An 87701-nucleotide genomic window follows, 5' to 3' on the forward strand; every position below is an offset into this window, starting at 1 on the left:
ACCGCCGCTAATCTCAGGGAGCAAGCTCCCGTCGATTCGCTCGACTTGCATGTATTAGGCACGCCGCCAGCGTTCGTCCTGAGCCAGGATCAAACTCTCCGAAGAAATGTTTGACTTGCTCATTTGCTTTTTTGATAGTGTGTGCTCACTTAAAATTTAACGTTGGCGCTTTGTTTTGTTCAGTTTTCAAAGAGCAATATTTTCCATCGCTTCGTTAGCGACTTAATTAGTGTAACACCTTTCAAACATAAAGTCAACAACAAGTTATCATTTACTTGTATATCTTTTTTGTCTCAAGCGGTGTATTTAATATATTAGCACTTGCATATAGATAAGTCAATTTAATCTTTTAAAATTCCTTTCATTTTTTTCACAAACCACCTTCTTCTATATATACACTACTTTCTTTCTATAGAAGCCGGACCCTGCTAATGAATTATCAATAACAAAGAGGGCAGCCGATTATAGCTGCCCTCCTGTTATCAATGATTATTTATTGATGGAAATTACGTCCGCTTCTTCTCTATCTACATTTCCGGCCTTTTCAATCTTCACACTTTCACCTTCGGAAAGGTTAGTAAAAACGATTGGCGTAATGATAGAGCTGGCATTGTTTTTGACATACTCTATATCAACTTTAAGAAGTGGCTGTCCGCTTGTCACTTTATCTCCTTGAGCGACAAGTGCTTCGAAACCTTTGCCTTCTAACTTAACTGTATCGATCCCGACATGAATCAAGATTTCACGTCCAGCTTCGGAAACGATACCTATTGCATGTTTAGTCGGGAATAGGTTAACGATAGTACCGTCTACAGGAGAAACAACCAACCCCTCCTCCGGTACAATTGCAAATCCATCACCCATCATTTTTTCAGCAAAAACTGCATCAGGCACTTCAGTGATCAGTTTTAATTCCCCTTTAATAGGAGAAACAAAACGCTCGGAAACTTCATCCGTCCGTAAAGGTTTCGGGACGACATCCTCAATTTGTTTTTCCACACCTACTTCAGGAGACGCTTCTACTTTACGAGGCCTTTTTCCATCGATGATATCTTTCATTTGCCCCTTGATCGTTTCTGAACGCGGTCCGAAGATTGCCTGGATGTTATTACCCACTTCCAGAACTCCAGCGGCACCAAGTTTCTTCAACCTATTTTTATCAACATTACCGATGTCATTGACTGATACACGAAGACGGGTAATGCATGCATCCAAGTGAGAAATATTTTCTTTTCCGCCCATAGCATCCAAGATATCCCCAGGAAGACTTCCAGCTGTACTTGCAGTTCCTTCCGCTTCCTCATCCTCTTCCACTTCACGGCCAGGAGTTTTAAGGTTAAATTTCCTTATCGCAAATCGGAATCCAAAGTAATAGATAACCGCAAAGACCAAACCAACCGGAATAACGATCCATGCATTGGTTTGCGGATTAATTAAACCGAACAGTACGTAATCGATCAACCCACCGGAAAACGTCATCCCGATTTTTACGTCCAATAAATGCATGGTCATGAATGATAGACCCGCAAACAGACAGTGGATCCCGAAAAGTACCGGTGCAACAAATAAGAATGCAAATTCAAGTGGCTCAGTAATCCCCGTCAAGAAAGATGTAAGTGCCGCAGAAGCCATCAAGCCCCCGACTATTTTCTTTCTTTCCGGTCTTGCCTCATGATAAATGGCCAAAGCCGCAGCTGGTAACCCGAACATCATGAATGGATACTTACCAGTCATGAAGGTACCTGCCGTTAAATTCTGTACACCATCTTTAATTTGTGCCATGAAGATGGCTTGGTCTCCTCTGACTGGCGTTCCCCCGCCTTGAGGGATATAACTGCCAAATTCGAACCAGAATGGCGAATAGAAGATATGATGCAATCCGAAAGGAATCAACGCACGTTCTACAACCCCAAACACGAAAGCTCCCAGAGTCAGGTTAGCACCCAACATATTTTCGGAAAATGAATTTAACCCCGATTGAATCGTCGGCCAAACCAAAATCATCAACAACCCAAGAATAACTGCGCTTGCGGCTGTTACAATGGGTACAAAGCGTTTACCTGCAAAGAATCCTAAATAAGAAGGCAGTTCAATTTCATAAAATTTATTATACATAACAGCAGCCATGACACCGACAATAATACCGCCGAACACACCCGTCCCCAACGTCGGGATTCCCAGAACATTACTATACACCGCACCATTGCTCTCAATGTCGGCAGCGTCAATCCCAAGAACAGTTCCCATCGTTACATTCATAATCAAGAACCCGATAATCGCGGCCAGGCCGGCAACACCTTCTCCGCCAGCTAACCCAATTGCGACCCCCACAGCAAACAACAAGGGAAGATTCCCAAAAATAATATTTCCGGCATTCTCCATTACCGATGCAACCATTTCCACTCCGCCACTCGCAAGAAACGGGGCGATATCCAACAAAGTTTCGTTTTGCAGTGCATTACCAAACGCAAGCAAAATTCCAGCCGCTGGTAAAATGGCTACAGGAAGCATCAAAGCTTTTCCAATTTTTTGCAAAACACCAAACAACTTCTTAAACATAGGTTTTCCTCCTCTTTACTGTTTTTCCACGCTAATAAAACGGTTACATTTAACGATGGTATTCATCTTCCCACGCATCAGAATTCAAATACAAAAAAGGCATAAGCAAAGATAGGATTGAAATGAAAATTCAGGTATATAATACCCTCTTTCATACCAATCATTCTCCTCACTTATGCCTGATCGAATCAGTAACACGTAAGTTAATGTATGTTTATTTAATTTTCTTTTGTAATCGCTGGATATGCATCGTTAGATAGACAGCTTCCGCATCACAAACCGGTCTGCCTAATTTTTGCTGCATAATTTTTATTAGCTTCCAAGAGATATTGTAACACAGAGGATATTCTTCTTTCAATAGCATTGCTATTTTTTCGGGTTCCTCTACTTTTTCCCCTGCCAACACCCTGTCTATCATGAATCTTAAATGACGGACCAAACGTGAATAGTCTATGCTATCCTTATTAATTTTTACGTTGAGCTGTTCTTCAACGACCTGGATAAGATGATAGATTAACTGCGAATGCTGATTGACTTCCGATAAGTCTTTATTTGATATTGCACTATGAATATGAAGCGTAATAAAACCAATTTCCCCTTGGGGCAGGCCTATGCCTGTCTTATCTTGAATTAATTCGATTACATCAACAGCAATATCATGCTCAAAAGGATAAAGGGTTATCGTTTCTTTCAAGAATGGGTTTTTGATAGTCATTCCTTGTGAAACACGCTGAAGGGCGAACAATAAATGATCAGTTAAACCGACATGTATATGTTCATTGAGTTTCCCAGTTACTCGGTCGTTAATGAGATGAATGGATTCTATAATGGCGGCTTGAAGATTTTGATCGATCTGCGGCAAAAGTTTTTTGTAACTTTCCTGTTCCTTAACATTTTTCAGGACAAACGTTTTCTCCGCAAGTTCCGGACTTAACTCTTCGCCCTTCTTTCGGTTGAAGCCTAAGCCCTTTCCAATAGAAACGACTTCTCCATACGACGGATGCGTGGCAATCACCACGTTATTGTTCAAAACCTTTTCAACGATAAAGCCATTCATTTTTCTCCCTCTTTTTTCTCAAAGTCATCCCTATGCCCCGTACAGGATAAAGTACTTAATACTTAGTCTTTTTACTATACACGATATGAGCTTTCTCTTACAACATGAAAGAAGAGCCCCGAAATCGGGACTCTCCTTACATACTTGCATTATTACTTCAAGAAAATGAAATATAGCAGGAAGACGACTCCAAGACCCCACATGATTGGGTGAACCTCTTTAGCTCTTCCTTTCATCGACATGGTGATAGGATAGAAGATGAATCCGCAAGCTATACCTGTCGCAATTGAATATGTCATAGGCATCATGATGACCGTAAAGAAGGCCGGAACCGCAATTTCAAACTTCTGCCAGTCAATATTTTTAAGTGATGATGCCATTAACACTCCGACTATAACCAATGCCGGCGCAGTCACCGCAGATGTCACAACCGAAAGAAGCGGGAAGAAGAAAAGGGATAGGACAAACAGCAACCCTGTCACTACAGCCGCAAAACCGCTTCGAGCACCAGCAGCAACACCTGATGTAGACTCTACATATGATGTCGTGGTGGATGTACCAAGAATTGCACCTGAAACGATGGATAATGAATCAGCAAGTAATCCTTTTCCCACTCTAGGAAGTACATTATCCTTCATCAGTCCAGCTTGTTGCGCAACAGCCACTAACGTACCGGCTGTATCAAAGAAAGCTACGAACAAGAAGGTCAATATCACGATTAACATTTGACCAGTGAAAAGATCACCGGGATTTCCGAAGGCATCGAACGCAACCCCGAATGTTGGCGCTATGCTAGGAACGGCACCGATTATTTTCTCCGGCACCGGAACTTGTCCAAAAATCATTCCTGCAATGGCCGTAATGACCATACCTATGAACACGCCGCTTTTTACGCCTCTCGTCATCAAAATGACGGTTACGACAATTCCGAACACAGCCAATAAAGTATTTCCTGATGTCAAGTCGCCCAGTCCGACAAGTACGCTGTCATCATTCGTGATGATTCCAGCATTCTGAAACCCTACAAAGGTAATGAACAAACCGATACCGGCTCCAACTGCGTATTTCAATTCGACCGGAATTGCATTAATGATTTTCTCACGTATACCCGATAATGAAAGCAAAACGAATATTATACCTGAAATCAATACCCCTGATAAAGCCGTCTGCCAAGGAATCCCAAAACCAAGTACAACGGTAAAAGCGAAGAAAGCATTCAATCCCATGCCCGGGGCAAGAGAGATTGGATACCTGGCTATAAGTCCCATCAATATCGAGCCAATTGCGGCTGCTAAGGCGGTAGCTGCAAAAACCGCTCCGTAGTCCATTCTCAATTCATCCGGATAGTCCTCGATGCTTTGTAAAGTCAGCATCACAGGGTTAACAACCAGGATATATGCCATTGAAAGGAACGTAGTTAGGCCGCCAAGTATTTCACGGCGATAATTAGTTCCCAGCTCGTTAAACCGAAAATAATTTTTCATTATGAGTCTCCCCTATCATAAAATCATAAGCCAACAGAAAATGCCCCATTCACTTTCGAACGGGGCTTGACTGCGGTCATGTAAAGAAGTGGCGGTTTATCCATAGTCGCCAATCCATACACATCGTAGTCAAGCCGTTCACGGCAGCTTGGTAGAAACTTTTGGGCCATATCCCCAATATTATACGACAATTATGTTTTTTTATTATTATAGGTATAGTGTACCAATCACTAAAATAATCGTCAATATATCAAACGAATATTTTTTATGTAATTTTAGGCAATGTTCGCTTTTCGCTATATATTCCTTACTTATTATGGCTATATATTCGCCAACATACGGGAAATGTAAGTAATCTACATATTCAAAAATTATTTTAACCAAAAAAAATCAGTGAAGGTTAATTCCTTCACTGATTAAATGATTTTAATCTTCTATTCCCACTCGATCGTTGCAGGCGGCTTAGACGTAATGTCATACACGACGCGGTTTACATGGTTTACTTCATTAACGATTCTCGTTGAGATGATTTCAAGTACATCCCATGGGATTCTCGCCCAATCGGACGTCATTCCGTCAATGGATGTAACAGCACGGATCCCGATTGTGTAATCATACGTACGCGCGTCGCCCATTACCCCAACGCTTCGAATGTTAGGAAGCACCGTAAAGTACTGCCAGATCTCACGTTCCAAACCATTCTTTTTAATTTCATCACGTAAGATATGGTCAGATTCACGAACGATTTCAAGTTTTTCATCTGAAATTTCGCCTAATACACGAATACCTAAACCTGGACCCGGGAATGGTTGACGCCAAACAATTTCATCCGGAATGCCCATTTCACTTCCAAGTGCGCGCACTTCATCCTTGAATAGAGTGTTCAAAGGCTCAATCAATTTAAATTGCATATCTTCCGGCAGACCGCCAACGTTGTGATGCGATTTAATTGTTTGTGCAGTGGCCGTACCACTCTCGATAATGTCTGTATAAAGTGTACCCTGTGCAAGGAAATCAATTCCTTCGAGCCTCGTTGCTTCGTCATCGAATACGTAGATGAACTCGTTACCGATGATTTTCCGTTTTTGTTCCGGATCTGAAACGCCAGCAAGTTTCGATAGGAAACGTTCTTTTGCATCGACCTTGATTACGTTCATATTGAAGCCTTCACTGAATGTTTCCATTACACCTTCGGCTTCCCCTTTACGAAGTAATCCATGATCAACGAAAATACATGTCAGCTGATCGCCAATCGCTTTATGGATCAATACAGCAACCACGGATGAATCAACACCGCCGCTCAATGCGCATAACACTTTTTTATCTCCGACCGTTTGGCGGATTTTCTCCATCTCTATTTCAATGAAGTTCTCCATCGACCAGTCACCTTTACAGCCACAAACGCCGAATACGAAATTTTTCAAAATGTCATTCCCGTATACCGAATGACGGACTTCAGGATGGAATTGCACGGCATACAATTTACGTGACTCGTCACTCATAGCCGAAATTGGGCAAGACGGGTTCGTCCCATCAACTTTGAACCCTTCAGGCGTTTCCACCACTAAATCACCATGGCTCATCCAGACGATTTGTTCTTTCGGCAGGTCGCTGAATAGCTTAGACTCATTTTGAATGGAAAGTGTCGCTTTTCCGTATTCACGGTTTTTCGCTGGCTCCACCTTACCGCCAAAATGTTTAGTCATAAGCTGCATGCCATAACAAATACCGAAAATCGGAAGGTCCATTTCGAATATGCGTTCATCACAACCAAATGCATTTGCATCATAAACACTGTTCGGACCCCCTGAGAAAATTATTCCCGTTGGGTTCATTTTCTCGATTTCTTCTACAGTAATTGTATGAGGATGAAGCTCACTGTACACACCAAATTCGCGGATACGACGAGTGATCAACTGATTATATTGGCTTCCGAAATCAAGTACTACGATCATTTCCTGGTTTTTTTGCAATTCTGTTTTCCCCGGCACAAACGTCACCTCTATCAATGTAATTCACTCATAAAACCGAGTGATAATTTCTTATAAAAAATATTATCATAAAAAAAGAAAAACTAAAAATCCACCCTCAAAAATACAGAAAAAGTACAGACGAAGGCAGATTTTCAGCTTTCCTGTTAAAATCCGCCTTCATAGTCAAATCATTTACGGTGATTCGGTAGAAACTTTCGATCCATATTATCGAGGATATATGAAGGATATATTAGTTTAAGTTAGTTTTTGTTATTGTATCAATATAATAAAAACCTGGTCAAGAGCTAGTTTTTCTCATTAAGCTTTCCCAACCCTTTTGAAAGTGTTTCCATTCGCCATCTTCCACGTCTCCACGATATATCATTAACTCGTATTTAGCCGTTAATTCACTCATCTCAAACGTATCGTACACTGCATCCACATAGGTGGCGTACTCCCTTAAAGTTTGCCCCTCCGGACGAACCAAACCAGCTCGTTTTAATTGTTTCAATAATATTAAATAGGCTGTCGAGAAATGAGCACCGGTTTTCTTTCTATAACGAAGAATCTGCAGATGAGGAATCCACTTCCTTCTGAAGAAATAACCAATAGAAGCAAGTATCAATACACCTGACAGTGTGATCGCAGTCCATTTTAAGAACCATTCCATGTTCCCGATACCAGTTTTCACGGATGATTTAGTTTCCCTATCGGGTGTATCTTGGCGTTCCCTGGTCTCTTTCTTTGTTTGCTCTTCATTAGTTGGGGTTTCTTCAGGGTTCATCACTTCCTGTTTCAATTCCGAATCGTAAAATTCAACTTCCCCATCGAAACCCTTTGTCGGCTCGAAGGGAACCCAGCCTATCCCTGCAAAATAAACCTCGACCCAGGAATGTGCATTATTATTAGTCACCTTATAAACGGATTCGCCATCAAGGATTGATTTTTCCCCTTCCGTATAACCCTTTACCCACCTTGCAGGTATATTGGCGGCTCTTAGTAAAACGACCATTGCACTTGAAAAATTATCGCAATACCCTATCTGTGTCTCGAATAAAAATTGATCGACATAATCTTGATTGCTCTCCGGATACGGAATATCGTCCTTAGAATAGATGAATTCAGGTCCGTCAAAATAATCCTCAATGGCTTTTGCCTTATCGTACCAATTCGTTTCATTCCTTGTAAGCCGGGATGCCAATTCATATATCCGGTTTGGCAATCCCTCTGGAAGCTGAGTATTTTTTTCCATTATTAAATCCATGGATTCGTCGGGATCCGTTACCTTCCTTAACTCAGCTATATCAAAACTCGGCATATCATAGAAAAGCTCATACTCTTTCAGGGACAGTCGTTCGCCATTATCCTGTTCGGAAATAACTTTGTCCATACCCTGATAATATTTGAAATCCATCCCGTTTTTGGCCTCAATCTTTTTTAAATACCCGGACTGCGGATGAAGGATATGGGAATATGATTCCGTCATGGACACTTTTGCCGTCATTTCTTCTGTCCTCACCACTTCAGGAACGTCGTAAATATCTAAAGAAGCCATATCCTGTCCGTTGGAAAAAGTATGAAAGTCCGTTTCCAGTATCGAACCCCACCCTTTACCGGTATAAATATCCTTGTTCTCGACTTTCCAGTAATGTCCTGCAGGAGCATTATTATAAAAAACGATGGAACTATCCGGCTCTATCGACCCGCCAAGTTCCGAATCGTCTTCATCATATCCGACACTTTTACGCTTCGAGCCACCTTCTTCTTTCACCGCTTTATCAGAATAGGAAGTAATATAAGGCACTGGGTCCGGCCACTGCGGAGAGAGCTTCGGGGCAGCGAAACCAACAAGGACACTTACCAATATCATGCCGGTCAGCATCAAGATCCACTTATTGATGGAAGCCATCGGAAACTTAATCCTCTCCTGTATCGTTAGCCGCAGCAGGGACAGCAGGCCTAGCATCAAGAAGCCGATGATGATTATTCTTATCATTGCCATATCCCCCACATAAGGAGTGAATGTGTCAAGTACCGATATAAAAATCACCGTTAACATAAAAAAGAAAAAGATGCTTTGCCTCACCATCACCCAGTAATGGATCAAATATGTTACAAGCCAAAGAAGGACAAAAAATAGCAACGTTCGAAATGGATTTGTGATCAACTCCCAATTCCCATCATACATAAAACCAAGATTGCCCTTAAAATCCGCTAGAAATCCCTTCAGCCATGACAATTGAAATAAAGCGTCTTTTGAATGGAGGAACTGTAATGAAATCATTATATAAGCACTAATGAGAATAAATCGGATTGACCAATGTATGCGGAAATAATGCAGTAGCAGGGAATAGAGCAAAAACAAGATAAAAATGATGATATTACCTGTATCGGTGAGTTTATCGACAGGCCTTAACCATTCAGTAATCAACACCAGACCAAATACATACATTAGGACATGCATGAACCTTTCTAGCTTTTCGGTAGTGACATTCATTTTGCCATCACCTCTGATCTATCAAACTTTAGTTGGTCATGTTCAAAAAAGCTAACCTTTATCCCCCTCGAAACAGCTGTAGAACTTGACAACCTTTCCTCATCAGTAAGATCTGCCTGTTTCTTCACACATAACATTAATCCCTGAATAGGCCGGAAAGCACTCAATATGTCCACCTTTTCTAAAGTTAAGTCTGAAACGATGAATATCACAGCAGCGTTTGCCGGAAGAATTCCCTTCCTGACGTTTTCGTTCAATGCGTTTACAACACTCGGCTCTTCTTTAACAAGTCGGTAAAAAATCTTTCGTTTCTGGTTATTGCCTGCTGCTGCCGGTATGATCATGCTCGATCCCATACTCACATACCCAATTTCCATGCCTTTCTTTAACATGGCGTGGGCAACGGAAGCCGCCATTACAATGGATTCTTCGAATAAATCCGACGGCTTTTCATCAAGCATGATGAATACATCCCGGTTTTTCTGCACTTCGAATTCCTTCGTCATGATTTCACTCGTTCTGGCCGTCGCCTTCCAATTAATCCATGACAACTGATCGCCTGGCTGATATTCCCTTACTCCGGATACCACTGAATGTTCCCGTTGAGTCTTCTTTGTTGAAACCACTGCCCCATGATTGAACACTCGATCAAGATCACTATAGGCAAGCTCATGATAACGAGGAAAAACAGTTATTTTCAGAGGTGAACTATATATCGCTTCCTTTTCGACTAACCCTAAAAAGTCCCCAATCCAAAAGCGGATCGATTGAAACGAATGCTCTCCACGCTCCAAGTTTTCCAAGGTATATGACATGCTGAAGGTACGCCTGAATCCCGGAAAGATAATTATTTTCCTTTGGAATCCCCTATCTTCCAGCTGCTGAGGCAATTCCTCCTCTACCACCATAAATAATAGGGGCAGCCGATTTTTACGGGTAAACGTCAATGCCATTTCAACTGATTCACCGGCTTGGCATTCCCTTTTATTGACCTTCCTCTCAACAGTCAAATCATGCAGCGGATAAAACAGCAGAATCGAAGCGTACACAGAAAACGGCAAAAATGAATAAAAAATGAACCAACTGACAAAACCGCCTTGAAACATTGCATAGCAAAAGGAAACGGTCATGAGTAATACAAGTCCGACCACACTCATATTTCCCCTTAAAATGTTGATGAATTTGCGCATTAGGTCATAGCCCGCTTCACAGGCACCTGTGTTGTCGCCACAACTTCATGTATCACCATTCCAGCATCGAAGCCATCATAATTCGCTTCAGGTTTCAAAATAAGCCGGTGGGAAAATACGAATGAAACTAAATATTGAACATCGTCCGGCAGAACATAGTCCCTGCCCTGGAGCAGCGCGTAAGCCTGGGATGCCTTCATCAATGCTATCGATCCACGCGGGCTTACACCTAAATAGACCCCTTCATGTGCACGTGTTCGATTCGCCAATTCAACAATATATCGTTTTATTGTGTCGTCCACTATCACAGCTTTTACTTCAGCCTGTAATTCTATCAATTCATCCAATGTGATGACGGATTCCAGCTCCTCAAGCGGTACCGTGTATTGAGCTCTATTAAGAACCTCTATCTCTTCTTCCACACCTGGATAACCCATTTTCATTTTTAATAGGAATCTATCCAATTGAGCCTCCGGAAGCGGATATGTTCCCTCGTACTCAATCGGATTTTGTGTCGCCATTACGAAGAACGGCTTCTCCAATCGCCTTGTGACACCATCAATCGTCACACTTGCCTCTTCCATGGCTTCAAGCAATGCAGACTGAGTTTTCGGCGAGGTCCGGTTAATTTCATCGGCTAAAATAATATGTCCCATTATCGGACCCGGCCTAAAAATGAATTCTTGTTCCTTAGGATTGAAGATCGAAACACCAGTAACATCAGAAGGAAGTAAATCAGGTGTGAATTGAATTCGCTTAAAGCTTGCACCTATAGATTTTGCCAGTGCCCTTACCATGACTGTCTTCCCCACGCCCGGAACATCCTCCAATAAGACATGTCCACCGGAAAGGAGTGCCACGATACTTAGTTCTGCTATATCCCGTTTTCCGATAATCACCTTTTCGATATTCCCCAGAACCATTTCCAGTTTTTGATTGACCTGCTTATAAATCATTCTCTACCTCCCGGGATTCACAGATTCACATTAACACTATTATTTCATACCTTTTCTATATCGAAGATTTTACATTAAGCTCCAATTAAACCTTACATTGTAAGTTTACTAGATATTCAGTAAACCATAAACGAATTTGTCTAAAAAATATTAATGCGGTCTATTGAAAAAGGTATGGTAAACTGTTGCTAAGTGAATATGAACCTTGCAGAAAAAGGTGCTGCATTGTCAGTTTAATAGGGAATTCGGTTTAAAACCGAAGCTGTTTCCGCAACTGTAAGTGCTAATGAAATAAAATGCATACCACTATTTGAGGATGTAATCGCACGCCGATTACCGTCCATTTAACCCAAATGGGAAGGTTCTTAGAGTAAAATGACGCACAAGCCAGGAGACCTGCCTTTTTTCATCGTATTATGCTCTTCGGAAGATAGGAGATTGTACGGCTCTCCCATCTCTTTTCTACTACAGATACATAGATGCCCGAAGCCGACCAAAACTCTTGGTCGGCTATTTGTCTTGCAGGGAAAAGCAATACGGAGGTCATTCACCCAATACGTAAAAGGAGGAAGATTTATGACAAAGAAGGACTTTCGTTTTTTATGCTACCCATACATGCGTGAGTCCGTATCGACCGTCGATTTTGAAATCCGCACAGACTCATTGACGACACAAATCGGCTTGGCCGCCTCGCTAACTGAGGACGTCCCCGATGTATACCGTGACTTAATGGAATTGTTGCCCATGGCTTCCCATTTAAATGGTTCAGTCCGTGGGGAATTAGCCATTACCGGCGATGATCTCGACCGTTTAAGTGCAATCTACGACCGGTATGTCGCTGAAGTGAAGGATCGAATCGAAACATTCGTCCTTCCACAAGGATCAACCGCAGCATGTACTTTGCATACTTGCCGCAGTGAGGCCAAAAAGTCCGTGCGAGCTTTACACAAGGTAAGTCTGGAAAAGGAAATTCCAGGAATACTTTTTGATTACGCTCACTTGCTTGCAAATGTATTATTCGTGATGGCAGTCTACGTAAATAAGCAACAGGGGATCGAGGAGATTCCTTTTATAAGTAAATCATACCCAACCAAACCCATGAAAAAGAAAACGGAGGAATAAATAATGAAGAGAACCCTACGATTCAGTTGGATTTCCATGCTGATGCTTACGCTTTTCCTTACCGGATGCGGAGTGAACGATGATCAATCCGCAAAGGATAATAAAGAGACTAAAAAAGGCGAAGAAATCAAGGATTATACCGTTACGGATGATACTGGTAAGAAAATAAAATTCGAGAAAATCCCGGAAAAGGTCGTTTCACTACAGCCAAGCAATACGGAAATTTTATTTGCCCTTGAACAGGGTGATAAAGTCGTTGGCGTGACAGACTTCGATAATTATCCAAAGGAAGCGAAGGATATCGAACATGTTTCAGACTCTGTTAATATAAATGCAGAAAAAATCATTGCCTTGAAACCTGATGCCATCATTGCCTATACCATTGGTGATGAAACGGCACTGAAACCACTCGAAGATGCCGGCATCCCTGTATTCATCATTAAATCTGCGGCAAATTTCGATGATGTCTATGGTGATATCGGGCAGATTGCTAAAGTGATGGGTGTTGCCGAAAAAGGGGATGAATTAGTGAAAGATATCAAATCCCAAATTACAAGTGTCGAAGAAAAAGTGAAAACTTTAGATGAAAAGGAACAAACATACTTTGAAATTAGCCCTGCTCCGGAAATCTATACAACAGGATCGGATACCTTCCAAAATGAAATCCTGAACACTGCCGGAATAAAAAACATCTTTGATGACCAAAAAGGCTGGGTTAAAGTATCCGATGAAGAAATCGTCAAAAGGAACCCTGAATCCATCATCACCACCGCCACGTATTCAGATGATGCCGTTGGTGAAATTAAATCTCGTAAGGGCTGGGAAGATATCGATGCGGTGAAGAACGATGACGTCCATTTGCTTGATGAAAATGTCATGTCACGTCCTGGTCCAAGGATCGGGGAAGCTGTTGAACTCGCAGCAAAAACTGTTTATCCTGACTTGTTCAAATAACACGATAGGAGGATGCGCCAAAATTAATTGGCGCATCCTTTTCCTTTTCCCGCACCGGTCATCAGGGCAATGAAGCCACACCCAACCGATCTGTACATTTTAAGGAAACTTCCTTTCCGTCTTGTTTATGCTAAAATGATGCAATCCACTCATAAGATATAAGAGGTACTGATCATGTATAAAAAATTCTTCATTTTGACCTTCGTAGCCGCCTTTCTTTTAGGGCTTATTAAAACCGTTATGGATATGTAGCAAAACAGCCCGATTCCTGACTTAGGAATCGGGCTGTTTTCATTTTCGTTTAACATCTCCGTTTAACTTCCCCATTTTCGGGATAAGGATAAAAAACAAACAAACGACCAAAAGTGCCAAAACGATGCCGAGCAATATCGTCAGGTCAAAATTAAGGGAAGGCTCTGTTTCTTCTTCGCTTCTCGTTCGAATGGCCACTTCCGAGAATAACCCAAGCTGTTCTGATTTTGAAGCAATGGTATTATTCTGATTCTCCGTTACCGGGGACAGAAACAGTGAGTCCTTCACCGAGTCAACGGCATCATATTTCCCTCTTTCAAAAGTGAGGTCCTTTTGTTCTTCAGGCAGTTTGCGCTTCTGTTCCAACAATCCTTCTTCATGGAAATACTCCGTTTGAATATCAATATCCCTTTCTTGATATTCATTGGGCTCTACCATGGGTTCCTCTTCCGCCCCGCCATTAGGTGCATGGCTAAAAAACAGGATGAGTAAGACAGGCATTACGTATTTATTCCACTTCATGGGCCATTGCTCTTCTTTCTGTAAGACGCTTCACTATATATGGAATGATCGTTGCAATAAGCGTCAGTACAATCAAGATGATACTAGCCGGAATGAATGCCGACTGATTACCGAATTGAATGGACATGTATACGTCCGCAACCGGGTGGTCTACATTGAAATTAGGCATGATTAAATCCAATAATGGAATGGTAAAGAAACTGATCAAACCAATCACCAGGATAGCACCGACAAACGGCCCAATCGAGAAGGCAAGTCGGGTAAACGCTGAACAGAAGAATAAAAGCAAGACGGTGAAAACGGTCCATTTAATCTCCTGCATATCTCCCAACGGATAGATTTTCAAACCATACATGCTGATGATTAAACCTACGATCAGGTTCAATAAGGTAAACAAGGCCGCATGGACCATCATCGGGATGGTTTCATAATGATGCAGGAAGAAACCGATCAATAACCCAGAAATGAGTATGATCACCAACATGACGATCGGCGGGATATTAACCTTTTCCTGATGAAGGACTTCCCCGCTGATTTGTATGGGATTCGCTAAATATTCGTACACATACCCGTTCTGCTGATCATCGACTAGAGTGTTGTTCAAGACACTATATACGTCCGTCTTGATTCTTTCGGTTGAGTCTACATTTTGGGACCAATTGTCATTAAGCTGATCGGCCCTTTCCTGTACTGACCCCACTTTCGCTTGCAGGTCCGCTGTATCCTTCGTGACCGTGTCCTGTCGTTCCGCTACAGAATTGACAAGTTCGGAAATGAAGCCGACAGTTGTTGCCGTATTGTCTTGAAGTGATACAAACATTTCTCCATCAAGATTAACTGGAGGTTCAGCTTCCATTTCAGGAACTTCCATATGATCTGACAAATTGGAAGACACTTCTTGAGCCTTCCCGGTAATTGCCGCTAATTCAGCTAAAGTGGCTTTCTGTCCCGTTTCAACGTTAGCATCATATTCTTTCATATAACCCTTAATGGAATCTGAGAACATGCCGAAGTTCTCATTGACTCCTGCTAAGCTGGCTTTAACGAGTTTCGCTTCTTCATCTACGTTTCCGGAAACCCCATTTTTCAAGTTTTCCAATTCTTTTATATTGGCTGCAAATACCTTATCTACATTTGCTTCCGTGACTCTTTCAGCCAATTCACCATAAGATGAGAGAGAACCGTAATAGGCAAGGAGGGTAGTTGAATCCTGGTTGGTGATAGGATTCTCAAAGGCCCTCACCAGCACCGCTCGCCTTTCTCCCCCCACTTTTTCAAGAAGTGACCGTTCGAGAGTCTTGATTTCTGCAATGGCCTCATCGATTGTCATACTCTGGATGTCCTGTAATTTTTGAATATCTTCCTGTGACTTTTTCCATTGGTCACCTAAATCCTTATAATTCGTGCCGAGTTCATTATAATCAGCTTGTAATTGCGTAAACTGCGCCAGCAGATCATTATATGAATCTACCAGTGTATTAAACTCAGTTATCACTTGGTTATAATTTCCTGTCCTGCCGTTTACCGTTCCGCTGAGATTATTGATTTCCGTTTGGAGTTCTGCTGTAAGGATGTTGATTTGTTCAGCAGCACCTTCACTTCCTTCTGCTGGCACCAAACCTTGAAGTGCCGTGTTGATCCCATTGATTTGTTCCAGCAGTACCTGTAGCGACAGTTCATCAATCGGGTCCTTCTTTTCAGGTGCAGCAACCGATTCACCTTTGCCCGTTTCCGTTTCAATATCTTCTATAGGCTTCGTTCCTTCACCAATAACCTCCCCATCACCTGAGCTGCTTGCAAGATTTCCTCTTTGCACAAGCAAGGTAGACTGAAGGTTATCAAGACCCGCCTCTTCAGATTGTTTCAATTGTTCAATCGAGCTTTGTTGATCTTGGGTGATTTTCGTAATTTGTTCTACTTGTTTGTCTTTCATGCTTGTTGAAAATTGTTCCAATTCATTACTGCTGGAATCGAGTTTCTGCTGCATGATTCCAACATTCTCACTAATGCCTTGATCATTAAGGCTGTATTTCGTATTCATCCCTTGCTGAATCTCCGGTAACGACTGGTTCCCCTCATTCAGCACCTTGTCATAAGATTGAACACTCTCGTTGACAAGGTGCTGATTCTGAGCCGAAGCCTTCTCAAAAAGAATACTTTGAGATTTTTGATATTCCTCGAAAGAAACTACATCTTCTACAAAAGAAGCCATTTGAGTCTTGGTGTTCCCTATTTCATCCATTGTTTCATTACTCGTTTTGCCAGCATCCTTCGTTTGGGCAAAGACTCCTTCAAGCATGTCCTTATGCTGCTTGATTTCGCCGGCAAGGCTTTCCGAGCTTGGAGTATAAAACTCATACATCGTGTTTTGAAAAGCGATTTCTTTAGCAAGGACATTATCGAACTTCTTACGGATGTCCTCGACCGATTGGGAAACATAGCTCCAATACTGTGTTGAAATATGCTTATTCATTTTACTCTTCGTCTTCTCTAATTCCTTTTGTACCTTTTCCATGTTCTCTGCATTCAAACTAGGTTGTACCTTGTACTTTATCCCTGCCTTGACAGGCTGTTCATCATCGAACGTATAAATATTCTCTGAAAAATCGGATGGAAAATATATAACTGCATCATACTTTTCATTTGCAAGTCCACTTTCCGCCGTACTTCTATTAACCACAAACCACTCATATTCAGAATCCTTGTCCAATGTTGTAACAAGCTCTGAGCCCACGAAAATAGGATTATTATTAAATTCAGTGCCATTATCTTCATTTACAATGGCGATTTCACGAGAAGCCGTTTCTGTCTTTTTCATTGGATTTTGGCCAATATAAGAAAAAAACAAGATTGGCAGCGCTAAGATCACCAGTATTTTACCGATTAATAGCATCGGTTTTATTTTTTCAGACACTCTCTTGCACTCTCCTTCTTTCTTCACTTAGTGGTATTTGGATTTTACTCTCCTGGCCATTCAGCACAAAGTATCCGTAACCCGGCTGTATTTCTTCTTCTTTTCTGGAATAGGAGAGGGTATACAAGCTTTGGTCCGATTTTTTAAGAAGCAAAACAGCCTGTCTGACTTGTTTCAGTTCGGTTGTCAAAGAATCATACCCCTTCGTGAAGTCGTTGGCATTTCCAGCGACAATCAGACTAAAGCCTAGATGGCTGTACTGTTTCATCAAACCGCTGATCCTATCTTGAATCCTGCCATCTATCGTTTGCTGGATCCTTGAAATGCTATCTATGACAAACATGATCTGTGGGAATTCCAGTTGCTTCATCGGTTTCATTTCCAATGCCGCTAGATAACTTCGTTCACGTTCTTCAAATATTTCAGTGATATGATCGAGCCATTCGGTTATCTGATCTTTTGTTTCCAAATAGCTCACCTTCTCCTCTAAAGCATAAGAAGATAGGCCACGGTCAACTCCGTCAAATAAACCAACTTCCCCAATTGCCTGTGTAAGCAACGATTCCAAGAGCACTTTAAGGACATTCGTTTTCCCTTTACGTGACTGTCCTACGACAAGCAGGAATGGATTGGAATTCAACTCCACGAAAACAGGTGCAACACTTTCCTCTGAAAGCCCGATTGGAATGGAATCCTTCTTAATGGCTTGTGAGCAATAACGCTTGAAGCTGCTGGAATCAAGACGTGCCGGTAACATCGGAATCGCCGGCGGTTTGGCTGTTTCCTTATATTTAACCTTATGTTCTGCCACGGCTTGTTTCATTTCTTCCAAAACGGCTATATCATCCGCACCATCGGCTGGTAGATAAACCTGCGTGAGATAGGTTTGGTCCTTTTTCACCAACGCCCTACCCGGAACAGGTTCATTTTCATAAGGGGTTCTCCCCAGAACTGAATATTGTTCCGAACTGTCCATTAAGTAATGGACGATTTTCGTCTTAAGACTATTCATTAACGGCTGGCGAATCGCATTGATTCTCGTTGCCGTTAAAATCATGAATATTCCAAGTGATTGTCCATCACGTGCAAACTGAACAAATTGCGCTTCCAGGTCCTGCATCTCATCCTTCACTAAGTCGAAATTGTCGACCACGATATAAATAATCGGCAATTTTTCTTCCACTAATGCATTATAAAGCTTAATGTTACTAAGCTCCTTTTCTGAAAAAAGCTGCTTACGCCTTTCCATTTCCGCCTTCATGAATAACATGAATTTTTCAATTTTCCTTATCTCATCGAACCTAAAGTATTCCCCTGTATGAGGCAGCTGTCGCATTGGCAATAGAGCACTATTCCCGAAATCGAAAATATAATAATGCAGCTCTTTTGGACTGAATTGATCTGCAAAACTAAAGAGGAGTGTCAAAACGGTGGTTGACTTGCCGTATCCGGAAGAACCAAAAACCCCAACATTCCCATCATCAATCCAGTTATATACATAATTTGTCTGGCTCTGCAATTCGGGCTCATCCTTCATTCCCAAGTGGAATTGATTGCTTGTCAAGCTTCTTTCAGCGTTTCTCGATAAACGATCTGAAAGAGGGGGCAGCCACGGGCTTGCCAACTTCTTAATCTCCATTACTTCCTGTGTCGCCACAATTCGATCTGCCACGGCTTCAATTTCACTAATCTTTTCTTTTCTCTTATTAGTGATCTGTTCCGATACATTTGAGATTTGAACAAGGCCGAGGTCTGTGACAAGTGCCACTTCATCCTCAGATCCAACCGTATCCTCTAAATATGGTGCACCGCTCCACGCAGACTGGAACAATTCGTACACCTCGTTATTTCCTACCTGTAAATATCCCCGTCCGGTGACAGTAATATTTGCCGCATCGCTATTTTTAAGAATTTCCTTACTATCATTGGCATCCTGCACTTTCAAGGAAATTTTAAAACGGGCATTGCTCCAAATCTGGTTATCAATTACACCGCCTGGCTTTTGTGTAGCCAGAATTAAATGAACTCCCAAGCTCCGTCCAATACGCGCCGTACTCACTAATTCACGGATGAAATCTGGTTCTTCGTTTTTAAGTTCCGCAAACTCATCTGATATCAAAAATAAATGCGGTAACGGTTCATCCGCTTTGCCTTCTTTGTATAAGTCCGTGTAATCATTGATATGGTTGACTTCATATCGATCGAACAAGCGCTGGCGTTTCTTCAATTCACTATTGATGGAGGCTAGTGCCCTGGCACTGAAGTTCTTGCTTCCCTCAATATTCGTAATGACTCCGAGCAGATGCGGAATCTGCCTGAATGGCTGTGCCATTCCCCCACCTTTATAATCAATGAGCAAAAAGGCAACTTCATGTGGATGATAATGAACGGCTAATGATAGGATGTAGGTTTGCAGTAATTCACTCTTCCCCGAACCTGTCGTTCCAGCAACCAATCCATGGGGGCCATGCGCCTTTTCATGCAAGTTCAATTCAACCCTATCCGTTTTCCCTTTCAATCCAATGGGAACTGCCAAGGATTTGGAAGACTGATTGGTCCGCCAGTTCTGGCTAATAGGCAGATCTTCCACTTCACGTACTTTCAATAATTCCAGAAATGATACCGTTTCCGGTATGGAATTGTTCATGCCTTTTTGATGATCTAGTGAGCGCAGCGTACGTGCATAGCGCTCATTCCCTTCTTTTGAATGGGCATCAAGTTTAAAAGGAGTATGTACGGCCTTCGTTTGCTGAATGAGAATTTCACCTTCAAGATCATTTATATACTTCACAAGCGTATGGACATTTTCAGTCAAACTTTCTTTTGCATCCGCTGCAAAAATCGTCGAGATACCTAAATCGTCTGTTTTACCTTCTAAATATTCCAATATGACATGCTCCGCAATTAAATTACGATCCGTGACAATAAAGACAAAATGGGGAGTGAATCTCACTTTCCCTTTGTTCTCATCCAAATCTCTTTCCCTCAATAGCTGATAAATCGATGTCAGTAGCTGGTCACGTGATTGCTCATTATATATAAAGCCTTTTGCATAGACATGCGGCAATTGAAAATGAGGGAGCCATTTCATCCATTCCCATTCTTGGTAATCCTTTTCCGGAAAAATGGCCACAAATCGAACATCATGATAACTATGAAAAAAGGCCAGCTGCCCAATCAATTGTTGCAGCTCCCGTTTAACAATCGACTCCTTTCCGACCAGGCCCATCGATCCGCTTGATAAATCGATGGATAACGGAAGATCATCCAGGTTTTTGTATACATCCACAAGTTCTTGCGACTGCTCAAGTAAATCATCTATATCCCGATTGGACATATCGCTGCTATTTACCGATACCTCATAACTTGAGGGTATGGTCGCCGTTCCGATCTTAAAGTGCAGGGCATCTTCACTTTCCAAAGTTCGCTCCCATATACGGTCGCTAATACTATCAGTTAGAAGCTTCATCCTTTCAAAGGAAGGGTAATGATAGAACAGCACATCCTTTTGTTTTTCAGACAGCTCTTGCAACTCTTCCCTCTTCTGCTCTAGATACCTGGTATATACACGTTGACGTTTTTCTTCTCTGGATTTTTGCTTCTTTTTGTCTTTAAAATATTGTACCGTCGAGGTAACTAAAGTCGTTGTGAACATCACAATCGATATGATGATGAAAATGCCCCGAGGCTGAATGACCGTGATGACCCCCATGACGATTAACATCATTAAAGGCGGCATAAGGATTAGCCATAACCCTCTATTATTATCTTCCGATTCCTGGCTCGGAAAAGATATTGTCACTTTCTCATCCGGCAATTCGTAGATCATCCTTGGTGTCCTGCGATATTGGGGATAGTTTTTTTTCATTTCAGAGATTGGCTTCTTCATTTTAGATAAAGAGGTTTCATAACTCTCGGCACAGTGAATCATCAATAAGTCGCCTTCAACCAACCTCAGCGCCATATTCGGCCAGCAAATCAGATCACCATTTTGAATGGGAACAGGCTTCGTCACCCTTTCACCATTCAGGAATATCGTGCTATTTTCCTTTGGCATGAGAAGCCACTGCCCTTTATGAAGCAAAAAGGAAAATCCATTGCCGGAAACTGGTCCTTCTTTACGGATAGTCGCTCCCACCTTGGCCGATAAATTGATTTCTTTCAAATTGCCTATATAATAGAGGCTTTCTTCCAATTCCCCTGCTGTATAAAAAATCTCGACCGTTTCTTCTCCTTCATGAAAGGTGAAGCTTTGGAATGGCTTTACATCGCCAAGCTTCTTGTCCTCTCTATACACCTCATATCCATCAAGTCCTTCATGTTTTTTCAGCTTGATGGGACCATGTTCAAAGGGAATCGAATAAACCGTGATCGTATCCTGTTTTGATGGCCCAATCGTAATTGGACCGTTATGATCATCCTTGATCGTATAGGATTGGTAGGTCTCCTTAGAATAAATCCATAATAAACTCATTAAATCTCACCTCCGCAAAAGGCACAATGCTCACTCTTTGCTTTTCTCTTTTTCTTCAGATGATTTATTGGAGGAATCCTTAGAAGCAGATTCCTTTTCCGCTTTTTCTTTTACAGCAGGTTTTGCTTCCGCTGCGCCTTTATCCTCTATATTGGACTCTGTTGCAGGCTGGTTTTGATCTTCCTGTTCCTCCATTTGCTTTTGCAATTCCTTTATTTCCTTTTCATATTCGGACAACTCTGTATCGATTTCTTTAATTTGTGTTTCCTTTTCTTCCCCAGAAAGTTTATCGTCCAACTTTAACTGTTCTTTCTGGTTTACCAGCCCATACATAATCAATTCGCGATCCTCCATGATTCTCGCCAAATCGATCGCGTCCTCACTCATGCCCCTTCCTATATAAATCCAATATAGGAGATACTGACTATCCGTTTGCAATGTGATTGCATTTTCTACATTTTTCCTAGCTACTCCCTCCAACGGTTCATAGGTGACGTAGGACTTCGCCAGTTCATACTGAACGACATACGGCATTTTTTTCGGATCATAGTTTTCCAAACGGTCAATGACTTCACTATATTTTTGTTTTAAGAAGCTTTCACCGCTTTCTACATATGCCTCCTGCTTAGGTTGGGAGAAGAATAGTGTGTAAATCGTGAACAACAGCAGTGGCACTAGAACGATCACCGTACCCCAAAGTGTATAACGGCCCGTTTTCCATTTCTTTTCAGGGATATGCACAAATGCTTTTTCTTCCTTCTCTAAAGCTTCTATCCGAGTTTGAATGAGAGTAGAAAGTTCATCCCAAGTCCCCGATGCCAATATACTTTGTGATTCGTTCGATAGTTTTAGTGTTTTATGGTAAAGCAAATACTCTTCGAATGTATACTGCCCATCCACAAGCGCCGAAATCGTTGCCTTCGTTTCTTTAAATAGCTCATCTTGATCATGCTCATAAGGAGGCAAACTGTCTTTTACGCCATAATGCAGGAAATATGGGGCCAAGCTTGAATCAAAAACGATATTTTCTGGACAGACGACTAGTTGCAGGCGACTCAATTCATGATTCCTGATTTTCTTCAAGATTTGATAAGACGATAACCATCTACTCAATGGATTTTTATCTTTAGCTTTGGAAAAAACAAAAAAAGAGGCTGGTGGATTTACTCTGATCTGCACCTCGTCCTCTGTCACTTCTATATGTTTCTGGAGAGCATCATCCGCTTCATGAATAAGCTGTAATTCCAGTGGGTCCTGCATCGATAGTTTTGCCCGTTGGAAAACGAACGAATGCCCCTTATCATCCTTCATCATTGCAGCTTCTGTTTTTTTCTCCAGATATGAGGATTTTTTCTCATCCATTTTATGTAACTCCTTTACCCCTGCTAAAGGGCTTTAGACTTTTTTCCTATAAAGAGTCCACACTTAATCCATTAGAGGATCTCAAGGCGGTCCCCCGTCGTAATTCCGCTATCAAGCAGGGTTTCATAACCTGAACATACGAACTCTTTATTCTGGACCCGCACCCAATAGCCTTCTTTAGGTGCACTGGCAATATCCTTTACCTGCCATATTATTTCCACAACCTTCTTGATGGAGCGGTAATTCGACACTTGCAAATCAAACACTTCCCCTGTATACCTGTTTAAATCGATCGTCAGTTGAATATATATGGAAACCACCTCTTTTAAAGCAAAAAAACACCACGATCTTCATAAAGAGTCGCGGCGCTTTTTCCTAGAAAATTCTTTATCTCATTGACCTAATGATTATCCGCGAATTTGACTAGCAATCTGATTATCTGTGTCTTCAAGGATTTGAGCTGATTTATTCAATTGTTGAGAAACTTCATTCAACAAACGAGCCATATCCATGAATGAGGGCTTTAATTCTTCGTACTGACCTACGAAAGCCTCACTGGAAGAACCTTCCCAAATACCAGTTAAATGATCTCTCATTCTATCTAAACGACCAATCATATCCGTTACTTGTTGGCTCTCATTATCATATTGTCTAGCTACATCTTTCAGTTCTGAAGGTGTTACACGAATTTGTGACATAGAAAAAATCCTCCTTTTATCTTATATAGTACATTTTAATAGAACCATACATTTTCTGCCATATAAATAAGCGCAAAGTCGAAAAATGGTAAATTATGATTATGGAAAAAAACCTAAATATGGCATTATGAAAGTCTATGTACCTGTTTCCCCAAATATTTAAACCCTTTTTTTAATTAATTTTTAACTTTTTACTTTTTTATGGTAAAAAAGGTTCCTTATACCCAATATTTTTGAACCATTATCCAATAATATGGTTTACACCATAATAATAGTGACTTTAGAACTTCTTTTCTAGGAAATTAATCAAACGTTTGATTAAAGTCTGAAAATCAAATGTTTCCATACTGTTCGCCTTTATAATTGATTCAATCCCAAATCATTCAAAAATGGACATCCGAATGAATAGGGGACATTTTTTTGCAAAGATATATTGTCCTGACTCCGCTTTTTTCGGCCAATCACTCACTTCAGCTACAGCAAGAATACGTCATATAGCGGGAATCGGTATATCAATTATACTTAATACATGATTCAATTATGTTGCTTGATCAAATAACCCGTTCCAAAAAATGTTTCAAAAACCGAGCACTTTCCACATTCGTACAGACGCGGATTCTAGGTTCGCCATCCTCTTGACCAATTGTCCTGCCTGTTTCCTCACCCTCTGTTACCACCTTGACGTTCATCCATTCTGTATTCACAAAACTTGAATCAATCGCAACCCCGACAGCAAGCGGATCGTGAAGGGCGCAACCGCCCAATCCTGGGTGGGAGTTTTCATATGCTTTCATATAATAATCGGTCATTTCCGCTAAAAATTTGGCGCTTTCCTTACCAGTGGCACGCCAATCATCAAGATTCGATTTCAACAAATATGTTTGGAGTGTCACATCAAGCCCCACTAGGGTGATTGGCAGTCCTGAAGCAAATACCTGATCAGCTGCTTCAGGATCTGATATTATGTTCGCTTCAGCATAGGGCGTTACATTTCCTGGTACGTTTACGGCACCGCCCATAATAACGACTTCTTTTACTAAGGACATGATCGTTGGGGATTTTTTAATCGCCAATGCGATGTTAGTCAGTGGTCCAACTGCAATAATCGTAATTTCATGCGGTCTGCTTTTCACTTGATCGATAATGAAATCTGCTGCATTTCCTTGTGATGCTTTGATGGTTGGTTCAAACTGGAGAGTATTTCCTAACCCGTCTTCCCCATGAACATGTTTCGGATATTTCTTCTTCCTTCCGCGCACCAAAGTTTGGTCAGCACCTTCAAAAACCGGAATACGCCTGTTTAATTTCTCCAAAACAGCAAGTGTATTGCGGGTCGATTCAACAACGGGCACGTTACCGAAGCAAGTGGTGAATCCGAGCACTTCCAATTCCGGAGAATTTAAAGCATATGCCATTGCCATGGCATCATCAATCCCAGTATCAACATCAAATATGATTGGTTTCAATATTTCCACACCTTCCAAAATCACTTTTTGAGAGCTTTTTCAATAGAGAAATAACAAATTGATTGCCTTCACTTTTCTCTTTCTTATGTATCATGAAACACTGTTTTCCAACTGAATTTTAACATTCAACGATAGGCAATTCCACAGAAAGTTAGGAATACTCTTAATTCGCAAACAAATGACAATGCCAGCTGCTTCTTGTATCTACCTGTAATAATAGTTGACCTCTCATAAATATCAATGATATAAAAAGTGAAAAGAAGAAGTTCTATCTTAGTAGTGACCAATCCTTTTCAACTTGTTCAATGCTATTACGTCTACTACAAAAGCAGTTATGAATACACGCGTTACGAATTTATGATATCCAAGGTGGAAAAAGGATGAAAATGTTTAAGTTGATTGAAGATGTTCCTTCTGCGTATAAAAAAGGAACAAAATTCTTTTTAATATCACATTCAGAATTCATTGGCGTGAAAAGTTATGTATTACTGGCTGAAGATTTGAAAGGAAAGATCGAAGTAACGGAAGAGGAATTGAGGATTAAATTCGTTTCCATACATTGATTTAAAAAGCTCCATTTGGTTAAGCTGGAAGCTGCTTAGCCAAATGGAGCTTTTCCTTTCCAAGTCGCTGGTATTGAACCAGCGACTGAAAAAAACTGAATATGCGGAAGGAAAGGACATGTATGGTTAATGTTTTCTTAAAAACTATGATTCTAATGAGGCGGAAATTTTCATCATATTCTATCCCACAGCAGGAGAAAGCATTGTTAAAGTCTGTACCAAATCAGATGAATTTCATTCATATACTATTTGGTATGGCTCCATGGGGCTGATTCTATATATCTCTTTCAAATAAATCCATCTTAGAATCAGAAGCTCCTTTGCCTTCTATTTTATTGTTTTTTGATTCACACTATCGCCATATCATAATCAAATTTCAATTAAAGAGAGAAGTATTGGCGTATAACGATGAAGCTCCACCAGAGTGAACAAATAGAATGTTATCCTCAGGCTTAAAGGTGCCTTTTTGTATTAAATCGATGAGTCCCGCTGCCGCTTTACCCGTATATACTGGATCCAGCAAAATCCCTTCCGTTCTTGCCATTAGCTTGACTGCTTCCACCATTTCAGGTGTAGGCAAAGCATAACCCGGTCCGACATACTCATCAATGCACGTAACAGCCTCACGAGGAATTGCATTTGAAATGCCGATGTGTGCTAAAGTTTCTTTAACTAGCTGATAAACTTTCTCTTCTTGTTCTGCTTTTCCTCTGCTTACGTTTATTCCAATTACTGATATTCCACTTTGGTTTCCATGAAATCCGGCCACCAAACCAGCATGCATTCCACCGCTGCCACTTACACAAATAACTGCTTTCAAATCAATCCCTTGGTCAAAGGACTGTGCCAAGATCTCCTGTGCGCATGCAACATATCCCGTTGCACCAATGACATTCGATCCCCCAACCGGAATGATGTACGGGCTATGTCCTTTCTCTGATACCTCTTTAGCCACTTTCTGCATTTCTTGCATTAAGTCCGCTCCATTAGGGACAACTATAATTTGGTCAGCCCCCAATAAATGATAGAGAAAATAGTTGCCGTTAAAATCCGGCTCTGAATTTTTTGAAAGTCCCTCTTCCAACACAAGGATGCATTTCATTTTCTCTTTAACGGCAGCAGCTATTGTCAAGCGGCAATGATTTGATTGAATGCCTCCACATGTAATCAACGTATCCGCGCCTTTTTCCAATGCATCGGCAACAAGGAATTCCAGTTTTCTTGTTTTATTTCCCCCAGCCGTCAGACCAAGCATATCGTCTCGTTTAAGATAAATAGAAGGACCACCAAGAACTTCGGAAAAATGATGTAATTTCTCAATGGGTGTATCTGTTGGTGTATATCGCTGTCTAGGAAATTGTGCTAAATTCATTTTTAAAACTCCTCTTGATATTTTCTGTTTAAGACTAGCCATATTACATTAAAGAAAATTGAATATCAATCTTCCCTTTTCAATTATATATAATTAAATAATAGCCACCGCTTCTATTTCAATAAAAGCATCTTTAGGTAAACGAGCAACTTCAACCGCACTTCTTGCCGGATAATTATCAGGGAAAAACTCTCCATATACTTGATTCATCACGGCAAAGTGATTCATATCACTTAAAAAAACCGTTGTTTTTATTACCTGCTGTAAGCTTGATCCCGCCGCTTCTATCACTTTCTTAAGATTCTCCAATGACACCCTTGTTTGCTCCTCAATATTATCAGGCATTTCTCCAGTTTCAGTCTGAATTGGAAGCTGCCCTGAAGTATACACTACATTTCCTGCCTTAATACCTTGTGAATAAGGACCGATAGCCTTGGGAGCTTCATTGGTTATGATTGTTTCTTTTATCATATAAACCACCTCTTTTTTTTAAAATCCTATTAAAAAACGGAATTGAATTTAATTTCCCTTAAAATTAAACGCTTACATTCAACACAAGCCTTCCCTCTTATTCTTTGCGCTCAAAATCACACTCCATTAGTGGAACCATTTTTGTTTTCTTAATGATTTTATAACCAAGCCAGAGAAGCAAGAAAATAGGAAGACCTATATACGTCGCTATAATTTCCGCCCAGCTAATTTGATCTCCGTAAAAAAGAGTCTGCCCAAAAATGAAAACCACAAAAAATAACAGCGTGATAACTGGGCCCAGCGGGTACCATTTGGCTTTAAACGGCAATTCATTTAGATCTCTGCCTTGGGCTACATAGGCCTTACGGAAGCGGTAATGACTAACGGCAATCCCGAACCATTTGATAAATCCGGTAAGGGCTGAAGCATTTACCAACCAAATAAAAACTGAACCATTTCCAAAAAGGGAAGCCAAAAAAGAGGCAAGTCCTATAAAAGCAGTTGTACAAAGGGCCCACATGGGAATTCCCCTCCTGTTAAGCCTTGCAAAGATTCGTGGTGCCTTTCCTTCTTTCGCTAGTGCCCATAGCATACGTGAAGAAGCATACATTGCTGAATTTGCTGCGGATAAAACAGATGTAAGAAGCACTGCATTCATGACGGACGCAGCAAATGCCAACCCAGCTCTCTGAAGAACTAGAGTGAAGGGGCTGATAGATACATTTTGAACGCCTGATTTAAGCAGGTTTGGATCCGTATAAGGAATAATCAAACCGATAATAAAGATCGTCAGCACGTAGAAAATAAGGATTCGCCAGAAGATTGACCGAATCGCTTTCGGTACGTTTTTCGATGGATTTTCGGTTTCACCGGCTGCCGTTGCAATCACCTCAGTTCCCTGGAACGCAAAGCCCGCGATGAGCACTACACTAAAGATAGATACAAGCCCGCCATGGAAAGGAGCATCTCCTTGGGTATAGTTACTGAACCCGACCGCATGTCCTCCCATAATTCCAAAAATCATGGCAACCCCAATAACGAGAAATACGATGATCGAGATGACCTTAATGCCGGCAAACCAGTATTCACTTTCCCCATATGCCTTGACTGATAAAACATTTAAGATTAGCAACAAACCCAGAAATAGTGCACTCCACAATATAGAAGGTGAGTCCGGAAACCAATACTTCATAATAAGAGTAGAGGCCACCAAATCTGCAGGAACCGTTATCGCGGTTGTATACCAATAGTTCCAACCTAACGCAAAGCCTAACGCAGGATCAATATACTTTGAGGCATAGATGTCAAAGGCCCCTGGGACCGGTAAGAAGGCCGATAGCTCTCCTAAACTATTCATGACAAAATAGACCATGATTCCTACCAGAATGTATGCAGCAAGCGCTCCCCCCGGCCCCGCAGTGCTAATCGTCGATCCGCTGGATACAAACAAACCAGTTCCAATAGCGCCACCTATAGCCATCATCGTTAAATGTCTGGATTGCAGCTTCCTTTGTAATGATCCTTTTGAATTTCGCTCTTCTAGGGTGTTACTAATCTCTGCTTCTAATTTCCCCATAGAGTATCCCCCTTTTTACTCATCGTTAAAATACAATTTGTATGCTGGCTCATCTTGTTGTTCTTTTGAAAAATTTCTTCATTGAAATATTTTTATAATTTTCTGTCAACTAGTAAAATACCTCTACCTTCCGCTTTTATCCCCTCCTCTCAAATTCAGACGAGAAAATGCTATAAGCACTCTCCCGCATTAATTTTACTTGAGTAAAATAGATGAAGTTAACATAATTTATACTTTTCCAACTTGCGATATAGAGTAGACAGGCTAATCTGCAGTTCCCTGGCAATCTGTTCTTTATCATCTCGATATTTTTCAGCCAGGAAATAGCTCTGGATTACGTCCTTTTCGTATTCTGAAATCATTTGTTCTAAGCTTAATCCACTGCACTCAACAGAGAGATGATCCTGTTGAAAGAGATAGTCAGGTAAATCTTGAAAGCCCACAATATCCGATTCGGCCATATTGACCATATATTCTACGGCATTTTCCAATTGCCGTATATTCCCAGGCCAATCATAACGAATAAGCCATCGCTCCAGCATGGGGTCAAGTCTCAGTGGACTCCTTTGCATGATCATACAATGTTTATGAATGAAATGTTCTAGATACAAAGCAATATCATCACGCCGCTCTTTCAAGGGTTTGGTATGGAGAGGGAGGACATTGAGACGATAATATAAATCCTCGCGAAAAGTTCCGTTTTTCACCATTTCCTCCAGGTTGCGGTGAGTGGCTGCAATCACCCGTACATTAATCTCGATTGCTTTATTACCACCTATTCTTTCAATCTCTTTTTCCTGTAAAACCCGTAATAACTTTGGCTGCAAGAAAAGCGGCATATCTCCAATTTCATCAAGAAAAATGGTTCCGTTGTGCGCTAATTCGAATTTCCCCATTTTCCCATTCCGCCTTGAGCCAGTAAATGATCCGCCCTCGTATCCAAACAATTCACTTTCTAACAAGCTTTCAGGTATGGCAGCGCAATTAACTGCTACAAATGAATGCATTCGGCGCTTGCTTTCAAAATGAATCGCCTTAGCTAATAATTCCTTCCCCGTACCGCTATCTCCCCTAATCAACACAGTGGATGGGCTGTTTACAATCCTTTTTGCTTTTTTAATAACATCTTGAAGCCCGGAATCTTTACCAAGAATGTTTTCAAAGGTAATAGATTTCGTAGGTATCGGTATATCTTCTTGAATTTTGCACCCCTGTTCTTTACCAAGGTCCAGCATTGCTAATTTATTGACTAACAATGTACTAACATTGCGTAAAAACTGTATCAGATTCTCTGATTCTATAATCATTTTCTCCTTTTGTTCAAGGGAAAAACCAATCATGCCGATGACGCCAACCGGTTTGTCTTGCTTTACAATAGGAAACCCGATAGTCGCGAGTTCTTTGCATTGTTTCACGAATTTACAACTCCTACATTGCGACTCATTTTTTTTTACATCGTAAACCACTCCAGGCTCCCCTGTTTCCAATATCATTCTGAAAAAGGAGCCTTCCGGAGCCGTTTTGCCAATGAGGTCTTTATAGTAGCCGGTTCCGCTAATGCGAACGCCCTTTTCATCAAGCACCGTTATATCCAGCCCAAGGATTCCTGCCGTGTTCTCAGCGTAATCTTGAATAAACTGTTGTATGCCGATAAAGCCTGTCATATTATCCTCCTCTGCTATAGCGCTATATGAAATAATGTATTAATTTTATAATAAAATAAAATTCTACGCTTTGCACAAAGAGGAAACAGCTTTTTCAATGCCACCCAACGCATTTTTCAACATCGAACGCGGGCAAGCGATATTAAGTCGCATAAACCCTTCTCCTTCCATACCGAAGATCTGCCCTTCATTCATTGCAACCCTTGCTCGGCGCAACATAAATTGATCCATTTCTTCAACTCCCAAGTCCCGGCAATCAAGCCATACAAGGTATGAGCCTTCAGGCTGAATGACTTTGATTTGCGGGATGTTTTTGCTGAAGTAACTCAGAGTGAACTCCAGATTCCCCTGCAAATATTCAAGGAGCTGATCCAACCATTCTTCTCCATAGCGGTATGCAGCCTCTAACGCAACAACGCCAAATATGTTCGGCGAACCAATGGATAATGTATTAAGTTCTTGATCATACCTTTCACGGAGTTGCTGGTTTGGAATAATGATACTTGACGTCTGCACACCCATTAGGTTAAAAGTTTTGCTTGGAGCAATGCAGGTAAGAGAATGGTTCGCAAACTCTTCTGAAATAGAGGCAAAAGGAATATGGGTATGTGTTTTATAAACAAAGTCAAAGTGAATTTCATCTGCGACAACGAGAATATTGTGCTTCATACAAAGCTGCCCCAGTCTCGTCAATTCTTCTCTGCTCCATACCCTTCCTATTGGGTTATGGGGACTACATAGGATCAACATTTTCACTTTTGAATCCATCTTTGCCTCTAGGTCTTCGAAATCTATTGAATAACGCCCATTTTCAAGCTTAAGCGGGTTGTTTACAATTTCACGGCCGTTCGCTTGGATCACACGGGCAAAATGATGGTAAACAGGCGGTTGGATAATAATCTTGTCCCCTGTCTGCGTGAAGGACTGAATCGCCAACGATAGGGCTGGAATCACACCTGGGCTGTGGGTAATCCATTCTTTCTCAACGGACCATCGATGTCTTCTTTTCAGCCAACCAACAATGGATTCTATATATGATTCCGGTCTAAGCATGTAGCCATATACACCGTGGGCCACACGTTGTTCCAATGCATCGATGACTGGTTGCGGAGACTTAAAATCCATATCCGCCACCCACATCGGAATAACATCCTTTACGCCAAATTGATTTTCAAGATTATCCCACTTTTCACAGGCAGTACCCAGTCGATGGATTTCATGGTCAAAATTATATTTCATCGAGTATCTCTCCTTCTCATGTTTGCTTGTGTATCCTGCCTTTTATATAAGCAATTGTCATGCCAACTCATTTCTCTTATAAAATCTCCTTATTTTCATAAAATATCTTATTTGAATTCCCTAATAACGCGGTCTTTTTTTAAAACCCCTTCATCCTAAGCATTAGCACTTTTGCAATGTTAGGAAATATTTTCTTATAGATGATAAAATCAAAACATTCATTAAGATTCCTGTGGGTCACAAATTCTTCCGTTTCCTCCATTCCTCATAACCACCTACAAGGCTTTGTACTTCTTTAAAACCATGAACTTGCAGAAGGCTTGCGGCGATGGCTGATCTTCCTCCGGTTTTGCAATAAACCAAAATTGGTTTATCATGTGGAAGTTTAGGTGCCTGTTCTTGTAAATGGCCAAGCATGACATGATTAGCTTGTGGAAAATGGCCTTCTTTCCATTCGGCCATGCTTCGGACATCTAGCACATATATGCTTTCTGTTTGTATTGCGTCATCGATCATGTCCATTGTCACTTCTTCATATTTCATAATATGTGAATCAGATTCGCCAGCCTGCTCAATGATATATGAATCCAATGTTGCTATGACGCGATCCAACCCAATGGACTGGAGATCTTTCACAATATCTGCAACATCATCATTGCTTGCCAGAAGATATATAGGCAAGTCATAATCCAACAGCCACCCCGCCCACGTTACAAATGATTTATTATATGGAATATTAATTGTGCCTCGTATATGCTTGGTGGCAAATTCACTGGCCGGACGCGTATCCAAGACTATTCCCTGTTCCGTCCACTCCTGCACAGTATCTATTGACCCCACCATTGGGAGTGGTGCTGCTATCCTTCGGATTTGTTGCGCTCCATCTTTATTCAACCGCTTCATCATTGAAAAATAAGGGGGTGCCTCAGGCTGCCCAGCCAACAGCGCTTCAACAAAGAGATTTTCATCATTATATTGCAGTGCCCAATTTGTCCGTTTTTCATAGCCGATGGTTGACGACGGGATCGCACCTAGCGCTTTACCACAGGCACTGCCCGCACCATGCCCTGGCCATACTTGCAAATAATCTGGAAAGTTTTTAAATTGTTGCAATGACCGATACATCATGCGTGCCATTTTTTCTGAGGAACCATGTACCCCTACGGCTTTTTCTAATAAGTCTGGACGCCCCACATCACCGACAAATATAAAATCCCCGGTAAATATGCCAAGTGGCTCCGCACCCCCATCTGTTACGAGCAGCGATATATGCTCAGGTGTGTGTCCTGGCGTATGTACCACCTCAAAATGGATATTTCCAATGGCAAATACATCTCCATTTCTCAGAAAGCCGTGGTCATACCCAGTTGCGTATTCATATTTCCAGTCCGGCCTTCCTTCATCAGACAAATACAATGTCGTTTCAAGCCTGGAAGCCAGCTCCAGCGAACCAGACAAAAAATCGGCATGGATGTGTGTTTCCGTTACGCCCACAATCCTCACACCATGTGCTCTTGCCGTTTTTATATAAGGTTCTATATTACGTGACGGATCGACAATGATCGCTTCACCGGTAGCCTGACACCCCACAAGGTATGAAGCTTGAGCCAGTTTCTCATCATAAAAATACTTCAATAGCATAAATCTTTCTCCTTTCAAGCACCTCGGATACTTTTGTTTTGTTAAGGCTATCAACGTTTTTACATCTTTCCTTTAAGCATTCCGTTCCAATACATAATGGGAAGCAAGTTTTTCTTCAATAAATACATACTGAACCTCTCACGGGATTGATCGATTGGAAAGGTTTCTTGCGGCTGTAAATCATAATTGAACTCAGCCAGGATAAGCCGCCCATATCCGGTAACAAGCGGACATGATGTATAGCCGTCATATTTATGAACCATAAGTTTGGCACACATCCGATGAAGCAAATTTTGCACAAGCACGGGCGCTTGTTTGCGAATCGCAGCCCCCGTTTTCGACGTAGGCAGGTTTGTACAATCCCCTATCCCAAATACATTGTCATAGTGTTGATGCTGAAGTGTATATTTGTCCACATTCAGCCACCCATTACTTGCCGCGAGCGAACTATTCTTGATAAAATCAGGAGCGCTCATCGGTGGTACCACATGTATCATGTCATATTGCATATTCACGCGCTCTTCTGTGTTCAGGTTTTCAAATGTCGCTCGCTTCTTGTCACCATCAATTTCAACAAGATGATGCATAAAATATGTCTCTATTTCTTTTCGTTCAATTACTTTATTTAGTGCCTGTTCATATTTTTTCACATTGAATATGGATGGGTTCCCTGAAACAAAAATAACCGAAGATTGCTCGCGAACTCCTGATTTTCTGAAATAGTCTTCTGCCATATACATAATCTTTTGAGGAGCCCCACCGCATTTTACCGGCGTGTTCGGATTGGTGAAAATGGAAGTACCCCCCTTGAAGTTTCTGATCGCCTCCCATGTGCCATCAACATAATCATAAGAGTAATTACTACATACCCCATTCTTTCCAATACTCTCTTTTAAACCTTTGATTTTATGCCAGTCAATTTGAATCCCGGCTGCGACAACTAGGTATTCGTAGTGTAATTTCTTTCCGGATGCTGTTACAACAACATTTTCATCGGGCTCAAATGTGTTAACCGCATCCTGTACCCACACGGCTCCGTTCGGAATTACGGATGCTTCCTCCCTTTGTGTCACAGTTTTGTCAGCTTCGCCAGCTCCTACAAGTGTCCATAATGGCTGATAATAATGTTTCGTGGCAGGGTCAATGATGGCAATGTTTCCGCTCAGAGTGCGAGATTCACGCAGGAGACGAGCTGCAACCGTAATTCCGGCACTGCCCCCTCCTACAATCAAAATTTTGTAATGTGTCTCATTCTTTATATTTGCCATTCTAATCTCCTCATCTCAATTTTATAAAGTAGCTCGCCAATCTAACACTTCAGCATTTATGATTAGCATGTAAATGGAGACCAACATAACATCACGGAAAATACATAATGGAGCGTACGCTCTGTTTGCTTAAGAGCACTGCCAGCCAAGTTCCGACTGTTCCGCCGACAACTCCCCCTCCAACAAATGCGAGCATAATCTCTTAAAGCAAAAAAGTTATATTAAAAGTTATATATTCTTCTCTTCTAGCCCTAAACGCTGTATAGTTCCTATGCAATAAATAAGTTGATAAAACCGATGATTTTTTGAATATATTTCCAATAAATGTTGAGTAACTACTCAATATTTATTGGCTTCAGATTAATGCGGGTCTCTGATTAACGTTACAAAGTAGAGCAGCTCTAATTAAGTTTCAGTATTGGATTTGTATGGAAGCTGCACCGAATCTTTTTTGATAGGCGCCCTCCAATTAAATACTAGTAAATGATTATCTTTTTAATTTTCCACTTTCTTCTACGATTTGATTGAGAAACTGTTCAACCTCTTCCTGGCTTTTTCCGATTTTACTTACAAAGCGATTAAGTTCCTTCCCTTCTTGAAAAGCAATAAAGCTTGGGATGCCATACACATCTAGCTTCTCTAATAGTTCCGGAAAATGGTCTCGATTTACTGCAATCATATCTATTTTTTCTATATACGTTTCTTCTACAATTGGCATGAATAAATTGGTATTCTGACAGTCTGGGCACCATTCAACATAAAATTTGGCAACAACTGGTTTTGTTGATAAAATCGCCTCGTCAAACTCTTGCATAGTTTTGATCTCTTTCATAATTACAATCCTCCCTATATTTTGTTCTCAATGTTATACTGATTGTCTCCATTACTTGATCGCTCTTGCATCAAGATATCTTTCGCAATCCAGAGCAGCCATACAACCACTTCCTGCAGCAGTAATTGCTTGGCCATATTTATGATCTTGAACATCCCTGCAGGTAAATACTCCAGGAATATTTGTTTGTACCAGGAATCGCGATGATATATTCCCTATCGTCCGTAAATTGATCCACATCCACCGAGCAAACAGAATCCGACAATAGTTCCTGAAACAATGGAGAGGAGTACTTGAATTGTTGTCATTCTCTCCGAGACTCTTACCAACAAAGCTGAATAGTTGGCTATTCAGCTCTCCCTCCTTTCTTGATTTACTCTTATTTATATAAGCAAAAACCATGCCAACTTATTTCTCCTTTAAAACGGCTTGGTTTACACACCCCACACTTATAAATTCTCAATTTTGCCACCATTCCCCTTAAAAAGACTTTCTCATCAAGCTTTATGACTTCTTAGGGATGGGAACTACTTTTGCACCTGTAATAAAATCAACTTGTATAAAATGGTTCTTTAACATATCGGTTAACAAGAATTTTCATATTCGCTTCTGTTAACTGAAATAGGATACATAAACAATGTTAATGTGTTACTTCTGATGAAAGAAAAAATCTCCTTCAATTTATTAAATCTTTTCCACTTTTTTGCCATAGAAAAATCCCCTCCCATTTAAAATAAAAAAACGCGGGAATTTCATCTCTGAAATTCCCGCGTTTTTCTTTATTTCAAGTCTTCAATCGAATCAATATCGACGTAATCCGGTACGACCAGACCAAGCTTTGTTCCTTTTAAGTTTGGTCCAAGGTCAACGATATCATCTTTATACTTATTATAGTATTCAAGATGTGTTCCCGGGAGCCATGCAGCTACCATTGCGTCCGCACTTCCGTTTGCTACACCAGCAAACATTGGCCCTACTTCGACCTGACTCAATGTTACATCATAGCCATTCTGCTCCAGTACCTTGCCAATCACATTCGTACTGGCAATTTCAGTGTCCCAAGCAACATAAACCAGTTTGATTTTTTCACCATTTCCTGATTCAGCACCTTTGGTCCATTCGGATACTTTGTCCTGATTTTCCTTTATCCATTTTTCTGCTGCTTCTGAAGGAGACATACCTTCAGTAACTTTGACCATTACATCTTCCATATCTTTAGTATCCCAGAAGAATTGATCAAGAATTTTATAAGCGCCAGGGGCATCTTGTTCAAGGCCTTTTCTGGCAATCGAATTAATATTTTCAGCCTTGCCGAAGGATTCATTCGGATCTTCGAGATATTTCAAGTCATATTTCGAGAACATCCAATGCGGTGACCATCCTGTAACGACGATTGGTTCCTTTTTAGCAATTGCTTTTTTCAATTCTGCAACCATCGCTGCCGATGACCCTTCAACCACTTTCCAATCATCCAGCTTATAATCATCTATAGCCGTTTTAGTCAACTTCATTATTCCTGCTCCAGGTTCGATTCCGATGATTTCATAATTGGCCTTGGCAGCAAGACTGTTTTCATCCCCGTTCACAGCTTTTTCTTTTGTAAAAGTACCGAATAGTGCAGTACCCACAACAAGTAAAGCCAATATTGTAAAAATGATTTTCCTGCTAACGATATGTTCGTAAGCTGGTTTACGAAGGTTTTGCGTGATACGATCTAAAATGATTGCAATGATTACGATGGATAATCCTGCTTCAAATCCTTGCCCCACATTAATTTGGCTGACAGCCCTGTAGACATCAGCCCCAAGTCCGGGTGCTCCAACCAATGAGGCTGTAACGACCATTGACAGTGCGAGCATGATGCTTTGGTTAACTCCTGCCATGATCGTTGGAGTAGCCAATGGTATTTGTACCTTGAATAACTTTTGGCTGCTGGTTGAACCAAAAGCATCCGATGCCTCGATCAAATCATTAGGCACTTCCTGAATCCCAAGATTGGTCATTCGGATTGTCGGTGCGATAGCGAAAATGAATGACGCAATGATCCCAGGCACTACCCCTATTCCAAAGAATAATATCGAAGGAATCAAATAAACGAATGCAGGCATCGTTTGCATGAAATCCAAGATCGGGGTTACTATACTGCGCACGGTTTTATTTTGGGCACACCATATTCCGATCGGTATCCCGATCACTATCGTTAAAGCTCCTGACAATATAACGATTGCCAGAGTTTGGATGCTTGATTCCCAATAACCCAGATTTTCAATCAATAGTAAGCTGATGAATGCAAATACTCCCAATGGCCATCTGCTTGTATAAGTAACGAGAAGGGTCAGGACGATGATTAAAACGATCGAAGGTCCTGCACTCATTACATCGACCAAGATATTCAATAGACCCTCGATTACATTCGTAATAAATGTAAATAATCCAGCAAATACAATAGTTATCCAATCCACTAAAGAATCGACCCAAGCTCCTAGTGGGATTTTCGGCATATTCATTGAATTATTCACTCTCCATTTCATTCAAGGAATCTTTATTTCCTGCCAAAGCACCGATAACGGCACCGCGAAGAAGAATTCCTTTAATTCTGTTCTGATCATCGATGACTGAGATTGGCAAGCTTGAAGTCGCCATCACATCCATGAGGTTTCCAAGTAATTCATCCTCTTTTACAGTTGGGATATCGGTTGACATCACTTCTGAGATCGATTGGTTATTGCTCATTGCCTGACGAGCCTGTTCAGCAGTCACGGCCCCCAATAACGTCTGCTTTCTATCCACAACAAAAATGCTGGAATAACCTTGTTTACGCATGATTTCCAAGGCAACCCTCGGACCTCTGTCCACCGCGATCTTCTCTGGGCGTATCATCACATGAGACGCTGTCAATACTTTTGATAGATCAACATCTTCCACAAACTTCTCGACGAATTCATTGGCTGGATTCATCATGATTTGTTCAGGGGTTCCCAATTGAATTACACTTCCATCTTTCATGAGGGCAATTCTATCCCCTATTCTTAATGCTTCATCAAGATCATGTGTAATGAAAATGATCGTTTTTTTATACTGATCTTGGATTTGAATCAGTTCATCCTGCATATCCTTACGAATCAATGGATCAAGGGCACTGAAGGCTTCATCCATCAATAAGATATCCGTATCACTTGCGAGTGCCCGGGCTAACCCAACCCTTTGCTGCATACCGCCGCTAAGCTGTGATGGCAGCTGATTTTCGTAGCCTTTCAATCCAACGGCCTCAAGAGCCTTCATCGCTTTTTCATGACGTTTTGCTGAATCCACTTTTTGAATTTCGAGCCCGAATTCAGCGTTTTCCAATATCGTTTTATGCGGAAATAAAGCAAAGTTCTGAAAGACCATGCTTATTTTCTTTTGTCTTACTTCCCTTAACCGGGCAGCGTTCATCTTCACGATATCTTCATCATCAATTAAGATTTCACCTAAAGTGGGATCGATCAAACGATTGAACATGCGGATCAAAGTGGATTTTCCGCTTCCGGATAGGCCCATGATGACAAAAATCTCGCCGGGATAAATCTCGAAATTAACATTATTCACTCCGACCGTTTGTCCCGTTTCTTTCAAGATTTCTCTTTTCGATTTGCCTTGCTTCAATAAGTCTGTTGCTGCTTTTGGAGATTTGCCAAAAATTTTCGAGACATTTCTGACTTCAACATACGGCTTCATCAAGTCACCTCATTCTAATAGTTGCCCATATGATATTCAGTTTTGCTGAATTCCCCCGTTTTATGCGAGTGATGATTATTAATACACAAGTACCTTGAAATAATCGAAATGTTAAAAACGATTCTACCCATACACTTTTTTCTTCTGTTCTATACCATATTGAGGTAAAAAAACGGAATTGACACATATGTGAGTGTCACCTTCTTGCACAGGACCTTCTATTTTTATTGTTCCCAAGAAGGAATTCTTTACTTGGATTATGTATGTGTGATTAATTGAGCATTTCAAGTAGGAAAAGGAGGTGCAATCACAACTGAGGAAACAAGCAGGCACAACATATACCAACTGTAATATAAACGATTTCCACTTAGAGTTTTCTGTCCAAACCTTGGACTAAAGATTACCCTCTTAAGTACTTCATTTTCCTTAACCAGGTGGAATTATACTTGCAGTATGACACCATACGCATTGAAAATGATTATGGGATTCCCAATGTGTCTAATTTGAGCATTTCAAGTAGGGAAAAGAGGTGCAATACAACTGAGGAACCTAACAGGCACAGCATATACCAACTGAAATATAATGGTTTTTATTTTTTAGAGTTTTGGTCATTCCCATCACACGGAATAAACCGTTCTCCCTAAAGTACTTCATTACCTTAACAAACAATGAATATAAATTCAAATGATGTGCGGCGGAATTGTTGAGTACATATGTTAAGATGGTGCATCATATGAAAGTGGCACCATCCTTCTATAAACATTGATTTATCAACGGTTAAAGCAAAATACGCGACATTGAAAATATATTTCTAGACACACGATTTATCATTTTTTTTTAAATGTAAAATTATCTCACAATCGAATACTCTTTACGAATAAAACCAGGAGTACAAAAAATATGGCTACTTTAGTTAGTGGGTTGCCTTCCTTCAATTAACCCATTCATAGCTTCTTTGGCTGTACAAGCTTTCCATGCTGTAAAGAATATTTTCTTCCAGCATTATGTACAGCACCTTCTGTATATTGAGTAAATACTTTATTTAATTATTGCTGCAAATGAAGAGATCCTGTAAGAAAATGTGGAAAGCAGCGTCGGTATCATATCGGCTATGAGACAGCTCTCCGTATTGCTCGCGAAGCTGCGGCAACCGGAAAGTCCGTGAGCTGTGTATGAAGCATGGGGTTCTCGAAAAAGAGGAGCTGGATGTCATTTTGAATTCTTATTATGTGTTCCTAATCTGCCCCTTCCTATTAATCTTTATCTTTTTAACAATCTGATAAACCAATAAAATATTATCCATGGAAGAATGACCCATTCAATTATATTAGTAATTGCATATTATGAGCTTACACCAACTAATGGGAGTATTCGCTTTATTAAATGACGCCTTGCTATTTGGTAAATCGCTCTTTCTAAAAACTGGATCAATGGTGAAGCCATCGATAACCTTTATTCTCTATATAGAAGATAATAAGTGTTTTTTAATGTTTGTATACTCGATTTGTATACAAGCCTATGTATTTCCCTGATAAAATCGTTTCTGATTTTCCAAGTAAAAATGCATTCATACAGGAATAGATAATTTCATAATGAAGACCCACCAAATAAAATCTTCATTCTCTAGGATGATTGCTGATTGTATAAAACTTTTTAATGAAAAGCTAAAAAACACAACGGTGAGCGTAACTTGTAAAAAGCGGTCTTACCAAAGGAGGATTGATGGAGATTTATCCATTAAAGAGAGAAAAAATAGAATCGAATTCTTTTTTTGAAATAGACAAAAGCATTACTCCAATCCCCTTTACTTGTAAATCATGTGGGGAAACTTTTGATGAATCTCTTATGAAAATAGAATTGAATGTATGTCCGAAATGCCAATATCACCACCCGGTTACAGCTTATGACCGCATTTCAATGCTTACAGATAGTGGTTCTTTTTCGGAATTCAATAAAAGTTTAATTTCCGTTGACCCGCTGAACTTCCCTGAATATAAAGATAAATTAACTTCTGATAAGAATAAGACTGCATTAAATGATGCGGTTATTACCGGGGAAGCTTCCATAGGTGGCTATCCGATTGTGATTGGTGTCATGGATTCTCGTTTCCGTATGGGAAGTATGGGCTCAGCAGTCGGTGAAAAAATCACAAGAGCCATTGAGGAATCATTAAAAACACGAAAACCATTTATATTGTTTTCGGCAAGCGGCGGAGCTCGTATGCAAGAAGGAATTCTTAGCCTCATGCAGATGGCAAAAACGAGTGTTGCTTTAGAACAACTAAACTACGAAAAAATCCTTTTCGTATCCGTTTTAACGAATCCTACAACGGGTGGAGTTTCTGCTAGCTTCGCTTCATTAGGTGATATCAATATTGCCGAACCACAAGCTTTAATTGGCTTTGCAGGAAGACGCATAATTGAACAGACGATAAGAGAAGAACTTCCGGAAAATTTCCAAACCTCTGAATTTTTATTGGACCATGGGCAACTGGATATGATTGTTAATAGGAGTGAATTAAAACAATCATTAACAACCATTTTAAAAATCCATCATCTCAACTTCAGGGAGTGTTTTAAACGATGAACTTGCAAGTATTAAAACAACTGGAAAATCAAATTGCTGAATTGAAAGAGGTGTCTACAAAGCATAATCTTGACTTTAACGAAGTAATAAATAATCTTGAGCAAAAAGTCAATGAAATCAAAATTCATCTTAACGAGAATATGGAAGTTTGGGATAAAATTCAACTATCCAGAATTCAACAACGCCCTACTACTTTAGATTATATCCACCATATTTTTGAAGACTTTATTGAACTTCATGGTGACAGACTTTATGGGGAAGATCCTGCATTGGTTTCAGGAATAGCTACCTTCGAAGGAATGCCTATAACTGTCTTAGGAAATCAAAAAGGTAAAAATACTAAAGACAATATCTATCGTCGTTTTGGCATGTCGCAACCTGAAGGCTACAGAAAATCCCTAAGAATTATGCAACAAGCCAATAAGTTCAATCGCCCCGTCGTAACATTTATCAACACGGCAGGAGCCTTCCCAGGTCGTGAAGCCGAAGAACGCGGACAATCTCAAGCTATCGCCCTCAATCTTCGTGAAATGGCAAGTTTTGGAGTGCCTATCATCTGTTTTGTAGTTGGTGAAGGTGGGAGTGGTGGTGCATTGGCTCTTGGAATCGGCAATCGAATCTACATGCTAGAAAACACATTTTATTCGGTTATTTCACCTGAAGGAGCAGCAGCATTATTATGGAAGGATGCCACACAAGCAAAACGAGCAGCCGAGGCATTGAAAATTACGGCTAAGGACTTGATGGAACTAGGGGTGATCGATGAGATCATCAAAGAACCTGTAGGAGGAGCACATATTGACATCCCACTTCAATCGCACTTTATCAAAGAAACCTTGCGAAAAGCATTACAAGAACTTGGTCAATTAGATAAAGGCATTCTACGCCAACAACGTTTTGATAAGTTCCGAAAAATCGGTGAGTATATAGAAGAAAGGACATTTAAATAAATGGATGAACAATTATTTCCCAACATGTTCATAGACCATTTGATATAGACGTTAGACTCAACATTTTGTAATGAAAATTATAATGTCCATTCTTTCCTCCCCAATTACACCTGAATTATTTTATATCCTTTTGTTACATTATTCATGGCCATGCCAAATAACCCTCCAAACCTTTTAGCAGGGTTTATCTCTGCTTTACAAAACCGTTAACTAGGCTATATCAAGGAAATCTCTTGCCTTTTTAACAGAGCACAAATTCAATGAACCTTCTCCAACTTTAATCGAACTACTTCACGTTTTATATGTTTGTCCCTTTTCGCCAATAAAAAAATCCCCTCCTAGGTAGATTATTTAATCTACCTAGGAGGGGATAAAAAAGGCATATTCCTTAAATGAAATTGATATTATGCGTATTGATTCAATCATCTCCAACAGTTACTTCGGCTCAATAAACTGGAATCAACTTCAAATTATTGTTTATTTTGTTTCTTTGGCGGTAAGGAACCATGTCATTTCAAGGCTGCAAACTTTCTTAACAAAGAAAGTTGTATTTTTTAATAATTAATCCAAATAAATTATTAAAGAAGTCTTATGTCTATTTTACATTCCTATGTTCATCAAAATCGATTTTGCATTCCTCTAGCGGAACTACTTTTGTTTTCTTAATGAACTTATAACCAAGCCACATTATCAAAAAGAATGGGATGCCAAGGTAGGCAGCAATTACACTTGCCCAGTTAATGTCAGCGCCAATGAAGGCCTGATAGTTTTGCGCCAATAAAACGAAAAAACAAAGAGCAAAGGAAAATATCGGTCCGAAAGGAAACCATTTTGACTTATAGGGAAGGTCGTCCAGTGAATACCCTTGTGCAATATAAGCTTTTCTAAACCTGTAATGGCTTGCCGCTATACCCAGCCAAAATATAAATCCAGTGACTCCAACCGCATTCATAAGCCAAATATAAATAACTCCATCACCGAAAAAGGAAGCAAAAAAGGCCAACATCCCTACAAGTGAAGTGACAACCAGTCCCCAAACGGGAACGCCGCGCTTGTTAAGCTTCCCGAAAATACGCGGTGCCAGCCCTTCATTTGCCATTGAGTACAACATTCGGCTTGTCACGTAAAGACTTGAATTACCAGCGGATAATACGGCCGTCAAAATGATGGCGTTCATCACGGATGCAGCAAATGCCAGTCCCACTTTTTCAAACACCATCGTAAACGGGCTAACCATGATCGTATGTCCCTGCAGATTGCCATTCGTATAAGGAACGATCAATCCAATAACAACTATGGCCAGGATGTAAAAGAGGAAGATTCTCCAAAAAATGCTGCGAACTGCACGAGGTACATTTTTTGCCGGGTCTTCACTTTCACCGGCTGCAACACCGACTATTTCTGTACCTTGAAAAGAAAATCCAGCAGCAATGAAGATACCCAATGTTGCCAAAAAACCACCGGCAAACGGAGCGTCACCAACTGTGAAGTTTTTAAAACCAATCGCTTCTCCGTTCATAATTCCGAATATCATCAATATTCCGACAACAATAAAAATGATGATGGTTGCGACTTTAATGAGGGAAAACCAATATTCCCCTTCTCCATACCCTTTAACAGATACGTAATTCAATAAGAATATCAAAACTAGAAACAAAGAACTCCATAAAAAAGACGAGCTGTCAGGAAACCAAAACTTCATTACCATCGTTGCGGCAGATAGTTCTGCGGCAAGGGTCATCGCCCAAGTGAACCAATAGTTCCAACCAAGCGCAAACCCTAATGCTGGGTCGATGAAACGCGAAGCATAGGTGCTGAAAGCTCCGCTGACTGGCATAAATGATGCCAGTTCTCCAAGGCTTGTCATAATAAAATAAACCATTATACCAATTACGGCGTAAGCGACCAAAGCACCGCCAGGTCCTGCAGAGTGAATGGCTGGACCGCTTCCGAGAAACAACCCTGTTCCAATTGCACCGCCCAGTGATATCATCGTAAGGTGGCGCGCTTTTAGCTTCCTTTGTAAAGTATTTGACGGCTGGTTTTGTTCATTTATGACAGGTGTTTGCAATTGCCGATTTTCCAAATTAGATTCCCCTCCAAAAATGCATATTTAATCTAGCACGAATAGGTAAAGCCGATCATTCCATCAATGGTCATTTCCTGCATTTATTACTATTTCAAGGTCATTTTCTCTAATGCCGGGACCTTTTTGGATTTCTGGGATCTATGTTGCTTTTACATAACAATGTTAGGCTTAAAACCCAAGTCAAAGGGCTATAAGCCTAACGTTTATTCGGATATTCCGCACTTCATATTATGTTGTAGGTAAACTCCTATTAATAAATGAATTCCAATCGATTTGATGTAACCAGCCTGCCGTTGCTTCGATATCTTTTGAAAAGATACGATCTTGTGTAATGCTTGGAATGAGCTTTCTTGCTTCCGTATAAAACTCTTTTGTAAACGGAGCCATCTTTTCTATTCCACGGTATTCCACCGCTTGTAAGGCACAAATGAGCTCAATCGACAAAACGCGGCGAACGTTTTGAATGATTTGATGTGCGTGTCGGGACCCAATCGTTCCCATGCTTACATGATCCTCCTGGTTCGCTGAAGATGGAATGGAATCAACACTTGCAGGATGTGCGAGTGTTTTATTCTCAGAGACGAGTGAAGCTGCACAATATTGCATGATCATCGCTCCCGACTGCAAGCCAGGCGACGGACTTAAGAATGGCGGTAAATCATTCAGCTGAGGATTGACGAGTCGCTCAATCCGGCGCTCTGAAATGTTCGCAAGCTCAGCAACAGCGATTTTCATGAAGTCCATCGCAAATGCAATCGGCTGGCCATGGAAGTTACCCCCTGAAATAACCTTTTCCCCATCGTCAAAAATAAGCGGATTATCCGTCGCAGCATTCATTTCGATCTCCAATTTCTCTTTTACATAATCAAGAGTTTGCCATGATGCACCGTGCACTTGGGGGATGCAGCGGAGCGAATAAGCATCCTGTACCCGCAGTTCTCCTTGCTTGGTGATGAGCTGGCTGCCGCTGATCATGCGAAGGATCCGTTCCGCAACCTCTGTTTGCTGGCGGTAACCGCGTGCTAGATGAACATCCGGATCAAAGGCATCTTCAATGCCGCGTAATCCCTCTAAAGTCAGTGAAGCAATCGCTTCAGTTTGATGGGCCAGCTGTTCAGCTTCAATGTAATTTACTAGGCCCATCCCCGTCATGGCCTGTGTTCCGTTAATTAATGCAAGACCTTCTTTTGCTTTAAGTGTCACTGGAAGAATGCCTTCCTTCGATAAAGCTACGATGGCCTCCATTCGCTCTCCTTTATAAAACACTTCCCCTTCTCCCATCAATACTAGCGCTAAATGGGAAAGCGGCGCCAAGTCCCCACTTGCTCCTAGAGAACCTTGCTGAGGGATGACCGGGTGAATATGAGCATTCAAAAGATCGATCAAACGTTCTATGACGACAGGACGTACGCCTGAAAACCCTTTTAATAGCGCATTGGCACGGAGAAGGACCATAGCTCTCGAAACCACCTCTGGAAATGGTTCCCCGACTCCGCACGCATGGGAATGAATCAAATTCCACTGTAGCTGCTCTGCGTCCTCTGCATCAATCAAAACATCGCTGAACTTTCCAAAACCTGTTGTGATGCCATAGACGACCTTCTTTTGTTTCACGATATTTTCAACCGCTTCCCGGCTTTTTTCCACTTTCTTAACACTCTCGGCAGAAGCCGTGACAAATGCCTCTCCATACAATACTTTTTTCGCTTCTTCAATCGTTAAAGTTTGACCCGTTAACATAATCATTTCCTGCACCCCTATTCTTTTTTTAAACACACAAAAGGAGGCCATATTGACAGACTTATCCAGTCTTTCAATACAGCCCCCTATTTCACTAAAATAACTATAGGCTTTTAATTATTTAAATGTGGTTAATTCCCAAGCCAACGGCTTCATGCTCAAATCCCCGAACCGGTGCTCCAATCGTTCCATACACGGCGACAGCAATCCATTCACCTTCGTCCCCGTTTTTAAACGGTCTGCCCCGAACGATTGCAAACCGAAGGCCCGCAGTCCTCAAAAGGCCGCCAAGCTCGACTTGGCCGCGTGTCACTCCTTGGAGTGCTTCGATGATCGCATGATACAGCGCATGCATTTCACGATACATATCGGGATTGACTAACCCAAGTCTTTTCGCTGATGTCTCAATGGCCGCAACTATTTTCTGCAGCTCCATTGAACCGACTTTACCTTTTCCATAAAGCCAATCCATCCGCTTTAGATCATTCGTCAATATGACTTCTTCCTCTTCGTCCGCAAACGCGTACATGATTGCATGGCGCCCGATTCTTCTGTCGAATTCCTTTGTCATGCAGGTACCTCTTTTACAATTTTCTAAATTCACTAATAACTAATATTATTGTAAGCGGATACAAGCTGTTCAGTCAATATATTTTTTTAAAAATAAATCTTTTAGGGGGAGTGAAATTATCGGGAGGGCAAAATCAGCGTGTCTCGATTGCTCGTATATTCCTGAAGAATCCCCCGATATTAATCCTTGATAAAGCCACTTCAGCTCTAGACACCGAGACCGAAAAAGCAGTTCAGAAAGCATCGGAACGACTCTCGATAAATCGGAAAACACTTGTCATTGCACATAGGTTGGCGACAATTAAACACGCCGACCGCATCACCGTTGTACAAAATGGGGAAATCATCGAACAAGGTGCCCATAATAATTTGCTCCATCAAGACGGAGCATACAAAAATCTGATCCTTGCCCAAACTGTATAAAAAACTAAAGTGTGGCTAAAAGAAATTCATACATTCATATAACAAGAATAAAGGCCTCCCGACTTTAATCGGAGGCCTTTTACTTTATGGTGATATTCATTCATTCGTTTCCAATGCTTCATAAATCGCAGTAACAACACTTCCATAGCTTCCTGTTTTGAAGAGGTCGCCAAAAAACTGATTGGAATTGGCTACAGGGTTAACGAGCGGAGAGTGCTTTTTATTAGTAAGTAAAACAATCCCTAAATCCATCTCCGGATCAATGATCGTTACCGTCCCAGTCCATCCAGTATGACCGTAGGCACTGTCGCTCGCATAAGGGCTGAACATCCACTCCATGCTAGCATCGCCATTTCGTCTCCACCCTAGTCCATATGTCGGATTCATCGCGGAAGGTGCGACGAATTCATCGATGGTTTCTTGATCAAACAACATATGTTTACCGTATCCCCCGCCATTCAGCATCACCTGCAGGAGGACGGCCATATCTTCCGTATTCGAGAAAAGACCTGCATGCCCTGAAACGCCCCCCATCGAATAAAAGGCTTTTTCATCATGTACTTCCCCTTGAAGTGTGTATGTGCGAATGTTAGGGAAATCTATCACGCCGTCCCTGGTGTTACCAAGCAATTCAGTTGCAGCAAAATCCATTGGCTTAAAGCCCTTTTGAAGAGGATTGAACTTTGTATTTTTCAAACCAAGCGGCTTGTACAATTCATTTTCAACATAAGTGTCAAGCCGCTTACCCGTTATTTCTTCAACAATGGCGCCAAGCAGCATATAATCGACATCACTGTATACATTCTGTGTTCCGGGAACATATGTGAGCGGTGTTTTGGAAATGAACTCGATGGTTTTATCCCTTTCCTGGGAGTAGAGTTCTTTCGAAACCTTTGGATTATGATATTGCGGATCAGGTCTAAACCCTGCTGTATGATGGAGAACATCAATAATCCTCAGATTATCCTTTCCTTTGATCACATCCTCCTTTGTGTCTTTGAATTCAGGAATGTATTGCTGGACTCTTGCCTGGATATTTAACTTGCCTTCGCTGACCAATTTCTGAATGGCAAAATTAGTTGCATACATCTTCGTGTTTGAAGCAAGGTCAAATAACGTTTCATTTTCCATTTTCCGAAACTTCTTAAGAGGTGTATGCTCATTATATTTCTGTTTGTACCCGTAGCTTTCATTTTTAACGATTTTTCCGTCCTTTATGACAATCAGGGCAGCACCAGGGAAACCGGCAGCCACCTCCATTTCAATAAGCTGATCCACCTTTTCCAGCTTTTCAGACGAAAAGCCCGCTTCTTCAGGTTTTTTTGCTTTCTTTAACATGGAATACTGGCTGGCATTTTCCTTACTCAAAGCGGCTTCCAGATTTGGATTTTCAGTAGCGAAAGACACGGATGGTGCTAGTAAGGAAAGAGCCAGAATTGAACTAAGTGTGCAGCTTGTCCATATATTCATCATTTTCCACCCCTTTAAAATCGCACTTTAGTAACTAAGGAACAACTTTGCCTTTTGACCCATATCGAAAGAAAATCTTCTCATTCATTCCGCATCACAATCCTATAAAGCGATCATCGTGTTTTTCGTTCCGGGTAGCGATTGGGTATCTTATTCTTAAGTTGATAAATACGGATATTTCCCAAAGCTAGCTAATATTTACCAATAATTCTCAATTTTCAGTATATATGATTTTGAACATCATTTCAATTTGATATTTATATTTTTAAAATTACATTTCAATTCTTGAGCATAAACCTTCTCAATTTCAACGAGGAAAAGCACCGATAAAAAAACACCCTCTTTTTTACTTTCTAAAAGCTTCACTAATACATTCCAATAAATTGTTCACGATTCATGTTCATTAAATCTCACCATGATCATTCGGATAAGTCCCAGAATCGATTTCTCCTCCTTCTCTCCTCCACTATCAAAATCACTTTTTCTACATAGCTAATACTAAGTATAAGGTGATGTAAAACGGCTAATGGCTTTTAACTTCATTGCATAAGAAATGCAGAAGATATTAATACTATTTGAGATATAAAGGAATTTTGCAAATTTTTAGCTGCTATCTGAGCCAAGTATAGGGGGATGAAAATGTGGAAAACGATTGTTTCCTACCTTCCAGAATGGCAGGTTTTTATACAAGCTTTTATTACGTTTGTTATTCCGTTTGTTATCAGCAAATTGTTTAATTGGCTTCGTACCTCAAAGGATGAGTGATGATGATGAAAGAGTGGAAGTTTGGTAAAAAAGGAAAAGGTACCGATAAAGACAAACAAGAAGCAACTCCCCCCCAAGATGCGACGTGTCAGTTTACAGATAATTTTAATTCTAATCTTGAATGTGTTAAGCAAGAAATCGGCCATAATTGGGATGTGCATTTTCGGGAATTTAATCTAGGGCGTACCGGTGTACGGTCAGTTATCATTTTTACGGATGGACTATCGGATAAAGATCTCATTGATAAGCATATTATGCCTTCATTGATGGTTGATTTTTCAGAGGAATATAACCAGGACCTTCCCTACCTCAAAGGAAGCATTTCAAAAGAATTTATAAAAAATGAAGTGTTATCCATTAGTGAAATAGAAGCAGTACGTTCCATTAAAGAGTTAGCATCTAAAGTACTAACAGGTTCTACCGCTCTTTTAATTGATGGATCAATGGATGCGCTGATCCTTGGAACTACAAAACTTAAAACAAGGACGATCGAAGAGCCGGTATCAGAAGCATTAGTCAGAGGTCCACGGGTCGGTTTCACTGAGTCATTGAGTGATAATACCTCTTTTTTAAGGGCTAGTGGTGAAATCGAGAATTTATCCTTAGTAAAATTTCAAGTAGGAAAGCGTTCAAAAAAAGACTTGGTGGTTGCTTACATAAAAGATATTGTTGATCCCGAATTAGTTCAAGAGGTAGAAAACCGAATTAAGAAGATCGATATTGATAATGTGCCGGAATCAGGTTATGTAGAGCAACTTATCGAAGATAATTACCTTAGCCCTTTTCCGCAGGTACAGAATACAGAGCGTCCCGACCGCGTGATGGCAGCTTTGATGGAGGGTCGAGTGGCCATCTTATTAGATGGGACGCCATTCGCTTTAATCGTTCCGGTTACCTTAAGCATGATGTTGCAATCACCGGAAGATTATTATGAAAGGTGGATTCCTGGCACATTCATACGGATTCTTCGTTACCTCTCAGCTATTCTTGCCCTTTTTACACCGTCTTTGTATATAGCTTTTATCTCATTTCATTCAGGGTTGATTCCGACCAAACTGGCCATCTCCATTATAGGAACCAGGTCCGGGGTACCGTTTCCGGCACTTATCGAAGCATTGTTCATGGAAATATCCATCGAAATTTTGAGGGAAGCAGGACTGCGATTGCCTAAGCCAATCGGTCCCGCAATGGGAATTGTCGGCGGTCTAATCATAGGGGAAGCTGCTGTACAGGCAGGGATCGTTAGCCCTGTTTTGGTCATTGTAGTAGCGTTAACCGCCATTTCATCATTTTCCATTCCGCAATATAGTGCTGGGTTTACATTACGGATTCTTCGTTTTCCCTCCATGCTGTGTGCTGCCACCTTTGGATTGTACGGGGTCATTCTCTTTTTTCTTTTAATGAGCAGCCATTTAGTAAAATTAAAAAGCTTTGGTGTGCCTTTTTTGAGTCCAGCCGTTCCTTATCGCTTAAGTGAGTGGAAAGACCTGATGGTTCGCATGCCACTTATGATGATGAAACGCCGTCCAAAGATGATGCATACAAAAAACCCCATGCGTAAAGGATAACCTATCGGTGAAAGGGTGGTTAATGAATGATTCTCAGTCCGAAAGACAAAATTACAACTCCTCAAGCAGCTGTCATTGTCATCAACTTTATACTCGGTACAGGATTACTCACCCTACCCAGATCATCTACGGAGAAGGTACATACACCAGATGTATGGATAAGCGTTATTTTAGGCGGAGTTATCGCGATAATCGCGGGGGTCATCATGGCCAAATTAAGCCAACGGTTTCCCGAAAAAACCTTTTATCAATACATCAATGATATTGTTGGAAAATGGGTGGGTGGGTTACTCAGTTTAGTTATAATCTGTTATTTTCTTACGACCTCCGGGTTTCAGATCCGTTCAATGGCGGAGGTTGTAAGGTTTTTACTTCTTGAAGGTACGCCTACCTGGGCAATTATTATGATGTTTATGTGGGTGGGTCTCTATCTGATCTTCGGCGGCATTAACCCGATTGCCCGTCTTTTTGAAATTATATTGCCTTTGACAGTTATCCTTTTTTTGGTTGTTACCTTTATGAGCTTTAAAATATTTGAAATCGATAATCTGCGTCCGGTATTAGGAGAAGGAGTTATCCCTGTACTTAAAGGAGTAAAAACAACGGCTCTCGCTTTTACAGGGGCTGAAATCATGTTACTGCTTCTTCCGTTTATGAATCAGCCAAAAAAAGCAGTAAAAGCGGTTATTGTTGGAGTTTCCATTCCATTGATTTTTTACGTGATAACGGTCGTATTGGTTATCGGGGCATTATCTATTGATGGAGTGGTCACGAGAACATGGCCGACACTTGATCTTATTCGAAGTTTTGAAGTCGCCGGTTTGATCTTTGAACGGTTTGAATCCTTATTGCTCGTGGTATGGATCATGCAAATTTTTTCCACATTCACCATAACATTTTATGCAGCTGCTTTAGGGCTGGCTCAACTTTCAAAAAAGGGCATTCACCCATTTATGTTTGGGTTGCTTCCAATTCTCTACATCATTGCAATGGTTCCGAAGAATATCAATGACCTCTTTAAAATTGGAGATTTCCTCGGCAATGTCGCAATGTTCTTATTTGGTTTACTTCCGCTTCTCCTGCTTATTATCTCAAGAGTAAAGGGAGGAAAATATGAAACAAACCCATAAAAATATCCGGCCTCTCTTCGTTTCCCTTTCCGTTCTTTTGCTCTTATTTCTTACAGGATGTTGGAGCAGTCATGAAATTGAAGAGCAAAGTTTAGGAGTAGGTTTGGCATTTGATACAGGAAAGAAGACCTTCGTTGAGAAAGAGTTAAATGAACAAGGGGAGAGATATTTGAGAAAAGACCTGATTACTTCAACCTATCAAATTATCACTCCACAAGTAGCAAGTTCAACAACGAAACAAGCCGGACCACAAAAAAAAGCTTATGTTAATGTTTCTCAAACGGGAGATTCCGTCCTTCAAATGACTCGTGAATTATCATTGAGAAGTGAACAACCCTTAACCGCTCACCATATGAAAGTGATTGTTATAAGTGAAAGTCTTGCAAAATCGTATGGTTTGGAACAATTACTTGATCTTAATCTTCGTGATAATGATTTTAGACCAAGCTGTCTTGTGCTCATCAGTAAAGGAAGAGCAAGCAACACACTGGAAACAAAGACAGCAGGCGAAATTCCAGCGTTTCGTCTGGTTGGCATTGTGAAAAATGCCTATAGAACAGCGAGAATTTTGCCTCCTATGTCTCTTATTAAAATAGAAAGTAAGGTCAAATCAGAATCTAGTTTTCTGCTGCAAAATGTACTATCTGTGAATGGGGAAGTCAAATTTGCGGGAGCTGCCGTGGTCGATGGAAAGACACACAAAATGACTGGTTTTTTGAATGAGGAGGAACTGGAGGGCGTCACATGGATAACGGGCAAGGGAAAAGGCGGTGTAGTGAAAAGCTTTGATGAAGAAACTGGTCAGCTGATTGTGTATGAGATAGAGTCCATGAAAAGCAGTATTATACCTCGAGTTAATGGAAACAACATCTCTTTTGATGTAAACATCGAATCAGAGGGAAGGCTATCTGAAACTTGGGTGGATCGGGGAAATACTTTTAAAAATGAATTCCTAAAAAAAGCAGAAAAATCCTCTGAAAAAGAAGTGGAACGCTTGGTGAGAAATGTAGTAGAAAAAATGCAAAAAGAATACCGAGTGGACGTTGCTGGCTTCGGAAATCGATTGAGAATTGAGAACCCCAAAGTTTGGAAGAAGGTTAAAAAGGATTGGGACCAAACATTCAGTGAAACCCTGATCAACTACAATATAAAATTAACGATTAAAGATTATGGAACATCAGGAGGATTAAAGAAGTGAACCCTGAGAATAAACACATATGAGCTTCAAGCATTAAATGTTGAAAGTGAAAACTTTTTTTAACATTTTAAAGTACCAGGGAAGCGAATACAAATAACGATGAGCATGAAAAAGCCTCCCACAGTAAACTGTGGGAGGCCTTCTTAAAGTGAGGTATTTTCCACTCATGGCCCTTCTTACATAAAACCTTAACCGATGGACCAAGTGGGGCATCTTCCAATTATACCACTCACTTCCCCATACAATTGAATTATCCCTTTCCAATCGGAAAATTAGCTTAATTCCACTTTAGTAATTTCAGATAAATAAACCCCATTTAAAATCGTGCCTTCGTCTGCAACAACATATTCAATAACAGTCGGGCTTATGGTTCGAATATAAACAAAAGCTGAATCATCTATATGCCCAATTCGAAGCTTTTTCCTCTGTGCCTGCTTAATATCAAGCTGGTTGGTACTAGCTTCCGGCAGGCTTGTGTAATAAATTTCAAAATCTTCTTCTGACGCATCAATGAAAAGATGCCATTTGTTATACTCTTCTTCTTGATCAATCACTGTTTTTAATTTCCCTTTTCTCCCGATGCCAAGAAAATACTTGAACTTTGATTCACCATTGACCATATCGCGGTCAATAACTTTTATACTTCCGCCTTTTCTGCTTTGTACAAGTCCAAAGGCAACGCCTGTTTTTCCTGTAGGGGCTGTTAGAATATCTCGGTTAACCACTCTGTTTCTCTCTTGTTGCTTTAAATAAGCGCCTTCCGTCCCCAGCGGTGGGAGAATCTCAAAAAGATTATCAGACACTTCTCCCCAGTTTTGAGTGTTCTGTACTTCCCTTTCAATCCATTTATTAAATAAATTCATAACGACTGGGGATTTACTTGAATTACCCGCAAGCAGTATATTTACTTTCTTAATATTACTGGGTTCTGATCGGGCAAAAGCGCGCCTTAATGACTCAAAGAAATTTTTAATGCCTTTTTCAATTCTTTCCTCAATCAGTTTTTCCATTTCATCTTGATCAATCAAAAGTTCCACATTGAGTTTTGCGCGGCCGGCTTTGTCAAACAAATCTGCCCGAATCATTCCTTTTCCAAACTGTTCTTCATACCGTTCATGTCTTTCCCAAAGCGGCCTTAATTTTTCTACCAATTGTTTCGTATTTAAATAGGATTCTTGTGACTCATTAATCAGCGTTTCACTTCCGGGAAACTTCACACATTCTACTGGGAGAGTAAAAGGAATATTTAGCTCACGCATTGTTCTTTGGTTGTTTTTAAACACTTGGAACGCCAAAAGCTCTAGCATGTTCTCTCCACCTAAATAACGGTCCCCGCCCGCTGCAAAATGCTCAATGACATAATCATATCTGCTTTCTTTCAGGCCTGCTTCACGCCAAATACCAAAATCAAAATCTGTCGTTCCTCCACCAAAATCAAACACACCATAGTACGTTCTTTCATCCTCTTCCGGTTCAAACCCGTATTCCTGTAACGCACAAACGGCATAAGCAGCAGGTTCGCTCGCCCCAGCGGTGACACGAAACTTTTTCATTAATTCTTCATCCTGCTGAATCGGCATAGGAAGTGTCTTTTTTAACCCACGCTCAAAACACTTTAGAATTTTTTCTCTTACCTCTTTTTCATACGTCACCGGGAAAGATAAGGTGTAGTCCAGGTATATCCCATTGTTCTGGTTATTGATATACAAACCGAGGTAGTAAGCGTATAACTCAATCGGGTTGATTTCCTGATCGGTTAAGTCCAGAAAGGAACGCAGTACAACGGCATATCCCTTCTTGTCTTTTAATCGAAGTTCGTTTTTCTTTTCTCCAGCCCACTGCTTTAGATTATTCAATATGGAATAATAATGGTCACTCTTTCCATTCATCAAATTGTTAAGAGCATTGTGGGAAACCGTCACATCCTGCCACCTTGTATCTGGCCTTCCTTCCTTTTCTTGATAAAGCTCCAGGAAATGCTCTAAATCAATAAATTCAATCACGGTTGGATTTTCATAATGCCAGTCTTGTACCTCCGTGTTAAGGTAGCCAACCCCAATACGCATGGGAAGAGTAAAATCACTTTCCTCTTGATGAACGACCACTGTACTTTTCGTTCCAAAATCAATGCCAACTATGCCGTCCTCCCTAATATCCATTTTAGGGTTTCTGGCCATTATTTCTTCATTCAGTTTTATCGTTAAAGGTTTTTCATCAGAGAGGACAGGCCATAAATCCCAATGTCCTCGGTTTGGATCTATTAGCATCTTTTCATCATATGTATCAATATCAGCTCTTACTTTTTCAGAGTTTAAAAGCTTCTCATAAAACGTCTTGGAATCGATAGCGATTGATGGCAATTCTTTTAGAAAACTTTCATGATCTAACCCCTTTAATTGATACAATGCCAGCAAATAATCATACTCCTTCTGACGTTCTGCGCTTAACCCACTTGGTACCAATCGGTTTTTCAGCCAGAGATGGAGAGCCATCTGATCATTGATTCCAAAGGAATTTTCCCCATTTAAACGGAAAACAGGAACGAAAAATCCTTTACCCGGCAAATTATTTTTTTGATTTACTACATCGAAACTTTGAATGTCGTACCCGTTGAATTTAAACGCTATTGATTTAGAAGAGTTAGCCGTTTGATTGGCAAATATCCTTGAAATGGAAGGATTTTTACTCGTGGAGTAATCATCCAAAGCTAATATTTTCTTATATATAGGGTGATCGGTTGTATTGAAACTTTTAGCAGCTTCTTCCCGAGTCATGGCATCACCTTTAAAACCGGAAACGTCCAGATGCTCTTTGTAGTCAAAATCTTCGTCCATTAATTCATAGTATTTTCTATAAGGAAATAAAGCTGCAATATTGTGATCATATATAACATTCCCGTTATTCATGTAAACCCATCTGGAACGGAGCATCTTTTTAATGTCTTGGAAGAAGCTCGCTTCATCTTTAAAAAAGGTTTCTTCTGCACTCTGATATAAATGGCTGATTAAAGATCTCACTTCTTTATAAGTCATTGAAATGGTAGAGACCGAAACGGTTTGGGAATCAGGTGAGAATAGAACCTGCTCTTCGCTCTTATTCATTAAGTATATAGAACTGTCTATGTTATTTTTTTCAGCTAAATTTGTTACGTTCTCAAGGGGCTCTTTATCTTCTATCATTTCTTGTTTTTCAACTTCTATTAATAATTCTTCTGAAAGAGCTTCACCAGAATCCAAATAACATATCAGATCACCAATCTTGACAATAGTGTCCTCCGCTACATTCAATTCTTTAAGGGTACCTTCCTTTTCTGAAAAAAGGTCAAATTCGATCCCCTCACAGCTGAATTTGGCTAAGCTTTCGCCCACCGTAATATAATCGCCCGGCTGTTTATACCATTCCATAAGAAGGATTTTATCAATGCCTTCTTCAATCTCTGGGATAATAATCGATGTCATTGTTATTTCTCCTTTATTATCATTCTCTTTTTTGCCTGCTAGATTCTCACAACGGATTTTTTAATGGTTTTACCATTAATGCTCATATATCCTGGCAACAGGATGTCCGAAATGTTCCCGGATATTTTGCTATTGAGGGCTCTTATGTACAAGTCTTCTCTGAAGACTTCATTCGTTTTCACTTCCTGTAATTTATATAAAGGAGTATCGTATGTTTTACTGTATTCTTGAAAGAAATACTGAAAAAGGGTACGCAAAATCCCTCTTTCCTGCTCCCGCCCTTCCATAATCTCGTTTTTTATAAAATCCCACAAAGATGAAATGTTTTCATATTGCACACCACAGACAATAAATTCCTGCACTGAACCGCCCTTGAAGATTCCTTTCAAGGAATTTTTTGTCGTTTCTGATAATTGTTGAACAGCTTCGTAAAGTTCTTCTGCTTCCCGATAGTCTGCTCTTCTCTTCTGCAATTCATTAAAATGGGATTCCATTTTCTCATTTAATTGGCGGATCATTATTTGGCACTCACTAATTTCCTCTTTTTTCGACTCAATCTCTTGCTGGAGCTTTGCAATTTCTTTATCCTTTTCTCTCAGCAGCTCCTTAGGTACCCCCATTTGACTAAACGAGCCCGCTTCTACTATTTCTTTTATCTGTTCAATGATCCTTTCGTCTTGAAGGGAAACCATTAATGCCTCAATAAAATCATCCTCTAGTTCTTTATTCATCTTTACACTCCTTTCATAGTGTTACCCAACCATGAATAGCAACATAAGCTTGCTCTGCTGTTTTCGTACCAAATATACCTACTCTGCCCATATAGACTTTTTAAAATAGTCCACTTGCGCTTTCAGATAAAAATTTTCTTATTCAATATTTACTGTTCGATATAATCTATTTGCACATCACTTTTAGCGACTTTCCGCTTTATTATTCTTAATATGCATGAAAGGTTTTCCCCTTTTTTCCAAAGAAAAATCCCCTCCCAGATAGACTGTTAGGAGAATACAACCGTAACTTATATTATAAGAAAGCAGTAGTGAGATTACTTTTTTCCATCAAAGATACGTATATAACGTATTAAAGATGTATTGATAATATGATGCTTACTTTCACTTTTTACAATAAAATACTCACAGTGTTCCATCCTTATTAGGACTTCTTGTAAAACATCCTCTTTTTTACTACTCAATCCTTTTTTTATTTTCTCCCACTTAACATCAGCGTCAAGAGTATAACAAACATAGAATTCCTTTAACAGGTTAATCTTCCCCTTAAATGCTTTAGTTTCTTAACTGTTTTTATTTCGATAAAATTCTTACAAGAAATAAAAAGCTAAAGACAAATTACGAAACTTTATTTAGATACCCATCTGTTGTATACAAGAATATTTTGTTTAATATCTAATCCACATTCAATAATTTGCAGAATCAAATCATGTACATCCTATTTAATTTTTCCTCACTCCGATATATTGCCTCATAAGTACTACTTAATAATATTCGGTATAATCATATTGTTTAAGTGGGTTGAAATAACTAGGGCTAAACCTCCTAATTACTGGATACAAATTACATAAGGAATTACTTGCAGTTACATTGTTTTTAAAAGTAACGGTAACATTTCTTTTCACCCAGGCAGTTCTTTAATGTAGGAGTAGAATTGAAAGAAATCCAACAAAAGGCCACCCATCAGTAAACTGTGGGAGGCCTTCAACTTTAAAGATATTCACATGTTAGATGAGCACTCATTTCTGAATCCTCGTTCCCCCCTATATTAAGGGATTTGAGCGATGATTACACCATTCCCCCATCATGCAATATTATTAGGAAGAGGACAAACCCGAACAAAAAAAGCCCTTCTCTTTTGAGATGGCCTAATCGCTTAACTTTTAAATGGCTTTGCTTGATGCTAGTGGGTTCTTGATTGTTCGCATACATCGGAATAGGAACGACCATGTTTGTATGGGAGCTTAAACAAATTATCCATAACAGCAGTAACACAATCTTCGCAATAATAATTGACGAACTCCCTACCTTGTTCAAAAATTGGTGTCATCGTATCTATGTCAGCCCATTTAAAACAGTAAATACACATTTGCCTCATGATATATCACTCCTTTATTATTTGAAAATAATTGGTAATAATCAAAAGAAGAATATGTGCTACTTGTCGACATTATTCATGAAACGATACTCTTTCGTAAAGAACCCCTAACATAATTAAGGTAGCAGGGGGAATAAACTGCTATAAACCGATATCCTTTATATACCACTTACACTGAGTATTAAACCTCCCAAAAAGCATTATCTTTTACACCAAGACTTTTTTTCTTTTAGTAGAATTTCTCCCAGGGTTCAAATTTGTGTTTACTCCGTTTGCTGACTGGAAATAACATAATAAATCTTTTAACTATAATCAGAGTAGGAGTGATATTTATGACAAGGCGTTCCAACAAATTCAAACATAAAGCAAAAACTACTTTGAATAAAGTAAAGTCTAATATTAAGGAAACATTATTTAATATTGCAGACATTCCATCAACATCTGTACAACAATTGGCTGATTTTATACAACATCACCCTGATGCAAAAGTCACCAAGAAACAAATGCTTGGAATTTCCTATGCCTTCTATAGTTTAGAAACAGAAGGGTATAATTATTATTTAGAAACCAATAAATCTAAAATTTTGCAGTTGGATGGACATTATCAGGATAAAAAAATTGTATCTTATCGATCATATAGGGATTACTATCAATTGAATGCACCAATTAAAATGCCATAACTAAGATATCCATCCTCTTTAATTACAGCCTGCGGGTCTCCCTTGGACACGCATTTCCCGCAGGAGTCTCGCACACTCCCTCCAATAACTTTATTTTAATATATAGATAGACCCACTTTTGTTACATAAGAAAAAGAGCTGCCAAAGCAACTCTCTTATTGAAGTAAAGTACCTGTCTCAAATTCATGAACGGTTATTGAAAAATGACTGTGTCTTTGTCACTTTCCATCACTGCCAGTTTGTGTGAAAGACTCCTGCCAAATCACGTCGTTCATAGGTATGTGCACCAAAATAATCACGTTGTGCTTGCAAAAGGTTAGCATTTGAGATGCCTTTTCGATAACTATCGTAATAAGTGAGTGAAGCGCTTAAACATGGAAACGAGATACCGGAGTTTATTCCCTCACAGACAACCTTTCGCAATCCTATCTGGTAATCCGTAACCTTTTCGGCAAAATATGGTGAGATTAATAAATTAGCCAGATTCGGCTGCTCTTGATAGGCTTCGCTAATGACGTTTAAAAATTCTGCACGAATGATGCAGCCACCACGGAAAATCAGCGCAATATCCTTTAAAGGCAAATCCCAGCCGTAAAGTTCTGAAGTCATTTTATATTGAGTAAAACCTTGCGCGTATGCACAAACTTTCCCCATATATAATGCTTGTCTAATATAGTCAATCCACTCATTTTTATCTAATTTTTGCTGATCGTTCTCAGGGCCTGTTAGAATATTTTCTGCATTAACCCGTTCTTCTTTTAAAGCGGAAATGTAACGAGCAAACAAAGACTCTGTAATAATCGATGCTGGTATTCCGTTATCAATAGCTTGCATGCTGGTCCATTTGCCTGTACCTTTTTGTCCTGCTTTATCAAGAATCACATCGATCAAGGGTAAGCCCGTTACTTCATCTTTTTTCCTTAAAATTTCAGCAGTGATTTCGATTAAATAACTTTTCAGTTCGCCTTGATTCCATGTTTCAAAGATGCCCGCAATTTCATGAACTTCCAAATGCAGCTTTTCTCTTAAAAATGTATAGGCTTCGGCGATTAATTGCATATCTGCATACTCAATCCCGTTATGTACCATTTTTACAAAATGACCTGCTCCTTTTGGACCGATATAGGTACAGCAAGGGTCATCATTTACTTGTGCCGCGATTTTTGTCAGAATCGGAGCTACTTTTTCATAGGCGTCTTTATCTCCACCCGGCATGATTGAAGGTCCCTTTAATGCCCCGACTTCTCCACCAGAAATACCGATTCCCAAATAACTGATTCCTTTAGATTTCAATTCATCATATCTGCGTTCAGTATCTTCGTAATGGGAGTTACCGCCGTCCATGATAATATCGCCTGATTCAAGATGAGGAAGCAATGAATTGATCACCGAGTCGATCGGCTTGCCCGCAGTCACCATTAGAAAAACCTTTCTTGGAGTTTCCAGAGACTGAACAAAGTCTTGGATTTCGTAATACGGATGGAGCGACTGACTGTCCAATTCAGCAACAAGCTGATCCGTTAAATCTCTTGTGTAGTTATAGACAGCTACTCGTTCCCCTTTACTAGCCATATTTAAAGCGATATTACTGCCCATTACCCCTAAACCAATGACACCAATTGTATTGTACATTTATTTCTGCTCCTTCTATGTAAGAATAATAGGCAGTAAATCCCTGCCATAGTGGGGGATTTACTGCCGGTAAAGGCTTATACAAATAAGCTTAGTAATAGAATAAATCCTAATCCAGCTACTGAAATGATCGTCTCAAGCAAGGTCCACGTTGCAAATGTTTCTTTCATGCTTAAACCAAAATACTCTTTAAACATCCAGAAACCAGCATCGTTAACGTGTGAAGCAATTAAACTTCCCGCTCCTGTAGCAAGCACAACTAGAGCAAGGTTAACGTCCGTCTGACCTAACATCGGAATTACTAAACCAGCTGTCGTTAAGGCAGCAACGGTAGCAGATCCTAAGGAAATACGCAGGATTGCCGCGATGATCCAGGCAAGCAAGATTGGTGATAATGATGTTCCTTTGAACAATTCAGCTACATAGTCACCTACACCGCCGTCGATCAATACTTGCTTGAAGGCTCCTCCGCCCCCTATGATTAAAAGCATCATTCCGATATGCAAGATTGCTGATGTACAAGATTCCATAATATCTTTCATTGGAATCTTTCTTGCTAATCCCATTGAATAGACCGCAAATAATAAGGAAAGCAACATGGAAGTACCGGCCTCACCAATAAAACGGATAGCTGCTAGTAGACCATTATCTTCAAATCCCATTGTTTTTTGCATCAAAGTGATAATCGTAGCAATTGACATTAATATAACCGGAAGTAAAGCAGTAAATACACTGATCCCAAATCCAGGTGTTTCTTCAAGTTTAAATGATTTTTGTTCTCCTAAAGAGGCAATGCTGCCTGTTTTCGTAAATGATTCAGGTACTAATCTTTTAGCTATCTTCGTAAATACTGGTCCAGCTAAAATAACGGTAGGAACCGCAATAATGAAGCCGTAAAGTAAAACCTGACCAATGTCTGCACCATATTCACCAGCGATAACGGTTGGCCCTGGATGCGGCGGTAAGAAACCGTGTGTTACGGATAATGCTGCTACCATTGGAATACCAAGGTACAATATCGAAACTTTCAATTCCCTTGAAATTGCAAATACGATTGGAATTAATAATACTAATCCCACTTCAAAAAACAATGCGACACCGATAATAAATGATGCTGCCACAACTGCCCATTGAATATTCTTTTCACCGAATTTTTTAACAAGGGTCATGGCAATGCGCTGAGCTCCGCCTGAATCCGCGATCAACTTACCCAACATCGCTCCAAGTCCAAAGATTAACGCTAAGTGACCAAGTGTTCCGCCTAATCCAGCTTCAATGGTTTTGACAATTCCATCAAGTGGCATCCCAAGTGCTAAAGCCACTCCAAACGATACAATGATCAAGGAAATAAAGGTGTTTAATTTTAAGCCCATTATTAAAATTAATAAAGCGACAATTCCTAAAGCGACAATAACTAATGGCATTGTAATTCCTCCATGTCTTTACTTTGTAGCATTTATTAAGTTTCTTTGATAATTCGCAATCTGTGTATATTCGTTTTCCAATACCCTTGATAGGTTAATGAAAATCGGCAGTAGTTGCCTATATTCTTTTACAGAATCATCTTTTGGTGTGTGCTTGTGGGTATTGCCTATCATTTCAGAAACGACTTCGAAGGAATCAATTTCCCCGGTGGCATATAACCCCAATATACAAGCACCTAGGCACGAACTTTCGTAGCTTTCTGGAACCACGACTTCCGATTCGAAAATATCGGACATCATTTGCCGCCAAACAGCCGACCTTGCGAAGCCTCCCGTAGCTTGAATTCGGGTAACGGGACCGTCCATACATTCGGTTAAGGCTAAAAATACTGTATATAAATTGTAAATGACTCCTTCTAGTGCCGCTCGAATCATATGTTCTTTCTTATGCGAGAGTGTTAATCCGAAAAATGAACCCCTTACGTCCGGATTCCATAATGGTGCACGTTCACCTGCAAGATATGGATGGAATAACAATCCATCAGCGCCTGGTCTTACACGTTCGGCAATCTTGGTCAAGACTTCATAAGCGTCGATTCCGAGTCTTTTAGCCGTTTCTACCTCGGAAGAAGCAAACTCATCGCGAATCCAGCGAAGGACCATCCCGCCATTGTTTACCGGCCCGCCAATCACCCAATGCTTTTCCGTTAGGGCATAGCAAAAGATTCTTCCTTTTTCGTCTGTTTTCGGCTCGTCTATAATCGTCCGAATCGCACCGCTTGTCCCAATCGTGACAGCGATTTCGCCTTTCCGGATAGCGTTTACACCTAGGTTTGAAAGAACACCATCACTTGCCCCAATGACAAAGGGGGTTTGTGGATCAATCCCAATCTGTTTGGCTAAATCCGGGTCACAGTTGTTAAAGACCTTTGTTGTTGGTACGAGTTCAGATAATTGACCACGCGTTATTCCGGCAATTCTTAAGGCTTCCTCATCCCAATCCAAATTTTTGAGATTCATCATGCCCATCGATGAAGCAAGGGAATAATCGACAACATATTGATCAAAGAACTTTTTAAAAATATATTCTTTAATCCCGATATACTTTTTAACATTGGTTGCGATCTCTGGGTGATCATTCACGATCCAGGTGATTTTGGATAATGGTGACATCGGGTGTATCGGTGTTCCGGTCCGTTTGTAAACTTCATGCCCATCTAATTCATCCTTTATTTTATGGGCCCAAGCTTCACTTCGATTATCTGCCCAAGTGATACAACGGGTCAGCGGCTGGTCATTTTCATCCATGGCTATAACACTATGCATCGCACTGCTAAATGAAATAAAAGATATCTGTTTATCTGAATGCTGTTTCGTTATATTTGTAAAGGCTTTCAAAACGGCCTGAAAAATCTCTTCAGGGTCTTGTTCTGCTGTTGTCATATCCGGTGTGTAAAGAGGATAACCAATATTCTCTTGCTGGATGACATCGCCTTTTTTCGTGAATAATACAGCTTTTGTACTTGTTGTACCGATGTCTACACCTAACATATAGCTAGTCATTTTCTTGTTCGACTCCTTTTGAAAGCATCTGTTGGGCCATCCATAAGTCTTCAACTTTCCCTTGAACATCATCAAAGTTTTCATGTAACGACTTAATCATGAGGTCCCGTTCTTTTGTTCTGATTGCATCAATATAAAGTTGATGATTATTTATGATCCGTGTAAAGTCTTCATACTTTTCTTTAAAACGACTGCGCATGGATAGAAGAATCAAACTTTCCATCACAGGTTTTAAATTATCCCAGATCATCAGGATGTAGGAATGATCGATGGACCGAATGATCGTTTCGTGGAATAGGACATCCTGATAGGAAAACTCATCAGCATCTTTGTATTTTATGGAAATTTTCATAATTTCCAGTATTTTACTAAGTTCCATCACTAAATCATTCGTTTCCATCCTTACTAGACGTTCGAATACAAACGTTTCGATTAGTATACGTACATCATAAATCTCTGCATATTTTTTTTCTGTTAAACCAATGACAACCGCACCCATTCTTTCCAATCGGATGATATTTTCAGAGGCCAATATTTTTAACGCTTCACGAACTGGTGAGCGGCTTACACCGAAATCAGCAGCTATTTTATTTTCAGATAGGATGGCACCGCTTTCAATCATCCCCGAAATAATACGCATTCTAAGCTCGGATGTTACACGATCACCAGCTGAAGCTTTTGAAAGCCATTTTACAGGATATAGAAATTCCTTTGATTCAGCCATAAATTCACCTTCTAATAGAGTTCAAGTACACTTGTATACAAGTATTTTATAATAAAGATAATGAATAATGCAAGCATTTTGAATGTAACTGGATTCTCGTTAATATAGTAAGTTTGTTGGAATTTTAGAAGGTTCTGGTGCAAAAATCATGAAATAGAAACATAGAATGGCGAATCAGGGTAGAAATCCAACAACGATTAAGACATACGGATATTCAAATAACGATGTATGCCCACACGACTGACGACAGAGAAAAGGCCTCCCACAGTAAACTTTGGGAGGCCTTCAATTTTAAGAATATTCACAAGTTAGGTGAGCACCTATTACTGAATCCTCGTTAAACCCTATATTAAGAGATTTAAGCGATGATTACATCATTCCGCACATTCATCAAGGTATATTTATAGAAGAAAATAGGTTTATGGCCTTTTAATTTTAGACAAAATAAAAAGCATTTCACATTACAGCGAAATGCTCTATAACTTTAAACTATTCAAGCGCTGATACTATTTATCTTTTATGGGGATTCTAATAATAAACATACTTCCCTTACCTATTTCACTGGAAGCTAGAATAGTTCCCTGGTGGCTCTCCACAATCCACTTTGCAATGGCGAGTCCAAGGCCATGCCCACCTGCTCGCCTCGTCCTTACTTTATCGGCCCGATAAAAACGTTCAAAAATCCGCTCATAACCTTCTGAATTGATTCCAATCCCTGTATCTTTCATGGTAATGATTAATTCTTTTTCCTTAACTGAAAGGGAAAGGATCGCCCATATCCATCCCTACCATCAGCAAGAGCATTTAAACCTCCGAATAGATAGTGGAATACATTTATGACCAGGACCATGGAGGCAATTGTTCCGCCCAGAATATACCTTTTTTCACGTTTTAAGTAATCGCATTCTTTTCTCCTTTCGTTCTTGATGTTTGTAGTTTAGTAGAGTTTGGTGAAAATGAAGCCAGTGAAATGATTTTTTGGTATTCTCTTTAAAAGAAAGATGATTATGTTTCATAAGAGAATCGTTCCTTTCTGGTTTTGTTCGTTGTGGAGACTCCTCTTACACCTATTCTTTTATTTTTTTACATTAAATAAAAAAGCTCGACCCAAAAGGCACATTATGCGCCTTTTGGGTCAGCTTCTTTTCTCATTATTTCATCAGCTTTGCTACTGGCTTCGAAAGAAGCAATAATACAATACCTAAACCAATTGTTACAAAACCAATTACACTGAAGATTTCCAGGTAACCTAAAGACTGTGTATATGCAGCTAATTGGCCGGCTACCATATTAGCCACCGCGGAACTTGCCAGCCATACTCCCATTAGGAGAGAGGCAAGCTTGATTGGAGCAATTTTACTTACCATTGATAAACCAACTGGTGAAATCATTAATTCGGCTAATGTATGAAGGAAATACGTTACAATCATGAACAGGATGTTTACTTTCAGCGCTGTATCGTTTCCTGTATACATAACGGCAGGAAGCAGTACTAAGAAACCTAAACCAACAGTGACTAAACCAAGAGCCATCTTTGTTGGAGTTTTTAAGTCACCGCGTTTTGAGCTGCCAAGCTTGTACCATAAAGCAGACATAATTGGTGCTAAAATCACGATGAATAATGGGTTCAATGATTGGAACCAGGCAGTTGGAACCTCAAAACCAAATACATTCCGATCAATTTGGTCATTTGCATACAATGTCAATGAACTTCCTGCCTGCTCGAAAGCGGCCCAGAACGCAATAACGAAGACTGCCAAAATAACGATAGCCGCTGTACGTTTTTGTTCTCTTTTCGTTAACGGTGCAGCTGATTTTTGACCAGCTGTTACATCCGGTTTACCAGTAGGTTCTTTACCGATGTCACCTAAATAGCGATTGCCTAATAAGTTGAAAACTAACTGCCCTACAATCATACCAATTGCTGCTGTCAGGAACCCATATTTATAGCTCATAAGCCCAACTACTAATGGTGCGAAGAAAGCCCCAACGTTAATACCCATATAGAAGATGGTGAAAGCTCCATCACGACGCGGATCGTTGTCTTCATAAAGATCACCAACAATTGTCGAGATGTTTGGCTTGAAGAAACCATTGCCGATAATCAATAAACCAAGACCAATGTAAAGCGCTGTCAAACTCTGACTTGCGAATAGCGAAAAGTTACCAAACGCCATTAAAATACCGCCAATCGTGATCGCCAATCTTCTGCCTATGAAACGGTCAGTTAAGTATCCGCCAATCATTGGCGTAATATAAACGGCACCAGTAAAGAATCCGTATATGCCCATAGCCGTAGATTTGTCGACTCCAAGCCCGCCGTTTACAACAGTTGCTGTTAAGTAAAGAACAAGAATTGCTCTCATTCCGTAATAGCTGAAGCGCTCCCACGCCTCAGTCGCGAACAGCATATACAGTCCTGGAGGATGCTTTTTCCTGGACTGGTTTGGCTGCTGAACATCATTTTTTAATATTGCTTGCATAATAAAGTCCCCCTAAATATGGTTAAATATTAAACCATCCACCAATCGTTTACATTCACAAAATAATTGCATGGTTTTTATTTTAATAGACAAATTATTGATTCGTTCCACCTACGCCTAATACGATGATGGCCACGAATGCCATCCAACCCATTATCAGTAAGCGTTTACATTTTCAGTTTTCACTCTGGTGCAAAAAGAATCAGATAGCAAAATCTAAATGAACATTAACTAATACAGTCATTCATTTTATTCGAAGACGTTCAATGAAAGCATGTAAATGATAAAGAATTTTTAGTGTTGTAAAATAATTTTATATTATCAGAAAATATAAAAATACAGAAAAAAAAGAAAAAAAGTCTTGCTGCATTAGCTGTCTGTACAGCAACGGAGACACCCATTATAATAAAAAAACTGCCTTGTATTAAGGCAGTTTTTTTATTCAACAATCCATTGATATAAATTTTTCGGTCTTCCTATTTTTTGATAACTCACAATAATTTCTACTTTTCCTTCATCAAGTAAATGCATAATATAGCGATAGACGGTCGGATAAGCCAAGCCAACTTCTTTAGAAATTGTATCAACAGAAAAAGGTTCACGATTAGAGTTTAAAAAATCACTAACGTGACAGAGTGTACTCTTACTAATTCCCTTTGTTACAAATACATCCTTTTCTTCACTGGATTTTTGCTGCGTAGCTGATTGAGTTAATTTTGCAAGGCGTGCATGCAGTTGAATTCTTGAAATCAAATCAGGCGCCTTTACAGGCTTTAATGCAAAATCTGTTGCGCCTGCTTCAAGAAAGCGATCAGCAATTTCCTGTCGTTCATCGACTGTTAATACAAGAATCGGAACATCAGCATTAAGGTTACGAAGCTCACCCACTGTTTTTATTCCGTCCATTTCCGGCATATGATAATCAACTAAAACAACATCTGCTCCTTTTTCTGCAAACACATTTAACCCTTCTTTTCCGTTGTTTGCCGTATCTACATTCCAGCCGGCAAATTCACAAATTTCACTTAGCATATATTGAATTGATGCATCATCATCAATGACTAAGATGTTCATCTTGACACACTCCTCTCAGCTAGTTTTATCCAAATTATTGTCCCGTGTCCAAGCTTGCTGTCAATTTCTAAAGATGCACCATGTCCTTTAGCAACTTGTTGTACGAAAGCTAAACCCATCCCTGGATGCGATTTTGTACTGAACCCAGCTTTCCATATTTTCTCCTGCTCTTTAGGTGAAATCCCTTTCCCATTATCTGATACACCCAACCAAAGTTCATTTTCATAAGTTTTTATCTTCAGCAAAATCTTGCCATCTTCTATCCCATTCACTGCATCGTAAGCATTGTCAATTAAATTCACTAATGCCCTTGTCATTCGGATTTTATTAATGAAAATTTTAATTTCAGGATCTGTTTGAAAGTCTACTTTCAAATTAAGATTTGTCCCGCTCAGTCTGCTTGCTTCCACGTAACCAACTAAATCTTTTATACGGCACCAATGTTTTTTATCATCATATAAAATCTCAGAAATCATGTCGCTAACGGAATGAATCGATGATGAAATCTTTTGACAATATTCTTTAACTTTAGAATCGTCCACTTTCAAACTAATTAAAGAATTTAGCCCCTCAATTGCTGTGAGAGGGGTTTTTAAATCATGGACCAGATATAGCGCTTCCCGTCCTGACCTTGACTGCATTGCTTCTAATTGCGCATAATGAAGCTCTTGTTTTATCCTCCACTTTTGTTCAGCTAATGAAAAATACACAGCTAAAATAACAGCATTTATAACAAATATTAAACACAAAGTTAAACTGTACAATGTTAAAGATTGCTCAAATCCAATTTGAACTGCTATATCTTTTAATTCCTTTGAAATCGATCCTTGGCCAAATCCATATTGGGATAAAGAAGGAATCTCATTCAGCCATTCAATCCCAAAGATTAATTGAGAACAAATAATTGTTTTAATAATTGGCTTTAGCCTATCCTTTTCAAAGGCTTGCAATAATAAGATTGCTAACAACAATAACAACGCATATGCGCTAAATGAGTATGTTAAAGAATAATAAGCATTTATCACGATATAGTCGAGAGGAATAACAATAAGAGGAATGATGATTTTTAACCATGGACGGTTTAAACGATCACCGATTTCGTCTCCCAACAGCAGTGCACCAATATAATGAAACAAAGCTAAAACTGTATTTAAAGACACTAACAAAAAAACGGCAAGCATTAACTTATTTCCCGTTTCTTCACCTTCTCTTAATGAAATAAGCAAATCAGTAAGGCCAATTTCGTCAGGACCCAACCACGATAATAAGAATACTCCGAATAACATTACTCCAATTTTCATCCATATTGTCCAAGACTTCATAAGACTAGCTATCATAATCATTTCACCTTTAATATATTAATTGCTTATAGAATAGAATGATAACCATTCTTTCATTTCGTATTCATTTAAATGTATGTATCCCCTTCCATAATCCCATTATACGCAATTCATCGTAATTATGAAAATTACAAAAAATGGGTTATGGTGTAAAAACTCGAACATCTTGCAAGTAATCTCTTTTGAAGCATTATGTACTTGAAATTATTATTCTCACAGTAAGGTGATTCCTACGGTACAACTTGAGTTTTCGTGATTTTATGGAAATTATGGAGGAACGAGGCTTATCCTTAGCTCACACATTAATTATGCGTCGGGTCCATCAATATGTTACTGAGTTGGATAAGAGAGTCCGTTCTATGCTAGGATTAAAATATTTCAAACAGCCCAACAGATCATCTATGGAGTGGAGATGATCTGTTGGGCTGAAAATAGGGTAACTTCAACAAGGTGCGAAGTCTTATATTCAAATAACGATGTATGTTCACATGGCTGACAACAAAGAAGAAAAAGGCCGAAACACACGAGTTGTTCTAGTGACTCTTGATTCTTTACAATACTTTGTTTTCTTTACCAAATATATCTCCTTGAAGCATATCTTTCAAATTGTTACATGTGTTCTATCTATAAAACATTCTAAAAACACTCCACCTAGCATAATTGTTAAGCTAAAACAGCGTCATTGTAATAAATAATTTCGGAAAGGATCTTACAGTCTTCTATCTTTTCAAGTGCAGCTTTTGCTTCCTTTTCCGTATCGAATTCATACATTGTAGTATTTCTCTCTGTATAGACAGTAATTATCCACATGAAAATTCCCTCCAATCAAAAGAAAACTTGTCCTTTTTCACACCACACTGAATCTAATTCCTTCTATAGGATTACCATAGCCAAACTTCATAGATTCTGCATCTTACCATTCTACGTCCGAAACTATTTTTTCTGCCGTCTTACAGCCCTAGCTCAATGATGAAAGGAATGTGAAAAAGGTTAAAATAAGGCGTCTTATAGCTCTCTGAAAACGCATAAAATCTTGTTCACCAGTTGATAAAGCGCTTTCAGTTTTTAACGAAGGCAATAAGGAATCGGTTCGATTGCAGAAAGAAATTAAACGCTCAATCTCTCAAAAGAAAAAGTGAACAATTGGATGATCTGCTATTGAGAAATTTCTCTTCCAGTACGATCAATGAGAAATGGGCAGCCAATTTTACATTTTATTAGAAGGACAATCGTGTTACCTTGCTTCTATATTAGAACTGTACTTGAAATAGAATCCTCCGGTGGTTTGAATCTCTTAATCTTTCTTTTTTAAAAAGTTTTAGTAGTCAATATTTCATTATTATTAGAACTGCCGGAGTTGTTGGTAGCTTTGTTTAAAGCACTTGTCTCCGCCAGACTCATATTCCGTGTCTCCGGAGCCATCACGGCTGAAACTAGAAATCCAATAAAAAACAATGCCACACAAATATACATAGTAACATCCAGCCCATACTTGCTTAAAATCATGGGAAACAAAAATGTACTGATCGAAGAGCCAATCCGGCTGACCCCGGTGCAAAACCCCATGGCCGTTCCGCGAATTTTTGTCGGGAACAGTTCATTCGGATAGATCCACTGATGAATGCTCATCCCGGTATTAAACATGCCGTACAGGACAAATAAGGTAATCGTGAAGGCAAACGACATGTGCCAGTTTGATGTAATACCCAGAACAGTTAAAATGAACGCTGAGATTAGGAAAGGCCAGACCAGTACAGGTCTTCTCCCGACTTTTTCAACCAGGTAGATGGCCGGCAATAAGCCTGCTATATAGAAAAGGCTCATGATTGCCGATCCTAAATATTCCTTGTTTCCATCCGCAAAGCCAAACTGTCCCAATACCTCTGGTATATAGGTAGCGATGGCGAAGGAAGGAGATATCTGCAGCGTCCAGAACAGGGCGATAAAGATTGTCCATTTCCCATAGCCACTTTTAAACATATCCATAAAAGAAGTTTTCTCTGTTGAATCTAGTTTTTCTGACAGTACCACATTTTTTCCGAAAATCTTTTGAATGATCGCATTCGCTTCTTTTTCTCTACCCTTGCTCGCCAGCCAAAGCGGTGATTCTGGCATTTTTAAACGGGCAAGCAAAATAATTAAGGCTGGAACAGCACTGCTAGCCAGCATCCAGCGCCAGCTGTCATCACCAAGTGCCAGCATCAAGTAGCCCACCAGGTAGGATATCCCATAGCCGACGTACCAGAGAGCGACCAGCCCCCCAAGCAACGCCCCACGGTTCTTTTTAGGGGAAAATTCCGCCATGAATGTGCCGGCAATCGGATAGTCCGCACCGACCGCGACTCCCAGGATAAAGCGCAAAATAATGAGCTCTGTCACATCATTCGCGAAGTACTGGAGGACAGATGCAATGACAAAAACGACCAAATCCAGAATAAACATCTTTTTCCGGCCAATTATATCGGTTAAATACCCGCCTATAATCCCGCCAAAAAACATGCCAATTAGTGTAGCCATTCCAACCAGTCCCACTACTGTCAGGGACATATCAAAATCAGGCTGTATGTCTACTTTCTAATCTGCAAAAACAAATCGCCCTTTAGAAGCTTCTAATTTTGTCGATATTTATTCAGAATTTGTAGATATTTCTCGGGAAATTGTTGAAATTTGAAAATGGTGATCCCGAATAGTTGGAACAAAGGAATTTCTACTTTTGATTTGGTTGCCTTAGGTTTAAATAGTTATTAGGCAAATTAACACCTGAATATCGTAAAGGAGACTTAAAAAAGGTAATGAAACCTTTTTCTTATTGCAGTAATGTTTCGTAATGGTTTTTTTGTTGTTCAGTTTTAAGCTGTGACATATCGTTTGTCAGTTAGAGGTTCATTTCACGCGTAGTTGCGAGTTCATTGGTTAATAACATTAAGATCTCTTTTAATTGAATGAGCACATGGGGTTAAATATATTGCATATGTATCGGGTATCGATATCTCTTTTAAAAGCTTCTAATTTTGTCGATATCTACTCAGAATTTGTAGATATTTCTCGGGAAATTGTTGAAATTTGAAAATGGTGATTCCGAATAGTTGGAACAAAGGAATTTCTACTTTTGATTTGGGTGCCTTAGGTTTAAATAGTCATTAACGTAAATTAACACCTAAATATCGTATAGGAGACTAAAAAAAGTAATAAAACCTTTTTCTTAATGCAGTAATGTTTCGTAATGGGTTTTTTGTTGTTCAGTTTTAAGCTGTGACACATCGTTTGTCAGTTAGATGTTCATTTCACGCGTAGCTGCGAGTTCATTGGTTAAAAACATTAAGGCCTCTTTTATTTGAATGGGAACTTGGGTTAAATAAATTGTCATATGTATCGGGTATCGTTATCTCTGTTTCATTGGTTCCTTCTAATCTTTCTTTTTCTTGATACAAGGATCTTTAACTCTACCGTCTAGGGGCTTGTCCGTATCGCGTAACGCTATAAGCGTATCGATGTCGGATTGAATGAAGATATGCCAATCGCTATCTTTTAACAGCCCCTATCCATATCGCTTTAAGTTTAAAACATACTTTCGAACAATCGATTTTGCATCTCCACTTCTTTCTGCCACTTCCTTGGAAGAGGATGCTCATTCATTCGGATGTATATCCTGTCGTATATCGGACCTCCCTTTCTAATAAAGATGAAGGTTCTGTGGATTTATTTGCATGTTATATCGCCCAGTGATACGGACACAGAAAAGAACCGATCAGCACTTTCTTGAGGAACACTATTAAGGACATGTATGTTACTGGAGCTGGAAACCGTTGTTTTAAGCTGGACATATCGTTTGTCAGTGGATGTTCATTTCACGCGTAGCTGCGAGTTCATTGGTTAAAACAATTAATATCTCTTTTAATTGTTTGGTATTATGGGTTAAAATCGGGTATCCGTTATCTCTGTTTCATTAGTTTCTTCTAATCATTGTAGGTACACAAGGTCTTTAGCTGTATCCTCTAGGGGCTTGTCCGTATCGCGAACGCTATGGCCGCTTCGATGTCGGATTGAATAAAGATAGGCACTCACCATCTTAATAACCCATATCCGTTTCATTCTAAGTTTTGACCATCCTTTTGACAGTGGGTGTTGCATCCCCACTTCTTCTTCCACTTCCTTAGAAAAGAATACTCGTTCATTTGGATGTATATCATGTTTTTGCATAGAACGTAGCTTCTATTAAACCAAAAGGTTTTGAATTTATTTGCAAGTTATATCACCCAGCGATACGATACGAAACAAACAAAAAAAAAGATCGATCACCCCCTGTCTGGAGCAACTCTATTAAGGATGACTCTTGTTTTTGAATGCATGTTTTCAACCGCCTCAACTCCCATTTTATCAAACATGCCTTTTTTGCTTGCCTCAAATTGTGTATTTTGTTTTAGATGCATATCACTTAAACAAATCTCCAATGAATTTCAATTGAGCCTCTGTTTGCCTTTGGTAGAACTTCCGAAACATTGGTATCGCCGAGCTCTTACATAGTAGGTACCAAATCATGAAAAATTGAAATACTCTTTCTTAATTCTGTGTTTCAGCTACGCGAACCATATATGTCACTATGCTTTTATCCATCATTATATATAAAAAAAGATTTATCAAATGTTTCTATATCAATAATTTGCTTCCACAAATCATCACACAGTTGGGCAAAAAAACTTAACAGTCACCTTATTTTCTGAATATGGAGAAAAGCCCCCACCATTTTTCTGAACGTTTTTGTATAGCTTCTTCTAAACGTTTATTAAATTCATTTTGTGAACTCCATTCTTTGTTCTGTTCGTCCCGCATATTTTGTATTTCTTTTTGTAAGAGTTCACTTTTTTGTTTTTCTTGTTGCAGCAATGTTTCGTAATGGGTATTTTGTTGTTCAGTTAATTGGTCAATTTTAGTATTAGTTCTTTGCGCTGAATTTCCAATACTAGAACTTATAACATGATGATCTTGCTGGAGACCGGAAACCTTTGTTTTAAGCTGTGACATATCGTTTGTCAGTTGGACATTCATTTCACGTGTGGCTGCGAGTTCATTGACTAAAAACATTAAGACCTCTTTTAATTGATTGGGGTCGTGGGGTAAATTTTCATATGTATCGGGTATCGCTATCTCTGTTTCATTGGATCCTTCTAATCTTTCTTTTTGTTGAAATACAAGGTCTTTAGCTGTATCGTCTAAGGGCTTGTCCGTATCGCGTAGCGCTATAAGCACTCCAATGTCAGATTGAACAAAGATACGTCGATCTCCATCTTTCAAAAACTCATATCCATTCCGTTCTAAGATTTGACCATACTTTCGAACAGTGGGAGTTGCAATCCCCACTTCTTCTGCCACTTCCTTGGAAGAGAAAGCTCGTTCATTCGGTTGTATATCACGTCGCATATCGGACCTCTTTTCTATAACTAGTTGTATCTGTAGTCTACCTGACCTTAAATTTTCTGTCTAGATAAGTTTAGCCTATCCAGAAGTTGTTAGCGATACCGATAAGATTTCCTTTTCCTTTCTTCTGCCCCTATACGATTAGATCATCTATTCGCTTACCTTCCTTCTCTTGCATAGCCTCTATCTCCTATCTATCCTTATCCATTGTGGGTGTTACATCTGGTTGGGCCTGGCGCCTTGCCCCGTGCCTTTAGAAAACTGGCCAGCCTTTATCCTCAAGATTTACCACCTAGTTCCGTGCCACCAATTGGTACCTTATTTCCCTAAGTCTAAATCAGGGTTCTCTGGAAACTCCTCTGTAATTTAATTAAAAACTGACTCAGTTTTGTCACCACTTATAAATTAGTGTCAGCAAGAATCTTATAGTACATGTGCTTATTATCACGACTAGTATACTCGTGATCAACACCTTTACGATGATGATGTTGGACTTTAGCGTGATATTTCAGAGCTTAATGAACAATTTGTTCCAAGTCCTCTGAGGGTACACCTTTTATTTTTTGAGAAAGTTTCTTTCTCAATGTTTCTGTATTGGATGTATGAAGTCTCCCTTTCAAAAAAGAAAAAAGCCCCCACAGTAAACTGTGAGAGGCCTTCAACTTTAAAGATATTCACATGTTTGGTGAGCACTCATTTAAGAATCCTCGTTAAACCCCTCTATTAAGGGATTTAGCGAATGATTACATCATGCCGCCCATTCCACCCATGCCGCCCATATCAGGCATGCCCATGCCGCCAGCGCCAGCAGGTTCTGGTTTGTCAGCAACAACAGCTTCTGTAGTTAAGAACATAGCTGCTACAGAACCAGCGTTTTGTAGAGCTGAGCGAGTTACTTTAGTAGGATCGACGATACCGGATTCGATCATGTTCACCCATTGTCCAGTAGCTGCATTGAAGCCAGTGCCTACTGCTTCGCCTTTAAGGCGCTCTACGATTACAGAGCCTTCAAGACCGGCATTGTGAGCGATTTGACGAACAGGCTCTTCGATTGCACGAAGAACGATTTTCACGCCTGTTGCTACGTCGCCTTCCGCTTGAATTTCAGCAATTTTATTGTATACGTTAAGAAGCGCTGTACCACCACCGGCTACGATACCTTCTTCAACAGCGGCACGAGTGGAGTTCAATGCATCTTCAATACGAAGTTTACGTTCTTTTAATTCTGTTTCGGTAGCTGCACCGACTTTGATTACCGCTACACCACCAGCTAATTTAGCAAGGCGTTCTTGTAATTTTTCACGGTCGAATTCAGAAGTTGTTTCTTCTAATTGAACACGGATTTGGTTTACACGAGCTTGAATTTGAGCTGTATTTCCAGCACCTTCAACGATCGTTGTATTTTCTTTTGTAACAACCACTTTAGACGCACGGCCTAATGAATCGATTGTTGCAGATTTAAGATCAAGTCCGATTTCTTCAGTGATTACTTCGCCGCCTGTAAGAGCTGCGATGTCTTCAAGCATTGCTTTACGACGGTCACCGAATCCAGGAGCTTTAACCGCAACAGCGTTGAATGTTCCACGAAGTTTGTTTACAACAAGAGTTGCAAGCGCTTCGCCTTCTACATCTTCAGCAATCAATAATAGCGGTTTCCCTTGTTGAACAACTTGCTCAAGGACAGGAAGGATTTCTTGGATATTCGTGATTTTTTTATCTGTGATCAAGATATATGGATTTTCTAGGACAGCTTCCATTTTATCTGAATCAGTAACCATGTATGGAGATGCATATCCACGATCGAACTGCATACCCTCTACTACGTCCAATTCAGTTGTGAAACCTTTAGACTCTTCGATTGTGATGACGCCGTCGTTACCAACGCGCTCCATTGCTTCTGCAATCAGTTGGCCCACTTCTTCATCAGCTGAAGAGATGGCAGCAACTTGTGCGATTGATTCTTTGTTTTCAACCGGTTTGGAAATGGCTTTCAATTCTGCAATTGCTGAATTGACCGCTTTCTCGATTCCTTTACGGATACCCATTGGGTTAGCACCAGCTGTTACGTTTTTAAGACCTTCACGGATCATCGCTTGTGCAAGAACCGTTGCAGTAGTTGTACCGTCACCAGCTACGTCGTTTGTTTTGCTTGCTACTTCAGCAACCAATTTCGCACCCATGTTTTCGAATGCATCTTCCAATTCGATTTCTTTAGCGATCGTCACACCGTCATTTGTGATAAGCGGTGAACCGAATTTTTTCTCAAGAACCACGTTACGACCTTTTGGTCCAAGCGTTACTTTAACTGCATCTGCAAGTGCGTCCACACCACGAAGCATGGAGCGGCGAGCTTCTTCACTAAATTTAATTTCTTTAGCCATTTATAAGTACCTCCCTAAAATTTTAAGAAAATTTTCGTTCAGTTAAGTATGATGTATAATTAGCCGATAACAGCTAGAATGTCGCTTTCACGTAAAATTAAGTATTCAGTGTCTTCGTATTTAACTTCAGTACCTGCATATTTTGAGAAGATAATTAGATCGCCTTGGGCAACCTCTAAAGCAACACGTTCGCCATTTTCAAGGACACGGCCAGTACCAACTGCTACTACCTTACCTTCTTGTGGCTTTTCTTTAGCAGTATCAGGAAGAACAATACCGCTTGCAGTTTTTTCTTCAGTTTGAACTAGTTCAATAATAACGCGATCACCTAATGGTTTTAACAAGTGAAACAACCTCCTCATATTCTCTTGATAATTTGTTTCATGATTATTAGCACTCTTCATCATCGAGTGCTAACACATTTATAATATTAAATAAACCGAGCCTTTTTTGCAAGTATCTTATTGAAAATTTTTTATTAATTTCTGATAAATTATGGGTAAACTACTTTAACATAATGATTTCCTTAACAATGTAATTGAAATGTTATGTTAGGGGTACCTTTAAGTGGTGTTCTGCCTCAATATTTGATACCATTTTGGAGTATGCGTTTATAGATTGTCCCCATATCAGGAACGTTCCGAACGGGATGGGTGACTATAAAAGGAGTTTTCATTTTTGAAAAAAGAATATTGGTTCGTCATCATCACTTATATTGCCATGCAATTATCCAGTATTGTTGGGGTACCCATTTTCATGCTAATCGGGTCTTATACTGGAATGCCGGCAGATGAACTCGAAGTGAAGTCTGCAGCATACTGGATAGTTTTCAGTTTTCTCGTTGCTTTATTCTTGATTCTTTTTTTAATGAGAAAAGATATGAGGGAAAAGTTGGACACGAGAAATCAAACTTCCGTTTCGTTGTCCGTATTATGGGCAATTGCAGGAGTGTTCATGGCTCTTTTTGCACAAAGCATTGCCGGCAGCATTGAACAAATGCTTGGGGTGGAGTCTGAATCTGAAAATACGCAGCAACTTATTTCACTCATTTACAAAGTCCCCATGGTCATTTTCGTCACTTCAGTAATTGGACCTATATTGGAAGAATTAATTTTCCGGAAAGTCATTTTCGGATCACTTCATAAACGCTTTAACTTCTTTATTTCAGCCTTAATCAGCTCAGTTATTTTCGGCTTGGCGCATGGTGAATTTGAACATCTTCTTTTATATACGGCAATGGGCTTCACCTTTGCTTTCCTTTATGCGAAAACAGGCCGCATTCTCGTTTCCATGAGCGCACATATTGCGATGAATACGCTTGTTATCATCCTTCAAGTGGTATATCGGGAGGATATTGAGAAGATGCTAGATACTGCACAGGCCTTCATCGGAGGTTTATTATGAAACGTCAATCACCATTATTCATGGGCATCATCTATGCAGGCTTAGGAGCTCTTTTTACCGCTATCGCGATTCAAACCGTCAATTCTTCCGGATGGGGACTCTTTGCCTACATCCTTGTCCTTATTGCAACTCTTGATTTTGGATCGGGATTACGCATGATCATGCTGCACTTTAAGATTAAAGCCGCACAAAAAAATAAGAAAAAATAAAAAAATGCTGCAATGATGCGGTGTTTCAGACTGTAGACAAATTCGATTTAAATTGAGTTCTACAGTTTTTTTTATTTTTTAAAAACGTTCCAGTTGATTGAAGAAATCCGCTCCCTTTCCGCCGACTGTCTGCCAAGCCGCATCAAAGCAAGCGTTTGTGGGGTCTCGGCTAGCCAGTTATTCGGCAGGAGTGTCGCAAATTTCTTCAATCCAATGAGATTTACAGTAAAAAAACATGAAGGATAATCTAGTCTTGTTTTAAAATCTTGGTTCGGGATGAGCCAGTTCCGACCCTCCGACAAAAGGGGTTTCTATCTAAATTTTTAAAACTAAGTTGATTGGAACGGAAGGTGCGAGACTCCTGCGGGAAAAGCGCGTCCAAGGGAGACCCCACAGGCGCAAGAGCGCCGAGGAGGCTCCCGGACCGCCCGCGGAAAGCGAGTGCCTGGAGTGGAAATCAACGTTTAAATTGTACCTCCCAAAAAAGGTTAAAAACATGAAGGATAATCAAGTTTTGTTTTAAAATCTTGGTTCGGGATGAGACCGTTCCAAAACCCTTTAGTCGACAAACTGAAAAGCTGCAACGAAAAAAAACGCTGCAATGATGCAGCGTTTTTTTCATTCCTCCAATGCGGCTTCTTCCACTACTGGATAATGTTTCAGGAAGTAGATGAGCGACTGAAGCTCCACGGCCAGGTCAATGTGGTGAACCCTTATGGATGGAGGCACGGTCAGCCGTGCAGGTGTGAAATTCAATATTCCTTTTATATCGGCTTTGACTAGACGGTCGGTTATCGTCTGGGCTACCTGTGCAGGCACTGTCAATATAGCCGCAGTAATATTATTTTCCTGCAATAGTGTATCGATTTGATCCATATGATAGATGGGCACATCAGCTATTCGCTTGCCGACCTTTTCTTCAGAAACTTCGAAAGCCATTTCAATTTTAGTATTATTATTTTTCATGAAATTGTAATTTAAAAAAGCGGTTCCTAAATTTCCTACCCCGATTAAAGCGACTTTGGTCAATTCATCTTGATCTAGTGTTTTACTAAAGAAGGATAATAAATAATTGACATTGTAGCCGTAGCCTTTTTTCCCAAGCGCGCCAAAGTAGGAAAAATCACGGCGAATTGTGGCAGAATCCACTTTTACAGCTTCACTTAGCTCTGCAGAGGAAACTCTTTGTTTGCCTGAGGAATGTAAGTTCTTTAAAAATCGATAATACAATGGCAACCTTTTGGCTGTCGCCTGCGGTATCTTTGGGTCATGGTTCATTGTTCTTCCCCGCTTTCACACATGCTTTTCAACTTAATCTCTATCTGTTTGTTTTACTTGCCTTTTATAATCGTCACTGGACACTCCGCCTGTTTTCTCCACTAAGAATGTAGGCCCGATCACCATTCCCTTATCAATGGCCTTACACATGTCATAAACAGTCAAGGCAGTCACGGATGCAGCTGTTAACGCTTCCATTTCCACACCTGTACTCCCTTTTGTCTTAGCTTCCGTTTCAATCCTAAGCCTATATCCTTGTTCTTCTTTTTCCCAATCAAAGGCTATATTGACCCCTTGCAGAGCAATGGGATGGCACATCGGAATTATATTGGATGTATTTTTGCTGGCCATTATTCCTGCAACTTGCGCAACAGCCAGTACATCACCTTTTTTCATTTTATGGTTCGTGACCAATTCATATATTTCATCATTCAATAAAATGCTCGATTGAGCTACTGCCGTCCGGGTTGTTTCAGGCTTAGCACTCACATCGACCATTTTGGCCCTGCCCTGTTCATTAAAATGCGTTAAGTCTCCCATTTAAGTAACCCCTCCTAAATCATACACTATTATTCCACTTTATGTAACAGCTTTTGTTTCAGCTTGGAACCAAGCTGTTGCCGATAATAACCAAAATACGTTACACTAACAATAATCAATTGAGGTGAAATCTATGATTTTATTACAAATCAATCAACTATCGAAATATTTTGGAGCTGAACTTATTTTATCAAATATGAAGCTCGAAGTTCAAAATAAAGATCGAATTGCACTTGTCGGCCGAAATGGCGCCGGTAAATCCACTCTGCTTAAAATCATAGCTGGGCAGCTTTCCCATGATGGCGGTGAAATAATCAAACCAAAAGGCGTCACCATCGGCTATATGGCCCAGGATACGGGATTGGAATCCGAACTGACCATTTGGGATGAGATGCTGACTGTATTCACGGATCTTATAGAGCAAGAAAAGGAACTGCGTCGCCTTGAGGCTGATATGGCCAGACCTGACATCTTTGAAAACGAAACAATTTACCAAAAAGTGCTGAATGAATACGACACTTTGATGGTGGCATTCAAAGAGAAGGGCGGTTATCAATATGAAGCGGATATCCGTTCCGTATTGCATGGACTTCAGTTTGCTGACTTTGACTATTCTACCCCAATTTCCACTTTAAGCGGTGGGCAAAAAACAAGGCTTGCATTAGGGAAGCTGCTTTTAAGGAAACCGGATATATTGATTCTGGATGAGCCGACGAACCATTTGGATATCGAAACCCTCTCTTGGCTTGAACAATATTTACAAGGCTACCAGGGAGCTGTTCTTATTGTTTCCCATGACCGCTATTTTTTAGATAAAGTAGTAAACCTCGTATATGAGATTTCCCGGAATAACATGAAAAAATACCATGGTAATTATAGTTCTTACCTAGAGGGAAAAGCGGAGGATTATGAGCGGGACATGAAACTGTTCGAGAAGCAACAAGGGGAAATTGAAAAGCTTCGCGACTTTGTCCAACGTAATATCACGAGGGCTTCCACAACGAAAAGAGCACAAAGCAGACGCAAACAGCTCGAAAAGATGGATGTATTGGACAAGCCTCAAGGTGATGAAAAATCTGCGAATTTTTCTTTCCAGATTGAAAGGCAAAGCGGAAATGAAGTACTTCACCTCCAGGACATGGCTATTGGATACGAAGGGGAAACGGTATCAAAGAATATAAATTCCCGGATGACAAAAGGGGAGAGCATAGCACTTGTTGGCCCAAATGGAGTTGGAAAATCAACTTTATTGAAAACGATCATTTCTAAGCTGCCTCCACTTTCTGGGAATTTCCGTTTTGGAACGAACGTAGAAGTCAGCTACTACGATCAAGAACAGGCTAACCTTGTTTCCAATAAACGCGTACTAAATGAATTATGGGACGACTATCCCCTTAAACCGGAAAAGGACATTCGCACCGTACTTGGTAATTTCCTATTTAGCGGGGACGATGTTTTGAAAACCGTTTCCACACTAAGCGGGGGCGAAAAGGCCCGGCTTGCTCTAGCCAAAATGATGATGCAAAAAGGGAATTTTTTAATTCTTGATGAACCAACGAACCATTTGGACCTCGATAGTAAATTGGTGCTTGAAAACGCATTGATCGATTATCCGGGAACTATTCTTTTCGTTTCACATGACCGTTATTTCATAAATCGAATAGCAACGAAAGTGATAGAGCTCTCCAAAGACGGCAACGAAGAATTCCTCGGTGATTATGATTACTATCTAGAGAAGAAACAGGAGCAGGCGGAAATCCAAGCACTTGAACAGCAGGAACAGGCTAAAACTTTAGATGCAGCTGTAGAAAAAACAAATTACAAAATTGATAAAGAAGCAAAAAAAGCTGAACGCCAGCGAAAACGGCGCATTGAGGAAATCGAGGTAGCCATGGAGCTTCTTGAAATCGAAATAAACGAATATAATGACCTCCTTTGTGATCCAAATGTTTTTCAGGACCATGAAAAAGTAATGGAGGTCCAAACAAAGCTTGATTCTGCACAGGAAAGTTTGGACCAGCTTCTCGAAGAATGGACTGAACTGGAAGAATGACAAAAGACCGAGTCAATTGACTCGGTCTTTTTCTTTTCCATTCAAAACGTCACTTGAAAGTTATCCACAGAATTGTTAACAAACTACTTACCGTTCACTAGCCATTAATTTAAGTTATGCACATTATCCACAGAAACATATCCACTTATCCACAAAAACACCGTTTTATACACATGCAGTATGATTTTCAAAAAAACTTTATCCACAGAATATTCTATTTTTTTATAAAAAAGATAAAAAGACAGGATGCCGAAGTGAGGGATCCTGTCTTCTCTTCAATTAAAATGCTTCGATATCCAATCCAGGATTTCCGTTCAAATCCAAACCAGATCGTTTTCCCTTTTCAAACATGACACTGCCAGCAGCACCAATCATGGCGGCATTGTCCGTACAAAGATATAGGGGCGGAATGGATATATCCATAGGTAAATCCTTAAAAGCTTCCGTTAATGCTTCCCTAAGGCCTTTATTTGCCGCAACTCCTCCAGCAAGCAATACCTGCTTCACATTATATTCCTTTGCAGCCTTTACAGCTTTCATTACAAGCACTTCTATCACGCTTGCTTGGAAACTTGCCGCTAAATCTTTAGGTTCAATTTTTTCCCCGCGCTGTTCAGCATTATGCAAAGTGTTGATTACCGCTGATTTCAACCCGCTGAAAGAAAAGTCATAGCTGCCATCCAACCATGCCCGAGGCAGTTTCAAAGTTGGTGAGCCTTCTTGTGCCAGCCTATCGATATGAGGGCCGCCAGGATAAGGGAGCCCCAAGGTTCGGGCCACTTTATCATACGCCTCACCTGCTGCATCATCCCGCGTCTCCCCTATCACCTTGAAGGAACCCGGTTCTTCTAAAAGCACTAATTCCGTATGGCCTCCCGAAACGACTAAAGAAAGCGCAGGATATTCGATCTCCTGAATAAGACGATTTGCATAGATATGACCCGCAATATGATGCGTACCGACAATCGGTATTCCATGTGCGAAAGCTACAGCCTTCGCCGCATTCACGCCTATTAATAGTGCCCCTACAAGTCCGGGACCTTCTGTAACGGCAATGGCATCCAAGTCTTCATATGTCACACCGGCTTTCAGCAGTGCTTCTTCAAGAACGATCGTAATTTGTTCTACATGATGACGGGAAGCTATTTCCGGGACAACACCGCCAAAACGTTTATGGCTTTCGATTTGTGAAGCCACAACATTACTCAGTATCTCCGTTCCATTTTTTATGACAGCTGCCGCAGTTTCATCGCAGCTCGTTTCAATTCCTAATATAATTTGATCTTTTTTCATGAAAAATTCACCCACATAACATAAGCATCTTCTTGATTGTCTGTATAATAATTTTTTCGGATTCCACCCTTTTGGAAACCAAGTTTTTCATAAAGCGAAATGGCTACTGCATTACTGACACGGACCTCAAGCGTCATCCTCACCACACCCATCGAAATGGAGATTTCAATCATCTTCCTGAGCAAAGCTTCCCCAAGCTTTTGCCCTCGGTATTCTGGCAATATCGCTATATTGGTAATGTGCGATTCATCAATGACGATCCACGCACCGCAATAACCGGCAATTTTCCCTTCTTCCTCTATCACCATATATACAGCATATTGATTATGATTCAGTTCATTAAAAAAAGCTTCCCGGCTCCAAGGCAAAGTAAAGGACTGCTTTTCCACATTAAGCACTTGGTCGATATCTTCCGTATTCATTTTTCGGAACGTCAATGTTTTACTCATAATAATCGGTCGCTTTCCTTGTTTATTTCCCCTGTTGTTCAAGCCACTTAGCTTCTGCTTCAGCCATGCGGATATAATTCGGTACAAACTGGTGAACATCGACTACAGCCTTATCAAGACCACTGAAGGCCAGTTCGCTTGGTCTTGAGTTATATGACTGTACCGGAGCAAATACAGCTAAATCACCTAATGCTTCCGTAATTGCATCCCGGTGAATGTCCACATCTTGACCAACGAATAAAACAGGACGATTTAATTCCTTCAATTGATTCGCCCACTCAGAGGATAGAATATTACAATCTTCAATGACTGTCTTTAAAGAGTTATTTTCCATTTCATATAATCCAGTATAAATCTGCCCTCTTCTTGCATCGAACAATGGAGAGATCAACCCGTTAAAATAACGTCCATTAGCTGCTAAAACCTCTAAGCTGGAAACACCCGATAACGGAATCTGAAGTGTCCATGCCAAGCTTTTTGCAATCGTCACTCCAATCCTGACGCCTGTATAGGATCCTGGGCCTTGAGCCACCACTATCTTAGTCAAATCCTTCGGTTTAGTATCACAATCCCTCAGCAGTGTTTCAATTGCTGGCATAACCCGCACCGAATGATTTTTCTTTAGGTTCGTCGTATACTCACCAATTACTTGACTCCCGTTTACCAGGGCAACCCCTAATGTGAAATTCGATGTATCTATAGCTAAAACCTTCATCAAATAATCTCCTTACATAACTTTACATATCGTTCGCCTTTGGCTTCCAGAACAAAACGCCGGCTTGTATCGCTCAGACGATAAATATAGATGGTCAAGATTTCCTCTGGAAGGTGATCCTTTATTAAATGGGCCCATTCAACGACAGTCACACCATCACCATCAAAATATTCTTCAAAGCCTAAATCTTCTTCCGATTCACTTACCCGATATACATCCATATGATATAAAGGCAATCGACCCATGTATTCCTTTATTATCGTAAAGGTAGGGCTATTCACCATTCTGGTAACACCTAATCCTTTAGCCAGCCCTTTTGTGAATGCCGTCTTTCCAGCACCCAAGTCACCTTCTAAAGCCAGCACATCGCCACTTGAAAGCTTTTGTGCCAATTCATGCGCAAATCGCGCTGTTTCTTCCTCATTCTGAGAAATCCATTCAACCTGATGCATATATCAATCACCTTTATCATTATTAGGAAAACGTCCTAAAGTTCATGTCCCAGAACCATAAACGCAATATTATGGAACAAAAACCATTCTATATGTAGTTTACCTTGTTTCAAAAGAAGAAACAAATAAGTTAGGGACATAAATATTCGAATTTCGGATAAAACAAAAAAACGAAACCTAAGTTTCGTTTTTTTCATGATTGCGGGGACAGGATTTGAACCTGCGACCTTCGGGTTATGAGCCCGACGAGCTACCGGACTGCTCCACCCCGCGACGGTATAAATGCTTCTTTTATAATAATAGTATTCCCAATCACTCAAAAAGAATACAAAGATTATAGCTTGGCGGCGTCCTACTCTCACAGGGGGAAACCCCCAACTACCATCGGCGCTGAAGAGCTTAACTGCCGTGTTCGGAATGGGAACGGGTGTGACCTCTTCGCTATCGCCACCAAACATTTAACCTCTTTTGCACATTTACTATCATACCATGCATGAAATAAAAATGCAAGAAGAAATTTTCATTCCTTCAAAACTAGATAATAAGAAGGTATTTCATTTTTTTAAAGCGTTGGTTAAGTCCTCGATCTATTAGTATCAGTCAGCTCCACATGTCGCCACGCTTCCACCTCTGACCTATCAACCTGATCATCTTTCAGGGATCTTACTAGCTTGCGCCATGGGAAATCTCATCTTGAGGGGGGCTTCATGCTT

General features: G+C 40.1%; 65 protein-coding genes, 1 tRNA gene, 3 rRNA genes, 2 pseudogenes and 3 riboswitches. Of the genes and pseudogenes, 15 read left to right on the plus strand and 56 right to left on the minus strand.

Translation table 11 applies throughout. The features are described from left to right. From J7J00_RS21675 to J7J00_RS21710, 8 genes are all read right to left on the minus strand, one after another. Nucleotides 1–105, minus strand: a 16S ribosomal RNA gene (locus J7J00_RS21675); the annotation flags it as partial. 384 nt (nt 106–489) lie between these two features. Continuing rightward, nucleotides 490–2559, minus strand: a complete 2070-nt coding sequence (gene ptsG, locus J7J00_RS21680) for a glucose-specific PTS transporter subunit IIBC (protein ID WP_214794515.1) — start codon at nt 2557–2559, stop codon at nt 490–492. Nucleotides 2560–2773: 214 nt separating this feature from the next. Continuing rightward, nucleotides 2774–3616: a glucose PTS transporter transcription antiterminator GlcT gene (gene glcT / locus J7J00_RS21685; protein WP_214794517.1), complete on the minus strand. Its 843-nt coding sequence runs from the start codon at nt 3614–3616 to the stop codon at nt 2774–2776. 152 nt (nt 3617–3768) lie between these two features. Then, on the minus strand, nt 3769–5100 hold the full coding sequence (locus J7J00_RS21690) for an NCS2 family permease (protein ID WP_063235528.1): 1332 nt from the start codon (nt 5098–5100) through the stop codon (nt 3769–3771). A 106-nt stretch (nt 5101–5206) separates the two neighbouring features. Further along, a riboswitch (purine riboswitch) is annotated at nt 5207–5308 on the minus strand. A 226-nt stretch (nt 5309–5534) separates the two neighbouring features. Further along, nucleotides 5535–7055, minus strand: a complete 1521-nt coding sequence (gene guaA / locus J7J00_RS21695; protein WP_214794613.1) for a glutamine-hydrolyzing GMP synthase — start codon at nt 7053–7055, stop codon at nt 5535–5537. 178 nt (nt 7056–7233) lie between these two features. Further along, nucleotides 7234–7335: riboswitch (purine riboswitch) on the minus strand. A 36-nt stretch (nt 7336–7371) separates the two neighbouring features. Next, entirely contained in the window at nt 7372–9570 is a 2199-nt protein-coding gene (locus tag J7J00_RS21700) for a DUF4129 domain-containing transglutaminase family protein (protein WP_214794519.1), read from the minus strand. Then, nucleotides 9567–10727 (minus strand): DUF58 domain-containing protein, encoded by a 1161-nt coding sequence (locus J7J00_RS21705; protein WP_214794521.1) that lies wholly within the window; start codon nt 10725–10727, stop codon nt 9567–9569. Before J7J00_RS21705 ends, J7J00_RS21700 begins: the two co-directional genes overlap by 4 nt. A 32-nt stretch (nt 10728–10759) precedes the next feature. Continuing rightward, nucleotides 10760–11716: an AAA family ATPase gene (locus tag J7J00_RS21710; protein WP_214794523.1), complete on the minus strand. Its 957-nt coding sequence runs from the start codon at nt 11714–11716 to the stop codon at nt 10760–10762. 198 nt (nt 11717–11914) lie between these two features. Beyond that, nucleotides 11915–12134, plus strand: a riboswitch (cobalamin riboswitch). A 158-nt stretch (nt 12135–12292) separates the two neighbouring features. On the opposite strand from J7J00_RS21710, the gene J7J00_RS21715 reads away from it, so the two are divergent. Next, nucleotides 12293–12838, plus strand: a complete 546-nt coding sequence (locus tag J7J00_RS21715) for a hypothetical protein (protein ID WP_214794525.1) — start codon at nt 12293–12295, stop codon at nt 12836–12838. Between the two features lie 3 nt (nt 12839–12841). Next, the gene (locus J7J00_RS21720) at nt 12842–13792 is read left to right on the plus strand and encodes an ABC transporter substrate-binding protein (RefSeq protein WP_214794526.1); all 951 of its coding nucleotides are present in this window, start codon (nt 12842–12844) and stop codon (nt 13790–13792) included. 291 nt (nt 13793–14083) lie between these two features. On the opposite strand, the gene essA is transcribed toward J7J00_RS21720, so the two are convergent. The 7 genes from essA to J7J00_RS21755 form a co-directional block, all read right to left on the minus strand. Further along, on the minus strand, nt 14084–14545 hold the full coding sequence (essA, locus tag J7J00_RS21725) for a type VII secretion protein EssA (RefSeq protein WP_214794529.1): 462 nt from the start codon (nt 14543–14545) through the stop codon (nt 14084–14086). A 7-nt stretch (nt 14546–14552) separates the two neighbouring features. Then, a complete protein-coding gene (esaA, locus tag J7J00_RS21730) occupies nt 14553–17480 on the minus strand; it encodes a type VII secretion protein EsaA (RefSeq protein WP_214794531.1) in 2928 nt (975 codons plus the stop codon). Beyond that, nucleotides 17473–21954 carry a type VII secretion protein EssC gene (essC, locus tag J7J00_RS21735; RefSeq protein WP_214794534.1) on the minus strand — a complete coding sequence of 1494 codons (4482 nt, stop codon included), beginning with the start codon at nt 21952–21954 and terminating at the stop codon, nt 17473–17475. The genes esaA and essC overlap by 8 nt, the downstream gene beginning before the upstream one ends. 30 nt (nt 21955–21984) lie before the next feature. Then, nucleotides 21985–23316 (minus strand): type VII secretion protein EssB, encoded by a 1332-nt coding sequence (gene essB, locus J7J00_RS21740; RefSeq protein ID WP_214794536.1) that lies wholly within the window; start codon nt 23314–23316, stop codon nt 21985–21987. A 71-nt stretch (nt 23317–23387) separates the two neighbouring features. Further along, nucleotides 23388–23627 (minus strand): ESX secretion system protein YukD, encoded by a 240-nt coding sequence (gene yukD, locus J7J00_RS21745; RefSeq protein ID WP_053537134.1) that lies wholly within the window; start codon nt 23625–23627, stop codon nt 23388–23390. 96 nt (nt 23628–23723) lie between these two features. After that, nucleotides 23724–24014 (minus strand): WXG100 family type VII secretion target, encoded by a 291-nt coding sequence (locus J7J00_RS21750; protein WP_034306171.1) that lies wholly within the window; start codon nt 24012–24014, stop codon nt 23724–23726. A gap of 551 nt (nt 24015–24565) precedes the next feature. Further along, on the minus strand, nt 24566–25480 hold the full coding sequence (locus J7J00_RS21755; protein WP_214794538.1) for a nucleoside hydrolase: 915 nt from the start codon (nt 25478–25480) through the stop codon (nt 24566–24568). Between the two features lie 380 nt (nt 25481–25860). On the opposite strand from J7J00_RS21755, the gene J7J00_RS21760 reads away from it, so the two are divergent. After that, the gene (locus tag J7J00_RS21760; protein ID WP_214794540.1) at nt 25861–26043 is read left to right on the plus strand and encodes a hypothetical protein; all 183 of its coding nucleotides are present in this window, start codon (nt 25861–25863) and stop codon (nt 26041–26043) included. Nucleotides 26044–26419: 376 nt separating this feature from the next. Here the strand turns inward: J7J00_RS21760 and cuyA are convergent, their stop codons facing one another. The 11 genes from cuyA to J7J00_RS21810 all read right to left on the minus strand — a co-directional run bounded on the left by cuyA (nt 26420) and on the right by J7J00_RS21810 (nt 39823). Further along, entirely contained in the window at nt 26420–27415 is a 996-nt protein-coding gene (gene cuyA, locus J7J00_RS21765) for a D-cysteate sulfo-lyase (RefSeq protein WP_214794542.1), read from the minus strand. A 93-nt stretch (nt 27416–27508) separates the two neighbouring features. Further along, nucleotides 27509–27886: a RidA family protein gene (locus J7J00_RS21770; RefSeq protein ID WP_098373527.1), complete on the minus strand. Its 378-nt coding sequence runs from the start codon at nt 27884–27886 to the stop codon at nt 27509–27511. Nucleotides 27887–27983: 97 nt separating this feature from the next. Next, complete coding sequence (locus tag J7J00_RS21775) at nt 27984–29462, minus strand: amino acid permease (RefSeq protein WP_214794544.1); 1479 nt, start codon at nt 29460–29462, stop codon at nt 27984–27986. A gap of 218 nt (nt 29463–29680) precedes the next feature. After that, complete coding sequence (locus J7J00_RS21780) at nt 29681–31126, minus strand: sigma-54 interaction domain-containing protein (protein ID WP_214794546.1); 1446 nt, start codon at nt 31124–31126, stop codon at nt 29681–29683. A 63-nt stretch (nt 31127–31189) separates the two neighbouring features. After that, nucleotides 31190–32365: a MalY/PatB family protein gene (locus J7J00_RS21785; RefSeq protein ID WP_214794548.1), complete on the minus strand. Its 1176-nt coding sequence runs from the start codon at nt 32363–32365 to the stop codon at nt 31190–31192. A gap of 237 nt (nt 32366–32602) precedes the next feature. Then, nucleotides 32603–34006, minus strand: coding sequence for an MBL fold metallo-hydrolase (locus J7J00_RS21790; protein ID WP_214794550.1), 1404 nt, complete (start codon nt 34004–34006; stop codon nt 32603–32605). A gap of 59 nt (nt 34007–34065) precedes the next feature. Next, entirely contained in the window at nt 34066–35274 is a 1209-nt protein-coding gene (locus tag J7J00_RS21795) for an FAD/NAD(P)-binding oxidoreductase (RefSeq protein ID WP_214794552.1), read from the minus strand. Nucleotides 35275–35761: 487 nt separating this feature from the next. Next, entirely contained in the window at nt 35762–36106 is a 345-nt protein-coding gene (locus J7J00_RS21800; protein ID WP_214794554.1) for a thioredoxin family protein, read from the minus strand. A gap of 14 nt (nt 36107–36120) precedes the next feature. After that, nucleotides 36121–36243: a hypothetical protein gene (locus J7J00_RS28960; protein WP_396020597.1), complete on the minus strand. Its 123-nt coding sequence runs from the start codon at nt 36241–36243 to the stop codon at nt 36121–36123. 642 nt (nt 36244–36885) lie between these two features. Continuing rightward, on the minus strand, nt 36886–38613 hold the full coding sequence (locus J7J00_RS21805) for a glycine betaine ABC transporter substrate-binding protein (protein ID WP_214794555.1): 1728 nt from the start codon (nt 38611–38613) through the stop codon (nt 36886–36888). Nucleotides 38614–38617: 4 nt separating this feature from the next. Next, entirely contained in the window at nt 38618–39823 is a 1206-nt protein-coding gene (locus J7J00_RS21810; RefSeq protein WP_214794557.1) for a quaternary amine ABC transporter ATP-binding protein, read from the minus strand. A 1722-nt stretch (nt 39824–41545) separates the two neighbouring features. On the opposite strand from J7J00_RS21810, the gene accD reads away from it, so the two are divergent. Both accD and J7J00_RS21820 read left to right on the plus strand, forming a co-directional pair. Further along, nucleotides 41546–42409 carry an acetyl-CoA carboxylase, carboxyltransferase subunit beta gene (gene accD / locus J7J00_RS21815; protein WP_214794559.1) on the plus strand — a complete coding sequence of 288 codons (864 nt, stop codon included), beginning with the start codon at nt 41546–41548 and terminating at the stop codon, nt 42407–42409. Continuing rightward, nucleotides 42406–43359, plus strand: a complete 954-nt coding sequence (locus tag J7J00_RS21820) for an acetyl-CoA carboxylase carboxyltransferase subunit alpha (protein ID WP_214794561.1) — start codon at nt 42406–42408, stop codon at nt 43357–43359. Before accD ends, J7J00_RS21820 begins: the two co-directional genes overlap by 4 nt. A 595-nt stretch (nt 43360–43954) precedes the next feature. On the opposite strand, the gene J7J00_RS21825 is transcribed toward J7J00_RS21820, so the two are convergent. The 3 genes from J7J00_RS21825 to hutP form a co-directional block, all read right to left on the minus strand. Further along, a complete protein-coding gene (locus tag J7J00_RS21825) occupies nt 43955–45352 on the minus strand; it encodes an amino acid permease (RefSeq protein WP_214794614.1) in 1398 nt (465 codons plus the stop codon). 324 nt (nt 45353–45676) lie between these two features. Then, on the minus strand, nt 45677–47194 hold the full coding sequence (hutH, locus tag J7J00_RS21830; RefSeq protein ID WP_214794563.1) for a histidine ammonia-lyase: 1518 nt from the start codon (nt 47192–47194) through the stop codon (nt 45677–45679). Between the two features lie 115 nt (nt 47195–47309). Then, a complete protein-coding gene (gene hutP, locus J7J00_RS21835; RefSeq protein ID WP_207439498.1) occupies nt 47310–47759 on the minus strand; it encodes a histidine utilization transcription antiterminator HutP in 450 nt (149 codons plus the stop codon). 107 nt (nt 47760–47866) lie between these two features. Here hutP and J7J00_RS21840 point away from each other — a divergent pair. Beyond that, nucleotides 47867–48181: pseudogene (locus J7J00_RS21840) on the plus strand (ATP-binding cassette domain-containing protein); the annotation flags it as partial. Nucleotides 48182–48277: 96 nt separating this feature from the next. Here the strand turns inward: J7J00_RS21840 and pbp4b are convergent. Further along, nucleotides 48278–49651: a penicillin binding protein PBP4B gene (gene pbp4b, locus J7J00_RS21845; RefSeq protein WP_214794567.1), complete on the minus strand. Its 1374-nt coding sequence runs from the start codon at nt 49649–49651 to the stop codon at nt 48278–48280. 639 nt (nt 49652–50290) lie between these two features. Here pbp4b and J7J00_RS28365 point away from each other — a divergent pair. Genes J7J00_RS28365 through J7J00_RS21860 form a run of 4 tightly spaced genes read left to right on the plus strand, consistent with a single transcriptional unit; the run spans nt 50291 to nt 54312 of the window. Then, a complete protein-coding gene (locus J7J00_RS28365) occupies nt 50291–50416 on the plus strand; it encodes a hypothetical protein (RefSeq protein WP_286201514.1) in 126 nt (41 codons plus the stop codon). A 5-nt stretch (nt 50417–50421) separates the two neighbouring features. Beyond that, nucleotides 50422–51984 carry a spore germination protein gene (locus J7J00_RS21850; RefSeq protein WP_396020598.1) on the plus strand — a complete coding sequence of 521 codons (1563 nt, stop codon included), beginning with the start codon at nt 50422–50424 and terminating at the stop codon, nt 51982–51984. 26 nt (nt 51985–52010) lie between these two features. Continuing rightward, a complete protein-coding gene (locus J7J00_RS21855) occupies nt 52011–53114 on the plus strand; it encodes a spore germination protein (RefSeq protein ID WP_214794571.1) in 1104 nt (367 codons plus the stop codon). Then, nucleotides 53098–54312 (plus strand): Ger(x)C family spore germination protein, encoded by a 1215-nt coding sequence (locus J7J00_RS21860; RefSeq protein ID WP_214794573.1) that lies wholly within the window; start codon nt 53098–53100, stop codon nt 54310–54312. Before J7J00_RS21855 ends, J7J00_RS21860 begins: the two co-directional genes overlap by 17 nt. 272 nt (nt 54313–54584) lie before the next feature. On the opposite strand, the gene J7J00_RS21865 is transcribed toward J7J00_RS21860, so the two are convergent. The 3 genes from J7J00_RS21865 to J7J00_RS21875 all read right to left on the minus strand — a co-directional run bounded on the left by J7J00_RS21865 (nt 54585) and on the right by J7J00_RS21875 (nt 59879). Beyond that, nucleotides 54585–57770, minus strand: coding sequence for a biotin/lipoyl-containing protein (locus tag J7J00_RS21865; protein WP_214794576.1), 3186 nt, complete (start codon nt 57768–57770; stop codon nt 54585–54587). A gap of 38 nt (nt 57771–57808) precedes the next feature. Continuing rightward, nucleotides 57809–58501 (minus strand): hypothetical protein, encoded by a 693-nt coding sequence (locus tag J7J00_RS21870; protein ID WP_214794578.1) that lies wholly within the window; start codon nt 58499–58501, stop codon nt 57809–57811. 1183 nt (nt 58502–59684) lie between these two features. Next, nucleotides 59685–59879, minus strand: coding sequence for a hypothetical protein (locus J7J00_RS21875; RefSeq protein WP_214794580.1), 195 nt, complete (start codon nt 59877–59879; stop codon nt 59685–59687). 332 nt (nt 59880–60211) lie between these two features. Here J7J00_RS21875 and J7J00_RS21880 point away from each other — a divergent pair, with 332 nt between their 5' ends. Then, the gene (locus J7J00_RS21880) at nt 60212–60559 is read left to right on the plus strand and encodes a hypothetical protein (RefSeq protein ID WP_214794582.1); all 348 of its coding nucleotides are present in this window, start codon (nt 60212–60214) and stop codon (nt 60557–60559) included. Between the two features lie 228 nt (nt 60560–60787). Here the strand turns inward: J7J00_RS21880 and gnd are convergent, their stop codons facing one another. The 8 genes from gnd to J7J00_RS21920 form a co-directional block, all read right to left on the minus strand. After that, nucleotides 60788–62191: a decarboxylating NADP(+)-dependent phosphogluconate dehydrogenase gene (gnd, locus tag J7J00_RS21885; protein ID WP_214794584.1), complete on the minus strand. Its 1404-nt coding sequence runs from the start codon at nt 62189–62191 to the stop codon at nt 60788–60790. A gap of 77 nt (nt 62192–62268) precedes the next feature. After that, complete coding sequence (locus tag J7J00_RS21890; RefSeq protein WP_076372451.1) at nt 62269–63615, minus strand: GntP family permease; 1347 nt, start codon at nt 63613–63615, stop codon at nt 62269–62271. 18 nt (nt 63616–63633) lie between these two features. After that, nucleotides 63634–65178, minus strand: coding sequence for a gluconokinase (gntK, locus tag J7J00_RS21895; protein ID WP_214794586.1), 1545 nt, complete (start codon nt 65176–65178; stop codon nt 63634–63636). Continuing rightward, complete coding sequence (locus J7J00_RS21900; RefSeq protein WP_214794587.1) at nt 65171–65902, minus strand: GntR family transcriptional regulator; 732 nt, start codon at nt 65900–65902, stop codon at nt 65171–65173. The genes gntK and J7J00_RS21900 overlap by 8 nt, the downstream gene beginning before the upstream one ends. Before the next feature lie 506 nt (nt 65903–66408). Next, entirely contained in the window at nt 66409–66681 is a 273-nt protein-coding gene (locus J7J00_RS21905) for a sensor histidine kinase (RefSeq protein ID WP_309487222.1), read from the minus strand. Nucleotides 66682–67053: 372 nt separating this feature from the next. Further along, nucleotides 67054–68385, minus strand: coding sequence for a peptide MFS transporter (locus J7J00_RS21910; protein ID WP_214794591.1), 1332 nt, complete (start codon nt 68383–68385; stop codon nt 67054–67056). 438 nt (nt 68386–68823) lie between these two features. Then, entirely contained in the window at nt 68824–69459 is a 636-nt protein-coding gene (locus J7J00_RS21915; protein WP_214794594.1) for a response regulator, read from the minus strand. Continuing rightward, nucleotides 69456–70796: a sensor histidine kinase gene (locus tag J7J00_RS21920; RefSeq protein WP_286201515.1), complete on the minus strand. Its 1341-nt coding sequence runs from the start codon at nt 70794–70796 to the stop codon at nt 69456–69458. The genes J7J00_RS21915 and J7J00_RS21920 overlap by 4 nt, the downstream gene beginning before the upstream one ends. A 185-nt stretch (nt 70797–70981) precedes the next feature. Between J7J00_RS21920 and J7J00_RS21925 the strand changes: the two are divergent. Further along, nucleotides 70982–71212: pseudogene (locus J7J00_RS21925) on the plus strand (hypothetical protein); the annotation flags it as partial. A gap of 250 nt (nt 71213–71462) precedes the next feature. On the opposite strand, the gene J7J00_RS21930 reads toward J7J00_RS21925, so the two are convergent. From J7J00_RS21930 to groES, 6 genes are all read right to left on the minus strand, one after another. Further along, the gene (locus tag J7J00_RS21930; protein WP_214794596.1) at nt 71463–71609 is read right to left on the minus strand and encodes a hypothetical protein; all 147 of its coding nucleotides are present in this window, start codon (nt 71607–71609) and stop codon (nt 71463–71465) included. Between the two features lie 498 nt (nt 71610–72107). After that, nucleotides 72108–73364, minus strand: a complete 1257-nt coding sequence (locus J7J00_RS21935) for an MFS transporter (RefSeq protein ID WP_309487223.1) — start codon at nt 73362–73364, stop codon at nt 72108–72110. Nucleotides 73365–74759: 1395 nt separating this feature from the next. Further along, nucleotides 74760–74999, minus strand: a complete 240-nt coding sequence (locus tag J7J00_RS21940; protein WP_214794600.1) for a hypothetical protein — start codon at nt 74997–74999, stop codon at nt 74760–74762. 510 nt (nt 75000–75509) lie between these two features. After that, on the minus strand, nt 75510–76217 hold the full coding sequence (locus J7J00_RS21945) for an SH3 domain-containing protein (protein ID WP_214794602.1): 708 nt from the start codon (nt 76215–76217) through the stop codon (nt 75510–75512). A 740-nt stretch (nt 76218–76957) separates the two neighbouring features. Continuing rightward, entirely contained in the window at nt 76958–78595 is a 1638-nt protein-coding gene (groL, locus tag J7J00_RS21950; protein ID WP_098373469.1) for a chaperonin GroEL, read from the minus strand. 59 nt (nt 78596–78654) lie between these two features. After that, complete coding sequence (gene groES, locus J7J00_RS21955) at nt 78655–78939, minus strand: co-chaperone GroES (RefSeq protein WP_034306337.1); 285 nt, start codon at nt 78937–78939, stop codon at nt 78655–78657. Nucleotides 78940–79273: 334 nt separating this feature from the next. Between groES and J7J00_RS21960 the strand changes: the two genes are divergently transcribed. Next, nucleotides 79274–79999 carry a CPBP family intramembrane glutamic endopeptidase gene (locus J7J00_RS21960; protein WP_214794604.1) on the plus strand — a complete coding sequence of 242 codons (726 nt, stop codon included), beginning with the start codon at nt 79274–79276 and terminating at the stop codon, nt 79997–79999. Continuing rightward, on the plus strand, nt 79996–80208 hold the full coding sequence (locus J7J00_RS21965) for a YdiK family protein (RefSeq protein WP_034306342.1): 213 nt from the start codon (nt 79996–79998) through the stop codon (nt 80206–80208). Before J7J00_RS21960 ends, J7J00_RS21965 begins: the two co-directional genes overlap by 4 nt. A 618-nt stretch (nt 80209–80826) precedes the next feature. Here J7J00_RS21965 and J7J00_RS21970 read toward each other — a convergent pair. Next, a complete protein-coding gene (locus J7J00_RS21970) occupies nt 80827–81486 on the minus strand; it encodes a redox-sensing transcriptional repressor Rex (RefSeq protein ID WP_214794606.1) in 660 nt (219 codons plus the stop codon). Between the two features lie 33 nt (nt 81487–81519). Further along, the gene (gene moaC / locus J7J00_RS21975) at nt 81520–82026 is read right to left on the minus strand and encodes a cyclic pyranopterin monophosphate synthase MoaC (RefSeq protein WP_214794608.1); all 507 of its coding nucleotides are present in this window, start codon (nt 82024–82026) and stop codon (nt 81520–81522) included. A gap of 133 nt (nt 82027–82159) precedes the next feature. On the opposite strand from moaC, the gene J7J00_RS21980 reads away from it, so the two are divergent. Next, nucleotides 82160–84079, plus strand: a complete 1920-nt coding sequence (locus tag J7J00_RS21980) for an ABC transporter ATP-binding protein (RefSeq protein WP_214794610.1) — start codon at nt 82160–82162, stop codon at nt 84077–84079. 279 nt (nt 84080–84358) lie between these two features. Here J7J00_RS21980 and tsaD read toward each other — a convergent pair whose 3' ends face one another. The 7 genes from tsaD to J7J00_RS22015 all read right to left on the minus strand — a co-directional run. Next, nucleotides 84359–85372 carry a tRNA (adenosine(37)-N6)-threonylcarbamoyltransferase complex transferase subunit TsaD gene (gene tsaD, locus J7J00_RS21985; protein ID WP_214794611.1) on the minus strand — a complete coding sequence of 338 codons (1014 nt, stop codon included), beginning with the start codon at nt 85370–85372 and terminating at the stop codon, nt 84359–84361. Next, complete coding sequence (rimI, locus tag J7J00_RS21990; RefSeq protein WP_137020242.1) at nt 85369–85821, minus strand: ribosomal protein S18-alanine N-acetyltransferase; 453 nt, start codon at nt 85819–85821, stop codon at nt 85369–85371. Before rimI ends, tsaD begins: the two co-directional genes overlap by 4 nt. Before the next feature lie 22 nt (nt 85822–85843). Next, nucleotides 85844–86536 (minus strand): tRNA (adenosine(37)-N6)-threonylcarbamoyltransferase complex dimerization subunit type 1 TsaB, encoded by a 693-nt coding sequence (gene tsaB / locus J7J00_RS21995; protein WP_214794612.1) that lies wholly within the window; start codon nt 86534–86536, stop codon nt 85844–85846. Beyond that, a complete protein-coding gene (tsaE, locus tag J7J00_RS22000) occupies nt 86536–86988 on the minus strand; it encodes a tRNA (adenosine(37)-N6)-threonylcarbamoyltransferase complex ATPase subunit type 1 TsaE (protein WP_098373463.1) in 453 nt (150 codons plus the stop codon). Before tsaE ends, tsaB begins: the two co-directional genes overlap by 1 nt. Nucleotides 86989–87187: 199 nt before the next feature. Continuing rightward, nucleotides 87188–87261 (minus strand) — tRNA-Met (locus J7J00_RS22005). A gap of 66 nt (nt 87262–87327) precedes the next feature. Then, nucleotides 87328–87443 (minus strand): 5S ribosomal RNA (rrf, locus tag J7J00_RS22010). A 115-nt stretch (nt 87444–87558) separates the two neighbouring features. After that, nucleotides 87559–87701: ribosomal RNA gene (locus tag J7J00_RS22015) — 23S ribosomal RNA — on the minus strand; the annotation flags it as partial.

It is taken from the genome of Bacillus sp. ISL-4, assembly GCF_018613275.1.
Taxonomy (GTDB): domain Bacteria; phylum Bacillota; class Bacilli; order Bacillales; family DSM-1321; genus Peribacillus; species Peribacillus simplex_E.

Coding starts and splice junctions, on each gene's coding strand:
- tsaB (WP_214794612.1), bottom strand. CDS start 86,536: ATGAAGGTTTTAGCTATAGATACATCGAATTTCACATTAGGGGTTGCC.
- J7J00_RS21930 (WP_214794596.1), bottom strand. CDS start 71,609: ATGTGGATAATTACTGTCTATACAGAGAGAAATACTACAATGTATGAA.
- gnd (WP_214794584.1), bottom strand. CDS start 62,191: ATGTACAATACAATTGGTGTCATTGGTTTAGGGGTAATGGGCAGTAAT.
- J7J00_RS21915 (WP_214794594.1), bottom strand. CDS start 69,459: ATGAACATCTTAGTCATTGATGATGATGCATCAATTCAATATATGCTA.
- J7J00_RS21880 (WP_214794582.1), top strand. CDS start 60,212: ATGACAAGGCGTTCCAACAAATTCAAACATAAAGCAAAAACTACTTTG.
- ptsG (WP_214794515.1), bottom strand. CDS start 2,559: ATGTTTAAGAAGTTGTTTGGTGTTTTGCAAAAAATTGGAAAAGCTTTG.
- J7J00_RS21770 (WP_098373527.1), bottom strand. CDS start 27,886: ATGATAAAAGAAACAATCATAACCAATGAAGCTCCCAAGGCTATCGGT.
- J7J00_RS21940 (WP_214794600.1), bottom strand. CDS start 74,999: ATGCAAAAACATGATATACATCCAAATGAACGAGTATTCTTTTCTAAG.
- J7J00_RS21790 (WP_214794550.1), bottom strand. CDS start 34,006: ATGCTATTGAAGTATTTTTATGATGAGAAACTGGCTCAAGCTTCATAC.
- guaA (WP_214794613.1), bottom strand. CDS start 7,055: ATGATCGTAGTACTTGATTTCGGAAGCCAATATAATCAGTTGATCACT.
- tsaD (WP_214794611.1), bottom strand. CDS start 85,372: ATGAAAAAAGATCAAATTATATTAGGAATTGAAACGAGCTGCGATGAA.
- J7J00_RS21800 (WP_214794554.1), bottom strand. CDS start 36,106: ATGAAAGAGATCAAAACTATGCAAGAGTTTGACGAGGCGATTTTATCA.
- J7J00_RS21805 (WP_214794555.1), bottom strand. CDS start 38,613: ATGAATATGCCGAAAATCCCACTAGGAGCTTGGGTCGATTCTTTAGTG.
- essB (WP_214794536.1), bottom strand. CDS start 23,316: ATGGATGAGAAAAAATCCTCATATCTGGAGAAAAAAACAGAAGCTGCA.
- J7J00_RS21890 (WP_076372451.1), bottom strand. CDS start 63,615: ATGCCATTAGTTATTGTCGCTTTAGGAATTGTCGCTTTATTAATTTTA.
- J7J00_RS21820 (WP_214794561.1), top strand. CDS start 42,406: ATGAACTTGCAAGTATTAAAACAACTGGAAAATCAAATTGCTGAATTG.
- tsaE (WP_098373463.1), bottom strand. CDS start 86,988: ATGCATCAGGTTGAATGGATTTCTCAGAATGAGGAAGAAACAGCGCGA.
- accD (WP_214794559.1), top strand. CDS start 41,546: ATGGAGATTTATCCATTAAAGAGAGAAAAAATAGAATCGAATTCTTTT.
- essA (WP_214794529.1), bottom strand. CDS start 14,545: ATGCCTGTCTTACTCATCCTGTTTTTTAGCCATGCACCTAATGGCGGG.
- J7J00_RS21900 (WP_214794587.1), bottom strand. CDS start 65,902: ATGGCTGAATCAAAGGAATTTCTATATCCTGTAAAATGGCTTTCAAAA.
- J7J00_RS21865 (WP_214794576.1), bottom strand. CDS start 57,770: ATGACATCGATTATTATCCCAGAGATTGAAGAAGGCATTGATAAAATC.
- J7J00_RS21870 (WP_214794578.1), bottom strand. CDS start 58,501: ATGAATAAAGAACTAGAGGATGATTTTATTGAGGCATTAATGGTTTCC.
- J7J00_RS21750 (WP_034306171.1), bottom strand. CDS start 24,014: ATGTCACAAATTCGTGTAACACCTTCAGAACTGAAAGATGTAGCTAGA.
- J7J00_RS21705 (WP_214794521.1), bottom strand. CDS start 10,727: ATGAGTGTGGTCGGACTTGTATTACTCATGACCGTTTCCTTTTGCTAT.
- J7J00_RS28365 (WP_286201514.1), top strand. CDS start 50,291: ATGTGGAAAACGATTGTTTCCTACCTTCCAGAATGGCAGGTTTTTATA.
- moaC (WP_214794608.1), bottom strand. CDS start 82,026: ATGGGAGACTTAACGCATTTTAATGAACAGGGCAGGGCCAAAATGGTC.
- J7J00_RS21710 (WP_214794523.1), bottom strand. CDS start 11,716: ATGATTTATAAGCAGGTCAATCAAAAACTGGAAATGGTTCTGGGGAAT.
- J7J00_RS21855 (WP_214794571.1), top strand. CDS start 52,011: ATGATTCTCAGTCCGAAAGACAAAATTACAACTCCTCAAGCAGCTGTC.
- essC (WP_214794534.1), bottom strand. CDS start 21,954: ATGAGTTTATTATGGATTTATTCTAAGGAGACCTACCAATCCTATACG.
- J7J00_RS21825 (WP_214794614.1), bottom strand. CDS start 45,352: ATGATATCACTGGGCGGTGCAATTGGAACAGGGTTGTTTCTCGGAAGC.
- J7J00_RS21875 (WP_214794580.1), bottom strand. CDS start 59,879: ATGAGGCAAATGTGTATTTACTGTTTTAAATGGGCTGACATAGATACG.
- J7J00_RS21945 (WP_214794602.1), bottom strand. CDS start 76,217: ATGCGACGTGATATACAACCGAATGAACGAGCTTTCTCTTCCAAGGAA.
- J7J00_RS21910 (WP_214794591.1), bottom strand. CDS start 68,385: ATGCAAGCAATATTAAAAAATGATGTTCAGCAGCCAAACCAGTCCAGG.
- cuyA (WP_214794542.1), bottom strand. CDS start 27,415: ATGAATTTAGCACAATTTCCTAGACAGCGATATACACCAACAGATACA.
- J7J00_RS21795 (WP_214794552.1), bottom strand. CDS start 35,274: ATGGCAAATATAAAGAATGAGACACATTACAAAATTTTGATTGTAGGA.
- hutH (WP_214794563.1), bottom strand. CDS start 47,194: ATGATTATGTTAACGGGTCAAACTTTAACGATTGAAGAAGCGAAAAAA.
- pbp4b (WP_214794567.1), bottom strand. CDS start 49,651: ATGAATATATGGACAAGCTGCACACTTAGTTCAATTCTGGCTCTTTCC.
- glcT (WP_214794517.1), bottom strand. CDS start 3,616: ATGAATGGCTTTATCGTTGAAAAGGTTTTGAACAATAACGTGGTGATT.
- hutP (WP_207439498.1), bottom strand. CDS start 47,759: ATGACAAAGGAATTCGACAGAAGAATCGGGCGCCATGCAATCATGTAC.
- J7J00_RS21700 (WP_214794519.1), bottom strand. CDS start 9,570: ATGAATGTCACTACCGAAAAGCTAGAAAGGTTCATGCATGTCCTAATG.
- J7J00_RS21760 (WP_214794540.1), top strand. CDS start 25,861: ATGAAAATGTTTAAGTTGATTGAAGATGTTCCTTCTGCGTATAAAAAA.
- J7J00_RS21715 (WP_214794525.1), top strand. CDS start 12,293: ATGACAAAGAAGGACTTTCGTTTTTTATGCTACCCATACATGCGTGAG.
- J7J00_RS28960 (WP_396020597.1), bottom strand. CDS start 36,243: ATGGCCAAGCAATTACTGCTGCAGGAAGTGGTTGTATGGCTGCTCTGG.
- J7J00_RS21850 (WP_396020598.1), top strand. CDS start 50,422: ATGAAAGAGTGGAAGTTTGGTAAAAAAGGAAAAGGTACCGATAAAGAC.
- J7J00_RS21810 (WP_214794557.1), bottom strand. CDS start 39,823: ATGAAGCCGTATGTTGAAGTCAGAAATGTCTCGAAAATTTTTGGCAAA.
- J7J00_RS21965 (WP_034306342.1), top strand. CDS start 79,996: ATGAAACGTCAATCACCATTATTCATGGGCATCATCTATGCAGGCTTA.
- J7J00_RS21920 (WP_286201515.1), bottom strand. CDS start 70,796: ATGATAGCTAGTCTTATGAAGTCTTGGACAATATGGATGAAAATTGGA.
- J7J00_RS21690 (WP_063235528.1), bottom strand. CDS start 5,100: ATGAAAAATTATTTTCGGTTTAACGAGCTGGGAACTAATTATCGCCGT.
- J7J00_RS21970 (WP_214794606.1), bottom strand. CDS start 81,486: ATGAACCATGACCCAAAGATACCGCAGGCGACAGCCAAAAGGTTGCCA.
- rimI (WP_137020242.1), bottom strand. CDS start 85,821: ATGAGTAAAACATTGACGTTCCGAAAAATGAATACGGAAGATATCGAC.
- J7J00_RS21860 (WP_214794573.1), top strand. CDS start 53,098: ATGAAACAAACCCATAAAAATATCCGGCCTCTCTTCGTTTCCCTTTCC.
- J7J00_RS21785 (WP_214794548.1), bottom strand. CDS start 32,365: ATGAAATATAATTTTGACCATGAAATCCATCGACTGGGTACTGCCTGT.
- J7J00_RS21980 (WP_214794610.1), top strand. CDS start 82,160: ATGATTTTATTACAAATCAATCAACTATCGAAATATTTTGGAGCTGAA.
- J7J00_RS21720 (WP_214794526.1), top strand. CDS start 12,842: ATGAAGAGAACCCTACGATTCAGTTGGATTTCCATGCTGATGCTTACG.
- gntK (WP_214794586.1), bottom strand. CDS start 65,178: ATGACTAGCTATATGTTAGGTGTAGACATCGGTACAACAAGTACAAAA.
- J7J00_RS21775 (WP_214794544.1), bottom strand. CDS start 29,462: ATGGGGAAATTAGAAGCAGAGATTAGTAACACCCTAGAAGAGCGAAAT.
- J7J00_RS21780 (WP_214794546.1), bottom strand. CDS start 31,126: ATGACAGGCTTTATCGGCATACAACAGTTTATTCAAGATTACGCTGAG.
- groL (WP_098373469.1), bottom strand. CDS start 78,595: ATGGCTAAAGAAATTAAATTTAGTGAAGAAGCTCGCCGCTCCATGCTT.